This is a genomic window from Jannaschia seohaensis (assembly GCF_900116765.1).
In the GTDB taxonomy this organism is placed as follows: domain Bacteria; phylum Pseudomonadota; class Alphaproteobacteria; order Rhodobacterales; family Rhodobacteraceae; genus Jannaschia; species Jannaschia seohaensis.
On sequence record NZ_UETC01000001.1, the window covers coordinates 168,728 to 281,277 of the forward strand.

Here is a 112,550-nt window from a genome sequence, read left to right on the forward strand (position 1 = left end):
CTCATGTTGCGCATCGGATGGGTGGGCGCGTTGCGCTCGTCACCATGGCACCCACGGATTTGGGGGCGCTGTCCTGCAACCCTGCCATCGGTGGCCTGGGTAAGGGGCATCTCGTTCGCGAGGTCGACGCACTCGGCGGTCTGATCGGACGTGCGGCGGATGCGGCCGGCATCCAGTTTCGCCTCCTCAATCGGAGCCGCGGACCCGCTGTGCAAGGGCCACGGGCTCAGGCGGATCGCGATGCGTATCATCGTGCAATCCAATCCGAATTCAGTGCGGGCGCTGGACCGGAGGTGATCTTCGGCGAGGTTTCCGATCTCCTTCAGGATAGCCAAGGACGCGCTTGTGGTGTGACACTCGTCGATGGGTCGGAGATCAGCGGCCAGGCGGTCATTCTGGCGACCGGAACATTTCTCGGCGGACGAATCCTGATCGGCCATGAGGCGCAGGCTGGTGGACGCATCGGAGCCCGCCCCGCAGCCCGTCTGGGCCAGCGTCTTCGGGACCTGGGTCTCGACGTTCGACGATTGAAGACCGGTACCCCGCCCCGCTTGCGTCGACAGTCGATCAACTGGGGAATCCTGGACGACCAACCGGGCGATCCTGAGCCGACGCTGTTTTCGTTCCTCAGTAAGGGTCCCGTTCTGCGGCAGGTCAGTTGTGGCATCACAACAACCAATGCGGCGACCCATGAGATCGTGCGGGAGAATTTGGGTCTCTCGGCGATGTATGGTGGCATGATCGAGGGTGTGGGTCCCCGTTATTGCCCGTCCATCGAGGACAAGATCACGCGCTTTGCGGATAAGGACTCCCACCAGGTCTTTCTCGAACCGGAGGGGCTGGAGTCCGATCTGGTCTATCCGAACGGTATCTCGACATCCCTTCCGGCGCAGATTCAAGAGGCTTATGTTCGGACCATTCATGGCCTTGAGAATGCCGAGATCGTGCGCCCTGGCTACGCCATCGAGTACGATTACATCGACCCGCGTGGCCTGACTCGCGACCTCCAGCTCTCCGAAATTCCCGGCCTGTTCCTTGCCGGTCAGATCAATGGCACCACCGGCTACGAGGAAGCAGCGGCGCAGGGGCTTGTTGCCGGGATCAACGCGGTGCAATTCGTACGGAATGAGGCGCCGACGGTCTTCGAGCGGCTTGAGAGTTATATTGGCGTGATGGTCGACGATCTCATCACGCGCGGCGTGAGTGAGCCTTATCGGATGTTCACCTCTCGCGTTGAGATGCGTCTAACGGTTCGCGCCGATAACGCGGACGAACGACTGACCCCGCTCGGCATTCAGCTCGGGTGTGTCGACGCCAAGCGGGCAGGCATCTTTGGCCGGAAGATGGATGATATCGAGAGACTGAAGTCCGACTTGTGCTCCGTCGAGCGGACCAAGAGTGAGGTTCTAGATGGGCCTCGAAGCGGTGCACCGCGCAGTCTCTATGCGCTGTTGAGCGATCCGGACGTCTCGATCGATGCGGTCCGGTCGTGCCTTGATGGAGAGCGGGACGAAGACGACGCGATTTGGGATCAGGTTTGGCGCTCGTCTCTCTATGAGAATTACCGCGTTCGCGCGGAGCGAGAGGCGAACATGTTGCGACGGGACGAGGCTGTCGCCTTGGGTTTGGAATTCGACTACGACGTGGTTGGTGGGCTGACCACGGAGCAACGGGAAAAGCTGAAGCGTCTGCGGCCAGAAACGGTCGGTCAGGCGTCCCGTATCGAGGGGATGACCCCGGCGGCCCTCGTCGCACTTCTGGCAGCGACCAAATCGAGACGGGCAGCTTCTGCGAGATGACGACGGGTGACATTCGCGAGGATGTTTCACGTGAAACACTCGAGAAATACGTAGATCTGCTGATCCGGTGGAACCCGAAGATCAACCTCATCGCCCCCGGCACGGTCGACGAGATCTGGACACGCCATATCGAGGATAGCCTTCGCGTCGTAGATGCGCTTCCGGTCTGCGGAAAACGTCTCCTTGATCTCGGTAGTGGCGGCGGACTGCCAGGCATTCCGATTGCGATCATGCGACCCGACCTAGATGTCTCGTTGCTCGAGGCCGATGCCCGGAAAGCGGCCTTTCTTCAGACCGTGCGGCGGGAACTCGGTATGTCCTACGATGTCCGTAGGGCCCGGATCGAGGCCTTCCCTCCACATGAGGCGGATATCATTACCGCGCGGGCCTTGGCGCCCCTGGTTGAGCTTCTCCGCTTGGCCGTGCGTCATGGAAAAGACGACACGGTCTACATATTTCCGAAGGGGTTGCGATGGCAGAGCGAGGTGGAAGAGGCTAAACTCCGCTGGACTTTCAACGTGACCCCAAAGACCACCGAGAGGGCCGGAGCCGGGCCTGTGCTCGTGCTCGAAAACGTCAAGGATCGACCGTGAAAAGAAAGCGAATTTTCAGCATCGCAAACCAGAAAGGCGGCGTGGGAAAGACGACCACGGCGATCAATCTCGGCGCCGCTCTGGCGATGCGAGGCAAGAGCGTCGTCATCATCGATCTTGACCCGCAAGGAAACGCGTCCACGGGCCTCGGAATTGAGAGGGGTGCGCGCGCCAAGACCGTCTATGACGTGCTGCTCGGGTCCGATTCGGTCGAGACGGTGGCCCGGCCCACCGATGTCGAAAACCTCGCGATTGTTCCCGCGACCATGGATCTCAGCTCAGCCGATGCAGAGTTGATGTCCACGGCGCGCCGCGTCGTCCACCTCCGCAATGCGCTGCGCCATCGGTCGACGCCATTCGACTATGTCCTGATCGACTGTCCTCCCTCCCTGAACCTGCTGACGATCAACGCGTTCGTCGCATCCGATGCCGTCATCGTCCCGCTTCAGGCGGAATTCTTCGCCCTCGAAGGTCTGTCTCAGCTTCTGCTGACGGTCCGCGAAGTCCGGGAGACGGCGAACTCGGATCTGCGGATCGAGGGCATCGTCCTCACCATGTTCGACAAGCGGAACAATCTCTGTCTCCAGGTCCAGGAGGACGCGCGTGCGAATCTCGGCGATCTCGTCTTCAAGACGCAGATCCCGCGCAACGTCCGTCTCAGCGAGGCGCCGAGCTATGCGATGCCCGTGCTGAATTACGATCCGACCTCGCGCGGCGCGATCGCCTATCGCGCGCTTGCCAGCGAACTGCTCGAACGCAACGCCATTACGAAGGATCCCGCGCATGTCTGAGACCGGACAGAGAAGGCCCATGCGCCGTGGTCTATCGGCCTTGATGGCTGATATTGGCGTCGACGCGGACGACGCCTCGTCCAAGAGGCCTGTCACCGGAGATCGGCAGGTGCCGATCGAGCAGATCCGCCCGAACCCGAATCAGCCGCGCCGCCAATTTGACGAGGAGCGTCTGTCGGATCTCGCTGCGTCTATCTCCGCCAAGGGCGTGCTTTCGCCTCTGATTGTGCGGCCGATCTCGGGCGAGGACGTGCTCTATGAAATCGTGGCCGGCGAACGCCGGTGGCGCGCGGCCCAGCGTTCCGGTCTCCATGAGGTCCCTGTTCTCGTACGGGAGTTCGACGACACTGAAGTGCTGGAAGTCGCGATTATCGAGAACATCCAGCGTGACGATCTGAATGCGATTGAAGAGGCATCGGGTTATCGCGATCTCATCGAACGCTTCGGCCACACCCAGGAGCAGCTTTCGACGCAGCTCGGCAAGTCGCGGAGCCATGTCGCCAATCTGATGCGACTCCTGAAGCTCCCGGACTCGGTGCAGAACCGCCTTCGCTCCGGAGAAATTTCTGCCGGCCACGCCCGCGCCCTCGTGACGGCGCCGGACCCGGAAGCCCTGTCACAAAAGGTCGTCCGGGAAGGCCTGTCGGTCCGCGAAACGGAAAAGCTCGCAAAGGGCGCGCGACCGTCCAAGCAGTCGCGCCCGAAAGCCGCCGAGAAGGATGCCGATACCCGCGCCCTAGAAGGCGACCTGACCGCCGCGCTCGGCCTCCTGGTCCAGATCGCGCATGTCCCCGGCGACGAAGGGGGACATGTGTCGATCCGCTATCGATCGCTCGATGAGTTGGACCGGCTGTGCAATCTGCTTTCCAACGGCCTAGGCGACACTTAACTCGGCGACGATCGCGTTCAAAAGCAGAGTTCCGCGCTCGGTTGCCCGCAGCCGCCCCGCTTCGAGCGCGATCAATCCGTCCTCTGAGAGCCGAGCGATCGTGCCCGCGCTGATCTCTCCGCCGAGCGATTTGACCCGCTCCAGGTCGATGCCTTGCCGCCGCCGCAGCCCCATCATGACGTATTCGTCAATGATATCGGCGCGGTCCAAAATCTCCGAGTGGAGCAGTCCAACCCCCTGCCCTTCGACAGCCGTGAGCCAATCGTTCGGCATGGCCCGGTTGACGGTCGCGCGCCGGCCATTGGCGCCGCCGACGCGCCCATGTGCGCCCGGCCCGATGCCTAGCCAGTCCCCGCCTTGCCAATAGATCAGATTATGTCGGCTCTCCTGCCCCGGTCGGGCATGGTTCGACACCTCATAGCGAGGCAGACCGGCGGCTTCGCACCGCTCCTGCGTCACCTCGTAAAGGGCGACGGCCCGGTCCTCGTCCGGTAGTCCCCTCAAGCCGCCGGCCTGAGCCCGATCCCAAAAGGCGGTCCCCTCCTCGATCGTCAGCTGGTAGAGTGAAAGATGGTCGGGCCCCATCGTCATGGCCTCGCTCAGCTCCCTCCGCCAATCCGCAAGATCCTGGTCCTGCCGCGCGTAGATCAGATCGAAGGACACACGGTCGCAGACACTACGCGCGATCTCATAAGCCCGACGTCCCTCTGCCGCGTTATGCAGCCGCCCGAGCCGCTTCAGAGACAGATCATCAAGCGCCTGCAATCCAACCGACATCCGCGTGACACCGGCGTCCATGAAGCCCTGAAAGCGCGCCGATTCCACCGACGTGGGGTTGGCTTCCAACGTGACCTCGAGATCGTTCGCCATGGTCCACAGGCCCCGGATCTCGGCTAGAATGTCATGGGTTACAAACGGATCCATCAGCGACGGCGTGCCACCGCCGAAGAACACCGACGACACCCGACGCCCTGGCGTCCGCTCGGCCCAATAGCGCAATTCCGCCAGGTAGGCATCTCTGAACCGCGCCTGATCCACCTTCGCGCTGACATGGGAGTTGAAGTCGCAATAGGGACATTTGGCCGCGCAGAACGGCCAATGCACATAGATCCCGAACCCGGATCTTTGCCATGTTTCTGTTTCGTTCTTCACTGTCAGACGCTCGGTTTAGTGACGCAATGCGTCACTCGCAAAGAAGGGTCCATCGCGACGTAGCCGCTTCTCCGACCGCGGCTCCCCTCGACCACAGGCGCAGAGTCACGCGCCTGCGTCCAGCGCTGCCTTCAGCTTCGCCATGGCCCGGGCGCGATGAGAGATCGCGTTCTTCTCCTCGGTGGGCATCTCGGCGAAGGTGCGGTCGTGCCCATCCGGGATGAACATTGGATCGTAACCATGACCCGTCTGCCCCCGGATCGGCCAGATCAGCCGCCCCGGTGCGTCGCCCTCGAAGACGGCTTCGGACCCATCGGGCCAGAGCATCACCAGGGTGGCGCGGAACCGCGCCCGCCAGGGTTGCGGCGCGGCACGGGCGATCAGCGCGTCATGGGTGCGCGTCATCGCCAGCATGAAATCGCGCCCTGTCGGTGTCTCGGCCCAATCGGCGGTGTGGATCCCCGGCTGGCCATCGAGAGCCTCGACTTCCAGCCCCGAGTCGTCCGCCAGGGCCGCGAGGCCGGTGGCAGCCACGGCGGCCCGCGCCTTGATGCGGGCGTTGCCGAGGAAAGTCGTCTCGATCTCCTCCGGCTCCGCGAGGCCGAAATCGGCATTCGACCGGCAGGTGATCCCGAGCGGAGCGAACAGCGCCGAGAACTCCTCCAGCTTGCCCGCGTTATGCGTAGCGATGAGCAGGGTGTCGCCCAGCGGTTTCACGCGACGGCCGCCTTCTGTGCGGCGACGAGGTTGGCCACGCCCGCTTCGGCCAGGGCCAGCAGCGACTCGAACTCGTTTCGGCTGAAGGTCGCGCCCTCGGCGCTCGCCTGCACCTCGATCATCCGGCCCGCGCCTGTCATCACGAAATTGGCGTCCGTCCCGGCCTCGCTGTCCTCCGGATAGTCGAGATCGAGCACGGGCTGCCCCGCATAGATCCCGCAGGAGACCGCCGCGACGTGATCCAGCAGCGGGTCCATGGTGATGTCCCCCGCCTTCATCAGCTTGTTGACGGCCAGGCGCAGCGCGACCCACCCGCCGGTGATCGAGGCACAGCGCGTGCCCCCATCGGCCTGGATCACATCGCAATCGACGGTGATCTGCCGCTCGCCCAGGGCCTGACGGTCGATCCCCGCGCGCAGCGAGCGTCCGATCAGCCGCTGGATTTCTTGCGTGCGGCCGGACTGCTTGCCCGACGCCGCCTCGCGCCGCATCCGCGTCGTGGTCGCGCGCGGCAGCATCCCGTATTCCGCCGTCACCCAGCCCTGGCCGGTATTGCGAAGGAAGGGCGGCACCCGCTCTTCCAGCGACGCGGTGCACAGCACATGGGTCTCGCCGCAGCGGATCAGGCAGGACCCCTCCGCATGCTTGGTCACATCCGTCTCGATGGAGATGTCCCGCATCTGGTCGAGCGCGCGTCCCGAAGGTCTCATCCGTCATCCTCGCTGTCTGGGCGTGTCGGGCTTCTCGCGCGCCGCTGGCCTGCGCGCAAGGGCGCGATTGACCCGGGCGGCGGAGATGAATACATCCCAGTCGCCCCATGGAAAAAGGGCCCCCATAGAAAAGGCCGATGACCGACAACGCCCAGATCCTGTCCGAGATGAATGACCGCTCCCGCGAGGTGTTCCGCCGCGTGGTCGAGGGGTATCTCGGCACGGGCGATCCCGTCGGCTCCCGAACGTTGACGCGGACCATGTCCGAGAAGGTCTCGGCCGCGACCATCCGCAACGTGATGCAGGACCTGGAGTTTCTGGGCCTGATCCAGGCACCCCATGTCTCCGCCGGCCGGATCCCGACCCAGGCGGGCCTGCGCATGTTCGTCGACGGCCTGCTGGAGGCCAAGCTCGGGGACGAGGATCGCGACCGGATCGAGGCGACGGTGGACGCCACCGAATCCGACGTTGCCGCCATGCTCGACCGGGTCGGCAGCGCGCTCTCGGGCATCACGCAGGGCGCGTCGCTGGTGCTCGCGCCCAAGCACGAGGCGCCGGTCAAGCATATCGAATTCGTCTCGCTCGCCGCCGATCGGGCCCTGGTGGTGCTGGTCCATGCCGATGGTCATGTCGAGAACCGCGTCTTCGTTCCGCCCCCGGGCCAGACCCCGTCCTCGATGCGCGAGGCGGCCAATTTCCTCAATTCGCTGGTCCAGGGCCGCACCCTATCGGACATCCGTGCGTTGATGGGCGCCGAGATCGAGGCCCACCGCGCCGAACTGGACGGCCTCGCCGCCGATCTGATCGACAAGGGCCTCGCCGCCTGGGAAACCGATGGCGACCGGGGGGATCGCCTGATCGTTCGCGGCCGCGCCAATCTGCTGGCCGAGGGGGCCGACCCCGAGGATCTGGAGCGCATCCGAACCCTGTTCGACGACCTGGAGCGCAAGCGTGACATAACCGAGTTCCTGCAACTGACCGAGGAAGGCGAAGGCGTCCGCATCTTCATCGGCTCCGAGAACAAGCTTTTCTCGCTATCGGGTTCCTCTCTGGTGGTTTCCCCATATATGAACGCGGACCGACGAATCGTCGGCGCGGTGGGCGTCATCGGCCCCACCCGACTGAATTACGGACGCATCGTCCCGATCGTGGACTACACGGCACAATTGGTCGGGCGAATGTTGTCCGGCCCGAATACGAGAGGCTGAGCATGGCTGACCCGAAGGAGACCCCGTTCCTCGACGACCCCGAGGAGATGGAGGAGTTCGATCTGGACGCCGCACTGGAAGAAGAGGGTGAAAGCGGCCCTCCGCAGCGCGCCTCGGAGCGTGCGAGCGCCCAGCTGGAGGCCGTCACGGCCGAGCGCGACGAGTTGCGCGACCGGCTCATGCGTTCGCTTGCCGAGGCCGAGAACGTCCGCAAGCGTGCGGCGCGCGACCGCGCCGAGGCCGAGCAGTATGGCGGCTCCAAGCTGGCCCGCGACATGCTGCCGATCTACGACAACCTCTCGCGCGCGCTGGACGCGGCGGGAGAGAACAGCGCCATCAGCGAAGGCATCGAGCTGACAATGAAGGAGCTGGTCGGCGTGTTTGCCAAGCACGGCATCACATTGGTCGCGCCGCAACAGGGCGACAAGTTCGACCCCCAGGTCCATCAGGCCATGTTCGAGGCACCTGTCCCCGGCACCAAGGCCGGCGAGATCATTCAGATCGCCGCCGTGGGCTTCATGCTGCATGACCGGCTGCTGCGCCCCGCGCAGGTCGGCGTGTCCTCGACCCCGGCCAGCTGAGGGGAAGGCGGGGAAATCCCCGCCCTATACCCTCTCCGGTCGGACCGTAGGGCGGGGGTCACCCCGCCTTCCCTGCCATCTGCTTGAGCTCATAGACCAGGTCCAGCGCCTCCCGCGGGCTGAGCGTATCCGGCAGAACTTCCGACAGCCGTGCTTCCACCGCGCTGGCCTTCACGGGCACAGGCGCTGGCGGCGGGGCTGCCCGGAATAGCGGCAGGTCGTCGATCATCGCCTTGGCTTTGCCGCCGCCCTCGCGCTCTCCTTCTTCCAGTGCCGTCAGCACCTCTCTCGCGCGCGCGACGACCGCTTCCGGCAGGCCCGCCAGCTTCGCCACCTGGACCCCATAGGACCGGTCCGCCGCCCCTGCCCGCACCTCGTGCAGGAAGATCACGTCGCCTTCCCACTCGCGCACGGCGACGGTCGCGTTCTCGACCCCGTCCAGCTTGGACGCGAGCGCCGTCATCTCGTGGTAATGCGTGGCAAACAGCGCCCGGCAGCGGTTCACGTCGTGCAGATGCTCCAGCGTGGCCCAGGCGATGCTGAGCCCGTCATAGGTCGCCGTGCCGCGCCCGATCTCGTCCAGGATCACCAGCGCCCGGTCGTCGGCTTGGTTCAGGATCGCTGCGGTCTCGACCATTTCGACCATGAAGGTCGAGCGCCCTCGCGCGAGATCGTCCGACGCCCCGACCCGGCTGAACAACTGGCTGACGACGCCGAGATGCGCCGCGTCCGCGGGCACGAAGCTCCCCATCTGGGCCAGGACGGCGATCAACGCGTTCTGGCGCAGCCAGGTCGACTTGCCCGCCATGTTCGGCCCGGTCAGCAGCCGGATCGCGGCGCCATCGCTGGCGCTCAGCGCGGTGTCGTTCGCTACGAAGGGCGTGCCGTCCCGCTTCAGGGCGCGCTCCACCACCGGATGCCGCCCCGCCGTGACCTCGAAGGCACGGGAGCTGTCGATCACCGGGCGGCACCAGCCTTCTCCCCGCGCCAGATCGGCCAGCGCCGCGGCCACGTCCAGCTCCGCCAGCGCGCGCGCGGCGGCGAACAAGCCGTCCGCCTGCTCCAGAACGGCGGCGCGAAGCGAAGCGAAGATGCGTGCCTCGATCTCCTGCGCGAGGCCGCCCGCGTTGAGGATCTTGGTCTCCAACTCCGACAGTTCCACGGTCGTGAAGCGCACCTGATTGGCCGTGGTCTGGCGATGGATGAAGCGGTCGTCGGCGCGCATCTTCGCGGCATGGACCGCCGTCGTTTCGATGAAGTAGCCCAGCACGTTGTTGTGCTTGACCTTCAGCGAGCCGATCCCGGTGGCCTCGACATATTGTCCTTGGAGCGCGGCGATGACGCCGCGGCCCTCGTCGCGCAGGCGCCGCGCCTCGTCCAATTCCGCGTCGAAGCCCGCCGCCACGACGCCCCCGTCCCGGAGCAGCATCGGCGGCTCCGCCACCAAGGCGCGGTCCAGCAGGTCGTGGAGCGGTTCCAACCCCACGAGGTCTGCGATATCAAGGGGCAGATCCGTGTCGTGGAGCGCGGCGTGAAGCGCCTCCGCGCCCTCCAACGCGCCCCGGATCGCCGCCAGATCCCGCGGCCCGCCCCGGTCCAGCGACAGCCGTGACAGCGCCCGGTCCAGGTCGGGCACCCGGCGGAGAAGGTCGCGGGCGCGGCCTGCCTCTCCGTCCCGTTCGACGCACCAGGCCACCGCGTCCAGACGCCCCCGGATCACCTCGACCACCGCCGAGGGCGCCGAGACGCGCCGTTCCAGCAGCCGCGCGCCGCCCGCCGTCACGGTCCGGTCGATGGCCCAAAGCAGCGAGCCATCCCGGCCGCCCGCCGCGCCGCGCACCAGTTCCAGGTTGCGCCGGGTGGCCGCGTCGATGGCCATCAGCTCCGACGCCGCCTCCCGCCGGGGCGGGCGCAGCAGCGGCAGCCGCCCGCGTTGGGTCAGTTCGACATATTCGACCAGCGCCCCCATCGCGCCCAGCTCCGCCCGGTCGAAGGCGCCGAACCCGGCCAGGGTGTCGACCTCGAACAGCCGCGTCAGCCGCGTCTCCGCCGAGCCGCTGTCGAAGGCGCTCGCGCCGAGCGGCGTCGCCGCCGCCCCCAACTCCTCGACCACGGCCGCCGCGTCCGAGCCCTCGGCCAGCACCACCTCTCGCGCGCCCAGCCGCGCGAGGTCCGGACCCAGCCGCACACGCGGGCAGGGCGCGACGTGAAACGCCCCCGTGGAGATATCCGCCCAGGCCAGCGCCCCCTGCCCCCGCACCTCGGCAAAGGCCGCCAGCCAGTTATTCGCCCGCGCCTCCAGCAGCGTGTCCTCGGTCAGCGTCCCCGGCGTGACCAGCCGCACGATCCCGCGCTTCACGACCGATTTGGAGCCCCGCTTCTTCGCCTCTTCCGGGCGTTCTAGCTGTTCGCAGACGGCGACACGGAATCCCTTTCGGATCAGCGTCATAAGATAGTTTTCGGCGGAATGGACCGGCACCCCGCACATGGCGATATCCTCGCCCAGATGCTTGCCCCGTTTGGTCAGCGCGATGTCCAGAGCCGCCGCCGCCGCGACGGCGTCGTCGAAGAACAGTTCGTAGAAATCGCCCATCCGGTAGAACAGCAGGGCATCCGGCGCCTCTGCTTTGATCTCCAGATATTGCGCCATCATCGGCGTGACAGACGTCATTCGGCCCCCCGGCGGAAAACTCGGGGAGACTACTCACCGGGACGGGGAGCCGAAAGTCGAAAGCCGTCAGACCGCGTCTCTCCCGAACCGGGCCGCCCTCGGGCGCGACAGAGGCGAGGGATTCAGAGACCGAAAGAATGCGCCCGTCCCTTTCGATCTCCTGCGCGACCGTCCTCCAAGGCCCGTATGCCTTGCCGAATTGTGGGGAAAGTCGGGAGCGCGCTGCAACTTCTCGCGCGATATGCGGCGCTTGCGTCAGGGTCCGTCGGGCCGGCTTGACCCCCGGCCCTCTCGCGGACCCTACCCGTGGCCGAAACGCTCCGCTACACCATCCCGACGACCACGGGGGGAGACGACATGGCCGGACGCAGCAAGATCACCGATTCGGAGGCGCTCGCCTACCACCTGGAACCGAATCCGGGGAAGATCGAGATCACCGCCTCGACCGCGATGGCGACGCAGCGCGACCTGTCGCTCGCCTATTCCCCGGGTGTCGCCGTCCCCTGCGAGCGCATCGCCGAGGATCCGAGCCTCGCCTATGACTACACGACCAAGGGCAACCTAGTCGCCGTGATCTCCAACGGCACCGCCGTTCTGGGTCTGGGCAATCTCGGCGCGCTGGCCTCCAAGCCGGTGATGGAGGGCAAGGCGGTGCTCTTCAAACGTTTCGCCGACGTCAACTCCATCGACCTGGAGCTCGACACCGAGGACGTCGACGCCTTCGTCTCGGCGGTGAAGCTGATGGGCCCCTCGTTCGGCGGCATCAACCTGGAGGACATCAAGGCCCCCGAATGCTTCATGATCGAGAGCCGTCTGAAGGAAGAGATGGACATCCCCGTCTTCCATGACGACCAGCACGGCACGGCGGTCATCTGCGCGGCGGGACTGATCAACGCGCTGTATCTGTCGGGCAAGAAGATCGAGGAGTGCAAGATCGTCCTCAACGGCGCAGGCGCGGCCGGGATCGCCTGTATCGAGCTGCTGAAATCGATGGGCGCGCGGCACGAGAACTGCATCACCTGCGACACCAAGGGCGTGATCTATCAGGGCCGCACCGAAGGCATGAACCAGTGGAAGTCGGCCCATGCGGTCAACACCGACCTGCGCACCCTGGAGGAGGCGATGGTCGGCGCCGACGTCTTTCTCGGTGTCTCGGCCAAGGGCGCCGTTACCCAGGCCATGGTCGAGAGCATGGCCGAGAACCCGATCCTCTTCGCCATGGCGAACCCCGACCCGGAGATCACCCCGGAGGACGCCCACGAGATCCGTCCCGACGCCATCGTCGCCACCGGCCGGTCGGATTATCCCAACCAGGTCAACAACGTGTTGGGTTTCCCCTATCTCTTCCGCGGCGCGCTCGACATCCATGCGCGCGCCATCAATGACGAGATGAAGATCGCCTGCGCCGAGGCGCTCGCCGCGCTCGCCCGCGAGGACGTGCCCGACGAGGTCGCCATGGCCTATGGGCGCAAGCTCACCTTCGGGCGCGACTACATCATTCCGACGCCCTTCGACCCGCGCCTGATCCACGTGATCCCGCCCGCCGTGGCGCGCGCGGGCATGGATACCGGCGTCGCGCGGCGGCCCATCGTCGACATGGAGCGCTATACCCACGATCTCCGCGCGCGGATGGATCCGACCGCGTCGATCCTGCAAGGGCTCAGCGCCCGCTCGCGTCAGGCCCAGGCCCGGATGATCTTCGCCGAGGGCGACGACCCCCGCGTGCTGCGCGCCGCCGTCGCCTATCAGCGCGGCGGGTTCGGCAAGGCGCTGGTGGTCGGCCGGCCCGACGACGTGAAGGCCAAGCTGGAGGCGGCGGGTCTCGCTGATGCGGTGCGCGAGCTGGAGGTGGTGAACGCGGCGAACACGCGCCATCTCGATAGCTACAAGAGCTTCCTCTACGAGCGGCTGCAACGGCAGGGCTACGACGCTCAGGACATTCACCGCCTCGCCACCCGCGACCGGCATGTCTTTGCCGCGCTGATGCTGGCCCACGATCACGGAGACGGGTTGGTCACGGGGGCGACGCGCAAATCCGCCCATGCCATCCGTCTGCTCGATCACGTCTTCGACATCCTCAAGAACCCCGAGGCGGTCGGCATCACCGCCGTGCTGCATCGGGGCAAGATCGTGCTGATGGGCGATACGCTGGTCCATGAATGGCCCGACGAGGAGGACCTCGCCACCATCGCCGAGGCCGGCGCGCGCGTCGCCCGCGCGCTGGGCATGGAGCCGCGCGTGGCCTTCGTCAGCTTTTCGACCTTCGGCTATCCCGTCTCGGAACGGGCCGAGAAGATGCATCACGCGCCTGCCGTGCTGGAAGCGCGCGGCGCGGATTTCGAATATGAGGGCGAGATGACCGTGGATGTTGCCCTAAACATGGAGGTCGCGGCAAATTATCCGTTCTCGCGTCTCACCGGCCCCGCCAACGTGCTGGTCGTGCCTGCCCGCCATTCCGCTTCCATCTCGGTCAAGCTCATGCAGGAGATGGCCGGCGCGACCGTGATCGGGCCGATCCTGACCGGCATCGACAAGCCGGTGCAGATCGCGTCCACCGGATCGACGGCCAGCGACATCCTGAACATGGCGCTGTTGGCGGCCTGCCGGGTCGGGGGCTGAATGCTGCATCTGCACTTGCTTTTTCTGCGGTGCAGCATAGCCTCGCGCAAGCACGCGCTTCCGCGCGGTCCCTGCAAGGAGGCCCCATGGCCGACATGACCGAGATCCTTCGCCTCGTCCGGGACGGCCGCCTGGGGGCCGCGACCGACGAGATCCAGCGGACCCTCCGCGACCGCGCGGCCGGCCGCACGCCTGAGCCGCCGATGAAGGACGTGACCCCGATACCGACGGCGCTGCCCGGCGCCGTTGCTGCCCCTCCGAACCGGGGCAAGCGCGTGCGTCCCCGCAAGGCGGCATGGCACGCGGCGGGGGCGGAAGGTCGGCCGGTCACCGCGCCGGCCCTGCCCTCGGGCGCTGAATGGCTCTCGCAGCAAGGCGCCCTGCCCTATCGTCTTTTCGTTCCGTCCGCGCCGGCGGCGGAGGCGCCGGTGATCGTGATGCTCCACGGCTGCACCCAAACGCCCGAGGATTTCGCGGCCGGAACGGCGATTTGCGCGGCAGCCGACGCCATCGGCGCCCATGTCATCTTCCCCGAGCAGACGCGCCGGACCAACGCCAATCTCTGCTGGTCCTGGTTCGAACCCGCGCATCAAGGCCGCTCTGGCGAGGCGCAAGCCATCGTCGCGATCACGGAGTCCGTCCGCGCGGGTCTTGGCGCGCCCCGGCCTGTCCATGTCGCGGGCCTCTCGGCGGGCGGTGCGATGGCGGCGATCCTGGGCGCGCGCTACCCGGAGGTCGTGCGCTCCGTCGCGATCCATTCGGGTCTGCCGGTCGGCGCGGCGCGCGACTTGGCCTCCGCTTTCGCGGCAATGAAAGCGGGCGGCCCGTCGGAGGGACCGCTGCCGGTGCCCGCCATCGTCTTCCACGGAATGGCGGATCGGACGGTCGCCCCGGCGAACGGGGCCGCGTTCCTGGCCGATCATTTGGGGCAGGCGGACATCTCGGCGACCGAGCGTGGCGGCCGTCGCGCCACCATCTCGGCCGTCGCGGCGCCGGTCCGGATGGAATTGTGGGAGATCGAAGGGTTGGGCCACGCCTGGTCCGGTGGCGACCCGCGTGGCAGCTATGCCGATCCGGTCGGACCGGACGCCACCGCCGAGATGATGCGCTTTTTCGCGCAGACGCGCTGAAACGAAAGAGGGGCGCCGTTGAGCGCCCCTCCTCTCGGTCACTGGGTCATATCGTCCCAGAACCCTTTGACCTTGCGGAAGAATGTGTCGCCCTTCGGGTTGTTGTCCTCGCCGAGCTTCTCGAACTCGCGCAGCAGTTCCTTTTGCCGCTGGCTGAGGTTGACCGGCGTTTCGACGGCCAGTTCGATGAACATGTCGCCCGTGACGCCGCCGCGCAGCGCGGGCATGCCCTTGCCGCGTAGCCGCATCTGCCGCCCGGTCTGGGAGCCCTGGGGCACCTTCACCCGGCTCCGGCCGCCATCGATCGTCGGCACCTCGACCTCGCCGCCCAGAGCCGCGGCGGTCATCGCCACCGGCACCTGGCAGTAAAGGTTCACCCCGTCGCGCTGGAAGATCGGGTGATCCTCCACCTCGATGAAGATGTAGAGGTCGCCGGTCGGTCCGCCGCGCAACCCGGCTTCGCCCTCGCCCGAGAGGCGGATGCGGGTACCGGTCTCGACGCCCGCGGGCACGTTGACCGAAAGCTGCCGCTCCTTCTCGACGCGGCCGCCGCCACCGCAGGCGGAGCAGGGATTCTTGATGATCTGGCCCGCGCCCGAACAGGTCGGGCAGGTGCGCTCCACGGTGAAGAACCCCTGCTGCGCCCGCACCTTGCCCATTCCGGCACAGGTGGGACAGGTGGCGGGCTCGCTGGCCCCCTCGGTCCCTTTGCCGTCACACTTGGAGCATTTGACCGCGGTCGGCACGGTGATCGTCTTCTGATCGCCTGTGAAGGCCTCTTCCAGGGTGATGCGCATGTTGTAGCGCAAGTCCGAGCCGCGGGCCGCGCGGGTGCGACTGCCACGGGCGCCGCCCGGCTGGCCGCCCATGAAGTCGCCGAACAGATCCTCGAACACGTCCGAGAAGGCCGAGGCGAAATCGCCCTGCCCCTGCGGCCCGGCGCCCGGACGACGCGGTCCGCCTCCCATGCCGCCTTCGAAGGCGGCATGGCCGAAGCGGTCGTAGGCGGCCTTCTTCTCCGCGTCCTTCAGGACGTCATAGGCCTCGTTCGCCTCCTTGAACTGCGCTTCGGCGTTCGGGTTGTCGGAGTTGCGGTCGGGGTGAAGCTCCTTCGCCTTTTTGCGATAGGCCTTCTTGATCTCGTCGGCGCTGGCGCCCCGCGCGACGCCGAGCGTCTCGTAGTAATCACGTTTCGCCATGGTTCTCTCCAACGAAAAGGCCGGCCCGGGTCACGGGCCGGCCTCGTTGTTCCATGGGCCCGAGGATGTCAGGCCCGCTTCTTGTCGTCGTCCAGGTCCTCGAAATCGGCATCGAGGATCTCGTCGTCATCGCCCCGCGACGGGCCGTCGGAGGGGTCGCCCCCGTCCTCGCCACCCTCGGACTGGGCCTGCGCCTTGTAGATCGCCTCGCCCAGCTTCATCGCGGCTTCGGAGACGTTCTGGATGCCCGACTTGATCTTGCCGGCATCGTCGCCTTCCATGACCTCTTCCAGCGCGCTGACGGCCAGCTCGATCGCCTCGACGGTGGAGGGGTCGACCTTGTCGCCATGCTCTTCCAGCGATTTCTTGGTGGAGTGCACAAGGCTTTCGGCCTGGTTCTTGGCTTCGACCAGCTCGCGGCGGCCCTTGTCGGCCTCGGCATTGGCCTCGGCGTCCTTGACCATCTTCTCGATCTCGTCCTCCGACAGACCGCCCGAGGCCTGGATCGTGATCTGTTGCTCCTTGCCGGTCGCCTTGTCCTTGGCGCCGACCGACACGATGCCGTTGGCGTCGATGTCGAAGGTCACCTCGATCTGCGGCATGCCGCGCGGCGCGGGCGGGATCTCTTCCAGGTTGAACTGGCCGAGCATCTTGTTGTCGGCCGCCATCTCGCGCTCACCTTGGAAAACGCGGATCGTCACCGCGTTCTGGTTGTCCTCGGCGGTCGAGAAGACCTGGGACTTCTTCGTCGGGATCGTCGTGTTGCGGTCGATCAGGCGGGTGAACACGCCGCCCAGCGTCTCGATGCCGAGCGACAGCGGCGTCACGTCGAGCAGGACCACGTCCTTGACGTCGCCTTGCAGCACGCCCGCCTGGATCGCGGCGCCCATGGCGACGACCTCGTCGGGGTTCACGCCCTTATGCGGCTCCTTGCCGAAGAACTTGGTCACCTCCTCGATGACCTTCGGCATGCGGGTCATGCCGCCGACCAGGACGACTTCGTCGATCTCGGTGGTCGAGAGGCCGGCATCCTTCAGCGCGTCCTTGCACGGCTTGATCGACTGCTTGATCAGGTCGGCGACGAGGCTTTCCAGCTTGGCGCGGGTCAGCTTCATGACGAGGTGCAGCGGCTGGCCGTTGGCGCCCATCGAGATGAAGGGCTGGTTGATCTCGGTCTGCTGGCTGGAGGACAGCTCGATCTTGGCCTTCTCCGCCGCTTCCTTCAGGCGCTGGAGCGCCATCTTGTCCTGAGTCAGGTCGGTGCCGTGCTCTTTCTTGAACTCGTCGGCGAGGTAGTTGACGATCCGCATGTCGAAGTCTTCGCCGCCCAGGAACGTGTCCCCGTTGGTCGACTTCACTTCGAACAGGCCGTCATCGATCTCGAGGATGGACACGTCGAAGGTGCCGCCGCCGAGGTCGTAGACCGCGATCGTCTTGGAGCTTTCCTTGTCGAGCCCATAGGCCAGCGCGGCGGCCGTCGGCTCGTTGATGATGCGCAGCACTTCCAGGCCCGCGATCTTGCCCGCGTCCTTGGTGGCCTGACGCTGCGCGTCGTTGAAATAGGCGGGGACCGTGATGACGGCCTGCGTGACCTCTTCGCCCAGATACTTCTCGGCGGTGTCCTTCATCTTCTGGAGGATCAGCGCGGAGACCTGAGAGGGGGAATATTTCTCGCCGCGAATCTCGACCCAGGCATCGCCGTCCTTGGAGACGACCTTGTAGGGGAGGTTCTTCTTGTCCTTGGCGAGATGCTCGTCCTCGAAGCGGCGGCCGATCAGGCGCTTGACGCCGAAGACGGTGTTCTCGGGGTTGGTGACGGCCTGGCGCTTGGCGGGCTGGCCGACCAGCTTTTCGTCTTCAGTGTAGCCGACGATCGAGGGCGTGGTCCGCGCCCCTTCGGCGTTTTCGATCACCCGCGGCGTCGAGCCGTCCATGATCGCGACGCAGGAGTTTGTGGTCCCGAGGTCGATGCCGATGACTTTAGCCATTTCGTGTTCCTCTCTAGGCGATTTGCTCGGCCGGAGCCCGTATCGGCACCCCGGTCCTCATCCCATGAATGCGAAGGGGTGGCGCCCCGTCTCGCGGTTCGGGGGGTATATAGGAGGGGGGTTTTGACCTCGCAAGGACGTGATGGGGATGAAATCTGCGGAGGTTTCGATGCGAGAGATCAGAGGATTTCGCTTGTTCGACGGCTTTCTGCCGTCAGACAGCCAAGCCCGGATGGTGGACGAGGTCCGGGAGGTGGTGCGGGCGGCGCCGCTCTTTCAGCCGGTGACGCGGCGGGGTCAGGCGCTTTCGGTGCGAATGACCTCCGCGGGGCGGCTGGGCTGGGTGACGGATCGGCGCGGCTATCGTTATGAGGCGGCGCATCCCTCGGGCGCGTCCTGGCCGCCGATCCCGCCCTCGGTTCTGGACGTCTGGAAGGCGGTCGCGCCCGAAGCGCGCGCCCCCGACAGCTGCCTCGTGAACTGGTATGCGCCGCAGGCCCGCATGGGCCTGCATCAGGACCGGGACGAAGCCGATTTCAGCCAGCCGGTGGTGTCGATCTCGCTGGGCGACGATGCGCTGTTCCGCATCGGCAACCGGGAACGGGGCGGCCGGACCGAAAGCGTCTGGCTCCGCTCCGGCGATGTGGTGGTGATGGGGGGCGAGGCGCGGCTGACCTTCCACGGGGTCGACCGGATCGCGCCGGGCAGCTCGACGCTGCTGGAGGCGCCGGGGCGGATCAACCTGACGCTCCGGGTGGCGGGCTAGACACGGCCGGCCCGTGGCGGCCCCCTGGGGTCCCTATTGTCGGTTGGTCGGGTCTACCGTCCGAGGCTGCAACAGCCCGAAAGCACGCCATCGGTGCCCAGGGCGTCGAAGGTCAGCCCATATTCCCGGTCCGACATGAAGTCCGAGCAGGTCTCCCAGGAGATCACGCCGTCGATCCAGCGCCCCTCCGGCAGGGCGATGCGTAGGCCGTGCCGGTCGCGCCGGTTGGCCGACGCCATCCGCGCGATCACCTGACCCTGGATCGACGTGTCGGGCGTGGAGAAGGTCGCGGCGCGGTCGTCGATGTCGATGGACCAGAACGGCTCCGTCCCGAAGCACTGCTGGACCGGGGGATAGGCGCCGGTCCACTGCCCCGGCTGCCTTTGCAGGAAGGCGAGCGAGACCCAGCCGGTGCCCTCGGCGGTGTTCACCAGACCCCAGGTCAGCGCCTCGTTCGGGCGGATCACCTCGATGTCGACGGCATCCGGGGCGACGGTGCCCACGATCTCCGACGCGGCGGTGGGCGCGGCACGGATGTTGAGCACGTCATCGGCGCTGACGCCGGCGACGTCGAACAGGGCGGGCCAGGCATCCTGCGTGGCGGTCGCGGGGGCAGCCAGAAGGATCAGGATTGCGGCAAGCAGGGAACGCATGGGGGCCTCCGGGGCTGTGACGCGGAAAGGATAGCAGATCGCGGGCCCGGCGTCGCCTCGTCCGGTGGTCCGCCTGCCTCATCCTCGCCCGAGATTCTGGGGGAGGGTGGTCCGGATCGCCCGGCGTCGCGCCTGGTCGCGGCAACGCGGGGCAGGGGGCCATCGCGCCTTCCGCCGAGGGAGGGCACAGCCGGGTCCCTCCGGCCTGTCCTCAGCGTCCCGCCGACCAGGAGATCGAGGCGTGGCGCTTGGTATAGAACTCCCCCATCAGGCCGATCAGGACCAGGATCAGGCTGACGATCACCGGATAGACCCAGCCCGTGTAATGGGGCGTGTAGTTGACGAAGGTATAGCCCCGCGCCTGGTCGATCGCGTGGAAGAGCGGGTTCCAGGTGAAATAGGGCAGGAAGGTCGAGGGCAGGGTGTTGGCCACGAACATCTTGCCGGAGAAGACCATGTTGGCCCGGGAATAGACCGTGTTGGCGATCTGCACGAAGTTCGGGAACCAGGGCTTGAGCGCCAGCAGGACCAGCCCCACCCCCACGCCCGAAAACCAGGCGAGCAGGAACATCGCGAAGGCTCCCACCGGGTCCGAGATCACGACCGGATTCCAGAGGACATGGACCGCGAAGAGGACGACGGCCAAGGACAGGGTCTGGAGGTAGAGCGCCGAGAGCGCGGCGGCGAGGATGGCCACGGCGGTGTTCATCGGCGCGTGCTTCATCATCGGCGAGGCCGGACCCTCGGACTGCACGACCGCGCCCGACGCCTTCACATGGGTCAGGAACAGAAAGATTCCCGACATGAGGTAGAGCAGGAAATCCCCCCGGATGGAGGCGCCGCGCAGTCCCAGCAGCGTGAAGAGCAGAAAGAACGCGCCCAGAAACACGACCGTTTGCAGGACGTTCATGCCGAGCGCGACCAGCGCGTTGCCATGCCCGCGCCGGGCCTGACGCACGGTGGCGTGGAATACCAGCTCGGCCAGGGTGAACGCCCCCGCCAGCCTGCCTTCGCCTCGCTCGACCCCGAACACCTGCCGCCGCCGCTCCTTTGTCATGTTGCTCCGACACCGGGATGCCAGCATAAGATGCCCGTCCCTGCGGGTCAGCCCCGTGGCGGGCCAGTCTGGACGGCGTGATTTAACGGAAGGTGTAGCCTTGGATTTTGACCGAATGATGGTGATCCTGCGCAGCCTGGCCCTGGAGGCCGGAGACGCGATCATGGAAATCTACAACTCTGAGGACTTCGATGTGCGCGCCAAGTCCGATGACAGCCCGGTCACGGCCGCGGACGAGGCGGCCGATAAGCTGATTTCCGCCGGTCTGCGCGCTGCCTTCCCCGACGCCGCCCTGGTGACCGAGGAGCAGTCGGCCACCCATGACTTGTCCGTCAGCGACTTCTTTATCGTCGACCCGCTCGACGGCACCAAAGAGTTCGTCCAGCGCCGCGGCGACTTCACCGTGAACATCGCCTGGGTCGAGGCCGGGGTGCCGGTGCGCGGCGTCGTCTATGCCCCGGCCAAGGGGCGCCTGTTCATGACCCGCGCCGACGGCCAGTCCGTCGAGGAGATCGGGCCCTTCGACAAGGAAACCCCGGGCGAGGCGAAGGAAATCCACGTCTCCACCCCCGACGAGACGGCCCTTCTGGTGGTCGCCTCCAAGTCGCACCGGGACGCGGCCACCGACGCCTATATCGGCAAGTATTCCGTCGCGGACATGCGCTCCGCCGGATCGTCGCTGAAATTCTGCCTGGTGGCCACGGGGGAGGCGGACCTCTATCCGCGGCTCGGACGCACGATGGAATGGGACACGGCGGCCGGGCATGCAGTGCTGTCGGGCGCGGGCGGGCATGTCGTGCGCTTCGACGATCACAGCCCGCTGGCCTATGGCAAGGACGGCTTCGCCAACCCGTTCTTCATCGCCCATGCGCCGGGCGTGACCCTTCTGCCCGGCTGAGCCCGGTCCCCCATGACCTCGCCGTACGGTTATGGTATCGACCGATGGACGGCGCCCTGCATCCGTTTCGAACGAAGGACGTTTCTATGCCCAAACCCGTGACCAAGGCCATCTTCCCCGTGGCGGGCCTCGGAACCCGATTCCTGCCCGCGACAAAATCGGTGCCCAAGGAGATCATGACCCTGGTCGATCGTCCGCTGATCCAATACGCGATCGACGAAGCCCGCGCCGCCGGCATCGAGGAATTCATCTTCGTGACCGCGCGCGGCAAGTCCGCGCTGGAAGATTATTTTGACCACTCCCCGGAGCTGGAGCGCGCGCTGGAGGAGAAGGGCAAGGACGACCTGCTGGCGGCGCTGCGCAACACCTACATGGAAAGCGGCCAGATCGCTTATATCCGGCAACACAAGGCCATGGGCCTGGGCGACGCGGTGCGCTGCGGCCGTCGGCTGATCGGAGACGAGCCCTTCGCCGTGATCCTGCCCGACGACGTGATCGCCGCCGAAGAGCCCTGCCTCAAACAGATGGTCGAGGCCCATGCGGAGACCGGCGGCAGCCTCGTCGCCGCGATGGAAGTGCCGACCGAGAAGACCTCCGCCTACGGAATTCTCGACACCGACGGGGCCGAGGGGGCCTGTGTCCGGGTGCGCGGCATGGTCGAGAAGCCCAAGGAGAACCCGCCCTCCAATCTCGCCGTCATCGGCCGCTATATCCTGTCGCCCGCCGTCATGGACCATCTGGACGAAACCCAGAAAGGCACAGGGGGAGAGATCCAGCTGACCGACGCCATCGCTCGCGAGATCGAGCTGGGCGCGCCGGTGCATGGCTTCCGCTTCAAGGGGCAGCGCTACGATTGCGGCTCCAAGGCCGGGTTCCTTCAGGCGACGGTGGCCTTCGGGCTGGACCGGCCCGATCTGCGCGACGAGCTGCGGGAGTTCCTCGCCGATATCGTCGCGGTGCAGGCGGCGGCGCAGTAGGGCGCGATGTTTCACGGCCTCCGCCTGGGGCAAGGTCGCGTCATGAGTATTTGCGAACCCGTGATGGGAGGGGGGCGGCGCGTTAACCTTAACGAAAGGTGACGTCGCCGGGGGACGCCCTCTGGACGGCCTACAAGCTGCGCTGGCGGCGGCGGCGTTTGCTGTTTCGGTCGATGCGCAAGGCGGGGCGGCTGCGGCCGGTTTCGGACCGGACGGCGCGGATCGGGCGGGGCGATCTGCTGGTCTTCGCGACGATGCGGAACGAAGGGTTGCGACTGCCTTACTGGCTTGAGCATCACCGCGGCCTCGGCGCCGACCATTTCCTGATCGTCGACAATGACAGCGAGGACGGCACGGCGGAGATGCTGGCCGAGCAGCCGGACGTGTCGCTCTGGTCCACGCGCGATGGCTACAAATCCTCGCGCTTCGGTGTGGACTGGCTGACGGTGCTGATGCGCAGGCACGGGCACGGCCATTGGTGCCTGACCCTGGATGCCGACGAGTTGGCCATCTATGCCCATCACGACAGCCGCGACCTGCACGCGCTTACCGGATGGCTGGATCACGTGGGCCGCCGCTCCATGGGGTTCCTGATGCTGGATCTCTATCCGCAGGGGCCGCTCGGCGCGGCGCGCTACAGGCCGGGGGACGACCCGACCGACACGCTCCCCTGGTTCGACGCGGGCAACTACGTCGCCACCCGGCAGCCCAAGCTTCAGAACCTCTGGGTACAGGGGGGCGTGCGGTCGCGGGTCTTTTTCGGCGGCGAGCCCCGGCGCGGGCCGACCCTCTCCAAGGTGCCTCTGATCCGGTGGCATCGGGACTATGCCTATGTCTCGTCGACCCATACGGTGCTGCCCCGCCGCCTCAACCATGTTTATGAGCGCGATGGCGGCGAGGCGCCGACCGGCGTGCTGCTCCACACCAAGTTCCTCCCCAACGTCCTCGCCAAGTCCGAGGAAGAGAAGGCCCGGCGCCAGCATTTCGAGAACTCCGACCTCTATCAGGGCTATTACGACGCGCTGATCGGGGATCCGGTTCTGTGGTGCGAGCGCTCGACCCGGTATCACGACTGGCGGCAATTGGAGGCGCTCGGGCTGATGTCGCGGGGCGGGTGGGAGTGATCGGCGCCGCCTCCCGGGCGTGCCGTGTTTGGAGGCGTCGGGATTTGAGTATTTGGGGCTAGAAGAAGGAGGACCGTCTGCGCCGGCAGATGCACGGTTCGGCAAGGGTTTGGTGCGACAAAGCCGAAAACTCGCCACGATTGTCGTCTAGCCGGGGCGGGTAGGAGTGAGTCCATGGGTGTCAGACGGAATCGCGGGCGGGGCTGAGGCATGGGGATCGTCTCCGCCTATCGGATGCGGCTGCGGCGCAAGCTGTGGCTGACGCGCGCGCGGCTGAAGGCCGGGCAGCTGTCCCCCGTGGCGAACCGGACGGGCGCGATCCGGGGCGGAGACCTGCTGGCCTTCACCACCCTGCGCGATGAGCGGCTGCGCCTGCCCTATTTCCTCGACTATTATCGCCGCCTCGGCATCGATCATTTCCTGATGGTCGATAATGGCAGCACCGACGGCACGACCGATTATCTGGCGGCGCAGCCCGACGTGTCGCTGTGGCGGACCGAGCACAGCTATCGCGGCTCGGCCTATGGCGTCGACTGGCTCAACGGTCTGGCGCGGCGCCATGGCGCGCGGCATTGGTGCCTGACGGTCGATGTGGACGAGTTCCTGGTCTATCCGTTCTGCGACACGCGGCCGTTGCGGGCGCTGACCGATTGGCTGGACGCATCGCAACTGCGGGTCTTCGGGGCGATGCTTCTGGATATGTATCCCAAGGGACCGCTCGCCGCGCAGCCTTATGCCGAGGGCCAAGATCCGTTCGAAATCGCCCAGTGGTTCGATGCCGGAAACTACGTGGCAGAGAAGAACCCGCTCTATGACAATCTCTGGATCCAGGGCGGCGTGCGGGCGCGGGAATTCTTCGCCGACCGGCCGCGGCGGGCGCCTGCGCTCAACAAGACGCCCCTGGTGAAATGGGCGCGGGGTTATGCCTATGTCTCGTCCACCCATGCGCTGCTGCCGCGTGGCCTCAACCGGACCTATGAGGAGGCGGGGGGCGAGAAGGCGTCGGGCGTGCTGCTCCATGCGAAGTTTCTCGATACGTTCGGCGCGCGCGCGGAGGAGGAGGCGGCGCGCGGCGAGCATTACCGCGCGGCCGAGGAATACCGTGCCTATGCCGGGGTCTTGGGCGACGGGCTGGACGAGGGCCGCGATCTGTGGTGCCGCTGGTCGGAGCGTTACGTCAACTGGCGGCAGCTCGAGATCCTCGGGCTGATCTCCAAGGGGAACTGGGCATGAGCCTCGGCGTCGTCCTGTTGGTCCATACGGCCTTCGACCGGGCCGCACAGGTCGCGCGCCACTGGGCGGATGCGGGCTGCGGCGTCGTGATCCATGTCGATGCCAAGGTGCCGCGCGCCGCGTTTCGGGCGTTCCGCGACCGCTTCGCCGGGGAGGAGCGGGTCCGCTTCTGCAAGCGGGTGCGGGTCGAGTGGGGGACGTGGTCGCTGGTCGCCGCCACCCAGATCGCGAGCGCTCGCCTGCTGGAGGCGTTTCCCGACGCGACCCATGTCTATCTCGCCTCTGGCGCCTGCCTCCCGCTTCGTCCCGTGGCGGAGTTGGAGAGCTATCTGGCCGACCGGCCCGGCACCGACTTCATCGAGAGCGTCGCCGTGGCCGAGGCCGATTGGGCCATCGACGGGTTGGAGGCGGAGCGGTTCACGCTGCGATTCCCGTTTTCCTGGCGCAAGCGGCGCAAGCTGTTCGATGCCTGGACCGAGGCGCAGCGCAAGCTGGGTCTGACCCGCCGTCTGCCCGACGGGCTGGCGCCGCATCTCGGCAGCCAATGGTGGTGCCTGACCCGCGAGACGCTGCAGGCCATCCTGGAGGCGCCGGACCGGCGGGTGATGGATGCCTATTTCGCCAGTGTCTGGATCCCGGACGAGAGCTACTTCCAGTCCCTCGCGCGGCGCCATTCGGCTCGGATCGAAAGCCGGTCGCTGACGCTGGCCAAGTTCGACCTGCAGGGTAAGCCGCATATCTTCTACGACGACCACCGGCCTTTGCTGGAACGTTCCGACTGTTTCGTCGCCCGTAAGATCTGGCCGGGGGCCGAGGCGCTCTATGCGACGTTCCTCGATCCCGACCGCCCGGCGGCGCGCTTGGCGGAGCCCGATCCCGGCAAGATCGACCGCGTCTTTTCGCGCGCGAACCAGCGGCGGGCGAATGGGCGCGCGGGACTTCTGAACCAGGGGCGGTTCCCGAAGAAGGGACGCGAGGGCAAGCTGACCGCCGCGCCCTATGCGGTGTTCTGCGGGCTGGACGCCCTCTACCCCGAGTGGGAGCCGTGGCTGGCGCGCCGTCTGGGCGGGCGGGTCCATGGCCATCTCTTCCACCCCGATGGGGCGGAGTTCGCCGGGCGGGAGGCCGTGACCCAGGGCTGTCTCTCGGCCGATCCGGCGCTGCGCGATTACCGGCCGGAGCAATTCCTGGGCAATCTGATCTGGAACACACGCGGGGAGCGGCAGGCCTGGCAATTCGGCCCCGCCGACACGCAGGCGGTGGCGCCCTTCCTGCTGCGCGACCGAAACGCGACCTTCACAGTGGTCTCCGGGGCCTGGGCCGTGCCGCTGCTGCAATCGGAGCGCCCTTTCGACGAGATCCGCGCCGAGATCGCGCGGCTGCAACGGGTGGAGGCCGCCTTCCTCCGCCTGCTCGATGGACCCGAGGTCGCGGCGCGGGTGCATCGCTGGACCCTGGCGGAGTTCGCGGCTGGTCCGGCGGACAGGCTGGATCCAGTCCTGGCCGAGATCGCAGGACGCGAGGAGGCCCGCCCGCTGCCCGAGATTCGGGACCTGTCGGATATTCCGGCGCTGTTGCAGCGGCTGCGGGATGCGGGTGTCAAGCCGACCGTGATGGGTGATTTCGGCGTGGCCCCCAGCCCGGCGCCGCGGGTCGGAGGGCCGGGCCTTGCCGGGTGAGCGGCGCTTCGACGCCTTCGTCCTCTTCGCCGAGATGCGGACCGGGTCCAATCACCTTGAGGCCTCGCTGAACGCGCTTTCGGACGTGACCGGCTATGGCGAGCTCTTCAACCCCGTCTTCATCGGCGCCCATAACCGGGAGGCTCTGTTCGGGATCGACCTCGCCGCCCGGGATGCCGACCCGATGGCGCTGTTGGCGGCCATACGGCGTGAGACGCCGGGCCTGCCCGGCTTCCGCTATTTCCACGACCACGATCCCCGGGTGCTGGAGCCGGTTCTGACCGATCCGCGCATCGCCAAGGTGATCCTCACGCGCAACCCGCTGGACGCCTATGTCAGCCTCGCCATCGCGCGGGAGACGGGGCAATGGCGGCTGACCAATCCCAAGATGGCCAAGGCCGCCAAGGTGCGCTTCGACGGGGCCGCGTTCGATCGGCTGATCGCGCGCCATGCCGCGTTCCGCGACCGGGTGACGGGGGCGTTGCAGCGCAGCGGACAGACGGCATTCTGGATCGATTACGAGCAGATCGGCGATCTGGAGGTGCTCAACGGGCTGGCCGCCTTTCTGGGCAGCGCGGATCGGCTGGGCGAGCTGCCGGGCAAGCTCAAGCGTCAGAACCCCGGCACGGTGGAGGAAAAGGTCGAGAACCCCGAAGAGATGCGCGCGCATTTGGGGCGACTCGATCCGTTCCTCGCCCGCCGCCCCGCGTCCCCCGATCCCGCATCCCCGCCCGAGCTGTCGCGCCTGACGGCTGCCGCCGAGAGCCCGTTGATCCATGTCGCTCTGCCCGGCGGCCCCGGTGCCGCGGTCGCCGATTGGTTGACCGCGCTCGACGGCGCGCCGGCCCAGACGGACCTGACCCCGCGGGAGTTTCGCCGCTGGCTGCGCGGGGCCAAGGGGCTGAGCAGTTTCTGCGTGTTGCGCCACCCGCTCGACCGGGCCCACGCGGCTTGGCGGCAGGTCTTGGCGGCCAAGGGGCGGGAGGCGAACACCGTGCGGCGCGTGCTGGCCAACCAGCACGGGGTCGCGCTGCCCGAGGCCGAGGACGATCCGGAGGGGTTCGCGGGCTTCCTGCGGGCGCTGGCCGCAGTGCGTGGCGGGCAATCCGCGCTATCGGTCGCGCCCGATTGGGATGGGCAGGCCGAGCTTCTGGCGGGGATGACGCCGGTGCTGATCCCCATGCGTCTGCTGCGCGAGCGGGAGGCGCAAGCGGCGCTGGATGCGATGGCCCAGGCGGCCGGTCGCATGCCCCAGCCCTTTGCCGCCCTGCGCCGCGAGGCGCTCGCGGCGATCTACCGGCCCGAGCATGACGATCTGGCGGTCGCGGCCTATCGGCGCGACTACCGGCAGTTCGGGTTCCGGCGATGGAAGAACGACTGAGGGATCAGGCGGCCTGGGACGCCTGCGCTTCGGTCAGCACGGTATAGAGAAGCGACGGGTCGGTATTGGCCCGCAGCTTGGCGCAGAGCCCCGGGTCGCGCAGCGTCCGAGACACCAGCGCCAACGCCTTGAGATGCGTCACCCCGGCTCCGACCGGCGCGAACAGTCCGAAGACCAGGTCCACGGGCTTGCGGTCCATGGCGTCGAAATCGAGCGGCTGCTCCAGCCGCAGAAAGACGCCATGGACATGGGAGAGATCTTCGAGCCGGGCGTGGGGCAGGGCGATGCCGTCGCCCACACCCGTCGGGCCCAGGGCTTCCCGGTCCTGGAGGGCGGTCAAGGCATCGGCCTGGGGCAGACCGTGCACGTCATGGGCGATTTCGGCCAAATCGCAGAACAAGCGCTTCTTGCTGCTGACCTTGGGCAACACTCTTACGGCCCCCGGCACCAGGATCTCACTCAGCTGCATTTGCCTTATCCTCGCCCCGCCCTTTCGGAGGACGGCCCCTGCTCAAGCCACGGTGGTCGGATCGATCCAGCCGACATTCCCGTCGTCGCGCCGATACACCACGTTAAGGCCGCCGCCCTTCTCGTTCTTGAAGACGAGCACCGGGGCGCCGGCAAGTTCCATTTGCATCACCGCCTCACCAACGGAAAGGGCCGGAATCCGGGTTTCCATTTCCGCAATGATGATCGGTTGGAGGTCATCGGATTCCGAGTCCTCCGGCTCAGGAGCGAGGATATAGCTGGCGGCGCCCGAAACTTCAACCGGTTGCGACCGTTCCTGGTGGTGGTTCTTGAGGCGGCGCTTGTAGCGGCGCAGCTGCTTGTCGAGCTTTTCGCTGGCCGCGTCGAAGGCGGCGTAGATCTCTGTCGCCTTGCCCGTGGCGGTCGCCGTCAGCCCGGTCGACAGGTGCACCGTCGCCTCGCAGACATGCTCATGCGCGGACTTGGAAAAGGTCACCTGCGCGTCGGTCGGGCGCCCCGCATATTTCTCCACGACCGTTCCGAGCTCGGTTTTGACGTGGGTCTGCAGAGCTTCGCCAATGTCGATCTGCTTGCCGGTGATCTGGTAGCGCATGGAGGTTCCTTCGGAGGTCTTGTCGGGCTGTTGGCCCTGGCCGAGTTGAATGAAAGGGTCCGGGCCGCGCCCTTGGCGGCGGTCGCATCCGGTGCCCCGAGAGGCGGGACGATGTCGTGCGAGCAGGGCCCCATCCTTCCATTCGGCGTCCTAAGAGGCCGACTGTCAATGGGAAAGGCGACACGGCCGGTCAGCCTGCGAAGCTGTCGCCCAGATAGACGCGGCGCACATTGGCGTCGGCCGTGACCTCGGACGGGCTGCCCGACATCAACACACCGCCATCGTGCAGGATATAGGCCCGGTCCACGAGTTGCAGGGTCTCACGGACGTTGTGATCCGTGATCAGCACGCCGATTCCGCGGGACTTCAGCTGCAACACGAGATCCTGGATATCATTGACACTGATCGGGTCGACGCCGGCGAAAGGTTCGTCGAGCAGCAGATAGCGCGGCCGCGCAGCCAGACAGCGCGCGATCTCCACGCGCCGCCGCTCCCCGCCCGACAGCGCCAGGGCCGAGGCGCGGCGCAGATGCTCGATATGGAATTCGCCCAGCAGCTCCTCCAGCCGTTCGCGGCGGCGATGGCGTTTGGGCTCCGCGATTTCGAGGACGGCCATGATGTTCTGCTCGACGGTAAGGCCCCGAAAAATCGACATCTCCTGCGGGAGATAGCCGATCCCGGCCTTGGCGCGGCGATACATCGGCAGCCATGTCAGCTCGCGCCCGTCCAGGGTGACCGAGCCGCCATCGGGCGCCACCAGCCCCGCGATGCAGTAGAAGGTGGTCGTCTTGCCTGAGCCGTTCGGACCCAGCAGCGCCACGACTTCGCCCCGGGAGAGATCCATCGAGACGTCGCGGATGACCGGCCGCTTCTTGTAGGACTTTCGGAGATTGCGGATCGCCAGCCCGCCATCGCCCGCGATGACCTGCGGTGCCGTCACGGTTGTAGCGTCGTGCGTACCCGGCCCGACACCGTGCCCGACCCTGTCGCGAGGTTCACCGCCAGCCGGTCGCCCGCCAGGGTCACGCCGTCCTGCGTGACCACCACGTCGCCCGACAGCAGGATCTCGGAGCTGTCCAGCAGATAGGTCGCCTCCTGCCCCTCGGCCGCGTCCTGACCGGCGACGATCAGCACGTCGCCCGCAGCGTTCAGCCGCTCGATCCGGCGGTTCCCGCCCTCGGTGGTATAGTCCACCGTGACGGTGCCGGCCGACAGGCGCAGCGTCCCCTGGGCGATCACGACATTGCCGGTCAGCGTCGCGCGGCCGGTCGCCTGATCGACCTCCAGATTGTCGGCGGCCACTTCGACGGGCGCGGAGGCGTCATGCCCGCCCCCGCCAAAGCCGACCTGTGTCTCCTGCGCAGAGACGGGAAGGGCCAGAACGGCCAGAAAAACGAGCACGCGCAACATCGGTCGGATCCTATCTTTCCGGGGGGAGATACACCAATTCGATGCCCCGCGTGAAGACCAGCCGCGAGACGCCCCCGGTCTCGGTCAGATGCAGAGCGCCCGCCCGGAGCGTTCCGATCGGCCCATCGCCCGCAACGTCGGTTCCGCGCATGTCGACCACGTCCAGCCGTCCCTCCAGCCGCGGGGCCGTCAGGCTGTAGCCGGTGGAGGTCTCGATCTCTACGGCCCCCTCCAGCACGAGGCTGCGCCCGGCCGCGTCGACCTCGGCCCGGTCGGCGCGCAGAGTGATCCGCGCGGCCTCGGGCGAGATGACCTCCAGGGCGACCGCTTCGGCGGTCATGAGGCTCGGATCGGCCCGGTCGGGCAGGGCCCGCGCCGCCGTCAGCGCGAAGTCCGACCCGTGCGAGGATACGCCGGCAAAGCGCGGCGCCGTCAGTTGCTGGTCGCGGGCGCGCATGGAGACGTCGACCTCCGCATAGGGGATCGCGTCGTCCGGGTTCACCGTCCGCGGCAGCAGAAAGAGCGACGACAACAGCCCCAGCGCCGCCATCGGCAGCAGGATGCGCGCGCCGCGCACCAGGCTGGTATGGCTGTCCGCCATGGCTCAGCTATGCGCGAAGATGTCCGTCTCGGGATAGCCGATCAGGTCCAGCTTGGCGCGGGTGGGCAGGAAGTCGTAGCAGGCCTGGGCGATCTCGGTGCGGCCCTCGCGGGCGAGGCGGGCGTCCAGCACCTCCTTGAGCCGGTGGAGATAAAGCACGTCGGAGGCCGCGTATTGCATCTGCGCCTCGGTCAATTCCTCCGCGCCCCAGTCGGAGGTCTGTTGCAGCTTGGAGATATCCTCGCCCAGGCATTCCGACAGCAGCGCCTTGAGCCCGTGCCGGTCCGTGTAGGTGCGCACCAGCCGCGAGGCGATCTTGGAGCACCAGACCGGCTCGGCCAGAGCGCCGAGGGTGTGGTACAGCGCGGCGATGTCGAAGCGGCCGAAATGGAAGAGCTTCAGCACCGTCTTGTCGCGCAGCAGGGCGGCGAGATTCGGCGCCTCGGTCTGGCCGATGGCGATCTGCACCAGATGCGCCTGCCCGTCCCCGCCCGAGAGCTGCACCAGGCAGAGCCGGTCGCGATGGGGATTTAGCCCCATCGTCTCGCAATCGATCGCGACCCCGTCGGGAAAGGTCATCCCATCGGGCAGATCGCCCTGGTGGAGCGTGATGGCGGAAAGCGGATTGGTCATCGGCGGCAACCTCGGCTGGTTGCGCTGGCCCTAGCCCGGCCTGTGCCCTGCGCGCAATCCCCGCGCGGCCGCGCGGCTTGTGGCGCGGGCCGGACCACGGCACTCTGGCCGGGTTCCACGAGAGGCGCGCCCATGACCGGCTTCCTGACCACCCATGTCCTCGACACCGCCCGCGGCTGCCCGGCCGAGGGCGTGGCGATCACCCTCTACCGCCTTTCCGGCACCGCCCGCGAGAAGATCGCCGATGCGGTCACCAACGCCGATGGGCGCACCGATGCGCCGATTCTGCCCCAGACGGCGTTCCAGACAGGCAGCTATGAACTGATCTTCCATGCCGGCGCTTATCTGCGTCGCCATGGGGTCGAGGGCGAGAGGTTGTTCCTCGACGAGATCCCGATCCGCTTCGGCATGGCGGAGGCGTCGCATTATCACGTCCCGCTCCTGCTCAGCCCCTTCGGCTACTCGACATATCGGGGCTCGTGACCTGCCCTTCTTCCCTGCATAAATATCCCGGGGGGCCCGCAGGGCGGGGGCAGAGCCCCCTCCGACCTTTCCGTCCCTCGTCACCCCGGCATAGGGAGCGCCGCGCATGTTCGACCTCGCCGTGATGTGGGACTGGCTGGCCTTTTCGGTCCGCTGGCTGCACGTCATCACCGCCATCGCCTGGATCGGCGCCTCGTTCTATTTCATCGCGCTCGACCTGGGGCTGCGGAAGGCTCCCGACCTGCCCAAGGGCGCCTATGGCGAGGAATGGGAGGTGCATGGCGGCGGCTTCTACCACACGACCAAGTATCTCGTGGCCCCCGACCGACTGCCGGAGCATCTGACCTGGCACAAATGGCAGAGCTACTGGACCTGGATCAGCGGCGCGCTCCTGCTGGCCATCGTCTATTGGGCGGGTGCGGAGCTGTTCCTGATCGACCCGGAGAAGGCGGATCTGGCCGGCTGGCAGGCGATCGGCCTCTCGGCGGCGTTCATCGCGGTGGGCTGGGTCGGGTATGACGCGCTCTGCCGCTCGCCGCTGAAAGACAGCCCGACAGCGGTCATGCTGGTCTTGTTCGCGGGGATCGTGCTGGCCTCCTGGCTGCTCAACCAGATCTTCACGGGCCGCGCGGCGCTGCTGCATCTGGGGGCGATGACGGCGACGATCATGACGGGCAACGTGTTCTTCGTCATCATGCCGAACCAGCGCATCGTGATTGCCGATCTCAAGGCCGGTCGCACGCCCGAGGCGAAATACGGGCAGATCGCCAAGCTGCGGAGCACGCATAACAACTATCTGACGCTGCCGGTGCTGTTCCTGATGCTGTCGAACCACTATCCGCTGGCGACCTCGACGGAGCATGCGTGGATCATCGCGTGCCTTGTCTTCCTGACCGGGGTCACGATCCGGCATTACTTCAACACGCTGCATGCCACGGGCGAGGGTCCGATCTGGACCTGGGGCGCGACGGCGCTGCTGGTGGTGGCGATGGCGTGGCTGTCGACCGCCTCCGGCTTCGACGGCGATTACGAGTCGCTGGAGGAGGCGGAGCTTTCGGGCACGGCGCTGGCCTTCGCGTCCTCGCCGGCCTTCGACGAGGCGGCGAACGCGGTCCGGGGCCGCTGCTCCATGTGCCACGCGCGGGAGCCGATCTGGGACGGCATGTATTGGGCGCCCAAAGGCGTGCATCTGGAGACGGATGCCGACATCGCGTCCCACGCGCGGGAGATTTATCTGCAATCCGGCATCAGCCACGCCATGCCGCCCGCCAACCTGACCGAGATGCTGCCGGAAGAGCGCGCGGCGATTCGGCGCTGGTATCGCGGCGGGGAGGACGTGGCCGCCCGGTAGATGCTCTTTGGCCCTGCCGGGCCGCATCGCCCCAGGGCCGACGACGTCCGGAAGGGGGGAGGAGGGCGGGTCAGTCCAGTTTGAAGCCCTTCGCCCGGATGAAGGCGCCGAAATCGGCGCGCTCGGGGGCCGAATACTGGCGGGCCTTGTCCTCGGACCAGCCATAGGTGTCGGACGCTCCGAAGCGGTCCGGGAAGCGCTGCGCGGTATAGGGCTGGTGGGCGGCGCGCGCCGTGTCATAGGCCGCGATCTCGGCGCGCAGATCCCCCTCGCGGTAGCGGTCGCGATGGACCGTCGCGCCCAGGGGCAGGCGCATCGCGATTTCCGGCGGAGCGGCGGGCCAGCCGATGGCGAGGCCCGCGACCGGGAAGACGTGATCGGGGAGGCCGAGCAGTTCCGAGACCGCCGCCGCCTCGTTTCGGACCGCGCTGATCGGGCAGCAGCCGAGTCCCATCGCCTCCGCCGCCGTGACGAAGCCCGCCAGCGCGATCCCAGCATCGACCGCCGCGTTGAAGAAGGCGTCCAGGTGGTCGTTGGCGAAGGCCACGCCGTGCCACGCATGCAGCAGCCGCTGACGGCGGTTGTTTCCGCAGAACACGGCAAGGACCGGCGCGCCCGCGACCCAGCCCTGCCCCGAGACGAGCCCGGCCAGCCTGGCCCGCGCCTCCGGGTTCGTCACCAGCACGATGTCCCGCTGTTGCAGGTCGCTCTTGGTCGGGGTGGCCAGCGCGACGGCACAGAGCGTCTCCAGCAGGGCGTCCGGCACGGCGCGATCCGCGAAACGCCGGCAGGAGCCGCGCGCCGCCATCCCGGCGAGCGCGTCGGGGACGGGACCCTCGGGCTGGGGCGGGTCCGGGTAGCGCGCCGCGAAGAGGGCGCGAAGGTGGTTGGGGTCAGTCATGGCGGCTCTTTTGTTAGAGAGACTTACGAAACCTTCAAGAACAAATGGGGTTCGTAAAGCTCGACTATTTGTTATAGGTCGTTCATCTGCTTTGCCGACACAGCTTGGACGGAGCTCCGATGTCCACCGACACCATACGTCTTACGATCGACCGGGGGTCCGAGACCCAGGCTTTCGACGTGCCTGCCTATGAGAGCCAGACCGTGCTCGACGTCGTCTCCTGGGTGCAGCAGAATGCCGATCCCTCGCTGGCTTATCGCTTCGCCTGCCGGGTGGGGATGTGCGGCTCCTGCGCGATGATGGTGAACGGCGTGCCGCGCTGGACCTGCCGGACCCATGTCTCGAAAGTGGTCGAGGATGGTGCGCTGCATGTCGGGCCGCTGCGCAACCTGCCGGTGATCCGCGACCTGGTGGTCGACATGGACCCGTTCTTCGACAAATGGATCGCCGCCGAAGGGGTCCATCACGGCACCCGTACCCGCGACGACGAGATCGCGCCCGTGGACGAGACCTCGCCCGCCCGAGTCGAGGCCAATAGCGGCATAGAATGCATCAACTGCTCCGTCTGCTATGCGGCCTGCGACACGGTGGCGGGCAACCCGGACTATCTCGGGCCCGCGCCGCTGCTGCGGGCCTGGACCCTGCTCAACGATGCGAAGGATGCGGGGCGGGTGGCGATCCTGGACGCGGTGTCGGGCTCGGGCGGGTGCCATAACTGCCATTCCATGGGGTCCTGTACCGCCTATTGCCCAAACGAATTGGACCCGATGTCGGCCATCGCGGGGCTGAAGCGCGAGACGATGAAGCACGCGCTCAGGGGGCGGCGGTGACGGGGGCGCGCCGGGCCTTTGCCGATGCGCCGGGCGCATCGGTCGCGCCGGGGGGCCAGCCCCCCGGACCCCCCGGGATATTTCCACAGGGAAGAAATGAAAGACCGTCCTTGCAGGGGAGGGGGCAATGATCGGACTTCGCCTCTACATGGCGCAGCGGATTTCGGCGCTGCTTATGGCGCCCTTCGTGCTGGGGCATCTCGCGGTGATGATCTACGCGATCCAGGGCGGGTTGAGCGCCGCCGAGATCCTGGGACGGACTCAGGGATCGGTGCTTTGGTTCGCGTTCTATGGCCTGTTCACGGTCGCGGTCTCGGTCCATGCGGCCATCGGGCTGCGTGCCATCGCCCATGAATGGGGCGGGGTATCGGGCCGGGCGCTGGACGTCTTGATGTGGGTCGTGGGGCTGGGGCTGCTCTGGCTGGGCGGCTCCGCCGTCTGGGCTGTCACCTATGGGGTCGCGCCATGACGATGGTTGCCTACAAGAACCGGGCCCATCCGCTGTGGCTGGCCTATATCGTGCACCGGCTGTCGGGACTGTTCCTGGCGTTGTTTCTGCCGCTGCATTTCTGGGTTCTGGCCATGGCGGCTTCGGAGCCCGGGCGCCTCGACGGCTTTCTGCGGTTCACCGAATACGGGATCGTGAAGGCGGCCGAGTTCGGCCTGGTCTTCGGGCTTGCCATCCACATGTTCGGGGGGCTGCGTCTGCTGGCGCTGGAATGGCTGCCCTGGTCGGCGCCGCAGAAGACGCTGGCGGCGGCCGCGGCGTCCGCATCCTTTCTGATCGCCGCTTTGTTCCTGATGAGGGCTTTCGGATGACACCCCAGATCGACCGCCACGACACCGATATCCTGATCCTGGGGACCGGGGGCGCGGGGCTGTTCGCCGCGCTCCACGCACGGCAGACGGCGCCCGAGGCGAAGGTGACCATCGCGGTCAAGGGGCTGATCGGGAAGTGCGGCTGCACGCGGATGGTGCAGGGCGGCTACAATGTGGCGCTGGGCGGCGGCGACACGGTCGAGCGGCATTTCATGGACACGATTATTGGCGGCAAGTGGCTGCCCAACCAGGACATGGCCTGGCGGCTCTGTGAACAGGCCGTGGTGCGCGTCCGCGAGTTGGAGAACGAGGTCGGTTGCTTCTTCGACCGCAACCCCGACGGCACGCTGCACCAGAAGGCCTTCGCCGGGCAGACCGCCGACCGGACCGTCCACAAGGGCGACCTGACCGGCATCGAGATCATCAACCGGCTGATGGAGAAGGTGTTGGCGAGCGGCGTCGAGAAGATGCAGGAGCATCGCGCCCTGGGCCTGATCCCGACCAAGGACGGCAGCGCCCTGGCCGGGGTGCTTATGGTGGATATGCGGACCGGGCGCTTCCGGCTGGTCCGCGCCAAGACGGTGCTGATGGCGACGGGCGGCGGCCCGACCATGTACAAGTATCACACGCCCTCCGGCGACAAGACGATGGACGGGCTGGCGATGGCGCTGCGGGCCGGTCTGACGCTGCGAGACATGGAGATGGTGCAGTTCCATCCCACCGGCTTGCTGGCGGGTGACCACACGCGCATGACCGGAACCGTGCTGGAGGAGGGCCTGCGCGGCGCGGGCGGACAGCTGGTCAACCATGCCGGCCAGCGCTTCATGTTCGATTACGACGCCAAGGGCGAGCGGGCGACGCGGGATGTCGTCTCCCGCGGGATCTATGCCGAGATGCGCAAGAACAACCATCCCGATCAGGAGGGGGTGTTCATCTCGATGTCGCATCTGGGGCCGGATTTCGTGCGCCAGAAGTTCAAGGGCATGGTCAAGCGCTGCGCCGATTGCGGCTTCGATCTGGCGGCGGGCAAGGTCGAGGTGGTGCCGACGGCGCATTACTTCATGGGCGGTGTCGTGGTCGACGTGGACACGCGCACGGCGATGGAGGGCCTCTATGTCGCCGGAGAGGATGCCGGGGGCGCGCACGGGTCCAACCGGCTGGGTGGGAACGGGGTCGCGAACTCCACCGTCTATGGCGGGATCGCGGGGGACACGATGGGGCGGGACGTCCGGGGCATGTCGCTCCGTGTGCCGGACGAGGAGGTGCTGGCCGCCGAGGTGGCGCGGGCCACCCATCCCCTGAGCGTGACGCCCGGCCATGTCCTGCCGCTGCGGCAACGCCTGCAGGAGGTGATGTGGGAGGAGGTCGGCGTGATGCGGACCGAGGCGGGGATGCGCCGGGGGCTCACCGGCATCGCCGAGGTGGCGGGGGAGTTGATGGAGACCGGGGTGGCCGGCGGCAAGGTCGATGGAGATCTGGCCTTCAACCTGACTTGGCACGACTGGCTGAACCTGCGGTCCCTCTGCGACGTCTCGGAGGTGATCGCCAAGGCCGGGATCGCGCGGGAGGATTCGCGGGGCGCGCATTTCCGCGAGGACTTCCCCGAGACCGGGCCGCTGGAGGAGAGCGCCTTCACCGTCGCGCGGCAGGTCGGGGACGCCGTCGAGGTCGGGACGGAGCCGGTGCGCTTCACCCTGGTGCGGCCGGGCGAGACGATCCTGCCGGAGGGCGAGCCCGAGACGCTGGTGGCGGCGGAATGACTGGCGCGGCCCGGATATCAGGGACGCCGCGCCCCGGCCTTGCGCCGGGGCCTCGCCCGAGCGGGCGTCCCTCCGCTGCGGATCGAGATGCCCGGCCGCCGGTGGAGGCCCCGGCGCAAGGCCGGGGCGCAACACAAGGATGGACCCGATGACCGAGACCCCCCTCGCCCTGCTCGAATCCACCGCAGAGACGCTGATGGACAAGGCCGCCATCGAGATCCCGCAGGACTATCTCGACGGGCTCCAGGCCGCTGCCGATGACGAGGACGGGGACCTGTCGTCCTTCGTCCTGAAGGCCATGCTCGAGAACTACGAGGCAGCCAAGGAGGATCGCCGCGCCATGTGCGGCGATACCGGCGTGCCGCGCTGGTTCGTGAAAATGGGCAACGAGGCCCGGGTGGAGGGCGGCATGTGCGCGCTGGAGGACGCGCTGCGCCGCGCCACGGCGAAGGCGACCAATGGCGTGCCGCTGCGTCCGAACCGGGTGCATCCGCTCTGGCGGACGGACCATGACAACAATTGCGGCATCGGCGCGCCGGAAATCGAGTATGCGTTCGAGCCGGAGGGCGACTGGATCGACCTCATCACCGTCCACAAGGGGGGGCTGTTCGGGACCGACTATCGGATGCTGTTCCCGTCGGACGGCATCCAGGGGATCAAGCGGTTCTATCTCGACAGCCTGATGGCCTTCGGCAAGCGCGGCCTCGCCTGCCAGCCGGCGATCATCGGGATCGGGCTGGGCGGCTCCAAGGATATCTGCATGACCCTGGGCAAGCGCGCCTCGGTGCTGCGCACCGTGGGCTCCAAGAACCCCGACCCGCGCATCGCGGAGCTGGAGGCGGAGTTCAAGGAGCTGGGCAATTCCATCGGCATGGGCGCGATGGGGTTCGTCGGCAAGAACATGGTCGTGCAGTGCAATATCGAGGTCGGATACTGCCATACCGGCGGGATGCCGATGTCGGTCCACGCCTTCTGCCTGTCCTCGCGCCGGGCCGTGGCCCGCATCTGGCCCGATGGGCGGGTGGAGTATCGGACGGATCCGGATTGGTTCACGCCCTATATGCGCCGCGAGGGCGTGGAATGGGCGCCCAGGGTCGAGGCGGCGGAATGACGGATGGACCGCTCTCGGGCGTCCGCGTCCTCGACCTGACGCATGTGCTGGCCGGTCCTTATGCGACCGGGCAACTCGCGCTGATGGGCGCGGAGGTGATCCGGGTCGAGCGGCCCGGCGGCGACGATTTCGTGCGCCGCCACGGCGGAACCGAGGCGATGCGGGAGGCAGGCTTCGGTGCGTCGTTCCTCAGCCAGAACAGCGGCAAGAAATCGGTCGTGCTCGACCTCAAGCAGGCGAGCGATCGGGCTCGCTTTCTCGACCTCGCGGAGCGGGCGGATATCGTGGTCGAGAACTTCCGCCCTGGCGTCGTCGACCGGCTGGGCGTCGGCTTCGAGGCGGTCCGTGCGCGGCGGGCCGACGCGATCTTCGCCAGCCTCACCGGCTATGGGCAGGACGGTCCGCTTTCGGGCCGGCCCGCTTATGACCACATCCTGCAAGGCATCAGCGGCCTGATGGCGATGACCGGCGCGCCGGAGAGCGGGCCGATGCGCGTCGGTCTGCCCATCGTCGACTATGTGGCCGGTCAGGCCTTGGTCCAGGCGCTGCTCGGCGCGCTGCTGCAACGGGCGCGGAGGCCCGGGGAGGCGCAACGCTTGTCGGTGTCGATGCTGGACGCGATGACGGCGTTCATGGGGCCCTACGCCATCCAACACGAGACGACCCGCCAGTTGCGCGGCCTGGAAGGCAATCGTGCCTTCGCGGACACGCCCTTTTCGGGCCGGTTCGACACGGCCGACGGCGCGCTCGTCGTGACGGCCAACAGCCCGGCGCAGGCCGCACGGCTCTGCGCGGCGCTGGGCCGGCCAGACCTGCCGGAGTCGGCCGATGTGGCGGGGGACCTCGCCGCGATCTTCCGCACGCGGTCCGCCGACGACTGGGAGGAGATCCTGTCCGTCGCGCATGTCCCCGCCGCCCGCATCCGCACGCTGGCAGAGGCGCTCGCGCATCCGCAGATGGCGGGGAGCCCGACGTGGAAGCCGCTGCCAGTGCCGCAACTGGGCATCACCGTCCGGGCGCCCGCCTTGCCCTTCGACGCGCCCTGGGGCCCCGAGGCGCTGGCCCCCGTTCCCGCCTTCGGGGAGCATACCGACAGCGTCCTGACCGACCTGACAAAGGAGGCCGCAGAATGAGCGTTCGCGAAGTCCGTCTCTCCACCACCCCGACCCCCGAGGCGATCGCCGATCTGCGGCTGGGCGACGTCGTCTATCTGGATGGGCTGATGTATACGGCGCGCGAGGGCGTCTACATGCGCGCCCTGGAGGATCGGGCCAACATCCCGATGGAGCTGCCCGCCGAGTCGGCCGCCAATTTCCACTGCTCTCCGGCCGCGCGGATCAACGCGGACGGCTCCTTCGACATGGGCGCGGTGACGGCCACCGCGTCGTTCCGCTTCGCCAAGTGGCTGCCGGAATGGATGGAGAAGTCGGGGGCCAAGCTGATCGTCGGCAAGGGCGGGATGACGTCCAAGGACTACAAGTCCTATTTCGTGCCGAACGGGGCAATCTATCTCTCGACCGTGGGTTACGGGACCGGCGCGCTGCTGGGCCGCGGGGTCGAGAAGGTCGAGGCGGTCCATTGGAACAAAGAGCTGGGGCTCGCCCAGGCGATGTGGGTGATCCGCTGCAACAAGATGGGGCCGTTCATCGTGGCCTCGGACCTCGACGGCGACTGCCTATTCGAGCGGGAGAACGCCCGGATCGCCGAGTCGGGCGCGGTGCAGGCGGCCTATGCGGGGACGAAGCCAGCCGTGCTCAAGCGGTATGGCGAGAGCGACGACCGGTCGGATGAGGTGATCTGACGGGAGGTGGGCATGGTGATGCCCACCCTACGGGCGCTCGACCGGAGGCGTGTCGCGCGGTGTCGGCGTCGTGTCGTGAGTATTTTGGGCCAGAAGAAGACGGGCGCTCAGTGATGTGAGTCGAGGGCCAGTGTCTCGAAGGGGGCGATCTCCTCGGGAAGCCTGTCGATGCCGAGGCCGGGCATGTCTGAGAGGTGCCAGGCGCCGTCCTCGACGGGTGCCCCGAAGGCGTCGCGCAGAGGGTTCTCGTTGGTGTCGAGCTCCAGCAGGCCGGGGCCGCCGGCCGCTGCCAGGAGATGCGCCGAGGCGTGCAGGCCGATACCGCCGCCCAAGAAGTGCGGGCAGTAGGTGCGGCCTTGGGCGAGGGCGGCGCGCGCGACCTCCAGGTTGCCGGTGACGCCGCCCCATTTCGCCACATCCGGCTGGATATAAGTGACATGGCCGTTCGCGATGAGGCGCGCGAAGCCGGGACCGGTCACGTTCTCGCCCGCGGCCAGCGGTGTGGCGGCGTCGGTCAGGGCCGCCCAGTCGGCGGCGGGGGCGTCGGCGGGGAGAGGCTCTTCCAGCCAGGTGAGGCCAAGCGCGTCCGCCTGGTCCAGGGCGCGGAGCGCGGTCGGCACGTCCCAGGCCTGGTTGGCATCGGCCATCAGCCGGCCGCCTTGCATCAGGCTGGCAGCTTGGGTGAGGTGGCGGGCATCGGCTTCGGGGTCGAAGCCGACCTTGACTTTGGCGGCATGGAGGCCCGCCTCGCGGAGGCCGGGCAGGATCTCGGCGGCGCGGGCGACGGCGATGCCGCTGGCATAGGCCGGCACGGAGGGCGCGGCCATGCCGGACAGATGCCGGGCCAGGGGCAGGCCCGCGCGGCGGGCGGCCATGTCGGCGGCCGCCGTGTCGAGCCCGGCGATGACCTGGGCGAAGGGCCCCTGCTCGCCGCATTGGATCGCGCGGATGCGGGTTGCGGCGGTGAGGCGGGCGAAGAGGTCTTCGGCCGGGTGGTCGAGGACGAGATCGGCCATGTCCTCGTGCAACAGACGGGCGCGGTGCTCCGCTCCGGCGGCGGGCCAGTTGGCGAAGATCTCGCCCCAGCCCCAACCGCCGTCCCGGTCGGTCAGCTTGACGAAGACGGCGGGCCGGTCGCGCATCACGCCGAAGGAGGTCGCGACGGGCGCCGGGGTGGGGGCGCGGAAGACCCAGGTTTGGATGCGGTCGATCATAGAAGCTCCTGCACCAGAATGCCGATCCCCATGGCGAGACAGAGGAGGATCAGGAGGCGGCGAAAGCCCGTGTCCGAGAGCCTTCGGAAGGTGAAGATACCGACCTGTGCGACCGCCAGCCCTGCCGGCACCGTGACGGCCAGCGCGGTTAGGGCTTGCGCGTCGAAGGCGCCATTCCAGGCCAGCAGGCCCGCCGTCATGCCGAGCAGGACGAAATTGTAGGGTTGCAGCACCGCCCGCACCTCGCCCTTGGGCCAGGGGCGCAGCGACAGCCACATCGCCGGGATCGCGCCGGAGACGGACGCCGCGCCGCCGCCCACCCCGCCGACGAAGCCGATGAGCCCGTCCCAGACCGGCGTGCGCCGCTCGAAGGCGGGCAGGGCGGCGCGGAAGCCGAAATAGACGCCGTAGAAGATCAGCATCCCCGAGATCGCCAGCCGCAGGGTCCGGGCGTCGATGGAGGCCAGCAGCATCACGCCCAGGGGCACACCGATCACTCCTGGCACGAGGAATCGCAGCAGACGGGGGATGTTGGCGAAGATCGCCTGTCGCACCACCCAGAGCCCTTGCAGCCCGGTCAGCGCCGACATGGTCGCGACGATCGCCACCGCTGTCAAAGGGTCCAGCACCAGAAGATAGAAGCCCAGCGCGAAGAGCGCCGTGCCCGTTCCCGCCAGTCCGTTGATGAAGCCGCCCGCCGCCGCGCCGAGCGCCAGGAACAGGATCGTCTGGGCGGTCATGTCCGGCCCTCGGCGTCGATGACCGAGCGGAAGGCGGCTTCGAGCTCGTCTGTGACCCGCGGGCGCGGGGCGTCGGCGCGGGCGACGAGGCCGATGCTGCGGGTGGGCGCGTTGGGGCCGAGCGAGAGTTGCCGCACCGGCGCCTGCTCCCAGGCCTCGACCACCCGGCGGGGGACGATGGAGACGCCGAGATCGGCATGGACCATGGAGGTGATGGCTTCGAGCGAGCCAAGCTCCATCGTCTCGCGCACCCGCAGGCCGGCCTCGGTGATCCAGTTGTCGATCAGGATGCCCACGGCGGCGGCCCGGGTGAAGCGGATGAACGGCCGGGTGGAGAGTAGCTCGAACGGGTCGTCGCCCTGGGTCTGCCGGGAGACGATCAGATGCAGCGGTTCCTCCGCCAGCGCTCGCCATTCGAGCCCGGCGGGCATCGCGTGGGGCCAGGTGACGATGGCCGCGTCGAGCGCGCCGCGCTCGATATCGCCGACCAGCGGAAAGGTGAGGCCGGGGCGGATATGCAGGGCGACATCCGGCCAGCGGGCCTTGAGCGCGGCCATGGAACGGGGCGTGAGTCCGGTCAACGTGGTGGGCAGCGCGCCGAACGCGATCTCGCCTCCCAGCCCGTCCGTGCCCAGCACCGAGGGCACCAACGCGTCATAGTCGCGGATCAGCAGTCGCGCCCGTTCGACCACCGCATGGCCCAGCCGCGTCAGTTCCGGCGTTCGGCGCGAGCGGTCGAAGAGTTCCAGCCCCAGATCGGCCTCCAGCGCCTGCATCTGTTGGCTGACGGCGGCATGGGTGACGTGGACGCGCTTGGCCGCGGCGCTGAAGGTGCGCGTGTCGGCGACGGCCACGAGCGTCCGCAGGAGCCGGATGGTCATGCGCCGTCTCGTGAGTGGTTTTTTCTATCTTTGTAAGGCAAAGTTGCTTCTCTTAAGATTTCCTTACGACTAGAATCTCGACGAACTGCTGGCAACGGCTCAAGGGGAGGAGCATGTCATGAAACTATTCGGAACGGTGGCGTTGGGGCTTGTGCTGAGTGCGGGGGCGGCCTTGGCCGAATATCCCGAGCGGGCGATCAACATGGTGATCCCATACGGCGCGGGCGGGGCGACCGACATTTCGGCGCGCACCATCGCCGAGCCTCTGGGAGAGGCCGTGGGACAGCCGCTGGTCATGGCGAACGTGACGGGCGCGGGCGGGGCCACGGGCTCGGTCGCGGTGCAGAACGCGCGGCCGGACGGCTACACGATGCTGTTCGCGCGGGTCGGGTCGCACTCCGTCAACCCGGCGATGAAGGCGACGCTGCCCTACACGCTGGACGATTTCCGCTTCGTCACCGTCTACGAAATCAACCCGTTCGCCTGCGCGGTGTCCTCGAACAGCGAGATCATGTCGATGGAAGACCTGATCGCCCAGGCCAAGGGCGACGGGGTCAGCTATTCGTCCTCGGGCGTGGGCTCGGGCCTGCACCTTGCTGGGGCGATGATCCTGGACGCGTTCGGGCTGGAGGACGCGGCCAACGCGGCGACCCATATCCCGCAGCAGGGCGGCGGCGCGGCGGCGACGGCGGTGCTGAACGGGACGGCGGATTTCCTGTGCACGAACACCTCGGCTCTGGCGGGCTTCGTCTCCAACGGCCAGATGCGTCCGCTGATGGTCACGACCGCCGAACCGGTCGTGGGCTTCGACGCGCCGACGGCGGCCTCGCTGGGCCACCCGGAGCTTGAGCAGATGGTCGGCTGGACCGGCATCGCCGGACCCGCAGGCCTGCCCGACGACGTCGCCGCCAAATGGGGCGAGTGGATGGCCGAGGCCGCCGGCGACGAGGAGTTCGTCAGCCAGATGGAAGCTCGCGGCTCGATCATTCGGGTCATGTCGCCGGAGGAGGCGAATGCGTTCATCCAGACGCAGTACGAGACCTTCCGCGCTCTGGTCGACGAACTGGGCATGCGGATTGAAGGGTGAGGCGGATCGGGAAAAGGTCCGGTGGACCTTTTCCCCGCCGAACGCGTCCCGGCCCTGCCGGGTCGCCGGCCCGCAGGGAGGTGGATCGGGAAAAGGTCCGGTGGACCTTTTCCCCGCCGAACGGTCCGGCGTAAGCCGGGCCGGATCCCGTTCCAGACGCTTTGAGTCGGACTCGCGTGCAACGCCTCGCGCTGCCGGGGCTCAGGCCCCACGCGCAGGCCCAAAGCCGTCCTTCGTCCGACCGATGCGCCCGTCGCCGCTGTTCCGACGTGAGTATTTCGGAACCCCTGATGAGGCCCCTGCGCCTGCAATGCGTGCGGGGCACGGGCTGTTGACCCGTCCCGCCGCTTGCACCCTTCTGTTCCGCGATAGCCCCGAGACCTTGCCTGCCCTATGACCCTCCGCACCCTTCAGACCCGGCTGGGCTTCGCCGCGATCGCCATCGCGGCCTTGCTGGCCCTGGTCGCGATCCCGAACTTCGTTTCGTCCCCTTCGAACGTCCGTAACATCGTCCTCTCGCCGACCTTCTGGCCCTATGCCCTGACGGGGATGACGGCGCTGGCGGGTCTCCTGCTGCTTGTCACCGGCTTCCGCGAGGAAGGCGAGACGCCGCTGGAGGAGGAGCATCCGGAGGCCGAAGGAGCCTGGATCCGGATCGGCGGGCTGGCGGCGATCATGGTCGCGGTCATGCTGCTGCTTCCCTGGCTGGGAATGCCGCTGACCTGCATGGCGGCCTTCGCGGCCACCGCCTTTCTGTTCCGCACCCGCCACCCGGTCGTCGCCGTGATCTGCGCCGTTCTTGTGCCGCTGGTGCTCTATGTCTTCTTCGCCAAGGTCGCCGGTGTCGCGGTGCCCCAGGGCGAACTGATCCGTCTGCCGTGAGGAGCCTGCAATGAGTCTTTGGGACAGCCTGATGGCGGGGCTGAGCCTCGTGGCCTCGTTCGAAGCCTTCGCGGCGCTCTTCGTCGGGATCGTGATCGGGGTGATCGGGGGCGCGATCCCTGGCCTGTCGGCGACGATGGCGGTGGCGCTGACGCTGCCCTTCACCTTCGCGATGCAGCCGATCACGGGGATCCTGCTTCTGCTTGGGGTCTATAAGGGCGGCATCTTCGGCGGCTCGATCCCGGCCATCCTGATCAAGACTCCCGGGACGCCGGCCTCGTCGGCCACCATCCTCGACGGTCACCCGATGGCCGAGAAAGGGGAGGCGGGGCGGGCGCTGGGCATGGCGCTCTGGGCCAGCTGCACGGCGGACCTCGTGTCGAACCTGGCGCTGATCCTGTTCGCGGGGTGGCTGGCCAGTTTCGCGCTCAGCTTCGGGCCGCCGGAATTCTTCGCCCTGATCCTGTTTTCGCTCACCATCATCGCGGGCGTCTCGGGCGAGAGCCTGCTGCGCGGCGCGCTCTCGGCGCTATTGGGTCTGCTGCTGGCCACGGTGGGGCTGGATCTCGTCTACGGCACCAACCGTTTCACCTTCGGCGACCCGAACCTGATGGGCGGGCTGAACTTCATCGCCGTGCTGATCGGTCTCTTCGCCATCCCAGAAGTCATCATGATGGCCCGCAACCCGACCGCCCATCTGGGCCGGACGCGCGCGCTGGGCGGCACGAAGGTCACGCTGGCCGACTACATGCGCTCCTTCAAGTCGATCATCCGCGGGTCCATGATCGGCGTGTTCCTGGGCTCAATCCCCGGGATCGGGGCCGCGCCCTCGGCCTTCCTGAGCTATTCCGAGGCGCGGCGGAAATCGCCCAACCGGGCCAATTTCGGCAAGGGCGAGATCGAGGGCGTCGCCGCCTCGGAGGCGGGCAATAACGGCGTCGCGGGGGCGACGCTGATCCCGCTCCTGGCGCTGGGCGTGCCGGGGGACGTGATCACGGCGATCATCATCGGGGCCTTCATGGTCCACGGGTTGCAGCCCGGGCCGATGATGTTCGTCCTGAACGTCGACATCATCTATGGCCTGTTCATCGGGCTGATCGTGTCCTCAGTGTTCCTGTTCATCGTCGGCTCGGTGGCGATCCGGGGCTTCCGTTTCGTGGCCGAGATCCCCAAGCGCATCCTGATGCCGGCGGTGCTGGTGCTCTGCGTCTATGGGGTGTTCGCGGTGAACAACAACATCTTCGACGTGGGCGTGATGTTCGCCATGGGCTGGGTGGGCTACGTGATGCTGCGCACCCGCATCCCGCCCGCCCCCTTCCTGATCGCGTTCATCCTGGGTCCGCTGCTGGAGGACAGCTTCCGCCAGTCCATGCTGATGAGCGGATCGGACCCGGCGATCCTGCTGCGGGGCCCGATCACCTGGTTCTTCTGGGGGCTGACCCTGCTGGCGATCATCGCCATCGCGCGCAGCGTGGGGCGCAAGCTGCCGGTGTAGGGTCAGTCGCGCAGTCGGGCGCCCGTCTCCGGGTCGAACAGGTAGAGATGGTCGGGGTTCAGCGTGATCCCGACCAGATCGTCCTGGTCCTTCCGCAGGTGCCGGTCGCCCTTGGCGATGACGCGCTGTCGTCCCCATTGAACAGTGAGCAGCGTCGCCTCGCCGGTATTCTCAAACGCATAGATCGTGGCGTCGATGGCGCCCTGGCCCGGCTCGCTGACGGTGATGTCGTCGGCGCGTACCCCGAGGACGGCCGCGTTCCGGTCGGGGCCCGGGACGGTGGCGAGACGCTTGCCGCCGGTGGTGACGAAGGCGCCGCCCTCGACCCGCCCGGAAGAGGTTCGCGGGGTCGTTATAGATCTCGTTGGGCGTGCCGAGTTGCTGGATGACGCCGTGGCGCATGACGGCGACCCGGTCGGCCAGGGTCATTGCTTCGATCTGGTCGTGGGTGACGTAGATCGTCGTGACCTGGAACTGGCGGGAGAGATGCTTGAGCTCGGCCCGAATGGTGACGCGCAGCTTCGCGTCGAGGTTCGAGAGCGGCTCGTCCATCAGAAAGACCTTGGGCGTGCGCACGATGGCGCGGGCCAGAGCCACCCGCTGCCGCTGGCCGCCCGATAGCGCCTTGGGCTTGCGGTCGAGGAACTGCGTGAGCTCCACCTGCGCGGCGGCGCGGTCGACGCGCGGGCCGATCTCGGCCTTGGCCACGCCGCGCATCTTGAGCGGGTAGGCGATGTTCTCGCGGATCGTCATATGCGGGTAGAGGCCGTAATTCTGAAAGACCATGGCCACGTCCCGGTCCTTGGGCAGGTCGTCGTTGACCCGCCGGTCGCCGATCAGGATGTCGCCCGAGGTCGGATCCTCCAGCCCCGCGATCATCCGCATGGTGGTGGTCTTGCCGCAGCCCGATGGGCCAAGCAGGACGAGGAACTCCTTGTCACGGATATGCAGCGATTGGTTGTCCACGCCGATGAAATCGCCCCAACGCTTGGTGAGATCCTTGAGGATCACTTCGGCCATGACCGCCCCTCCAATTTCCGATCCATAGCGCGGCCCCGGCCTGCCGCTTCCGAGACGGTTCCTGCTTTCTTCCCTGCCCAAATATCCCGGGGTCTGGGGCAGAGCCCCAGTCCGGCGGATCGGTCGGGCGCGCCGCTCCGGGTCATCGCACGGCCCCCATGGTCATCCCCTGGACGAAGTATTTCCGGATCGCCAAGGCGAGCACGAACATCGGCACCATGATGATGATCCCCGCCGCGCTCAGCAGGTTCCACAGGTCGCCCTCCTCCCCCTTGAACAGCGCGAGCCCGATGGGCAGCGTGACCGCGTCCTTGTTGGTCAGGATCAGCGCGAAGAGGAACTCGTTCCAGGCGATGATGAAGCAGAAGATGCCCGCCGTCAGCAGTCCGGGCGCGGCCATCGGGAGCACCACGTCGCGGATCACGCGCAGGCGAGAGGCGCCATCGACCATCGCGGCCTCTTCGGTGTCGATCGGGATGCCGTCGATGAAGCCTTTGATCATCCAGATGGCGAAGGGCATCACGATGGCCAGGTTCACCGCGATCAGGCCGATGCGGGTGTCGAGCAGACCCAGATCCCGGAACATCACGAAGAAGGGCAGCACGATCACCACGGCGGGCACGAATTGCGTGGCCAGGATGATGACCAGCATCGTCGTCTCGCCGGTCAGGCGGAAACGCGAAAAGCTGTAGGCCGCCATCGTCGCCACCGGAATCGCCAGCGCCACCGTCACCGTCGCCACCAGGGTCGAGTTCCAGAGCTTCGCGCCCAAATCGTAGGGCTGTTCGAACACGGTAACGAAATTCTCCAGCGTCGGGGTGACGAACAGGTTCAGGGTGTAGATGTTCCGCAGGGTCTTGAACGCGGCAAGGAAAATCAAAGCGATCGGCACCAGCATGATGGCGATCGCGACGAGGATCAGCACGACCTGCAGCGCGCCGAACAGGCGTTTGCGTTGCGCGCCGGTCATCGGGCGGCTCCGGCGTCGGTCGGGGAGGGGGCTCTGCCCCCGCGCCTGCGGCGCCCCCCGAGGTATTTTTGGCAAGATGAGGCGGGGCCGCGGCGCGTTAACCTTAATGAAAGGTGAAGGGAGGGCATCGGGTCAGTCCGTCCGGAACACGAACTTGGCATGGGCGAAGATCAGCGCGATCATCGGAATGACCATCAGCCAGGCGACGGCGGCGGCGTAGCCGATCTGGCCGTATTTCATGCCGGCGAAGTAGATGTTGTGGCTCAGCGTCTGGGTCGCGTCGCCGGGGCCTCCGTTGGTCAGCATGAAGATCTGGTCGAAGGCCTTCAGCGAGAAGATCGACTTGAGGATGATGACGACCGCGAGCACGGGAACGAGCTGCGGCAAGGTGATGTCCTTGAACACCCGCCAGCCGGAGGCGCCGTCGACCTGCGCGGCTTCGATCGTGTCCTGGGGGACGGACGCGAGCCCGCCGATCAGGACGAGGGTCAGGAACGGGATCCAGCCCCAGACATCGGCCTTCACGCAGACGGCGAAGGCGAGCACCGGGTCGGCCAGCCAGGACACGTCGGCCAGCCAGGGAAAGAGCGTCCCGAAGAACGCGTCGAAGAGGCCGAATTCCGGGTTGAACATGAAGCGGAAAGAGACGCCGATCAGCGCCGGGCTCATGGCGAAGGGCAGGATCAGGAGCGTCTGCACGCCGGATCGGAACTTGCCGCCCGGAGCGAGGAGAAGAGCGAGGCCGAGCGCCAGGCCGGTCGTCAGGGCCACGGTCGTGACGGTGTAGATCGCCGTCACTTGGACGGAGTTCCAGAAAGCCGGCTCGTAGCGGAAGGCCCAAGTGTATTGGTCCCACAGCGGCTCCATATATTGCTGCATCGAGCCGGGCCGCGACAGGCGGCCATTGGTGGCCGAGAGCCGCAGGCTTTCCCAGAGGGGCCAGATCGCGGTGGCGAGCACGACGACCACCGCGGGTGCGACGAGCAGATACTTTAGCGTGTTGTCTCGCATGTCGGGCGCGGCGGGGCGACCCCCGCCCTACCTTGGGGCGCCGCCCCGGCCCGGGACGGCGTAGGGCGGGGGTTTCCCGCCGCCTGGTCGATGGTCAGCGCGCGATGCAGCCCGAGCGGGTCAGGACGCGCGTGGCCTGATCGGCCGCGCCCTGCATCAGTTCGCGCACGTCGCCTCCGGCGGCGGCTTCGGCGATGGCCGCCGAGAGCAGGTCGCCGACCTCCGGCCATTCCGCGATCTGCGGCATGATGTCGGAGTTCTAGAGGCTGTCCCAAGCCGCCGCCTGGATGCCGTCATTGGCCGCGTTCACCGCCTCGTCCTGGAGCGAGGAGATATGGGTGACCACGTTGTTGACGATCGGCTGGCCCGCGACTTCGCGCTCGATGGCGTTGGCCTTGTCCATCTCGGGGTTCGAAAGCCATTTCAGGAACTCCCAGGCTGCGTCCTGGTTCTCGGAATAGGTCGAGATCGAGAAGGGCATGGAGATCGCGTAGGTCTCCGTCCGGCCACTGTAGGAGGGCATGCCGGTGAAGCTCACTTGCTCCATAGTGAGCGCAGACTGCTCCGGGTTGGTCATCGGCGAATAGGCCCACCACCAGACAGGCATCATGGCTGAATTGCCCTGCTGGAAGCTGATCCGCGCATCGGCCTCGTTGAAGCCCACCGAGTCGGGGTCGGTGATTTCGTGCACGGTATGCAGGGCGATGTAGTCCTCGGTCGCCGTCAGCGCCTCTTCGGTGGTCCAGGCCGGGGTGCAGTCGTCGTTGAGGATGTCGCCGCCGGCGGCCCAGAGGAAGTTGAGCCAGACGAACAGGTTCTGGCGGTTGCCGTCATTGACGTAATAGAGGCGAGCGGCGCGATCTCGGGGTTGGTCTCCTTCAGCTCCTTGCCGATGCGGATGACGTCGTCCCAGGTCTCGGACGCCTCGTCGATCAGGTCGGCGCGATAGAGGAACAGCTGCGGATGGGCGTGCAGCGGGAAGCCCATCGTCTCGCCCTCATAGCTGGCCGAGCGGGCGAAGGCGGCCGGGTAGCGGTCCATCGAGATGCCGTCCCGCTCCAGCAGGTCGTGGATCGGGTGCAGCCAGTAGCGGTTTGGGCGGGCCCCAGGTGTCGAGATAGTTGACCACGTCGAAAATGCCGTTGGCGGCCACGCCCTCGGCGTTCAGCTTTTCCTGCAGGCCGCCGAAGGGGATGAAGGTCCACTCGAGCTCGATGCCGGTCAGCTCCGTGAGTTCGTCGTCGCGCAGCATCAAGCCGTCGAATTGCGGCGTGACCACGGACAGAATGTTGAGCGTCGTTCCTTCGAACGGCTTACCCGCCAACAGACCGTAATCGATCTGATGGCTCTCGGCATAGGCGGCGCCCGCCGCCGTCATCGCGGCGAACGATGCCCCCACACCCAAGTCACGCCTGTCCGCGCCTCACTTGACACAACATGACATTGCCCCGGAGCGCATCGATCCTGCATACGTAGTCAACGGCGCGGATTCGCCGCATGGCAGAGGGACCGGCATGGGCAGCTACAGCGATCTGACATCATACATCCTGGGAATAACCGAAGAGATCTGGGAGGGGCGCGACCTCACTTCGCTGCGCCGCCATTACGGTGCGGACGTGCTGATGCGCTTTCCCTCGGGCCTGCTGCGCGGCAACCAGACGGTGATCGACGGCACGATGGCGACGCTGGCGGAGTTTCCCGACCGGCAGCTTCTGGGCGATGACGTGATCTGGTCCGGCAGCGAAGAGACCGGATATCTCTCATCGCACCGGATCATCACCAACGGCACCCATACCGGCCATGGCGAGTTTGGGCCGCCCACGGGCCGCCGCTTCGAGGTCTATGTGATCGCCGATTGCCACGCCAAGGACGAGGTGATCGACGACGAATGGCTGGTCCGCGATTTTGGCGGGATCGCGCGCCAATTGGGCTTCGACCCCTCAGAGCATGCGCGGGACCGGATTGCCCGCGAGGGAGGGCACAACGCGGCGCGCCGTCCGTTCCATCCCCGTGACGACGTGGCCGGACCCTATCGCGGGACCGGGAACGACAATGAATGGGGCGCGCGGCTGGCCGATCTGCTGGCGCGGATCATGGATAAGGACATCGCCACGATCCGCCGCGACTACGACCGGGCCTGCCGGGTGGAGCATTGGGGCGCGCGGGGCGGCTGGTCCTGGGCCTGGTCGGAGACGGACTGGATGCGCCTGCGGGCGTCCTTCCCCTCGGCGAAGTTCGAGGTGCATCACCGCATCGGACGCGAGGATCCGGGCCGGCCGCCGCGGGCGGCGGTGCGCTGGTCCCTGACCGGAACGCATGACGGGCCGGGACATTTCGGAACCCCGACGGGAGCGGAGGTCTATGTCATGGGCATCACCCATGCGGAATGGGGGCCGCATGGGCTGCGGCGCGAATACAGCCTGATCGACGAGGTCTCGATCTGGAAGCAGATCCACCTTCATACGGGAGCGCATGATGCGCCCGCTGCGGCGCCCGCATGATCCCCTGGGAACTCCTCGCCCGGGTCGACACGCCGACGGTCTGCAACGCCATCGAGGTGGCGCAAGGCAAGCGGGGCTTCGCGGGCTTTACCCGCGCGACGCCCGTCGCCTCGGCCCCCGACGCGCCGGCCATGGTCGGCTATGCCCGCACCGCCCGCATTCGCGGCGCCACACCCCCGACGGAGCCGCAGGACGTGATCCGCGCCCGGCGCATGGCCTATTTCGAGCATATGGCGTCGGGGCCGCGCCCCGCCGTCGCGGTGGTCGAAGACCAGGACGACGCGCCGCTCGGCGCGTGGTGGGCGAAATCCATGTGGCGGTGCATAAGGGGCTGGGGCTGAGTGGGGCGCTCACCAACGGGCTGGTGCGGGATCTGGGCGATCTCGACCCGGGCTTTCCGGTGGTCGCCGGCGGCGTCGGGCCGAGCCACGGCTTCGTCCATGTGACCGAATTCGGCACCGGGGCCACGGTGATGGGGCTGGAGGTGGCCGAGGGCGATCTCATCCATGCCGACCGCCACGGTGCTGTCGTCATTCCGACAGAGGTTCTACCCCGGCTTGAAGCGGCCATCGAGACGCTTTTCGCTTCGGAGGCGCTGGTCCTCGGGCCCGCGCGGTCGGAGGGGTTCGGGATCGAAGCCCTGCGGGAGGCCTGGTCCGCGTTCGAGAAGGCGCGGACCTGAGGTCAGCGCCTGGATCTCGATCCTTTGTGCTTGCAATGGCGGGCGGACTGGGGCTCTGCCCCAGACCCCGGAGTATTTTCGGCCAGAAGAAGGGTGCGTTAACCCTTATTGCATATGGGTTGACGGCTTTGAGGGGTGCCGAGCGCCGCGTTCGGGTTTGGGCGCGCCACCTCACCCTTGCCGCAGGAAGAAGGCGCGCAGCTCTGCGGCCACCTCCACCGGATGTTCTTCCGCGAAGTAATGCGTCCCGGGCATCGCGTGGCCCGTCACGTTCGACGCCCTGAGCCGCCAGAGCGCCAGCGCGTCGAACACCACTTCGATCGTGCCCCGGTCGCCCCAGAGCACGTGCAGCGGCATCTCCAGCTTGGCGCCCCCATCGGCATCGTCATGGGCGATGTCGATGGTCGCGGCGGCGCGGTAATCCTCGCACATGGCGTGGATGGTCGCGGGATCGTCGAAGGCCGTCAGGTATTCCTCCTTGGCCTCGGGGTGGAACGGGTCTCCGCCCTTGGTCTGGATGCCGCATTTGAGGCGCCAGAACTCCCGCGGGTTCCCCTCGATCAGCATCTCGGGCAGGGGCGCGGGTTGGATCAGGAAGTACCAGTGCCAATAGGCGCGGGCCAGTGCGTCGCCGCCGGTTGCGTACATCTCGCGGGTGGGTGCGATGTCGAGCATCACGATGTCGCGGACGCGGGCGGGATGATCGAGGCCGAGCCGGTGCGCGACCCGGGCGCCCCGGTCATGGGCACCGATATGGGCGCTCTCATAGCCGAAATGGTCGATCAGCGCGGCGATGTCGCCCGCCATGGCGCGCTTGGAATAGGGGAAGTGATCGTCGGTCGAAGGCGGCTTGTCGGAGCGGCCATAGCCCCGCAGGTCGGGAATGATGAGGTGGAAGTCCGAGGCGAGATCGGCCGCTACCCCGTGCCACATAGCCGAGGTCTGGGGATATCCGTGGAGCAGCACCAGGGGCGGCTTTCCTTGCGTGCCGCCATGGCGCACGAAAAGCGTGATCTCGGGGAGGGCGATACGCTCCTCCGTGAAGCCGGGGAACAGGGACATGGGGCCTCCTCGCGCCGAATCGTCCGCGCGCCGCGCTCGGGCTAGACGCGCCCCACGTTCCTAGCCGCGTGGCGAGAGGCGGTCGAGCGCGGCGTGGAGGAGCGTGGCTTCAGGCCCAAGGCGGCCGACCAGCTCCGCCTGGTACGCCTCCGCGATGGGGATGAGCCGCGCCAGCAGCGCCGCGCCCGCCTCGGTCAGGGTCAGACGCAGCAGGCGTCGGTCATGCGCGTCCACCTCCTTGCGGAGATAGCCCTTGGCCTCCAGGCGCGACGCCGCGCGGCTGACCTTGGACTTTTCGAGCCGCACCCGCCGCTCGATGTCGCGCAGCGCCGGGCTCTCGCCATAGCCCACATTCACCAGCACCCGCCATTCCGCGATCGAGATGCCGAAGCGGTCGCGATACTGCCGTGCCAGCCCGTCCGACAGCTCGGCGGCGATCACGGTGAAGCGGTAGGGCAGGTAGCCCTCCAGGTCAAAGGCGGGGAGGTCGGTCATTGGTGCAGAAGACCCGAGGGCCGTTGCAAATGCAACGATCATCGACTAGTTGCATGTGCAACGAATACCCCCGGCACCGGAGCATGACATGACCGAGCAGGCCCCCAAGCTGACCATGGCGCCGCAAGCGGCGGGCGCGCATCCGGGCTACATGCCGGGCTTCGGAAACGACTTCGAGACGGAGGCCCTCCCGGACGCGCTGCCGCAGGGGATGAATTCGCCGCAGAAGTGCAATTACGGCCTCTATGGCGAGCAGTTGAGCGGCACCGCCTTCACCGCGCCAAGCCACCAGAACGAACGGACCTGGTGCTACCGCATCCGTCCCTCGGTCAAGCACACCCGCCGGTTCGACAAGATCGACCTGCCCTATTGGATCAGCGCGCCGCATGTGGACCCGGACGTGATCTCGCTGGGCCAGTATCGCTGGGACCCGGTGCCCCATGCCGACACGCCCCTGACCTGGCTGACGGGGATGCGCACGATGACCACGGCGGGGGACGTGAACACGCAGGTGGGCATGGCCGCGCATATCTACCTCGTGACCGAGAGCATGGTGGACGATTACTTCTACTCCGCCGATAGCGAGTTGCTGGTCGTCCCGCAGGAGGGCCGGCTGCGCTTTTGCACCGAACTCGGCGTGATCGAGGTGGAGCCGCAGGAGATCGCGATCCTGCCCCGTGGTCTCGTCTACCGCGTCGAGGTGCAGGAGGGGCCGTGCCGGGGCTTCGTCTGTGAGAATTACGGGCAGAAATTCGCGCTGCCGGGGCGGGGGCCGATCGGGGCCAACTGCATGGCGAACCGGCGGGATTTCAAGACGCCGGTGGCCGCTTTCGAGGACCGGGAGGTGCCGTCGACGGTGACGGTGAAATGGGCCGGGCAGTTCCACCGGACCCGCATCGGCCACTCGCCGCTGGACGTGGTAGCCTGGCACGGCAATTACGCGCCCTGCAAATACGACCTGCGGACCTATTGCCCCGTGGGCGCGATCCTGTTCGACCACCCGGACCCGTCGATCTTCACCGTGCTGACGGCGCCCTCGGGCGTGGAGGGGACGGCGAATATCGACTTCGTGCTGTTCCGCGACCGCTGGATGGTGGCCGAGGACACGTTCCGCCCGCCCTGGTATCACAAGAACGTCATGTCCGAGCTGATGGGCAACATTCACGGCATCTATGACGCCAAGCCCAAGGGGTTCGTGCCGGGGGGCCTGAGCCTTCACAACATGATGCTGCCGCACGGCCCCGACAAAGGGGCATTCGAGGGTGCGTCGAATGCCGATCTGAAGCCCGAGAAGCTGGCCGACACCATGTCCTTCATGTTCGAGACGCGCTTTCCGCAGCACCTCACCCGCTTCGCCGCGCAGGAGGCGCCGTTGCAGGACGACTATATCGACTGCTGGGCGGACCTGGAGAAGAAGTTCAACGGCACGCCGGGGGTGAAATGATCCTCGCCTCCCTGCCCGAGGGCCGCGACGGAGCCTTGCGGATCGTCGCCCCGGATCGGGCGACCGCGACGCGCGCCGGGGCGGCGACGTTTCGGGCGCTGCTCGACGGCGCCTCGGACGCGGCCGCAGGCGGCCCGGAGCCCTTCGATATCGCTCGCTGTGGCGCGCCCCTTCCTCGGACGGGGCAGTTCCTGGACGGCTCGGCCTATGTCAACCATGTGGAGCTGGTGCGGAAGGCGCGCGGCGTGCCCATGCCCGAGAGCTTCTGGACCGATCCGCTGATGTATCAGGGTTGCTCCGACCCGTTCCTGGGGCCGGCCGACCCAATCCTGACCGATCCCACCTGGGGCACCGATTTCGAGGCCGAGGTGGCGGTCGTGACCGGCGACGTGCCGCTGGGGGCCGACATCGACACGGCCCGCGCGGCGATCCGTTTCGTGCTGCTGCTCAACGACGTGTCGCTGCGCGGGCTGATCCCGGACGAGCTGGGCAAGGGGTTCGGCTTTGTCCATGGCAAGCCGCCCTCGGCGCTGGCCCCCCTTGCCGTCGCGCCGGAGGCGCTGCCGGGGTGGGACGGGGACCGGCTGAACGCGACCATGTGCATCGATTTGAACGGCGCGCCTTTCGGGCGGCTCGACGCGGGGCGGGACATGACCTTCGGCTTCCCCGAACTCATCGCCCATGCTGCGCGGACCCGGCCGCTCGCGGCGGGCACGGTGGTGGGCTCGGGCACGGTGTCGAACAAGGGCGCCGATGGCGGGCCCGGCCGCACCGTCGCCGATGGCGGCGCGGGCTACGCCTGTCTGGCCGAGCAGCGCATGGTCGAGACCATCCGGGACGGCAAACCGTCCACGCCGTTCCTCAAGTCCGGCGACCGGGTGGAGATCTGGATGGAGGACGCCGAGGGGCGCGACCTCTTCGGCCGTATCGCGCAGGACGTCAAAGCCAGGAGTGAGACATGAGCAAGGCCTTCGCCTCCCAGGGCGACTTGACTGAAAAGACCATCACCTTCGATGAGGTGGGCCGCGACCTCTGGGCCTTCACCGCCGAGGGCGATCCGAATTCCGGCGTCATCATCGGCGACGAGAGCGTGATGGTCGTCGAGGCGCAGGCCACGCCGCGCCTCGCCGAAAAGGTGATCGAGCGGGTGCGGAGCGTGACCGACAAGCCGATCAGCCATCTCGTCCTGACCCACTACCACGCCGTCCGCGTGCTGGGCGCCTCGGCCTATGGCGCGGATAGCATCATCATGTCCGAGACCGCCCGCGCCATGGTGGCAGAGCGCGGGCAGGAGGATTGGGACAGCGAATTCGCCCGCTTCCCCCGTCTCTTCGAGGGGCATGAGAGCATCCCGGGCCTGACCTGGCCCACGACGACCTTCAACGACCGTATGTCGGTCTATCTGGGCAAGCGCCGCGTGGACATCATGCATCTGGGCCGGGCGCATACGGCGGGCGACGCCGTCGTCTACGTGCCCGACGAGAACGTCATGTTCACCGGCGACATCGTCGAGGACCGCTCCGCCTGTTATTGCGGCGACGGGCATTTCCACGACTGGCCCGCCACGCTGGACCGCATCCGCCGCTTCGATCTGGACGCCATCGCGCCGGGCCGGGGCGGGGCGCTGGTGGGCCGCGAGGCGGTGGAGCGCGCGCTGGTCTCGACCGAGGATTTCGTCCGCTCCACCTACCGCCCCGCCGCCCGCGTGGCGCTGCGCGGCGGCACGCTCAAGGAGGCCTGGGACGCGGTGCGCGCCGAATGCGACCCGAAATTCTCGGACTACGCCATCTACGAGCACTGCCTGCCGTTCAACGTGGCCCGCGCCTATGACGAGGCGCGCGACATCGACACGCCGCGGATCTGGACGGCGGAGCGGGACAAGGAGATGTGGGAGGCGCTGCAGGGATGACACCTTTGACGACGTTCGACTGACCCGCTTCCGAGAGGGCGGGACCGGGGGCCAGCCCCCGGAGCCCCCGGGATATTTGAACAGGGAAGAAAGGGGCTCGCAGGTTTGTCGGAGCAGTCTGGGCCAGGACCCGATCGGGGGTCCGATGGCTGCGCATTTACGGGGGAGACCATGCTTGACGATCGCTATGATCTGGAGTTCCGCCTCTGGCCCTATGGGCACGTGCCGGACCAGGACACCACCGCGCGCCACCCCGTCGTCATCGTCGGGGCAGGCCCGGTGGGCCTGGCGTTGGCGCTGGACCTGAGCCTGCGCGGCACGCCCGCGCTGGTGCTGGACGACAGCGAGGGGGCGGGGATGGGGTCGAAGGCGATCTGCTTCTCCAAGCGCACGCTCGACATCGCGACGCGGCTCGGGGCCGGGGCGCCGATGGTCGAGAAAGGGGTCGTCTGGCAGGTGGGACGCGTCTTCCATCGCGACGCCCAGGTCTTCGAGTTCGACCTCCAGCCCGATCCGGGCCACCGGAACCCGGCCTTCATCAATCTCCAGCAGCCCTATTTCGAGCGCGACCTCTTCGAAGCGATCCAGCGCGCCCAGGCCGAGGGCGCGCCCATCGAGATCCGAGGCCGCAACCGCGTGACGGCCGTCGATCCCGGCGCCGATGGCGTGCGGGTCGAGATCGACACGCCGGACGGGCCCTACGCGCTGGAAGCCGACTGGCTGGTCGCCTGCGACGGCGCGCGGTCGCCGACCCGCACCATGCTGGGGCTGGGCTTCGAGGGGCGCGTCTTCGAGGATAACTTCCTGATCGCCGATGTGCGCATGACCGCCGATTTCCCGACCGAGCGCTGGTTCTGGTTCCAGCCGCCCTTCGACGGGGCCGGGGATTCGGCGCTTTTGCACAAGCAGCCCGACGACATCTGGCGGATCGACTTCCAACTGGGTTGGGAAATCGAGCGCTCCCGCGAGTTGGAGCCCGACCGCATCCGCGCCCGCGTCGATGCAATGCTGTCCTCGCAGACCGGCACGGTCCCGGATTATGAGCTGGTCTGGACCTCGATCTACACCTTCCAATGCCGCCGGATGGAGCGGTTTCGCCATGGCCGCGTCCTGTTCGCCGGCGACAGCGCGCATCAGGTCTCGCCCTTCGGCGCGCGGGGGGCGAATTCGGGCGTGCAGGATGCCGACAACCTCGCCTGGAAGCTGGACCTCGTGCTGCGCGGCCACGCGTCCGACGCGCTGATCGACAGCTACGCCTCCGAGCGGGAGGAAGCGGCGGACGAGAACATCCTGAACTCGTCGCGCGCCACGGATTTCATGACGCCCAAGACCGAGATCAGCCGCATGTTCCGCGATGCCGTGTTGGATCTCGCCGGGCGGCACGCCTTTGCCCGGCCCATGGTCAATTCCGGCCGCCTCTCGACCCCCTGCACCTATCGCCAGGCCGGGGAGGATGCGCTGGGCGGCCCGCCAGAGACACGGCCCGGCGCCGCATGCGTCGATGCGCCTGTGGGGGAGGGGTTCCTGCTGGAGCGTCTGCCGCGCGGGTTCACCCTGCTCGCCATCGGGGGCGATGCGCCGCCGCCGGCTGCGCGCGGCGACATCGCCGTGGACCGGCTGCACCTGCCCGCGCCCACAGCGGAGCTTGCCGCCCGCTATCTGGGCGACAGCCCGAGCGCCGTCTATCTGATCCGCCCGGACCTGCATATCGCGGCGCGCTGGCCGGATTTCGACGCGAGGGCCGTGGATCGGGCCCTGGCGCAGGCACTGGGAGAGCGGCCATGCCTCTGATCCTCGACCCGAACCTTCCCGACCCGGACGGCTTCTATCAGGAGCTGTTGGCCGCCCATGAGGGTCTGACCAAATCCGAGAGCGACGCGCTCAATGCGCGGCTGATCCTGATCCTGGCGAACCAGATCGGCGACCGCGCCGTCTTGACCGAGGCCCTGCGCGCGGCCCGCTGATCGTTTCTCGGCTTGCGGGGACCCGCGTTTCTCATAGGGTCTCCCGCGACGGATCGCATCTTGGAGAGACCGATGGCCGAGATCGTGGGGACGCCGGAGGACGACCGGGGTCCGACACGCCTGAACGGCACCGCGGAGGACGACTTCATCCGGGGCCGCGCGGGCGACGATGAGATTTTCGGCCGCGATGGAAGCGACACATTGAGCGGCGGGGGCGGCGATGACACGCTGGTGCCCGGCCCCAGCGGCGCCGGGCCGGAGCGGGTCGATCCCGGACGGGGCTCGGACCGGATCGATCTGGCCGGGCTCAGCGCCTTCCTGGAGTTGGGTTATTTCGACGCCGCGCCGCTGAACGTGACGCTTAACGAGGGCACCGGCACCGCGCGCGTCGTGGAGCAGGATGGCGCTGTCGATACCTTCACCCAGTTCGGTCGCGTCGCGCGCGAATTGGGCGCTTTCTTCGGCGGCGGCGAGGGGGCGGATCGTTACGATATCGCGGCGGTCTCGGCGGGCGCCTATCTGCATGTCGATCCCCAGGGTGGCGACGACACGATCACGCTGCGCGGGGGCGAGGGGACGGTGCGGCTGGGCTTCGCCACCGACGGTCCGGACGGGGTGACGGTCGATTTGGTCACCGGGCGGATCGACGCCGGCAGCCAGGGCGACGACCGCATCCTCTATCTCGGCGACCCGCGCCGCCTGCAGATCCAGAGCGGCGACAGCGACGACCGCTTCATCGGCGGCAATGGCCGCCTGGAGGAGTGGGTCTGGCGCGGCGGCGACGACAGCATCGACGGCGCGGGCAGGGCGATCACCATCCTCAATCTGACCGAGGACGGGGTGTCCGGCGTGACGGTCGATCTGGCTCAGGGCCGGGCGACGGCCAGGTGGGAGGGGCGGTCCCATACCCTGACGCTGAGCGACGTGGACCAAGTGCTCGGCGGGTCCGCTGCGGACTTGCTGCGCGGCGATGGCGGTGCCAACCTCATCGAAGGCGGCGACGGCGATGACACGATCGAGGGGGGTGAGGGCAACGACCTCCTGCGCGGAGACGCGGGGGACGACCGCATCCTTGCCGGTGGCGGCACGGCCAACGTGCTGCGTGGCGGTGATGGGGACGATACGCTGATCTCGGGGACCGGGGCCGACGATATCGGGGGCGGAGCCGGGGATGACCTGATCGACCTGACGGGGATGACCTCCGGCTTTGGCGGCTTCATCTCGCCGGGGCTGGGCACCGACACGATCGAGGGCAGCCGGGCCCTTTGGGCGCAAGGCGACGGCCATGGCCTGAGCTATGACGATGTCGGCCGCCCCGGCGCCGGCCTGACCGTCGAGATCGGGGCCGAGGGCAGCGGGACCGCCGTCTCGGCGGATGGGACGATCTTCGACCGGTTCAGCTTCTTCGATTTCTTCTCCACCGGGGCGGGCGATGATCTTCTGATGGGATTGGACGATCCGTCGGGGAGCGGCCGGTTCGAAGGCTTTCGCGGCGGGGCCGGGGACGACACGATCCTGGGCGGAACGGGCGGCTTCGACGTGATCGACTATCGCGGGGAGCGCTTCGAGAACGGCGCCGTCCGCGCCATCTCCGTCGACCTCGCGCGCGGCACCGCCCGGGACACCTACGGTGACCGGGATGTCATCGAGGGGATCGAGGCGATCTGGGCCACCGGGCTGGACGATGTGCTGCGCGGTTCGCCCTCCCAGGACTTCTTGTCGTTCCGCGGCTATCGCGGGGCCGACACGCTCGACGGCGCCGAACTGAGGGGACTGGCCGACGGCACGCGCCTCGGTTTCGAGATCGCGGATTATTCCGACGACGCCCGAGACGGCGGCACGGCCGGAGCGGTGGTCGATCTGGCCGTGGGCACGGGCCGCGACGGGTTCGGGACCGTCGATATCCTGCGGAACGTGGACGGGGCGATCGGCACCGAGCTCCAGGACGTGCTGCGCGGCAGCGGCACAGCGAACGACCTGCGCGGACGCGGCGGCGATGACCGGCTGGAGGGGCGCGGCGGGAATGACACGCTGCGCGGCGATGCCGGGGCCGACACGCTGGTCGGCGGCGCGGGCCGCGACCGGTTGGAGGGCGGCGATGGCGGCGACGTCTATGTCGTCGACACCGGCGATATCGTGGTCGAACTGGCGGGCGGAACCGGCCGGGACGAGATCCGCACCTCCGTGTCCTTCGCCATCGCGCCGGGCGTGGAACAGATCACCGCCCTAGGCCGCGGCAATCTCCGGCTGGAGGGCTCGGCGGCGGGCGAGACGCTGCTCGGCAATGGCGGCGCCAACATCCTCGTGGGCTTCGGCGGCGCTGATGTGATGACCGGCGGCGGCGGCGCGGATGTCTTCGTGCTGACCGCGCGGGGCGGGACGCCGCCGGAGGTCTCCGTCACCGATTGGGGCCGAGGCGGCGACCGGCTTGCGGTCGACGACCAACTGCTCGGGCTGGGTGCGCCGGGCATCGACATACGGGGTCTCACGGTCGGCACCTTCCGCGAGATCCGGGAGACCGGCGCCGTGGGCTACGACGCCCGCACCGGCGCGCTGCGGCTCGACATCGACGGCGATGGCACCCGTGAACTGGTCGCGACGCTGGAGGGTGGCGCTCGGCTGAGCCTCGACGACGTGCTGCTGTTCTGATGCTGCGCCGGGGCGCGCGCATCCGGTTTCAAGCGCCGGATTTGCGCGAGCGGCGGGAATCTCGGAGCGCGCCCCGCATCGCCCCGCGCGCGGTGAGCCAGGGCCGTCTCTCGGCCTTCACCCTGCTCGCGATCCGCAAGCCCGAGACCGGCGTTGCGACCTATGCCCGGCCCCGACGCCCTCGCCGTCTGAGCCAGGTCGCGCGGACCCGGAAGCCGCGCTGCTTTTTTGGGCGTCTGCCCGTTGTTGCGGCGCGGGCTTTACGCCGGGTTGTCAGAATCAACGTCTCGACTAGCCTGTTTCTGCTTTTATGAGGGGAGGGGCGGCCATGGCCGATATTTTTGGAACCGAGACCGACGACCGCGGGGCGACGCAGCTGACCGGGACGGCCCAGGACGATCTGATCCAGGGGTTCGCGGGCAATGACGAGTTGTTCGGCCTGGATGGCAACGACACGTTGGAGGGCGGTCCGGGCAACGACACGCTGGTGCCAGGACCGACGGAGGAGTTCGGCAATCAGCGCATCCGTCCCGGCACCGGCTCGGACCGCATCGACCTCACCGGATCGAATGCCTTCATCGATATCGGCTATTTCGACCACCCGACCGCTCTGACCGTCGTCCTCGACGAACCCGGAGATTTCGGCCGCGTCACGGACGGCGCGGGGGATATCGATACCTATGTCGATCTGGGCCGCCAGATCCGCGAGAACGGCATCTATTTCGCTACGTCCAATTTCGACGACGACATCACCGTCACCTCGGCGGATCGAAACAGCTACGTCCATATTGATCCGGAGGGCGGAAACGACAGGATCACGGTCACCGGGGGGGAGGGGACCGTTCGTCTCGAGTTCCGCGCCAATGGCAACCCTGGCGATGCCGGTGTCACCATCGATCTCGCCACCGGCGTGGTGACGTCACCTAATGGCGACGAGGACATCATCTTGATCGAGGCGCCGCAGCGGCGCTTGCAGATCCAGACGGGCCACGAGAACGACAGCATCACCGGCTCCGCCACCGAGGACGAGCAGTATATCTGGCGCGGCGGCAACGACACGATCGACGGGGTGGCGGGCTTCGACATGCTTCGCATGGACGACAGGCGCGTCTCCGATGTGGATATCGACCTCGCCGATCGCACCGCCACGGCCCGCTACGAAGGGCAGGCGTTCCAGATCAGCCTCGACAACATCGATGGGATCGCGGGCTCCAATGACGATGGCGACGAGTTGCGCGGCGACGATGGAGAGAACTACATCGAGGGCCGCGACGGCAATGACACGATCGAAGGCCGCGATGGCGACGACGATCTTCGCGGGGACAACGGCAACGACTTGATCGATGGCGGCGGCGGCGAGAACCGCCTGCGCGGGGGCGAAGGCAACGACACGCTGATCTCCGGGCCGACCAACGACGATATCGATGCGGGGAATGGCAACGACCGGATCGACCTCACCGCCATGGTCGAGGGCTGGGGCGGCTTCATCCAGCCCGGCTTGGGCCAGGATACCCTGCTCGGCAGCCAGGCCCTCTGGGACGCGGGCGAAGGCCATGATCTCAGCTACCGGCCGCTCGGGGGCGTCAGCGGCCTCATCATCGAGGTCGGCGCGAACGGGACCGGCACCGCCCGGTCGGGCGACGGGCAGGTGAACGACAGCTTCAGCTTCTTTCACTACTTCAACGGAAGCCAGGACGACGACCGCATCACCAGCGTCGACGAAGCGGACGACACCTTCCGTTTCGAGGCCTTTTCCGGAAACGGGGGGAACGACACGATCATTGGCGGCGAGAACGGGTTCGACGTGCTCAGCTATCGCGATGAACGCTTCGACAATGACAATGTGCAGGCGGTGACGGTCAACTTCGCCACGGGGGTCGCCATCGACACCTTCGGGGATCAAGATCGCTTCAGCGGGATCGAGCAGGTGCAGGGGACTTTCCTGGCCGACACCTTCATCGGTTCGAACAGTCAGGAAATCATGTGGTTCCGCGGCTATGATGGTGCCGATACGATCCAGGGCGCCGAACTCGTGGAGGAGGCGGACGGCACGCTTCTCGGTTTCGAGACGGCGGATTATCTCGACGACGCCGGCGATGGGGGAACCGCAGGTGTCGTCGTGGACCTGGCCGCCGGAACCGGGCGGGATGGGTTCGGCAATGTCGACACGCTGATCCAGGTCGATGCCGTGCGCGGAACCTTGCAGAATGACGTGATGCGGGGCACCGAAACCTACAACGACTTGCGCGGCGAAGCCGGAGACGACCTGTTGGAGGGCCGCGGCGGCAATGACTTCATGCGCGGTGGGGACGGCAACGACACGCTCGATGGCGGCGCGGGCCGCGATCGGATGGAAGGCGGCACCGGCGACGACATCTACATCGTCGACAGCGCCCGCGATTCCATCTTCGACGAGGGCGGCGTGGACGAGATCCGGACCAGTGTGAATTTCGGGATCGTCGAAGGGATCGAGCAGCTTACGGCGACCGGGCGCGGCAACATCCGGCTCGACGGGTCGGAGCGGGACGAGACCCTGGTCGGCAATGCCGGCGCCAACATCCTGGTGGGCTTGGGCGGCGCCGATGTGATGACGGGCGGCCGCGGGGCGGACAGCTTCGTGCTGACCGCGCGGGGCGGGACCGATCCGAACGTCTTGGTAACCGATTGGGAGCGGGGCAGGGACCGGCTCGCCATCGACGACCAGCTGGTGGGCCTGGGCGCGCGTGGCATCGCCATCCGCGAGCTGGGGATCGACGATTTCCGCACCCTGCGCGACAGCGGCTCGGTCGGCTACAACGCCCGAAACGGAGAGCTGCGCCTCGACATCGACGGCGATGGCGACCGAGAGCTTGTGGCTACGCTGGAAGGCGGCGCGCGGCTGGGCTTGGACGACATCCTGTTGTTCTGAAATACAGAATCGGCCGACCGCTTTCCGCGGAAGCCCTGCGGGGGACCCGCGCGTGACGCGACGTCCCCCGAGGGACCGGGGCGGCGGCCGACCGATGGCGGAGGACCGCCGCTGATCCCAAGGCCCCAAGGAGACGCCCATGCCAGCCAGCGCTGAAAGTCCCGGTGGTCTGAAGGTCGGATATCCAGGGGTCGGAACCTTCGAGATCCTCGTGCCGCCAAACGCATCGGAGGGCTTGAGCTCGGTCTTCGAGTCCGACGAGCGAGCGGAGTTCGTGCTCGGCTACCTCGACCGCGGCGAGACCGTCGTGCTGGTCGAGATCTGGCCCGACTTCGAGGGTTATTTGCGGGAGGTGTCGCTCGTCCAGGGCCTTACCGTCGCGACGACCACGGTCTCACCGCAGCAATTCGAGCTGTTCTCCACCTTTGATGGCCCCCTTCTCGGCCCGGTCTCGGAGAACCGCACTCTCTTCGTCCAGGGAGAGACGCTGGCCGCCTTCGACCTGGACGCGGCCACGACGCGGCTGGATGCGGCCTGGCGCGTGCCGTTCGCGGCGCTGGGCGCCGACGTGGACCGCCTGGACACGATCTCGGGGCCGCAGGGTCTCTATAGCGCTGACCGGTGCCGTCACCGAAGACCCGCTCGCACCGCCGAGCGGAGACCCGCTCGGGCGCCTCAACCTGATCGACCCGGAGACCGGCGCGCTGCGGGAGGGGGCCGACATCGTGCCGGTGGCCTCCAGCCTCGTGACGCTCGGGGCGCCGGATGTCGAGATCCTGACCGACGGGCGCGTGGCGACGGCCTTTGTCGTCACGGAGGCCGGTCAAGGGTCGGGCCCTTGGATGCAGGTGGACATCCACGCGCCGGATCTCTCCTCCGTCGAGACCCAGATCGCGCGCCTGCCGGAGCAGGCGCTGCCTCGGGTCTATCTCGACGGGCTCGAGGGCGGTGGCTACGCCGCGACCTACGACCTGCTGTTCGAAGGGGACGAGGGCGATTTCGTGAGGGACTACGTCTCCGTCGCCGAGGTCTTCAATCGGAACGGCCTCTCGATCGGCGCGCGGGAGTTCGAGTGGACGGACCCGGATCCGGCCGACTTCGTCATCTCGGGCACGGCCGACGACCTCGCCATCTTTGAGGATGGCACGATCCTCGGCCGCGGGGCCCTCCCGGGCTTCGGAGGCGAGACGGACCGCCCCGCCATCATCGAGGGCGGGCCGCGCGGCAGGCGGATCGAAGGCTCCACCGCCGATGACACGATCGACGGGGGCGGCGGAGACGACACGGTCCGCGGATCCTATGGCGACGACGATCTCGATGGCGGCACCGGGGCAGACGAGCTGCGCGGCGGCGTGGGCGACGACCGCTATCTGCTGGACGATCCGGGCGACGTCGTGATCGAGGAGGCGGGCGAGGGCCGGGACGAGGTCTTCACCTTCGTCGACCTCGCCGCGCCCGAGCATGTCGAGCGCGTCAAGATCGTCGGAGGAGAGCGCAACGTCCGGCTCGAAGGCAGCGCCGGCGACGATTGGCTGGAGGGCAACCGGCTCGCCAACACGCTGGTCGCCTCCGAGGGTCAGGACACGCTGGTCGGGCGCGGGGGCGGCGACGATTTCGTGCTCACGGCCGACAGCGGCCGCACCGTCATCGCCGATTTCGAGGCCGGGGACCGGCTTTTGATCGACGACCGGCTCCTGGGTCTGGGCGATGCGGAGGACGATCCCCGCGTGCTCGACCGGAACACGTTCCGGAACCTGCGCGAGGCGGAGCGCGCTGGGTTCGACGCCGGGCGCGGAGAGGTCAAGATCGATATCGACGGGGACGGGGTGCGGGAGGTCGTCGCTGTCTTGCAAGGCGACGGGCGCCCCGGTCTGGACGATGTCCTGCTGTTCTGAGGTTGGCGCCTCAGGCCGGGGCGGGCAGCCGGATGCAGGCCGCCTCGCCGCTGCACGTCGGCACCATCGGCGGGCGCGCGGCTCCGCATTCGGCTACCGCGCGCGAGCAGCGGGAGCGGAACAGACAGCCCTCGGGCAGGTCGAGCGGCGAGGGCAGGTCGCCCTCCAGCATCTGCGGCGCGACCTTTACCCTCGGGTCCGGCACCGGCACCGCCGAGAGCAGCGCGCGCGTATAGGGGTGCTGCGGGTCGCGGACCAGGGCACCGGCGGGCGCCCGCTCCATCGTTGCGCCCATATACATCACCAGCACCTCGTCCGAGATATGCCGCACCACGCCCAGATCGTGGGCCACGAAGACGAGCGCCAGCCCTATCTCCCGCTGGAGCGCCTTGAGCAGGTTCACCACCTGCGCCTGGATCGAGACGTCGAGTGCCGAGACCGGCTCATCGCAGAGCAGCACCTTCGGCTCCGCCACCAGCGCGCGGGCGATGCCGATGCGCTGGCACTGCCCGCCCGAGAACTCGTGCGGGAAGCGGTTGGCCTGCGTGGCGGGGATGCCGACGCGGTCGAGCATGGCGAGCGCGGCGTCGCGGCGGGCCTCCGCGTCCATCTCTGGGCGGAAGAAGCCGAGCGGCTCCGCGACGATCTCCCGGATGGTCATCCGCGGGTTCAGCGAGGCGATCGGATCCTGGAAGATCATCTGGACGCGCGACCTGAGCCGCTGCATCGAGGCGCGGCTGCCATAATCGACCCGCTGCCCGTCCAGCGTGACGCGCCCCTGCGCCAGCGGCGCGAGCCCCGCCACCGCGCGGATCAGCGTGGACTTGCCGCAGCCCGACTCCCCCACGATGCCGATGGTCCGGCCCGCTTTCAGCGTGAACGACACCCCGTTGACCGCATGGACGATGCCGGGCGGCGACCAGGGCCAGCGCTTGGTCTGCGCCACCTCGAAGGTGACATGGGCGTCCGTGACCGTGAGCATCACGTCAGCTCCTCGACGGGGCGGAGGCAGGCGCGGCCCCCCGTCAGCTCCGGCAGGGTCAGGCGGCAAGACTCGATCGCGTCGACGCAGCGGGGCGCGAAGGGGCAGCGCGTTGGGAAGGCGCGCTGCGAGGGCGGGCTGCCCGGGATCGCGATCAGTTCGTCCGCCGGATCCTCCACATTGGGCACCGCGCGCAGCAGGCCGCGCGTATAGGGATGCGCCGGCCGCTCGAAGAGGGGCAGGGTCGCCGCCTGCTCCATGATGCGCCCGCCATAGAGCACGATCACCTCCTCGCAAAAGCCCGCAACGACGCCCAGATCGTGGGTGATGAGCACGACCGAGGTGCCCAGATCGCGCTGCACCTCCGAGAGCAGCTGCATGATCTGCGCCTGAACGGTCACGTCCAGAGCCGTCGTCGGCTCGTCCGCCAGGATCAGCTTCGGCCGGCACATCAGCGCCATGGCGATGACGATGCGCTGGTGCATGCCCCCAGACAATTCGTGCGGATAGGCGCGCAGCCGGGCGCGCGCTTCGGGGATGCGCACGGCGTCCATCACCTCCAGCGCGCGGGCGCGGGCAGCGGCGCGGCCCAGCCCCTCATGCTGCTCGACGATCTCGGTCAGCTGCCGCTCGATCCGCATATAGGGGTTGAGCGACGACATCGGGTCTTGAAAGACGATGGCGATCTCGCGCGCCCGGATGCGGTTCATCTCGGCCGGAGGCAGGGTCAGCAGATCGCGCCCCTCCCACAGGACGCGCCCCTCCGCCTCGGCATTCTTGGCGAGCAACCCCATGACCGCCAGCGCCATCTGCGACTTGCCCGACCCGCTCTCGCCGACGATGGCCAGCTTCTCGCCCGCGCCCACCCGGAACGACACGTCGTTGACCGCATGAACCAGCCCGTCGCCGGTGCGGAAACGGATACGGAGAGTCTCGACGCTCAGCATTCCGGTAACGCACTGTCAAGGTTAACGCCCCCCCTGGCTCTCATCTTGCCGAAAATACCTCGGGGAGCGCGAGGGGCTGGCCCCTCGCTCCGACATCGACCCAAGACCCACCGCATCCTCAACGCTCCTTCGGGTCCAGCGCGTCGCGCAGTCCGTCCCCGATATAGAACAGCGACACCTGTGCGATCACGAAGACCGCCGCCGGGAAGGCCAGTTGCCAAAGCGTCCCGAAGGTCATCGTCGCCGCCCCCGCCGAGATCAACGCGCCGAGCGAGGTGTTCGGCTCCTGGATGCCGACGCCGAGGAAGCTGACGAGGCTCTCGGCCATGATGACTTCGGGGATCACGAGCGAGGTATAGATCACCACCACCCACAGGATGTTCGGCGCCAGATGCCGGGCCAGGATCTGGAGGTCCGACATGCCCAGCATCCGTGCCGCGTCCACGAACTCCCGGTTCTTCAGCATCATCACCTGGCCGCGCACGATCAGCAATCCGGCCGTCCAGTTCACCAGGATGATGACCAGGATCATCTGCCCCAGGGAGCGGCCGAAGAAGGCCTGCCAGACGACGAAGAAGATGATGTAGGGGATGGCCAGCCAGATCGTGTAGGCGCCCAGGACGGTGCGGTCGAAGCGCCCCCCGTAATAGCCCGCCAGCGCGCCGATCGTCGCCCCCAGCAGCACCGAGACCGGCCCCGCGACGAAGCCCACCATCAGCGAGGTCCGCGTCCCCTGCACCGTGCGCGCGTAAAGATCGCGGCCCAACTCGTCCACGCCGAACCAGTGCCCATTCGAGAGCGACGGCCCGCCCTCCTCCTTGATTCGGCCCAGGAGGTTCCAGTCGATCTCCTCATAGGTCCAGCGGGCCAGCAAATTTCCGAAGAGCGCGAACAGGATCAGCAGCCCCAGCATCCCCACCGAGACCACCGCCATCCGGTTGCGCAGGAACCGCCGCCCCGCATCCGCCCAGAAGGAGCGGGAGGCGACCATCTCTTCCGCCGCGTCCTCGGCAAAGGCGGGGGAGGTCAGGCGGCGCTTGGCGGCGCCGATCACGACAGCCCCGCCCTGACCTTTGGATCGATCCAGGCATAGAGCAGATCCACCATCAGCGTCAGCGCGAAGGTCAGCACCGCATAAAGGATCGCGAGGCCCAAAAGGATCGAGTAGTCACGGCTATAGGCCCCATCGATGAAGTCCTGCCCGATCCCCCCCGTCGAAAAGAACACGTCGACGAAGACCGAGCCCGTGATCATGTAGACGAAAACAGGCCCCATATAGGTGAGCGTCGGCAGCAGAGCCGGTTTCAGCGCGTGACGCAGGATCACCGTCCGCTCCGGCAGGCCCTTGGCGCGGGCGGTGCGGATATAGGGCGAGCCCAGCACTTCCAGCATTGAGCCCCGGGTGAGGCGCGCGACCGAGGCCATGTAGCTGGTCCCCAGCGCGATGGCGGGCATGACCACGTATTGCCACTGCCCCCCATTCCAGCCGCCGCCGGGCAAAAGGCCCCAACTGAGGGTGAAGAGCAGCACCAGGATCGGGGCCAGCACGAAGTTCGGGAAGATCTGGGAAAAGATCGCCAGCCCCGTCATCGTGTAGTCCCAGAACCCGTTATGCTTCAGCGCCGCGACGATCCCCAGCGGAATGCCGAGCAGCAGCACGAAGACCGCCGACCAGAACCCATAAGTCAGCGTTACCGGAAAACCCTGGGCGATGACGTCGTTCACCGTCCGGTCCTTCTGGGCGAAGCTGGGGCCGAAATCGAAACAGCACAGGATGTTCCGGATATAGGTCCAGAGCTGGACATGCAGCGGCTCGTCCATGCCATAGCGCTCCAGCACGTTGGCCATGACGGCGGGGGGCAGGGGCCGCTCCGAGGTGAAGGGCCCGCCCGGGGCGAGCCGCATCAGATAGAAGGCGAAGACGACGAGGATGAGCAGCGTCGGGATCACCATCAGCAGGCGGCGCAGCGTGTAATTGAGCATGAGCATCCTCAGGCGGCGGACCCTCGGGCCCGCCATAGGGTGACACGATCCGATCCCGAGCGCCAAGGGTGGCGTCACGGCAAAGCCCAATCCGTCAGGGCCGCGCCTACCGGGTCGAGAGCCGAAAAGACCCAGGGCGCGGGGCGCGGGCCCGTCTCCTCATCTTGCCGGAAATACCTCGGGGGGAGTCGGCCTCCGGCCGACGGGGGGCTGGCCCCCCTTCCCGCCTCGCCAAAGGCGCATCTCGATGGTGATGTAGGATCCGAAATCCAGCTTGAACCCGGCCATGGGGGTGGGCGACCAGCTGATCGAGGCGTTCCGGCTGCATGCCAAGGGCTCCCGCAAGGCCGCCCGCGCCGAGGCGCTTGCCATGCGCGACGCCGTGTCGATCACCGACCCGGAACGGGTGAGGCGCGCCTATCCGCACGAGGTCTCGGGTGGCATGGGCCAGCGGATCATGATCGCGATGATGCTGACCTCCGATCCCGACATCCTGAACGCGGACGAGCCGACCGGCGCGCCGGAGGTGTCGGTGCGGCGGCAGGTGCTGACCATCATGGAGGGTCTGTTGCGCGACCGGGGCATGGGGCTGATCTTCATCAGCCACGACCTGAACCTGGTGGCCGCTTCTTGCGACCGGGTGCTGATCATGTATGCCGGGCGGCTGGTCGAGACCTGCGCAGGGAACAAGTTGCACGAGGCGCCGACCGACCGCCTCGCCGTGCTGGACCGGGACGCGGCCTGGGCCGAGGCGCCCGGGGTGTTGTCATGATCGCGATCCGGATCGAGGGGCTGGGCCTCTGGTTCGGCGAGGGGCTTGACCGGGTGGACGCGGTGCGCGGCGCCGGCTTCGAGGTCGCGCAGGGCGAGAGCTTCGGCCATGTGGGTCAGAGCGGCTCGGGGAAGTCCACCATCCTGCGCGCGATCACGGGGCTTGCGCCGCATTGGTCGGGCACGATCGAGGTGGAGGGGGCGCGTCTGCACGGCGCCAAGCACGACCGGCGCTTCTACAAGCGCGTGTAGTTGGTGTCCCACGAGCTGCCGGTGATCGGGCATCTCTGCGACCGGCTGGCGGTCATGCGGCAGGGCGAGATCGTCGAGGTGATGGGGGGCGACCGGCTGCGCGCCATGACCCCGGACCATCCATATAGCCGGGAATTGCTGGCGGCCTCGGTGTATGCGATGGGCGAGACGCGGAGATAGGGTGCCGGGGTTCACCCCCTGTTAAGGGCTGAAGCGCTATCGGACCGTCAGGAGGTCCGATCATGCCCGCGGCCAATCATTCTCTGCCCTCACCCGAAGCTCAGGCGGCGAATCTCGCCGCGCTTCACGCGCTCGATCTGCTCGATACCGATCCCGAGGTCGCGTTCGACGCCGTGGCCAATGTCGCCGCGCGGGTCTTTCGGGCGCCGACGGCGCTGGTCTCGCTCGTGGATGAGCAGCGGCAGTGGTTCAAGTCGCGAGTCGGCATGGCATGCACCGAGACACCGCTGAGCGAGTCGTTCTGCCGCTACGCCGTCGCCTCCCGCGTGCCGACGGTCGTGTTGGACGCGACCGAAGATCCGATCTTTTGCGACAACCCCCTGGTGACCGCGCCGCAAGGGCTGCGGTTCTATGCCGGGGCGCCCCTTTTGCTGGCCGGTGGCGCGGCGATCGGGACGGTCTGCGTGCTCGACTACGCCCCCCGGTCGGGCTGCAACCCGGCCGATCTCGCGGTGCTCACGGATCTGGCCTGTATCGCCGTCGAGACGATCGTGCTTCGGGCGGCGGCCTCCGGTCTGATCCGCGAGCGGCCCTGCCTGCCGCAGACGGTCTGACGGGCGCGTTCGCGGGCCGCCCAGAAAATCGGCCAGGGCGCTTGGCGGGCCGCGCTCCCGGGGCCGCCGGCGCGTGCGAGTGGGCCAGCCCTCTTGACCCCGGGTCCCGGGCAGGAAACTTTCTCGCCAGCAATCTGCCCGGAGAGTCCCATGACCACACGCCGCCACATCCTGATCGGGGCCTCGGCCCTGAGCCTGACAGCCGCCCTACCCGCGCTCGCCGATGGGCACGGACCTATCAAGGTCGCGGGCATCTATACCGTTCCGGTGGAGCAGCAATGGGTCTCCCGCATCCACATCGCCGCCGAGGCCGCCGCCGCGCGCGGCGATATCGAGTATGAATTCACCGAGAACGTCGCCAATACCGACTACCCGCGCGTCATGCGCGAATATGCCGAATCGGGCGTCGACATGATCGTGGGCGAGATTTTCGGCGTCGAGCGCGAGGCGCGCGAGGTCGCGGGCGAGTATCCGGACACCGCCTTCCTCATGGGCTCCTCCTTCAAGGAGGATATGGGCCCGGCGAACCTCGCCGTGTTCGACAACTACATCCAGGACGCCGCTTATCTGTCCGGGATCATCGCCGGCTCCATGACCGAGACCGGCAATATCGGCATGGTCGGCGGCTTCCCCATCCCCGAGGTGAATCGCCTGATGCACGCATTCATGGCCGGCGTCCGCGAGATGCGGGAAGACGCGACCTTCCAGGTGAGCTTCATCGGTTCCTGGTTCGACCCGCCCAAGGCCAAGGAGACGGCCTTCGCCATGATCGAGAACGGCGCTGACATCATGTATGCGGAACGCTTCGGCGTCTCGGACGCCGCGCAGGAACGCGGCGTGCTGGCCATCGGCAACGTCATCGACACCCAGGCCGATTATCCCGAGACCGTCGTCGCCTCCGCCATCTGGCATTTCGAGCCGACCATGGACGCCGCCATCGCCGCCGTGAAGGCGGGCGAGTTCACTGCCGCCGATTACGGGCGCTACAGCTTCATGGACCGGGGCGGCTCCAGCCTCGCGCCGCTGGGCACTTTCGAGGGCAAGGTCCCGCAGGAGGCGCTGGACCTCGTGGCCGAGCGGGAGGCCGCGATCAAGGCGGGCGAGTTCTCGGTCGAGATCAACGACAGCGAGCCGACCTCTGGATCATGACCGAAGGCTTTGGCGAGACGGTCCTCCGTCTCGCCGACATCACCGTCCGCTTCGGCCCCGTCACCGCCAATGAAGGCGTCTCGCTGGAGCTCCGGCGGGGCGAAGTGGTGGCCTTGCTTGGCGAGAACGGCGCGGGCAAGACGACGCTGATGAACGTGCTCTTCGGCCTTTATGCCGCCGACGAGGGCTCGGTCGAGCTGTTCGGCCAGTCCCTGCCGCCCGGCAACCCGCGCGCCGCGCTGGAGGCCGGGGTGGGCATGGTGCATCAGCATTTCACCCTGGCCGAGAACCTGACGGTGCTCGACAATATCGCGCTGGGTACGCGCTCGCTCTGGTCGCCGGTCAGCGGCACGCGCGCCTTGCGCGCACGGGTGCGGGCGCTGGCCGAGGAATACGGGCTGCGCGTCGACCCAGACGCCACAGTCGCCAACCTGACGGTCGGACAGCGCCAGCGCGTGGAGATCCTCAAGGCGCTGGTCCGCGACGCCCGCATCCTCATCCTGGACGAGCCGACCGCAGTGCTGACCCCGCAGGAATCGCTCGACCTTTTCGCCACGCTGCGGCGAGCGGTGGCCAATGGCCTTTCGATTCTCTTCATCAGCCACAAGCTCCACGAGGTGGAGGCGGTGTCGGACCGTGTCGTCGTGCTGCGCCACGGCCGCGTCGTGGCCGAGGCGGCGACGGCCCAGACCTCCCGGGCCGAGATGGCCCGCCTGATGGTCGGCGCGGATATCGCGGCACCCGCGCCGCGTCCCGCTCGGCCCGGCCCCGTGCGCGTGGCCCTGCGGGACGTTACCACGCCCGCGCGGGGCACCGCGACCGGGCTGCGCGGCGTCTCGATGGAGCTGCGTGCGGGCCAGGTCACGGGGCTCGTCGGCGTGTCGGGCAACGGCCAGACCGCGCTGGCCGGGCTGATCGCCGGGTTGGAGCGGCCCGAGCGCGGCACGCTCGAAATCGACGGCAAGACGCCCGCCGTCTGGACGCCCCGCACCGCCGTCCGCGCGGGGATCGGCCGGATTCCCGAAGACCGGCATGGCGAGGGCACGGTCGGAGATTTCGACCTGACCGAGAACGCCATGATGGAGCTCTATTCCCGCTGGCCCTTCAGCCGCGCCGGCTGGATCGACCGGACCTCCGCCCGCGCCTGGGCCCAGAAGATCATCAAGCGCTACGATGTCCGCTGCCCCGGGCCGGAGGCGCCCATCCGTCTGCTTTCGGGCGGCAATATGCAAAAGCTGATCCTGGGCCGGGTGATGGAGACGGCGCCGGACGTGATCCTGGCCAATCAGCCGGTGCGCGGTCTCGATATCGGGGCGCTGACCTATGTGCATGAACAGCTGCTCGCCGCCCGCGACCGGGGCGCGGCGATCCTGCTGATCTCCGAGGATCTGGACGAGGTGATCGCGCTCTCGGACGTGATCCATGTTCTGTCCGAGGGGCGCCTCTCCCCGGGTTTCGAGCGGGGGACGATGACCCCGACCGAGTTGGGCGCGTGGATGACCGGCGCGGGGTTCGAAGATGCGGCTTGAGCCGATCCCGGCACCGTCGCTGGCGCGCCGCGCGGGCTTCCCGGCCTTGGCGCTGGGCCTGACGGCGCTGATCGCGATGGGGCTCGCCGCGCTCGCGGGGGCGGCCCCGGGCGAGGTGGCGTGGCTGGTGGTCAAGGGCGCCGCCGGGTCCAAGTTCGCCCTTTTGGAGACGCTGAACCGAGCCACGCCGCTGATCTTCACCGGGCTGGCCGTGGCCGTCGCCTTCCGCGCGAAGCTCTGGAATATCGGGGCGGAGGCGCAGCTCTATCTTGGCGCGGTTGCCACAGTCGTCCTGGGCACCGGGCTGCTGGACTGGCCCGCCGCGACGCTGCTGCCGGTGCTGGCCGTCGCGGCGATGGCGGCGGGGGCGCTGGCGCTGCTGGTGCCGACCTTCCTCAAGACGCGGTTCGGCGTGGACGAGGTGGTGACGACGCTGCTGCTGAACTTCGTCGCGCTGCTCTTCGTCTCCTACCTGCTGGAGGGACCGCTGAAGGATCCGATGGGTCTCGGCTGGCCCAAATCCGAGCCGGTGATCGACGCGGCCCGCCTTCCGCGCATCGCCGAGGGGCTGCGGCTGCATTGGGGGTTCGGGCTGGCGCTGATCGCGGCCGTCCTGGTCTGGATCCTCCAGACCAGGACGATCTGGGGATTCGAGATCCGGGCCGTGGGCCTGAACCTCAAGGCGGCGCGTTTCGCGGGGATGCCGGTGAACGCGGTGCTGGTCCGCACGGCGATCCTCTCGGGCGGGTTGGCGGCGCTTGCGGGCTTTTCCGAGGTCGCGGGCGCCAAGGGCAACCTCACCACCGATCTGAGCCCCGGCTTCGGCTATACCGGCATCATCGTCGCCATGCTGGCGCTGCTGCATCCCTTGGGCGTGGTGGTCGCGGCGATCTTCGTCGCGGGCATCTTCGTGGGCGCCGACAGCATGTCCCGCGCGGCCGGCGTGCCCAGCTTCATCGCCGACATCACCCTGGCCTCGGCCTTGCTGGCGATGATCCTCGCCCTGGGCCTCACCAGCCTGAGGATCCGGCGATGAGCGAACTTTTCGACATCCTCCTTTCCGCCAGCTTTTGGGCCGCCGCGATCCGCATCGCGAGTCCGCTGATCTTCGCGGCCATGGGCGAGCTGATCTGCGAGCGCGCGGGCGTGCTGAACCTCGGGATCGAGGGGATCATGGTCGTCGGCGCCTTCGCGGGTTGGATGGCGGTCTATTCGGGGATGGGCCTCTGGCCCGGGGTCGCGGTGGCGCTGGCCTCGGGCATGGCGTTCGGTCTGCTGCATGCGACGCTCACGGTGCCTTTCGGCTTGTCGCAACACGTGGTCGGCCTGGGCATCACCCTGCTCGCCACCTCAGCGACCTATTACGCCTATCGCATCGCCCTGCCGCAGGTGAACACGCCGCCCAAGATCGACGCGTTCGATCCCTATGCCATTCCGGGCCTGTCCGACCTGCCTCTCGTCGGGGAGGCGCTCTTCACCCAGACGCCCCTCACCTACGCCGCCTTCGTGACCGCCGCGCTGGTGGCCTTCGTGCTGTTCCGCACGCCGCTCGGCCTCGCGATCCGCGCCTGCGGGGAGAACCCGGCCGCCGTGGCCGCCCAGGGCCTGCCGGTGACGGGGCTGCGGATGGGCGCGGTGATCGTCGGCTCGGGGCTGATGGCGGTGGGCGGCGCGTTCCTGACCATGTCCGCCTTCGACAGCTTCTTCTTCGAGATGGTCAACGGGCGCGGCTGGATCTGCATCGCGCTGGTGGTCTTCGGCGCTTGGCGCCCCGGCAAGACGTTGCTGGGCGCGGTGCTGTTTGCCGCCTTCGACGCGCTGCAGATCCGGCTGCAACAGACCGAACTCGGCGCGGTGCTGCCCTATCAGGCCTTCCTGGCCGCGCCCTATATCCTGTCCATCCTGGCCCTCGTCGTCATGTCGCGGCGCGCGCAGGTGCCCGCCGCGCTGATGGTGCCGTTCCGCAAGGGAGAACGCTGATGCTCGACCTGATCGTGAGGGGCGGCACGCTGCCCGACGGGACCACCGCCGATATCGGCATCCGTGGCGACAAGATCGCCGAGATCGCCCCCCGGATTGAGGCCGAGGCCCCCGATATCGACGCGCGCGGCGACCTCGTCGCGCCCCCCTTCGTCGATCCGCATTTCCACTTGGACGCGACGCTGAGCTATGGGACGCCGCGGGCCAACCGCTCCGGCACGCTGCTGGAAGGGATCGACCTCTGGGGCGAGTTGCGTGACATCGCCACGGTGGACGAGATGATCGACCGGGCCGTGGCCTATTGCGACTGGGCCGTGTCCATGGGTCTGCTCGCCATCCGCACCCATGTCGACACCACGCCCGACCATCTGCGCGGCGTGGAGGCCATGCTGGAGGTGCAGCGCCGCGTCGCCCCCTATCTCGACCTGCAACTCGTGGCCTTCCCGCAAGATGGCCTCTTCCGCGCGCCCAATGGGCTCCGGAACCTGACTCGCGCGCTGGACATGGGCGTGGGCGTGGTCGGCGGCATCCCCCATTTCGAGCGCACCATGGAGGAGGGCGCCCGCTCGGTCCGCACCCTCTGCGAACTGGCGGCCGCCCGGGGCTTGCCGGTCGACATGCATTGCGACGAGACCGACGATCCGATGTCGCGCCATATCGAGACGCTGGCCGCCGAGACCACGCGCTTCGGCCTGACCCAGGTCGCCGGGTCTCACCTGACCTCGATGCACTCGATGGACAATTACTACGTCTCCAAGCTGATCCCGCTGATCGCCGAAGCGGGCATCGCCGCCATCCCGAACCCGATCATCAACATCACGCTCCAGGGCCGCCACGACAATTATCCCAAACGCCGGGGCCTGACCCGGGTGAAGGAGATGCAGGCGGCGGGCATCGCCGTCGGTTGGGGGCAGGATTGCGTCCTGGACCCGTGGTATTCGCTGGGCACGGCGGACATGCTCGACGTGGCTTTCATGGGGATGCATGTCGCGCAGATGACCCATCCGGCCGAGATGGCACGCTGCTTCGAGATGGTCACGGCGACCAATGCCGCGATCCTCGGGCTCGATTACGGGCTCCGCGTCGGCGCCCCCGCCTCGCTTGTCGTGCTCGACGCCGCCACCCCGACAGAGGCGCTGCGCCTGCGCCCCGCCCGCCTCGCCGTGATCTCCAAGGGCAAGGTCGTCAGCCGTCAGCCCCGTGGCGCGGCGACCCTCACCTTGCCGGGCCGTCCCGATACGGTGGATCGCAGGCACGCGCCGCACCCCTGACGCGCCTGCCCTCTGCCCATCACGGGTTTCCAAATACTCAAAGTCCGACCGCGCGTCCCGCGCGGCATGGGAGGCGAGGCGCCACGCTCATCTCTAGCCCTGAGGCCTTTCGGCTCTAGCTCCGGACACAGACCGAGAGGAGACCGCGAATGGCTATCACCCTCACCGTGAACGACGAAGAGGTCACGCTCGACCTCGACCCGGACACCCCGCTGCTTTGGGCGCTGCGCGACCATCTGCGCCTGACGGGGACGAAGTTCGGCTGCGGCATCGCGCAATGCGGCGCTTGTACCGTTATGCTGGACGGCTTCGCGCAACGCTCCTGCGTCACGCCGATCGGCGCGCTGGAGGGCGCGACGGTCCAGACCATCGAAGGGCTGGACGGACCCGAGGCCGAGGCGGTGCAGGCCGCCTGGACCGAGATCAACGTGCCGCAATGCGGCTATTGCCAGTCCGGTCAGGTCGTGTCGGCCACGTCCCTCCTGCGGGAGGTGCCCAAGCCCTCCGATCAGGAGATCGACGACGCCATGGCCGGCAATCTCTGCCGCTGCGCCACCTATGCGCGCATCCGCAAGGCGATCCGCCAAGCCTCCGACAGCCTGGAGGCCTGAGCCATGCATCCCATCGTCAAACCCGCCTTCGCGCCGCGCCCGACCCGCCGCGGCTTTCTCGCCGGGACCGGCGGCCTGATCCTGGGCCTGCATCTCGCGCCCCAGGCCCGCGCCGAGAGCAGCGCGCCGACGGCCCCCACGCCCGGCGCCTTCGTCCCGAACGCCTTCATCCGCGTGGCCCCCGACGACACCGTGACCGTGTTGGTCAAGCATATCGAGATCGGCCAGGGCGCGAATACCGGCCTGCCCCTGCTGGTCGCCGAGGAGATGGACGCCGACTGGTCCCAGATGCGGGCTGAGCAGGCGCCGTCCAACCCGCAGCTTTATGCCAACGCCGCTTTCGGCATCCAGGGCACGGGCGGCTCCACCGGCCTCTCCAACAGCTACATGACCATGCGGCGGGCGGGCGCGGCGGCGCGCGCCATGCTGGTCTCCGCCGCCGCCGATCTCTGGGGTGTGCCCGCCGCCGAGATCACGGTGTCGAAGGGCGTCGTCGCCCATGGCCCGACCGGCAATGAGGCCAGCTTTGGCGCCCTGGCCGAGGCCGCGGCAAAGGGTCCGGTCCCCGAGGACGTGGCGCTCAAGGATCCGGCCGACTTCACCCTGATCGGGGCCGAAGGGATCACTCGCCTGGACGCGCGGTCCAAGTCCACCGGCCAGGCCGAGTTCACCATCGACGTCTACCGCGACGGCATGCAGGTCGTCGCCATGGTGCATCCGCCGAAATTCGGAGCGACTGTCGCCTCGGTCGATGACAGCGAGGCGCTGGCAATCCCCGGCGTGCGCGCGGTGCGGCAGCTGCCCTCGGGCGTCGCCATCTATGCCGACGACACCTTCGCCGCCTTCCGCGGCCGCGATGCCGTGGTCGTGGAGTGGGACGAGAGCGCCGCCGAGACCCGCGGCACCGATGAGATCGTGGAGACCTTCACCGCCGCCGCTCGCACCGCCAGCCTCGTCGCCGAGGAAGCGGGCGATGCCGATGCGGCCTTGGCCGGGGCCGAGCGGGTGATCGAGGCGGAATATGTCTTCCCCTATCTCGCCCATGCCGCGATGGAGCCGCTCGACGGCGTCATCGAATGGGATGGCTCCGCGGCCGAGATCTGGTCCGGGATGCAGATCCCGACCACGTCCCACGCCACGCTGGCCGGCGTCATGGGGCTGGGCCAGGAGGCCGTCACCATCAACACGATGTATACCGGTGGCAGCTTCGGGCGCCGGGCCACGCCGGACAATCACTTCGCCGCCGAGTTGGCGAATGTGGCGATGGCCGGTGGGCCGGGGGCCTACAAGCTGCTCTGGACCCGCGAGAACGACATGCAAGGCGGCTATTACCGTCCGCTGACGGTGCATCGTCTGCGCGCGGGGCTCGATGGCGCGGGCAACATCACCGGCTGGGTGAACCAGCTCGCCAATCAGTCGATCATGCGCGGCAGTCCCTTTGAAGCGATGATGCAGGGCGGGCTGGACCCGACGAGCTACGAGGGCGCGAACGACTTGCCCTACGAATTGCCGAACCGGCGGCTGGCCTGGGCCGAGATGCGGAGCCCGGTGCCCGTGCTCTGGTGGCGGGCGGTGGGGCATACCCATACCGCCTATGCGGTCGAGACCTTCCTCGACGAGGTGCTGGAGACCGGGGGCCGCGACCCGGTGCAGGGGCGGCTCGACATGATGCGCGCCGACCGCCCCCGCGACCGTGCCGTGCTGGAGCGGGTGGCCGAGATGGCGGGCTGGTCCGGCCCGGGCACGGGGGACCGGCGCTATGGCGTGGCCATGGCGCGCAGCTTCGGCAGCTATGTCGCGCAGGTGGCCGAGGTCGAGGACCGCGACGGCGCGCCCCATGTCACCCGCGTCTGGTGCGCCGTCGATTGCGGTCTGGCCGTGACGCCCGACGTGGTGCGCGCGCAGATGGAGGGCGGCATCGGCTATGGCCTGTCCTCGATCCTGGGCGAGGCTGTGACGTTGGAGCCGGGCGGGCGCGTCGCCCAGGTGAATTTCGACGGCTACACGCCGCTGCGCCTGCCGGAGATGCCGCGGATCGAGGTCTCGATCCTGCCCAGCGCGGAGCCGCCCAGCGGCGTGGGCGAGCCCGGCCTGCCGCCGATCGGCCCAGCGGTCGCCAATGCCTGGAGGGCGCTATCGGGCCAAGCGGTCCGCCGCCTGCCGATGCGCCCGGCCTGACGCGGGGTGCCGCGCGTCAGCAGATGCGCGGCAGCTGCTCCCCCACCAGCATGTCGACGATGCGCGCGCCACCGAAGGCGGTGCGCATCGTGACCGGCACGGGGCCGCGGGTGACGGCCCGGCCCACGGCGCACGCGTCCTCGCCGCCCGGCACGGCGCGCATGGCGGCGAGCGCCGACTCGGCCTCGTCCGTGGGGACGAAGACGACCAGCGCGCCCTCATTGGCGAGGTCGAGCGGATCGAGGCCGAGGATCTCGCAGACCCCCTTCACCTCCGCCCGGATCGGCAGCGCGGCCTCGTCCAGTTCAACCGAGACCCCCGCCGTCTCCGCCATCTCGTTGAGCGCCGAGGCCAGCCCGCCCCGCGTCGCGTCCCGTGCCGCGCGGGCGTTCGGGGCGGCGGCGAGCACCGCCTCCATCACGCCGTTCAGTGGGCGGCAGTCGCTGGCGATGTCGGTGCTGACCATCAGGTCGCCCCGCGCCGCGAGGATGGTCGCGCCGTGGTCGGCCAGCACGCCGTTGACCAGCGCCACGTCGCCTTCGCGGATCCGCTCCGCCCGCAGATCGCGGCCCGCCCGGATCACGCCCACGCCCGAGGTGGTGATGAACAGGCCGTCGGCCGAGCCGCGCTCGACCACCTTGGTGTCGCCGGTGGCGATGCGGACGCCCGCCGCCGCCGCCTCGCGCACCATCGAGGCGACGATGCGGCGGAGCGTGGCGAAGGGCATGCCCTCCTCGATGATGAACGAGGCGGAGAGCCAGAGCGGCTCCGCCCCGCCGGCCGCCAGATCGTTGACCGTGCCGCAGACGGCGAGGGTGCCGATATCGCCGCCGGGGAATTCCAAGGGCGTGACGACGAAACTGTCGGTCGTGAAGGCGAGGCGCGCCCCCGGTTTCGCCAGGGCGGCATGGGTCAGGCGGGCCTGGTCCTCCATGGCGTCGGGCCGGAAGGCGGCGACGAAGATCTCGTCGATCAGGTCGCGCATCGCGCGCCCGCCGCCGCCATGGGCCAGGGTGACGGTCTCGCCGCGCAGGCGGGTGATCGGGGCGGCCATGTTCATTCCGCGGCCTCCATCTGGGCGGCCCGCGCGCCGCCATAGGTCCAATAGGCCGCGCAGGCCCCCTCGGACGACACCATCAAAGCGCCCAGCGGCATGTCGGGTGTGCAGCCACGGCCGAAATGCGGGCACTCGGTCGGCTTCATCCGGCCCGTCATCACGGCCCCGCAGGCGCAGCCCTCGGGCTCCTCCACGACGCGGCGGGCGGTGACGTAGCCGATTCCGAACTTTTCCTCGGCGTCGAACCCAGCATAGACGGGCCGGATGCGCAGACCGGACGCGTCGATCTCCCCCAGGCCGCGCCACTCGAAGGTGGGCCGGGTCTCGTAGACATCCGCGATGGCGGCGAGCGAGATCGGGTTTCCATGCTCCGGCACGACGCGGGCATATTGGTTCTCGACCTCGGCGCGCCCGTCACGGATCTGCTCCAGCACCATCAGCACGGATTGCAGCAGGTCCAGCGGCTCGAACCCGGCGACGACGATGGGCTTCCCGTAGTCTTCGGCGATGAAGTCATACGGGTGGGTGCCGATCACCATCGAGACATGGCCGGGGCCGACGAAGCCGTCGAGCGTCATATGCGGGTCGTCGAGCAGGGTCTTGATCGGCGGCGGCACGGTGATGTGGTTGCAGAAGACCGAGAAGTTGGCGATGCCTTCCCGCGCGGCGGCCTGGATCGAGAACGCGGTCGACGGCGTCGTCGTCTCGAAGCCCAGGCCGAAGAACACGACCTCCCGCTCAGGGGTGCGGCGCGCGAGTTCCAGCGCGTCGAGCGGCGAATAGACCATGCGGATATCGGCGCCCTCGGCCTTGGCCTGGAGCAGCGACTTGCGGGTGCCGGGCACGCGCATCGCGTCGCCGAAGGTGCAGAAGATCACGCCCAGGCGCTCCGCGATCTCGACGCATTCGTCGACCCGGGACATGGGCAGCACGCAGACCGGACAGCCGGGCCCGTGGATGAACTCGATCCCCTCGTGGACCAGTTTGTCGAGTCCGTAGCGAAAGATCGCGTGCGTATGCCCGCCGCAGATCTCCATGATGTGGAGGGGCTTTTCCCGGGTCGCGCCGATCTCGTCGGCCACGCGGGCGATGGCGGCCAGGACGCCCTTGGCGGCAGCCGGGTCGCGGAATTCCTCGACATATCTCATTGTGCGTCCTCCAGGGCCTTCGCGCCTTCCGCCATCGCTTCCAGGGTCTCCTGCGCCTCGCCGAGGCCGCGCAGCGCTTCCAGCGTCTCGGCGGCTTCGGCTTCGTCGATGACGGCCATGGCGAAGCCGACATGGATCAGAACCCAGGCGCCGATCAGCGCATTGAGGTCAGCGCCTGCCACGGGCACGACCGAGACCTCGCGGCGGACGCCCGAGATTTCGGCCATCGCCATCTGTCGGCTTGCGTCGGTAATGGCCACGATCTGGCCGGGGATGCCGAGGCACATGGGCTCAGTCCTCCTTTTGGGTGGCGTGGGGCTCGATGCCGTAGCGGTCGAGCTTGGCGCGCAGGCCGACGCGGCTGAGGCCCAGCTCGGCGGCGGCGCGCGACTTGTTCCAGGTCAGCCGGGTGAGCGTCTCGCGCAGGATGCGCATCTCCATCATCTCGACCCGGTCCTTGAGCGTGCCGTCTAATGTGCCCACATCGGCCATCCGGTCGGCGCCCGCCTCGTGCGGCGCGGCCTGGAGGATGTGGCGGGAGATCAGCTCCGGCCCCAGCGTCATGTCCTGCGCCAGGATCAGCATCCGCGTCACCTCGTTCTTGAGCTCCGGCAGGTTGCCGGGCCAGTCGTACCCCTCCAGAAATTCCAGCGCCGCCGTCGACAGGCCGCCGGCGGGCTTGCCATGTTCCGAGGCGGCGTCCTGCACGAAGCGTTCGGCCAGTAACGCGATGTCGCCGGGGCGGCCGCGCAGGGGCGGCAGGGCCAGCTCCGTGACCGAGAGGGTGAAGAACAGATCGGTGCGAAAGCGGCCCTGGGCCACCGCCTCGCGCAGATCGCGGTGGGAGCCGGCGATGACGCGGGGGGTCGCGGTCAACGTTTCGTGCCCGCCCACGGGTTGGAATGCGCCCTCGGTCAGGATGCGCAGCAGCGCGATCTGCATCTCGGGGCTGAGCGTGTCGATGCCGTTGAGGAACAGCGTGCCCCGGTCCGCCTTTTGCAGCAGCCCGACGCGCGCCTGCTGGCCGGTCGACACGCCGCGTTTCACCCCGAAGAGCTCGGCGGCGAGCGGCCCGTCGGGCAGGCCAGCGCAGTTGATCTCGTGAAAGGGGCGGTCGGCGCGCAGTGAGCCATAGTGCATCGCGCGGGCCAGGTCGGCCTTGCCGGTCCCGGGCTCGCCCGTCAGCAGGACCGGCACGTCGAAACTGGCGAATTGCCGCGCCAGGGCGATCACCGGGTTCAGCGCGGAATTCGGCCCCCGCAGCACCCGGTCGAAGCCCAGCCCCTCCTGTAAGACGCGGCGCCGGTCCTCCAGCTTTTCCGAGGCGGTGGTCCCGAGATAGCGCATCTCCAGCGTCATCCGCTCATGCTCGCGCGAGAGCTCGAACAGGCGGGCGGCGTTGCGCACCGCCATCAGGAGTTGGTCGGGATGCCAGGGCTTGGTAATGAACTGGTAGATGCCTGCGGCGTTGATCGCGTCGATCATGTCCGAGGTGTCGGTATAGCCGGTGACGATCATGCGCACCGTCTCGGGCCAGCGGTCGCGCACCTCGGTCAAGAGTTCGATGCCGGTCTTGCCGGGCATCCGCTGGTCCGAGACGATGACCTGGACCCAGTGCTCCTCCATCAGCGCCCAGGCCTCGGCCGCGTTGGCGGCGGTGAGGACGGCGAAGTCGTCCTCCAGCGCCATCGACATGGCCATGGTCGAATGTGGCTCGTCATCGACGACCAGCACGGTGGGGAGAGAGCGGGCCGCCATCTAGCCGGCCGCCTTCATCGGGCGCTTGGCAGCGGCCCGGGTGGTGAGCCAGTCGATCCAGGCGGCCATCCCCTCGCCGGTGCGGGCGGAGACCCGGAGGATGTCGATCGTCGGATTCACCCGGCGCAGGTTCGCCTCATGGAGGTCGAGATCGACATCGCAATGCGGCGCGAGGTCGATCTTGTTGAGGATGGCGAGGCTGGCGGCGGTGAACATGTCCGGATATTTCAGCGGCTTGTCCTCGCCCTCGGTTATCGAGAGGATCGCGACCTTGGCGTCCTCGCCCAAGTCGAAGGCGGCGGGGCAGACGAGGTTGCCCACATTCTCGATGAAGAGAGTGGTGCCGGGGGCGGGGTCCAGGTGGTCGAGCGCAAGGCGCACCATATGCCCGTCCAGGTGACAGCCCTTGCCGGTATTGACCTGCACGGCGGGCGCGCCGGTGGCGCGGATGCGGTCGGCGTCGTTGGTGGTCTGCTGGTCGCCCTCGATCACGGCGACGGGCGCGTCCATCGCGCGGATCGTGGCGCAGAGCAGCGTCGTCTTGCCCGAGCCGGGGGAGGAGACGAGGTTGACGGCGAGACTGCCCAGCGCGGCGAGGCGGAGTCGATTGGCGGCCGCTTAGCGGTCGTTCTGGCTCAGGATCCCGGTCTCGATCTCGATCAGCCGTTCCTGGCTCATGCCCGGGACGGAGACGCCGGCGGGGCCGTGACCGCAATGGATGTCGCCATGCGCGTGGTGATGATGATGGTCGTGATCGTGGTCGTGACGGTGGTCGTGACGGTGATGGGCGTGGTCATGCCCTTCGACCGTGCCATCGCCGCATCCGCAAACCGTGCACATCAGATGACCTCCATGTCCTTGATCCTCATCTCGTCGCCCCCCTCCGGGACGAGCTTGCCGCCGCCGCAGGTCGGGCAGGGGTCCAGCCTGCCGTCGAGCTCCACCGTCTCGGCGCAATAGAAGCAGAGCGCGCGGCCCGGCAGGTCGATCATCTCCAGCGCCGCGCCTTCGGCCTTGGAGCCGCGCATCACGACCTCCCAGGCGAAGCGCAGCGCGGGCTTCTCGACGCCGGCGAAGCGGCCGATCTCCAGCCGGACGCGGGTGACGCGCGTGACGTCCTCGCCGGCGGCGGCCTGGTCCACGACCCGGCGAATGCCTTCGCAGAGCGACATCCATGCATGGCTGACCTCCCCCAGAGAAACGGATCTCAGCCGAACGGGGCTGCACGGGTCGAGTATGTCAAGCATCAGCGGCCCGAGACCCGCCTTGGCGGGCGGAAGCGTCGCAAGCGCGCGGTCCAGGATGCCCCCGGGCGTGAGCAGTTGGTCGGTCGGCGTGATCCGGGCGAAGTCGGTGACGCGGCCGCACGCGACGGTCAGACTGATGCCGTAGGTACCCCGCGCGGCGGGGGCGATGGCCTCGCCGGACTGGACCTGGATCGCGGGCAGCGCGCCTGTCAGCGCCGCCTCCACGTCCCAGAGTCGGGCGGCGGCGCGCCAGAGCGGCCCCCGGCCCCGGCGCGCCTCGATCCAGCGCATCGCGGGCTTGTCCATGTGGCGCGCGGCAACCGAGTTCTCGCAGGGCGCGCCGTCGCAGAGGCGGGCGCGGTCGACCGGGGGCAGGCCTTCGGCCACGGCTTCGCCCGGGCGAAGACGTCGTCGATGCGCGCCAGGATGGCGGCGGCGCCCTGGCCCGAGGTCAGGAACGCCTCCATCGCGGCGGGCGTCTCGGGCGCGCGGCCCGCCGGTCCGAAGACGGCGCGGGCTACGGCCGGCCCCCCTTCTCGCCAATCCGGCGGGAGCGGGTGGGGTGCGCATCCGAAGAACCCCGGCCAGGTCACGAAAAGCTTGAGCAGATGGTCGCGCAGTATCTCGGTCGCGATCCCCTGGGCATCGGGCGCTTCGCCCAGCGCGGCCGCAACGGCCGCGCCCTGGGCGCAGCGGCACAGCGAGAAGATGCGCGGCAGCACCGCCCGGACCTCGGCGACGGGCCGCCCCAGCACCAGCCGGTCCACGGCCACGCCGGGCGCGGCCTGCACGGTCAGGGTAGGGTGGCCTGCGTCCAGCATCCGTCCGCTCCGACGCCGGGATGCGCCTGCGACAGAGCGCCCGTCACGACCGCGCGGCGGGTGGGCGCGGCGGGCGCCTCGGGCGGCGGCGCCAGTTCCGCCTCGCGGGCGGCGCGGATATCGGTGGCGCGGTCGGTGCCTGCGCGGTGGGCGGGGTCGAAGAGCGCCCGCATCACCGCCTCGGCCACCTCGACCGCGCTGGCCTGGTCCTTGAACTGCCCCATCGGCGAGAACAGCGAGCAGGCCTTGTAGCCGCCGATCTGCTCGCGGGTGTTCTGGATGAACTCGTAGGCCCCGGAGGGGAAGTCGATCACCTCCTTCTCGCCCGCGATCAGATCCGACCAGTCGTCGCCATCGGGCAGCAGGATCAGGTTCATGAACCACTGGCTGACCAGCACGCCCAGGAGGTTCCCCTGATGGGCGCGGAAGCCCACGGCCTGCACCTTGAGCGCCTTGTTGACGATCGGCACGTCGCGCATCTTGCCGTGGAAGACCTCGGTGAAGTCGGCCACGAGCCGGTCGGTGACGGCCTTGACGCGGGCCGCCTCGCGCAGGGCGTCGGCCCCCGCGTCGGACAGGACCATGAATTGCGACTTGTCACCCGAGCAGGTCGGGCAGGACCAGTCATGCGGCAGGTCGGTGAAGGGTGTGCCCGGTTCGACCTGACGGAAATCGTCCCCCTGGGCTGGATCGTAGGGCGTCCAGCAGATCTTGCACTCCATGATCGCCTGGGGGCTGATCCGGTCCTTGGCGCCCAGGAAGCTGCCTTCGAAGCCGCTCATCGGATCGCCTCCAGCACGTCGCGCAGGCGTTCGGCGCTGTCCATCAGATCCTCCAGCCCGGCCTGGGCGACCTCGGGCATGTCGGTGACTTCGAACGTGTCTAGGATCAGGCTGTCCATCGAGTTGAAGAACTGCACCCGCCAGACATGGGGCAGCGCCGTCGCCCGGCAGCGGCAGTTGCCGTAGCCCCGCGACAGAATGTCGGTCGCGCCCTGGCCCAGCCGCGTCTCCAGCCAGGCGAGATCGCCCTCGGTATGCGGCAGGAGCGTCAGGTTGACGACATGCAGATCCGCGGAGTTGTGGCCCGCCGATTTGTCGTGAAGCTCTGCCAGCAGCGACGGGGCGTTGAAGACGCTCGCGTCCTTGGGCAGGTCGCGGGCGGGGAGGATCGGCTCGAAGGCGCGGCTGCGGGCGGCCTGGGGCACACGGCCCACCTCGATGGCGTCGAGCCCAGGGCCGGTGACGCCCCAGAGGCCGGCGAAGACGCTCTCCTGCACCGCGAGGGCGGGCAGGCCGCGGATTTTCATGGCGACTTCGCCCTCGCCAATGGTCTCGGCGACGAGGCGGCGGTTGGCGGGATCCAGACCGCGCAGGTCGACGGTCTCGTTGGCGCCGCCCTTGGCGACCCGGTCGGCGGCCTCCACGAGGCTCGTCAGCAGGGCCAGAGCGGGGGCCAGGCCCTCCGCGTCGTCGATCTCGGGCAGGCGGGCCGTGTAGGTCCGCATGTCGCCCGGAAGCTCCATATAGGCCAGCTCATTGTCCGGCTCGGGTTGGGAGCCGGGGCCGAAGCCGATGGGGGGCAGTTGGAAATTGTCCATGGGGCTCACTCCGCGGCGACGGGGGTGGAGGTCAGATGCGACAGGCGGGCGACATAGTCGTCCCAGTCGCGCACCTTGGGGATGCCGCCGACCATCCGGCCGTCGCGGAACACGATGAGGGACGGCGTCTTGAAGACGACCGTCTCCTTGCGGAGCGCTTCCTCCATCGCGTCGCCCGCCACGGCGCAGTCGAAGCGGCGCTGGAAGGCGGCGTGCAGTTCCGGCAAGATCACGGCGACATCGGCGCTCTCGAGATTGCGCTTGGGGTCGCCGGGGACGAAGACGACATGCAGGCCGGGCCGCGAGGCCCATGCGGCGCAGGCTTCCAGCGTCTCGAAGCGGGGATATCCCAGCTCACTCGTCAGGCGGTCGATCAGGGGGTGCATGGGGTCTCCTCCTCAGGCGGTCGTCTTGCCCGCGCTCTGCGCGGCGGCGAGATGGGGGGGCAGGCTTGGCGTGCGGGCGTGGAGGTCGGCGAACGCGCCATTCCCGTCGCCCCCCGCCATGACGGAGCGCAAGCCCTCCAGCGCATCGGCGATCAGCCGGGCCTCGTCCGCCGAGATCACTTCGCGGGCGCAGCCTAGCTGGGTCAGCACCCAGGTGCCGGGGGCGAGCGGGCCGGTCAGCGTCAGGTCGATCAGGTGCTCGGCGGTGCCGTCGGTGGCCCGGCCGGCGATGCCATCCTGGCCGAGCACTTGCATGGGGACGCCTACGCACATTTGCGGCCCTCCGGTTCGGCTCACATCTCAGTCGGCCTGGGCCGGGAAGAACCGGGCGTCGCCGGTGCGACAGGCCTCGGCCTCGGACGGCCGGCCCGCCTCGTAGGTATCGTGGCGGATGGAGGCATCGGCCAACTCGCCCTGCGTGGTGCCTTCGGTCGAGGGAAAGCCCCGCTCGGCCAGGAAGCGCACGGCGATCTCGACCGCCTCGGGGATGCGCGCGGCGACGGGGGCGCGGAGGTCGCCGCCGTAATCCTCCAACTCCTCCGGCTGGCAGCCGATCAGAAGCAGCGTCTCGGGGCAGTAGCCCATCAGCTCGGCCGTCGCGATCACGTCCTGAAAGCCGGTCTGATGCAGCGACATCTTCTTGGCCCCCAGAAAGCGGGGCACCTCGTCGCCCTCGACGATCTTCATGTCGCCGGGGGTGAGGCCGTAATCGACCGCGTCGAACACGACCAGCACGTTGGCGGCCTCCAGGAAGGGCAGCAGATAGAGCCCCTGCGTGCCGCCATCGAGCAGCGTCACCTCGGGGCCGAAAGCGCGGGTGGCGGCGAGATGCTCGACGCAGCGGACGCCGAAGCCCTCGTCGGCCCAGAGCACGTTGCCGATGCCCAGGATGAGCGCGGTGTCGGTCATTCGGGTCTCCTCCTTCTCGGTGCGCTCTCTCCCGGAGGCGCGGCGTTGCCATCGAACTTACCGGAGGAAGGGCGAATTGGCCGGAGAATGACCGGAGCGGCTGGAGTCGAGTAAAACTAAATTATTACAGTAATTAAGGAGGAATATTGCGGGTTGCGTGAGATGCCAAAATGGCTGAACGATTGTCACTTGTCGGAAAAAAGCGACAGATAGATTTCCATAACGCAAGACGGGCGCCGCAGCGCCCATCCACTCCGCCGACGAATCGGAAGGGCTCAATCCACCCGGTCGTCCTTGAACGTGCGCGTCCCCGAGATCATCGTCGACACCATGGACTGGCGGCTCATGATGTCCTCGCGGATGGCGGCGTAGATGTGGATCATCATGAAGACGACGATGAACCACATGCCCAGATGGTGGGCCTGGTACAGCACCATCGTGTTGCCGACCCAGGCGATCAGCGGCCCGAACAGCATGTCCGCCCAGGATCCCTGGCCCAGACCTTCGGCATAGAGCGCGAAGCCGGTCACGGTCATGAAGGTCATGCCCACGGTCATGAACATGAACATCGCGACCTGCGCGAGCGGGTTGTGGCCCAAATATTTCCGGGGCTCGGAGTCGAGGAACATGTACCAGCGTGCCTCGAACCAGACTTCCTCCCACCAGTCCTTGCGCCAGAACGGGATGTAGAACATCTGCCGCGCATGGCTGTTGCCCGCGAAGGCCCAGTAGATGCGGCCGAAGAAGCCCACGGTCATCACCATGGCCGCCGCGAAATGGGCGAAGCGGATATAGCCGAAGAGGAACTGATGCGTGGCCTCCCCCATCTCGATGGAAGGGAGCGGCGAGCCGATCAGGTAGCCGGTCACGCAGAGCGTCAGGATTGCGGCCGCGTTGATCCAGTGCCAGAGCCGCACCGGCACCTCGTAGACATAGACCGAGGTGGCGCGTCTGACCGTGGCGCGGTCGGCATCGGTGGCGTCGCGGGTGAGCGGCGAGGTCGAGTAGACATCGACCCGTCCGCCCGCCGATGCGGGGGCGGGGACGTTATCCTTCATCGCGCACCCCCCGGAGGGCGACCAGGGCGGCCACCGCGATCAGGGCGATCCCCAGAACGAGGCCATGGGCCGAGGCGTGGGCCGCCTGGGACAGGGGGGCATGGCCGCCATGGGCGAGCGCCGCGCCGGGGGAGAGGAGCGCGAGGGCGGCGGCGAGGACGACCCGCCCCGGCCCTGCGCCGGGGCCTCTGACGGCACCGGGTGCGCGGGGGGGGGAGGTCCCGGCGCAAGGCCGGGACGCGAAGGTCTGCTTGGTCATGTCTCTCTCCTCCTCAGCGGACCTTGACGACGGTGGCAAGCTTGTCGCCGTCGGGCGACATGACGTGGGTCGAACAGGCGAGGCAGGGGTCGAAACTGTGTAGCGTGCGCAGCACCTCCACCGGCTCCTCGGGGCGCTCGACCACGGTGTTCATCAGGCTGGCCTCGAAGGGGCCGATATTGCCGGCCGTATCGCGGGGCGAGCCGTTCCAGGTGGTCGGCACGACGCATTGGTAATTGTCGATCCGCCCCTCCTTGACGCGCACCCAATGGCCCAGCGCGCCGCGCGGCGCTTCGGTCATGCCGACGCCCTTGGCCTCGGCGGGCCAGGTCGAGGGATCCCACTTGGCGATGTTCGCCGTGCTCTGGTCGCCGTTCATCACGTTGCGCACCAGCTTGTCGAAGAAGTGCTTTTGCAGCCGTCCGCAATATTCCGACTCGAGCGCCCGCGCCGCAGTGCGCCCCAGGGTCGAGAACACGGCCTCCAGCGGCAGGTCCATCGTCTTGAGCAGGCCGTCGACCTGATCCTTGATGTCTTCGTGGCCCTTGGCGTAGCCGATCACGTAGCGGGCGAGCGGGCCGACCTCCATCGCGTGGCCGCGCCAGCGGGGCGCCTTGATCCAGGAGTATTTGGCCGCCTCGTCGAGCTGCTCGATATGGGTCTTGGTGCCCTTGTGGTTCGGTCCCAGCTCGAAATTGGCCTCGGTGACGCCGTCCCAGGGATGCAGGCCCTTCCCGGGCTCTCCGTAGGTAGACCAGGAATGATCCACAAATTCCTGCACCTGCTCGGTGTCGCGCACGTCCACGTCGTGCACCGTGCTCAGGTCGCCATTGATGATCGCGCCGCGCGGGAGGTGCAGCTGTTCGGCGGAGAAGTCGTTCGGATGCTCGGGGATGTCGCCATAGGCGAGGCAGGCCTGCGACGACAGGCCCCCGCCATAGAGCCAGGTCTTGTAGAAGCCGCCGATGGCGATCACGTCCGGGATATAGACATTCTTGTTGAACTCGATGCACTTGTCGACGATCGACGACACTAGGTTCAGCCGCTCCATGTTGATCGCGCCGGTCGCGCCCACGCCGTCGATATTGATCGGGCAGGGCACGCCGCCGACCAGCCAGTTCGGATGTGGGTTCTTGCCGCCGAAGACGGCATGCACCTTCACGATCTCCTTCTGGAGGTCGAGCGCCTCCAGGTAGTGGGTCGTGGCCATCAGGTCCGCCTCGGGCGGCAGCTTATAGGCCGGGTTGTCCCAATAGCCGTTCTTGAAGAGGCCGAGCTGGCCGGATTCCACGAACTTCTTCAGCCGGTTCTGAACATCGCGGAAATAGCCGGGGGGGACGACAGCGGGTGGCTGGGCGACACGGCCTGTTGCAACTCGCTGGTCGCCTTCGGGTCCGCGCGCAGCGCGTTGACCGGGTTGACCCAGTCCAGCGCGTGCAAGTGATAGAAATGCACGATGTGGTCGTGGATCTGCAGGTTGAGCTGCATGATATTGCGGATCGAGTTCGCGATGTCCGGGATGGTGATCCCCAGCGCGTCCTCGATCGCCCGCACACTGGTCAGGGCGTGGGTGCCGGTGCAGACGCCGCAGATTCTCTCGGTGAAGGCCCAGGCGTCGCGGGGGTCGCGGCCTTTCAAAATCACTTCGAGTCCCCGCCACATTGTGCCGGTGGAGACCGCGTTGGTGATCATGTTGTTCTCGTCGACATTCACCTCGCAGCGCATATGCCCCTCGATCCGGGTCACGGGGTCGATGACGACGCGCTTGGTGGTGTTGTCGAGGGTGTAGCCGTTGGGCGTCTGGATCGCCATGGATCAGGCCTCCTCGTTCTCTGAGACTTTGGTTTGGGTCTTCTTCTGGGCCTGCTTGAGTGCGGAGATCGCGGCGTGGGCGGCGATGCCGCCCCCAACCACGCCCGCGGCGGCGAGGCCCACCTGGTCGGCATTCGCCTCGACCCCGAACTGCGTGAGGTCCGTCACCCGGTCGTAGAACGACCCCTGATCCCAGAACCCGTCCTCGGAGCAGCCGATGCAGCCATGGCCGGACTGGATCGGGAAGGACGCCCCCTCGTTCCAGCGCACCGTGGAGCAGGCGTTGTAGGTCGTCGGGCCCTTGCAGCCCATCTTGTAGAGGCAATAGCCCTTCCGCGCCCCGTCATCGTCCCATTCCTCGACGAACTGGCCCGCGTCGAAATGGGGACGGCGGTAGCATTTGTCGTGGATGCGCTGGGAATAGAACATCGCCGGGCGGCCCTGGCGGTCGAGTTCGGGCAGGCGGTCGAAGGTCAGCATGTAGGTGATGACGCCGGTCATCACCTCGGCGATGGGCGGGCAGCCCGGCACCTTGATGATCGGCTTGTCGGTGATGACCTTGTGGACCGGCGTGGCCTGGGTCGGGTTCGGCTTGGCGGCCTGGACGCAGCCATAGGAGGCGCAGGCTCCCCAAGAGATGACGGCCTTGGCGTGCTCGGCGGCTGTCTTGAGTTTCTCCACGAAGGGCTTGCCGCCGGAGATGCAGAACATGCCGTCCTCGGCCAGCGGCGGGTTGCCCTCGACCGCGAGGATGTAGTTGCCCTTGTAGCGCTCGATCGTGTCCATCATCGCCGCTTCGGCCTGGTGGCCCGCGGCGGCCATCAGCGTGTCGTCATAGTCCAGCGAAATCATGCTGAGGACCACGTCCTTGGCCAGCGGATGGGCCGAACGGATGAAGCTCTCGGAGCAGCAGGTGCATTCCAGCCCATGGACCCAGATGACCGGTGTGCGGGGCTTCGTTTCCATCGCATGGGCGATCTTGGGGACGAAGGCCGGGCCGAGGCCCAGCGCCGCCGCGGTCAGGGAGCAGTATTTCATGAAGCTGCGCCGGGTGATCCCCCCTGGCTGCGCATGACCTCGTAGAAGGTTTCGATCTGGTTCAAGGCGGGCCCTCCTCCGGTTCGGGTGGGGCGCGCATGGGGTGCCCCCTCGGAGTCCAGCTTCTACGGTGTGCCGGTGTGTGCGGAAGCGATCTTGGCAGCCCTGGCGAAACGGCCGTAAGTCACCCGTAGGGCGGGGATTTTCCCCGCCGCCCCCGAATTGGGCCGGAAGCGGCGTAACCGGCTCGTCCGGTCTAGCAGTCAGCCGCTTTCCATTCGCGCCAGCGCGACGAGCGCCTGCCCGAAGGCGAGTCCGCCGTCATTGGCGGGCACCTCGCCCGGGGGGCAGAGACGCAGCCCGTCGAGCCGCGCCGTCACCCGCGCGAGCAGCGAGACGTTCTGGAAGCAGCCCCCCGACAGCGCGACCGTGTCGGTGCCCGCCGCGTCGCAGGCGGCGCGGGCGGCGCTGGCGAAGGCCTTGGCCAGCCCCGCCTCGAAGCGCGCGGCGATGGTCTCGGGCGGTGCGCCGGCGGCGAGGTCGCGGGCGAGCGCGTCGAACATCGGGGCCGGGTCGATCTCCGGGCCGAGGCCGAACGGGTAGGGGCGCGCGTCGCCGCCCCGCTCCGAGAGGGTCTGGAGCGCCATGGCCGCCTCGCCCTCGAAGCTCTGGCGCTCGGGGCAAAGCCCGAGACAGGCCGCCACCGCGTCATAGAGCCGCCCGGCGGAGGACGACAGCGGCGCGTTCACCCCCGCCATCGCGGCGGCGCGCAAGGGGGCGAGGGGCAGATGGCCGAAGAGCCGCTCCGCCAGCGCCCCATGCCCCGCCGCGTCCAGCCGGACGACGGCGTTGCGCCAGGGGTCCGCCTGAGCGCGGTCACCGCCGACCAGGGGCGCGGGGGTCAGGTGGGCGGCGCGCGCCACGCCCGCGTAGCCGCCCACCAGCACCTCTCCGCCCCAAACGGTGCCATCGGGGCCCAGACCCAGCCCGTCGAGCACCAGCCCTACGGCCGTCGCGCCGCGCCATCCCGCTTCGCCCAGGGCGGCGGCCATATGCGCGTGGTGGTGCTGGACCTCGAAGACGGGCACCCCCAGCGCGTCGGCCCGCGCGTGCCCGTGCCGCGTGGCGCGGAACTCGGGGTGGAGGTCGACCGCCACCGCCTCGGGCGCATGGCCCAGGAGCTCGGCGAGGTCGGCATCGGCGCGCAAGAATTCCTCCAGCGTCAGCGGATCGTCGAGATCGCCCAGATGGTGCGAGAGCATCGCCTGCCCAGCCTTGGTCAGGCAGATCGCGGATTTCAGCTGCCCGCCGAAAGCCGCGACCTGGGCGTGGGGCAGGCCCGGGGGCAGTTCGAGCGTGCCGGGCACGCGCCCCCGGGCGCGGCGCAGGACCATGGGCGGCGCGGCGATCTCGACCCCGTCGTCGAGGCGGCGGGCGATCTCCCGGTCGTGCATAAGGAAGCCGTCGGCGAAGCCCGACAGCTTCTCCCGCGCCTCGTCGTCGCCGATCGCTTGAGGCTCGCCCGAGAGGTTGCCGGAGGTCATCACCAGCGGGCGACGGGCGGCGTCGAGCAGCAGATGATGCAGCGGCGTGTAGGGCAGCATCCAGCCCAGACGTCCCTGGCCCGGTGCGACCCCCTCGGGCAGAGGCGCGGCCTTGGGCAGTAGGACGATGGGCGCGGCCGGCTCGGTGAGGCGCGCGCGGGCGGTGTCGTCCAGCACCGCATGGCGCGCGACGGTTTCGAGCGGCGCCATCAGGGCGAAAGGCTTGGCCGGACGGCGCTTGCGCTCCCGCAGGAGCGCGAGGGCGGCGGGATTGGTCGCGTCGCAGGCGAGGTGGAAGCCGCCCAGCCCCTTGATCGCCACGATCCGGCCCGCGCGCAGCCAGCGGGCGGCCGTGGCGATGGGGTCGGCGTTCAGCCGCGCGCCGTCCGCCTCGCACCAGGCCTGCGGCCCGCAGGCGGGGCAGGCGATGGGTTGGGCGTGAAAGCGGCGGTCGGCCGGGTCTTCGTATTCCGCGCGGCAGGCGGCGCACATCTCGAAGGGGGCCATGGTGGTGCGCGCGCGGTCATAGGGCAGCGCCCGCAGGATCGTGAGGCGCGGGCCGCAATTGGTGCAGTTGGTGAACGGGTAGCCGAAGCGACGGGCGCTCGGGTCGCGGATCTCGGCGGCGCAGTCGGCGCAGGTGGCGGCGTCGGGCGTCACCCGCGTCTCGGCCCCCGCCGCGCCGCTGGCGGCGATGGTGAAGTCCCCGCAAGGAGGCAGGTCGGCGTCCGTTCCCTCGACCGCGTCGACGCGGGCGAGCGGCGGCGCTTCGGCAGCCAGCGCGGCCTCGAAGGCGGCGAGGCCCTCCCCGGCGGCTTCGACCAGCACGCCCTCGGCGTCGTTCAACACCGTTCCCGTGACCCCGTGCCGCCGGGCGAGCTCCCAGACGAAGGGGCGGAAGCCGACCCCCTGCACCTGTCCGCGCACCCGGATGCGGCGGCCCAGCATCAGTGGACGGTGCAGACCATGCAGGGGTCGAAGCTGTGCACGATGTGCTGCACCGAGAGCGGCGTGTCGCAGCCTTCGGGCGCGAGCGCCCCCACCAGAGCCTGTTCCAGGGGGCCGGGCACGCCGTCCGCGTCGCGGGGCGAGAAGTTCCAGGTCGTGGGCGCCACGATCTGGTAGTTGGCGATGCGCCCGTCCTCGATGCGGATCCAGTGGCCCAGCGCGCCGCGCGCGGCTTAGGTCAGGCCGACGCCTGTCGCGGCGTCAGGCAGGGTCCAGTCGCCCATGAGGGAGTGCGAGGGGTCGACTCCCGCGACCTGCGCCTCCAGCCAGATCTGAGTGCGCGCGATCTCCAAGAGGCGTGCGGCGACCCGGGCGCGCACGCCTCCCTCGGTGGCCAAAGCCTGGGCCAGCGGGTGCCCGTCGACTGCCTGGCGCGCCAGCGCGCCGGTCTCGGCGGGGGCGCCCGCGAGGCGCGAGGCCTTGCACCAGGAATAGGCCGAATCGCGCATCTCCTCGTCCGGGACCGTCACGCCGTCGAGCGGATGCGCCGCCTCCCCCATCATCCAGCTATGGGCCAGATCCTCGCGCACGGCGTCCGCGTCGGCGGGGGTCACGGATCCCGCCTGCCACAGCCCGGCTCGCGTGGCCCGGCCCTCGGCGCCGGGATGGGCCCCCCAGCTGAGATAGCGGCGCGGGCCGACGCCCGCGGCGGCGAGCCCCAGGTCGCGGGCGATGGTCAGGAACAGGCCGACATCGCCGGTCTCCCAGGCGTCCAGGGCGTACAGCGTCTCTAGCGCGGCGAACTCCTCCAGCGGGGCGCCGAAGGTCTCCCGCTCCAGATGGCGGCGGAAGGCCCGCAGCGTGGAGGTCATACGGACCCGGTCGCGCGCGTCCGGGGCGCGGGTGACCCCGGCCGGCTGGATGGCGAGCGTGTGGAGCCATTTGCCGCCCAGCGTGCCGGTGATGTGCATCAGCGCCGCCCGCGCCTCGACCATGGCGCGCAGGCCGGAGCCCTGGGCCGCGGTGAACCGCTCGACCGCGCGGGCGTGCCAGGGGCGTCCGGTATAGGCCGGACGCGCGAAGTCGAGCATGAAAAACAGCGTGAAATGGGTCACGTGGTCGGCCAGGTTCTCGACCCCGTGCAAGATCGCGGCCACCCGCGCGCCCATGGGCGGCATCCGGGCCCCTGCCGCGTCGGCCAGGGCGAGGGCGGCGGCGGCGGATTGGCTGATGGAGCAGATGCCGCAGATCCGGGGCGTCACCGTCAGCGCGTCGCGCGGGTCGCGCCCGGCCATCATCGCCTCGAAGCCGCGAAACAGCGGGGAGTTGGCATAGGCGGCGGCCACGCGCCCGTCCTCGATCTCCAGCCGCACCTCCAGGTCGCCTTCGATGCGGTTGAACGGCCCGACGAGAAGGCGGTGCGCGGTCACGAGCGCTCCCGCCGGGGTTGGGGGGCGATGCGGACGCGGTCGGCGCGGGCATTGGTGTCGATGCGCTTGGGCGTGGCGGCCTTGGAGAGCGAGGACAGCGCCATGAACCACGCCTTGGGCATGTCGGTGGGCAGGCCCACCGACATGCCGGCGATCTTTGGCGTCTCGGTAAAGGTCGACTTGGGGCTCTCGAACTCGGGGGCGGTGCAGGCGATGCAAGGGTAGCCCCCCGCGTGCAGGAGCCGCCGCCGTTCCAGGGCCGGATGTTGCAATCGCCCACCGCCTGGGTGCCGATGCAGCCCAGATTCTCCATCAGGCAGCCCATCTCGGAGAGCTTGGTGGCCGAGGCCTTGTATTCGTAGAACTCATTCTTGGGGCAGGCGTGGTGGACGAGGTGGTCGGTATAAAAGCGGGGCCGCGCGAAGGAGTCGAGATCGGCCTCGCCCAAGGCATCGGCGGCCAGCAACAGCAGCGTCTCGGTCACCCAGTCGGGATGGGTCAGGCAGCCCGCGACGTTGATCACGGACCGGCCGGAGCGGGCGCGGAACGACCCCGGCAGCAAGCCCCCCGCATGGGTGCCGTCGAACTGCATGCCCATCGCGCCCGAGGGGTTGCCGCCCCCCGCCGTCATCCCCCCGAACGCCGCGCAGGAGCCGATGGCGACCACGTCACGCGCGTGCGGCGCCAGCGCGGCGAGCCAGTCCATCATCGACCACCCGGTGCCCGACAGCATCTGGAAGCGCCCGGTGCCGCGCGGGCCGGTGACGACCGAGCCCTCGACGCAGAGTACATCGAGCGGGCGCGCGCCGCTCTCGATCTCGGCAAGCAGGGCGCGCACCTCGCCCCCCGACGCCTCGGAGAGGGCGGGGTGCCAGAGCAACTCGATTCCCGCATCCGCGAAGAGGTCCAGCACGTTCGGATCCTCGGCGCAGAGCAGCGACATCGTGCAGCCACCGCAGCCCGCCGATTGCAGTCAGAGCACGTTCATCGCGCATCCTCCGCCAGCGGCAGCTCCAACCGGAAGACCGTGCCGCCTTCGGGCGGGCAGGCGACGGCGAGGCGGCCGCCATGCTCCTCGGCGATCTTGTTGCTGATCGACAGGCCCAGGCCGGTGCCGCGCCCGACCGGCTTGGTGGTGAAGAAGGGATCGAAGACATGGGCGGCGATGGCGTCGGGGATGCCGGGGCCGTTGTCGCGGACCTCCAGCACGGCCAGGTCGCCGTCTCGGGCGACGGTGACCGTGATCTCGGGCCGCTCGATCGCCTCCAGCGCGTCATGGGCGTTCTGTACGAGATTCATGACGATCTGCTGCACATGGCCCGGGTTGCCGTGGACGGGCACGGGCGCGGGGGCGTCGACCCGCGGCACGGTCCCGCCGGAGCCTCGCTCGATCCAGCGTACGGCGGTGGCGGCGACCTGGCCCAGGTCGAAGCGCTCCCGCTCGCCGGTGCCGTCGGCCGACAGGCGGCGCAGGTCGGCCACGATGTCGCGCACCCGCTCGGCCCCGTCCTGCGCGCCCTCGATGGCGTGGCGCAGGTTGGGAACGGCGCGGTCCAGCTTCAGCTCGGCTCGCAGCGCGATCAGCTCGGGCCGGGTCGCGCCGGCCTCGACATGAGCGAAATAAGTCTCCAACCGGCCGACATATTTCTCCAGCGCGTGGGTATTGGCGTAGACGAAGCTGATCGGGTTGTTGAGTTCATGGGCCACGCCGGCGAGCAGCCGGCCAAGGGCGGCCATCTTCTCGTTGCGCACCAGCAGGGTCTCCGCCTCCTTGAGCTGGCGGTGGCTGGTTTCAAGCTCGGCATAGGCGGCGCGCGGCTCGCCCAGGGGGCGGCCGATCAGCACCGCGCCCTCCAACCGGCGGCGCCCGTCGAGCAGTGGCGAGAGTGCCACGTCCAGCGGCTCGCCCTCCGCCAGCCGTGCCTCGAAGGAGACGGGCCTCGGATCGTAGCGCAGCCGGTCGAGCGCGGCGGCGACAGTGGCTCTGCCATCGGGGTCGAAGAGATCGGCCGCGGGAAGCCCCGCCGGGTCTCCGCCGATCCGGTCGGCAAGCGAGGCGGAGGCGCGGGTCACGCGCCCGTCTCGGCCCAGCACCGCCATCGCGTCGCCGACCGAGCCCAGGATCGAGCTGAGCAGCCGGCGCACCTCGTCCAGCGCGGCGTTCTGCGCCTCGAGCTTGTCCTGGTGGGAAGCCAGTTCGGAATAGGTGGTCTCGATCGCGGAGAGCACATCGGACCAGGCCGCATCGGAGAGCGCGGCGCGCGGCGTGCTTTCGGCTTCGACCCTGATCGACATGAGGCCCCCTCCCGGCCGCTGGCGCGGCCTTAAGGGAAACGATGACCGGTCTTGCCTTGGACTTCGATCGGACGCCGGCGCGCAGGGCGCCGGTCAGTCGCGGGCGCCCACGCTGCCGAGCACCCCGTCGATTAGCACCGAATCGCCCACGGCCTGGCAGCCGGGCACCGTCATGGTGACAGAGCGCGGCTCCGCATCGAGGCCGGGGCCGACGCGGAACGCGGCGGCGTCGATGCTCTGGCCGCAGGTCTCGGAGGTCACGGCGGCTTCGAGGGTGAGCGCGGCGCGTACTCCCTGCGGCGCGGTGTAGACCAGCGCGCCCAGCCCGTCCGAGACGGATGGGTCGCCCAGTTGGGTAAGAAACCCGCCCATGCCCTGCATCGCGTAATCGGCGTCGCGCGGGCTTTCGGGGCCGACATGGCCGGGATCGCCCCAGGTCGCGTCGTTTTCGAAGGCGTGCAGGCCCAGACCGACGCCGCCGCCCCATTGCAGCACGGCCCGCTCATAAAGCCCGAAATCGGTGACCCAGGTCTGGAGCGTCAGCGCCTCCGCGTCCTCGACGATCACGGCGATCAGCGGCGCTTCGGCCAGGGCCGGCAGGATCAGCTCGCCCCGCCCCTCATCGTCGAGCAGCGTCGTCACGGCCAAGGGCCCCTGGACCACGTCGACGCGGCTGCGGGCGTGGCAGGGCGCGGTCATCGAGAGCGCGATGCGGGCCGCCGGTTCGGGCGCGGCCTCGGCCCGGATGGCGCAGCGCCCCTCGCCGGTGGTCGCGCGCACCCGCGGCCCGGGGCCCCGGGGCGTCGCGAAGGCGGTGTGAGAGGCGGCGTCGGTGACGTGGGTCAATTCGGACGCGATATCGGAATTGCCCCCGGACCCCAGCAAGGCCCCCGCCAAGAGCAGGGCCCCCGTGATGAGCAATGTGAACCCGGCCACTCGGCGCAGCCTGCCGAGGAGCGGGGGCCTGTCCGCATCAGGGGGCGGCGTCGACATCAGGGTCTCCGAAAAGGGCTATGGTCGGCATTATGTAGCTAACGATTTGGGCGATTCCGTGGTTGAATAACCGGGGCTTCGTGAACGGGGGTCTAATTTTCGGCAAGATTGCCACCCCCGAGGGAAACGCGCGGCGCTATTCCGATGGCACGGAGACGGAGGAAGCTTTCGCCAGCGCGGCGGGCACGGCTTCGAACACGGCGATTCCGCCGAGCACCTCGCGCATCGGGATCGGGTGGCAGGTCCGCGTCCGGATCGCGCGGGCGAAGGCCTCCAGTTCCTGCCGCTCCATCGAGACCGCGGGCCAGGTGAGGCGCGTGCGGGGGCCTTCCACCGGCGCCCAGGTCAGTTGGTTCTGGCCGCGCAGTTCCAGCCAACCGCGCGCGCCGAAGACTTGCAGCCGGAACTCCCGCGCCGTGGCCGTCTGCGTCCCGACCGTGCCGGTCGCGCCGCTGGCGAAGCGCATCATCAGCGTGGTCGTGTCATCATGGTCGATCTCGTGGACCAGCCGGGCGCTGAGCGCCGAGAGCGTGGCGACCGGACCCATCAGATGGATCATCAGGTCGATGACGTGGATGCCTGCGGCGGCCAGCCCGCCCGCCGGGCTCTCGCCCGGAGCGAGACGCCACATCTCGGGGGTATAGACCTCGCCGACCCGGACGTCGCTGCTCATGTTGCCCTCGGCATGGAGCAGGCGGCCCAGCTCACCCGCCGCGACCCGCCGCGCCATCTCGGCGAAGGCGGGCAGGTGGCGGCGGATATGGCCGGGCAGAAAGACGATGCCCGCCGCCTCGACCGCCGCCAGCGCCGCGCGGGCTTCGGCCAGGGTCAACGCGACCGGCTTCTCGCAGAACAGATCCTTGCCCGCCGCCGCGACCCGCGCGATCTGTTGCGCGTGCTGCGAATGCGGCGTGGCGAGGACGACGGCATCGACCTCCGGGTCGGCGAGCACCGCGTCCAGGTCGTCGGTCAGCGCGATGCCGTGACGCGCCGCCCAGTCCGCGGCCTTGGCCGGGGAGCGGGCGACGGCGCGGGTGAAGACCACGTCCTCGGACAGGCCCTGGACCGCCTCCACCAGAATGCGGCCCCAGCGGCCCGGCCCCACCAGCGCGAGGCGGATCACCGTCGCGCCCTCTCAGGCATAGTCGAACCGAATGTCCTGCGCGCCCTCCCAGAGGACACGGTTGCCCAGCGCCATCAGGTTCTCCAGCCCCGAGGTCAGGGTGATGAAATGGTTCCCCGCGAGCTGTCCCATCTTCGACGAGAAATCGACGCCGCCATAGGCCAGCAGGATCTCGGTCTCGCTGATGCCGCCGGGATAGAGGATGATATGGCCGGGGGCCGGGTGGCTCGTGTGGTTCTCGTAGCCGACGCCGAAATCCCGGTCGCCCAGGGGGATCCAGACGCCCTCGCCCGACCAGCGGACATGGACGATCTGGCCCAGGAAGGGCATCGCGCGCTCGAAGGCGGCGCAGGTTTGCGGGGCGGCGTCGCGCTCCAGCCTTGCGTCGAAGGCATAGGGGCCTGCGGTGATCTTGAGGTCCGTCATGGGGCCTGCTCCTCTCAGGTGAAACGGGACATGGAAAACGCCCCGAGGTCTTGCCGCAGCCGGCCCGACAGGGCGGCGGCGGCGGCTTCGCGGCCCATCAGCGGGCCGAGGGTGTAGCCGTTGGCGGTGGCGGCGATGGTGACGCCGTCGAGGCCGGGGACGGGGCCGATCAGGGGCGCGCCGTCGATGTCGATATTCATGGCGGCCCAGCTGCGGATGACCTGGAGGCTGCCGACCTGCGGCACGGTGCGCTGGGCGACCCAGAGATTGCCTTCCAGGCTTTCGGGCAGGATCTGCGTCTGGCCGCCCGCGCCGGTGACGGCGGGCCAGGCGCCGCCGATGATGACCGAGCCGGCGGCGGTCTGCTTCATCGACAGGTGCCGGTCGGCATGGGCCAGCAGGCAGGGGACCAGCGCCGGGCCGGGCGCGGTGACGACCATCTGGAGCGGCGCGCCCTTGATCGGCAGCTCCGCCCCGAGCATCCGCGCGAGCCCGGCCGACCAGCCGCCCGCCGCGATCAGCAGGCGGCGGGCGGTGATCCGGCCCCGGGCCGTGTCGACGGTATAGCCCTGGCCGTCGCGGGCGATGCCGCGCACCGGGGCGTTCTCCTCGATCAGCGCGCCCGCGGCCCTTGCGGCGGCGGCGAGGGGCGGGGTCGCGGCGAGAGGGTTTATCTTGCCCTCGCCTGGGCACCAGGCGGCGGCGACCACGTCCTCGGAGATGGCGGGGGCGATGCGGCGGACCTGCGCGCCGTCGATCACCTCGGTCTGGATGCCGATGCGGGCTTCGGCGGCGGCCTTGGCCTCCAGGAAGGCGATCTGGTCGGGGTTCTCGGCCACCATCAGCCCGCCGGTCACGGCCATCTCGAAATCGGCGCCCAGCTCCGTCTCCAGGCGTTGCCAGAGGTCGATGGACTCGGCCTGGAGCGGCAAGGTCCGCAGTTGCAGATCGCCCGACCCCACCGCCTTGCCGCCGAAATCCCAGCTGAGCAGTTGCAGATGCAGGCTGCCCGCGTTTCCGCCCGAGGCCTCGCCGTTGACCCGTCCCCGGTCGAGGCACACCACCGAGGCGCCCGCGCGGGCGGCGTGGAGTGCGGCGGAGATGCCGGTGACGCCGCCGCCGATGATCACGAGATCGGCGGAGCTTGCGCTCAGGGGGCGAGGATCGGGGCGCGCGGGGCGCGTGGCCGGGGCGCTTTCCAGGTGGCCGCCCCATTCGGGCTTTTCCAGCGCCAGCGCGCCGAGCGGCACGGGCCGGGCCGGGATCTGCGGGGCGAAGAGCGCCTCGGGCGGGGCGGGGTGCCCGGCCTCCGCCAGCAGGCGCAGCGCTTGGGGCAGGCAATAGCGGCCCTGGCAGCGGCCCATGCCGAGCCGCGTGGCGCGCTTGAGCGTGGCGGGGTCGTCCGCGCCCTGGGCTATGGCGGCGCGGACGGTGGCGGCGGTGATCTCCTCGCAGCGGCAGAGGATCGTGCCGCCGGTGGGCGTGGCGCGCGGTGGCGCGGCATAGAGCGACCAGAGGGCGGATTGGAACGCACGGGGGCGGCGCAGGTCTGCGCCGGAATCGCGCACGGGACGTCCGATATGATTCAGCGCGCCCTCGGCGCTGAGCCGGCCCTGGGCCAGCGCGATCTCGGCCCCGCCGAGCCCGCCCGCGTCGCCCGCGATCCAGACGCCAGGGGCCGGTGTGCGACCGGTTTCGTCCCGCTCCGGGCGGATGTCTCCCGTCCCGGGGTCGAGGGTGAGGGGGACACCGAGCAGGCGCGCCACCTCAAGTTGCGGCGCGAATCCGTCGCCCGCGGCCACTGTGTCGGCGGCAAAGCGGCGGGACTCTCCTGTCGCGATCTGCCGGAGCACGGCACCTTCGGCGCGGTCTTCCCCGGTGATTTCGGCCAGTTCCCAGCCTTGGAGCACGGGCACGCGCCCGCGCAGCGCCGCGAGGCGGTAACGGGCGCCGTCCAGGGCCAGCCGGGGCGCGGCCGCGACCGCTCGCACCAGCGCCGCGCCGGGGCCGGGGCGGCCCCGTTCCGCCAGAGCGACGACACGAGCGCCGATGGCCTCCAACTCGGCGGCCAGCTGCAACCCCAGCGGTCCGTGCCCCGCGATCAGCACCCGCGTGCCCGGGGCGACGCCGTAGCGGCGGGCCAGGGTCTGCGCCGCGCCGATGGTCATCGCGCCGGGCAGGGTCCAGCCGGGCACCATGGCGGGCCGCTCATAGGCGCCGGTGGCGAGGATCACCGCGCGGACGGTCAGGTGCCAGGCGCAGTCCTCGCCGAGGGAGCGCAGGGCGAAGCCGTCCTCCTCTGGGCGCGCGAACCAGAGGCTCTGGCCCGAGAGGATCCGCGCGCCCGAGGCTTCGGCCCGCCCGCGCAGCGCCGTCCCGCGCCGGTGTTGGCGGTCGGGGGCGTGATCCCCGCGATAGCCGCCGCTGCGCGGTTTGAAATATTGGCCGCCGGACTCGCCACGTTCGTCGAGCACGATCACCCGGGCGCCGCCCTCCGCCGCCTGGATCGCCGCGGAGAGCCCGGCGGGCCCCGCGCCGATCACCGCGATATCGGCCTCCGCCCGCTCCGTGCGGGGTGGCGCCGGGGGCGTCGTGCCGGGGGTTAGGGTCCGCTCCGCCTCGCGCCGCACGTTCATGCCGGCGCGGGCCTCGACCATGCAGGCCCGGCGACCGCGCGCGCCATCCACCGTCACGAGGCAGTCATGGCAGACTCCCATCCCGCAGAACGCCCCGCGCGGCGCGCCGCTGCGCCGGGCGCCCAGCGCGACTTGACCGGCCGCGGCGAGCGCCGCGGCGAGGCTGTCACCCGGCCGGGCGCGGACGGCCTGGCCTTCGAAGGTGAAGTCGAGCGTCACTCAGGCCACGGCCTCGGGCAGCGCGCCCACCGCTTCCAGCGCCGCGCGCACTTCGGCCAGCTCGGCTTCGGGCAGGGGCAGGCGCGGCGGGCGGGGGGCGCCCATCGGCATCCCCATCATGTCGAGCGCGGCCTTGCTGCCCGACACGTAGCGCTGCCCGGCCACCAGCCGGATCACCGGCAGAACCTCGCGGTAGAGCGCGCGGGCGGCGGCGTAATCCTCGTCGTCGGCGGTCAGCGTGAAGAGCCGCGCCAGCTTGGCCGGCGCGATGTTGGAGCCGACCGCGACCCAGCCCTCGGCGCCCTCGACGAAGCTCTCGAAGCCCATGATCCCGCCGAACACCGTCATCCGCCCGTCGGACATATCAAGGATGTCGCGGATGCGGGTGACGTCCATCGTGGATTCCTTGATGTAGTCGATCCGCGGCAGCTTGGAGAGTTCGGCCACCAGCGGCGGGGTCAGGTCGACATTCGCCGTGGCGGGGTTGTTGTAGATCATCACCGGCGTCTTGGCCGCCTCCCCGATGCGCCCGTAATGGTGGATCAGCTCGTCCCAGGTGGGGGTCGAGTAGAAGGGCGGGATGATCATGGTGCCGTCGGCGCCCAGTTCCTCGGCCATGGCGACGTTATCTATCACCTCGTCGGTGCTCTCGGCGCCGGCGCCGATCAGGACGGGGACGCGGCCCGCGACGGTGTCGATCACGCATTTGGCGACGGCGCGGCGCTCCTCGGGGGTCAGCGACAGGAACTCGCCCGTCGATCCCAGCGGGATCAGTCCGTGGATGCCCTCGCGCACCTGCCAGTCGGTGAAACGCGCCTGCGCGTCGAGGTCGAGGCGGCCCTCGGCGTCGAAGGCGGTGACCATCACGGTATAGGTGCCGCGGAAGCCGGTCGTCATGCTTGTGTCTCCTTCAGGGTCAGCAGGCGCAGCGGGTTGGTGCGGATCAGGCGGTCGATCAGGTCGGGGTCGAGCCCCAGCCGCCGCATCAGCGGCACCACGTTGCGCAGGATGTGGCCGTAGCCGTGTCCGCCCCAGCCGCGCAGCCGGGTCTTGGTGCAAATGTCTTGGCTAACGAGGATCCGGTCGGCATGGCCGGCCTCTGCGAAGCGGGCGATCAGGCGGACGCGGTCGCGGTCCATGGGCAATTCGGTCTCGCCCATCCAGTAATGCGACTGCTCGATGCCGAAGAAATCCCATTCGACGCAGGCGCCGCGGTCCAGTAGGGCGGCGATTCCGCCGCCATCCGGGTGGGTGCGGTCCATGTGGCAGAGGATCGTGCGGGAGAGGGCGTGGCCCTCTTCCTCGACCAGGTCCAGGATCTCCATGCAGGCGCCGGGGGCGCGGCCCGGATGGACCGAGAGCGCGGCGCCTGTGGCGCGCGCGGCGCGGGCGGCGGCGCGGAGCGCGCGGCGCTCGGCCTCGGTCATGGGCCAGGAGCAGCCCATCTCGCCGATCAGCCCGGCGCGGATGGGGGTGCCGTCGAGGCCCTCGACCACCTCGGCGGTGAAGAGATCGGTGAGCGCGTCCACCTCCATCGCGCGCATCTCGGGGCTGAGATAGGCGTCGGTATAGCGTCCGGCGGCGGCCACGACATGCACGCCGGAGGCTTTCGACGCGGCGGCCAGGCCCGCCGCGTCCCGCGCCAGCCCGGCGACGGATTGGTCCACGATCACGGACCCGCCCTCTTCGGCGAACCAGGCCAGCTCCCGGGCCGCGGCGTCCGCGTCCGTCTGGTGGGCGTTGGCCGGCGCCTCGTTCGACCGGTAATCGACTTGCCAGCGATCCTCGATCTGGATCGGCACGTCACGGTCGCCTGTCGCGCCGGGCGGCACGATGTCGAACAGGACATGCTCGTGCACCGCGACCGGACCCAGCCGGGCCGGATCGACATCGCCCAGGACTGTCCGCACCACGCCCATCCTCAGTGATGCAGGATCTTCGACAGGAACAGGCGGGTGTGCTCGCTCTTGGGGGCGGTAAAGAAGGTCTCCGGGTCGGCCTCCTCGACGATGGAGCCGTCATGCATCAGGATCACCCGATCGGCGGCGGCGCGGGCGAAGCCCATCTCGTGGGTGACCACGATCATGGTCATGCCTTGGCGCGACAGGTCGACCATCACATCCAGCACCTCCGAGATCATCTCGGGGTCCAGCGCCGAGGTCGGCTCGTCGAAGAGCATGACCTTGGGTTTCATCGCCAGCGCGCGGGCGATGGCGACGCGCTGCTGCTGCCCGCCGGAGAGCTGCCTGGGATAGGCGTTCTCCTTGTCGGGCAGGCCGACACGGGCCAGGAGCGCGCGGGCCTCGTCGCGGGCCTCGGACTTGGGCCGTTTCTGGATGCGGACGGGGCCTAGGGTGATGTTGTCGATCACGCTGATATGCGGGAACAGGTTGAAGCTCTGGAAGACCATGCCGAGGTCGCGCTGCTGCTTCGCGACCTCGCTGTCCTTCAGGGGCACGCGCTTGCCGTTCTTTTCGCGCATCCCCATCAGGTGCCCCGCGGCGCGGATGGTGCCGCCGTCGATGGTCTCCAGATGGTCGATGCAGCGGAGCAGGGTGCTCTTGCCCGAGCCGGAGCGGCCGCAGATCACGACCACCTCGCCCTGGCGCACGGTCAGCGAGACGTTTTTGAGGACATGGTTGTCGCCGAAGGTCTTCTCCACGCCTTCGATCAGCACGATGGGCTCGCCGAGGCTGCGCCCGGCGCGGGCGATCTGGGGGTCTTGCGCGGTCATGTCATGCCTCCCTTATGCGGTCCCGGCCGGTCCGGCGGCCTTCTCGATCTGTTTCTTGGCGTCGGGCGAGACGGCGGCGGCGGGACCGAAGGGTTTCTCGTAATGGGCCTCGATGCGGACCTGGATCATGCCCCAGATGGAGACGAGCGCCAGATACCAGACGGCGGCCACCGTGTAGGCTTCGAGCACCCGGAACTCGACCTGCGCCAGCATCTGCGCCGAGCGCATCAGCTCCTCCATGGAGATCACCGAGGCGAGCGAGGTCGTCTTGAGCATTCCGTTGAACTGGTTTCCCAGCGGCGGGATGATGGTGCGCGCGGCCTGCGGCAGGATCACCAGCCACATGCGCTGCCGCCAGGTCATGCCGATCGCGCGGGAGGCGTCGGTCTGGCCCTTGTCCACCGACATGATGCCCGAGCGGATGATCTCGGCCAGATAGGCGCCCTCGTTGAGCGCGAGGCCCAGGATCGCGCTCTCGATCACCGTCAGGCGGATGCCGATCTGCGGCAGACCGGTATAGATGATGACCAGCTGGATCAGGATCGGCGTGCCGCGGAACAGCCAGATGTAGAATTCGGCGATGTAGCGCAGGGCGCGGTTGCCATACATCTTCATCATCGCGGCCAGCACGCCCAGGCCAAGGCCAAGGATCATCGACACGACCGAGAGCCAGACCGTGGTCCAGGCGCCCCGGACCATCAGGCCGTTGGTCATGTAGGTGAAGAAGAACTCCCAGCTCCAGTTCACGCGTGTCTCCGGGTTCGTTTGGGGGATAGGGCCGCGGGACGTGCCCCGCGGCGGGGCCCGGCCGCGCGGGGGCGGCCAGGCTCATGTCGGGGGATCACTCCGGGTTGTAGTAGATCTTGATGTCGCCTTCGTAGTCGGACCAGTGCTGGATCTGGGTCGCGCCATAGGCGCTCATCATCTCGTTGTAAGTTCCGTCCTCGACCATATCGCGCAGCACCTGGGCGACGGCCTCGGCCAGCTCCTCGCCGGTCTCGCCGTCGAAGCCGAAGGACGAGGGCAGGCCGGGGTTGAGGCCCGAGGCGCCGACCTCGAAGGCGCCCCGCTCGGCCAGGTAGGCGGCGGTGGCGTCGGGGCCGAACACGGCCTTGACCTGGCCCGCGCCCAGCGCGGCGAAGGCATCGCCGAAGGTGTTGAAAGCCTGGATGTCCATCGACTCCATGCCCGCCTCGACCTGCGCGGCGTTGATCTCGCGGATGAGGTTGTCGGCGAAGCCCGAGATCTCGGTGCCGACCGGCTCGCCGGCCAGATCCTCATAGCCGGTCACGCCCATCGGGTTGCCGCGCTCGACAACGATGGCCAGCGCGTTCACCACATAGGGCACCATGCGCATGATCTTGGCGCGGTCCGGGTTGTAGTACATGCCGGTGTTGACCATGTCCCAGCGCTTTGAGGCGAGGCCGGGGATCTGCACCTCGAAGCCGACATTGGCATAGACCGGCTCCAGGCAGAGACGGCGGGCGATCTCGTTGCCGAGATCGGGGTGCAGGCCCTGCAACTCGCCATTGGCGTCGAGATACTGGCGCGGCGGCAGCGTCGCGTTGATCGACATGGTCAGCTTGCCGGGCTCGATCGTGGGCAGGTTCTCGGGGCAATCCTGCGCGGCGGCCATGCCGGCCGTCAGGGCGAGGCCGAGCGTGGCGGCCGCGAACGTCAGTTGCTTCATGTCGGTGTTCCCTTTTGTTGGAAGTGGTGGTGGGGGCGGGCCGTTCCCGGCCTCTTCGTGTGTCAGGAGGGCGGCGTGCTGCCGCTGCACCAGTCGGTGACGATGGCGGTGGTGACCTCGACCATCCGGCGGAAATCGGCGACGTCGATCCACTCGTCGTGGCGGTCGTTCTGCGACAGATCCCCGCCCAGGCAGCCAAGGCCCACACAGGGGATGCCCGCCTCGACGATGGGGTTCCGGATGTCCGAGGAGGTGTGCATCGGGTTGACGTGCGGGGCGGCCCCCGTCACGCGTGAGACGGCGGCGGCGGCGGTGCGGTAGAGCGGATGATCCGCGGCGACCTCGCCGCCGGTGACGCCGGTGACCCAGGTGATCTCGGGCGGGTGCTCCGCCAGGAAGGGGTCGGCGGCGGCGGCGCGGGCCACGGCCTCGGCGATCTCCGCCTTGACCTCCGCGATGGTCTCGCCCGGCGGGAAGGAGACGGCGCAGCCCAGCGTGCAGGTCTCGGCCATGCGCGACAGGCGTCGCATCTCGCCCGCCGTGATGCGGGAGACGTTGATATTGGTGGCGCGGCCGACCTCGGCCTCGATCAGCGGATGGCGGATGCGGGCCGCGCGGGCCTCGGCCAGCGCCATCAGCGCGTTGCGCACCACCAGCGCCTTGTCGATCGGGTTGACGCCCAGATGGGCGAAGGCGGTGTGGCCGGGTTCGGTCGTCTCGGGCGCGCGGCCTGCGACGGTGATGCGGAACTCGATATGGCCCGAGGCGACGGCCTTGATCTCGCGCATGCCGACACCGGATTCGGCGGGGTGGAGATAAAGGGAGGCATCGGCGCGCAGCCCGTCATGGAGCAGCGCGGCCACGCCGCGGGCATAGCGCTTGGAGGGCGTCGAGGCGAGGACGGCGCGGCCCATCGGCACATTCGCCTCCGCCGCCCGTTCGAGGGCCAGGACGGCGGCGGCGCAGCCCGCCAGATCGTCGGCGACGCCCCAGCCATAGAGGCGCCCGTCGGACACGGTCCCCGCAAAGGGATCGTGAGTCCAGGCCTCGGTGCCCGCGACCGGCTCTCCGTCGGGATGGGCGAAGACCAGAAGACTGGGCAGCTCCGGATCGCCGGGCAGGGTGCCGATGATGGCGCGGCGACGCTCGGTCGCGCGCGCGCTGTCCAGCGCGAACTCCCCCACCACCTGCACCTCGGCCGGGTCGTAGTCATGAGCGGCGACCTCGCAGCCGGCGGCGCGCAGCCGGTCCGAGATGACCTCCTGAACCGCGGCCTCCCCCTCGGCCTGGGCGGCGACGAGCGCGCGCATCAGCGCGATGGCCTTGTCTTCTTCGTCCAAGTCGTTCCCCCGGCGCGGCTGTGTATACCGTCTGTATACAAACAGCGTCCGATGCTTTATCTTCCATTGCAAGGATTTTGTTCGTAAGCGCGCGGCGCGGGCCGTGCGGTCTGCCGGGCTTTGCCGGCTGGGGCCGCCAGACCGCCGGAATCGGCGCAACTGACACA

General features: G+C 68.6%; 101 protein-coding genes and 8 pseudogenes (1 of these 109 cut by a window edge). 48 read left to right on the forward strand and 61 right to left on the reverse strand.

Annotation, left to right across the window (positions count from 1 at the left end):
* The 4 genes in view from mnmG to DTQ71_RS00835 are tightly spaced (each overlapping or abutting the next) and all read left to right on the forward strand, a layout consistent with a single transcriptional unit that may run on beyond the window.
* Window positions 1-1,799, forward strand: the 3' portion of a protein-coding gene (gene mnmG, locus DTQ71_RS00820) for a tRNA uridine-5-carboxymethylaminomethyl(34) synthesis enzyme MnmG (RefSeq protein ID WP_109562401.1). The gene continues 70 nt to the left of window position 1, outside the view; only the last 1,799 of its 1,869 coding nucleotides appear in the window; the start codon falls outside the window, past its left edge; the stop codon is at window positions 1,797-1,799.
* Entirely contained in the window at window positions 1,796-2,392 is a 597-nt protein-coding gene (rsmG, locus tag DTQ71_RS00825) for a 16S rRNA (guanine(527)-N(7))-methyltransferase RsmG (protein WP_109562402.1), read from the forward strand. Before mnmG ends, rsmG begins: the two co-directional genes overlap by 4 nt.
* A complete protein-coding gene (locus DTQ71_RS00830; RefSeq protein WP_109562403.1) occupies window positions 2,389-3,183 on the forward strand; it encodes a ParA family protein in 795 nt (264 codons plus the stop codon). The genes rsmG and DTQ71_RS00830 overlap by 4 nt, the downstream gene beginning before the upstream one ends.
* Window positions 3,176-4,072, forward strand: coding sequence for a ParB/RepB/Spo0J family partition protein (locus DTQ71_RS00835; RefSeq protein WP_109562404.1), 897 nt, complete (start codon window positions 3,176-3,178; stop codon window positions 4,070-4,072). The genes DTQ71_RS00830 and DTQ71_RS00835 overlap by 8 nt, the downstream gene beginning before the upstream one ends.
* Here DTQ71_RS00835 and hemW read toward each other — a convergent pair.
* The 3 genes from hemW to rph all read right to left on the reverse strand — a co-directional run bounded on the left by hemW (window position 4,058) and on the right by rph (window position 6,651).
* A complete protein-coding gene (hemW, locus tag DTQ71_RS00840) occupies window positions 4,058-5,224 on the reverse strand; it encodes a radical SAM family heme chaperone HemW (protein ID WP_109562405.1) in 1,167 nt (388 codons plus the stop codon). The genes DTQ71_RS00835 and hemW overlap by 15 nt on opposite strands.
* 105 nt (window positions 5,225-5,329) lie before the next feature.
* Window positions 5,330-5,941: an RdgB/HAM1 family non-canonical purine NTP pyrophosphatase gene (gene rdgB, locus DTQ71_RS00845; protein ID WP_109562406.1), complete on the reverse strand. Its 612-nt coding sequence runs from the start codon at window positions 5,939-5,941 to the stop codon at window positions 5,330-5,332.
* Window positions 5,938-6,651 carry a ribonuclease PH gene (gene rph / locus DTQ71_RS00850; RefSeq protein ID WP_109562407.1) on the reverse strand — a complete coding sequence of 238 codons (714 nt, stop codon included), beginning with the start codon at window positions 6,649-6,651 and terminating at the stop codon, window positions 5,938-5,940. Before rph ends, rdgB begins: the two co-directional genes overlap by 4 nt.
* A gap of 137 nt (window positions 6,652-6,788) precedes the next feature.
* Between rph and hrcA the strand changes: the two genes are divergently transcribed.
* Window positions 6,789-7,859: a heat-inducible transcriptional repressor HrcA gene (hrcA, locus tag DTQ71_RS00855; protein ID WP_109562408.1), complete on the forward strand. Its 1,071-nt coding sequence runs from the start codon at window positions 6,789-6,791 to the stop codon at window positions 7,857-7,859.
* Between the two features lie 2 nt (window positions 7,860-7,861).
* Window positions 7,862-8,440, forward strand: a complete 579-nt coding sequence (locus tag DTQ71_RS00860; RefSeq protein WP_109562409.1) for a nucleotide exchange factor GrpE — start codon at window positions 7,862-7,864, stop codon at window positions 8,438-8,440.
* 58 nt (window positions 8,441-8,498) lie between these two features.
* Here the strand turns inward: DTQ71_RS00860 and mutS are convergent, their stop codons facing one another.
* The gene (gene mutS, locus DTQ71_RS00865; RefSeq protein ID WP_109562410.1) at window positions 8,499-11,111 is read right to left on the reverse strand and encodes a DNA mismatch repair protein MutS; all 2,613 of its coding nucleotides are present in this window, start codon (window positions 11,109-11,111) and stop codon (window positions 8,499-8,501) included.
* 357 nt (window positions 11,112-11,468) lie between these two features.
* On the opposite strand from mutS, the gene DTQ71_RS00870 reads away from it, so the two are divergent.
* Complete coding sequence (locus tag DTQ71_RS00870; RefSeq protein ID WP_109562411.1) at window positions 11,469-13,730, forward strand: NADP-dependent malic enzyme; 2,262 nt, start codon at window positions 11,469-11,471, stop codon at window positions 13,728-13,730.
* Window positions 13,731-13,816: 86 nt separating this feature from the next.
* Window positions 13,817-14,860, forward strand: coding sequence for an extracellular catalytic domain type 1 short-chain-length polyhydroxyalkanoate depolymerase (locus DTQ71_RS00875; RefSeq protein ID WP_109562412.1), 1,044 nt, complete (start codon window positions 13,817-13,819; stop codon window positions 14,858-14,860).
* 38 nt (window positions 14,861-14,898) lie between these two features.
* Here DTQ71_RS00875 and dnaJ read toward each other — a convergent pair whose 3' ends face one another.
* Entirely contained in the window at window positions 14,899-16,059 is a 1,161-nt protein-coding gene (dnaJ, locus tag DTQ71_RS00880; RefSeq protein WP_109562413.1) for a molecular chaperone DnaJ, read from the reverse strand.
* A gap of 68 nt (window positions 16,060-16,127) precedes the next feature.
* Complete coding sequence (gene dnaK / locus DTQ71_RS00885; protein ID WP_109562414.1) at window positions 16,128-18,047, reverse strand: molecular chaperone DnaK; 1,920 nt, start codon at window positions 18,045-18,047, stop codon at window positions 16,128-16,130.
* A 169-nt stretch (window positions 18,048-18,216) separates the two neighbouring features.
* Here dnaK and DTQ71_RS00890 point away from each other — a divergent pair, with 169 nt between their 5' ends.
* Complete coding sequence (locus DTQ71_RS00890; RefSeq protein ID WP_109563095.1) at window positions 18,217-18,813, forward strand: alpha-ketoglutarate-dependent dioxygenase AlkB family protein; 597 nt, start codon at window positions 18,217-18,219, stop codon at window positions 18,811-18,813.
* Between the two features lie 53 nt (window positions 18,814-18,866).
* Here the strand turns inward: DTQ71_RS00890 and DTQ71_RS00895 are convergent, their stop codons facing one another.
* Together DTQ71_RS00895 and DTQ71_RS00900 are read right to left on the reverse strand one after the other, a co-directional pair.
* Window positions 18,867-19,466: a peptide-binding protein gene (locus DTQ71_RS00895; RefSeq protein ID WP_109562415.1), complete on the reverse strand. Its 600-nt coding sequence runs from the start codon at window positions 19,464-19,466 to the stop codon at window positions 18,867-18,869.
* 211 nt (window positions 19,467-19,677) lie between these two features.
* Window positions 19,678-20,523, reverse strand: coding sequence for an ABC transporter permease (locus tag DTQ71_RS00900; RefSeq protein ID WP_245947139.1), 846 nt, complete (start codon window positions 20,521-20,523; stop codon window positions 19,678-19,680).
* Between the two features lie 115 nt (window positions 20,524-20,638).
* Here DTQ71_RS00900 and cysQ point away from each other — a divergent pair, with 115 nt between their 5' ends.
* The 6 genes from cysQ to DTQ71_RS00930 all read left to right on the forward strand — a co-directional run bounded on the left by cysQ (window position 20,639) and on the right by DTQ71_RS00930 (window position 27,815).
* Window positions 20,639-21,421, forward strand: coding sequence for a 3'(2'),5'-bisphosphate nucleotidase CysQ (gene cysQ / locus DTQ71_RS00905; RefSeq protein ID WP_407066387.1), 783 nt, complete (start codon window positions 20,639-20,641; stop codon window positions 21,419-21,421).
* An 86-nt stretch (window positions 21,422-21,507) separates the two neighbouring features.
* On the forward strand, window positions 21,508-22,398 hold the full coding sequence (gene galU / locus DTQ71_RS00910) for a UTP--glucose-1-phosphate uridylyltransferase GalU (RefSeq protein WP_109562417.1): 891 nt from the start codon (window positions 21,508-21,510) through the stop codon (window positions 22,396-22,398).
* A 98-nt stretch (window positions 22,399-22,496) separates the two neighbouring features.
* Window positions 22,497-23,522 (forward strand): glycosyltransferase family 2 protein, encoded by a 1,026-nt coding sequence (locus DTQ71_RS00915; protein ID WP_342768085.1) that lies wholly within the window; start codon window positions 22,497-22,499, stop codon window positions 23,520-23,522.
* Between the two features lie 210 nt (window positions 23,523-23,732).
* Window positions 23,733-24,755, forward strand: coding sequence for a glycosyltransferase family 2 protein (locus tag DTQ71_RS00920; RefSeq protein WP_109562418.1), 1,023 nt, complete (start codon window positions 23,733-23,735; stop codon window positions 24,753-24,755).
* Entirely contained in the window at window positions 24,752-26,434 is a 1,683-nt protein-coding gene (locus tag DTQ71_RS00925) for a DUF5927 domain-containing protein (RefSeq protein ID WP_109562419.1), read from the forward strand. The genes DTQ71_RS00920 and DTQ71_RS00925 overlap by 4 nt, the downstream gene beginning before the upstream one ends.
* A complete protein-coding gene (locus tag DTQ71_RS00930) occupies window positions 26,424-27,815 on the forward strand; it encodes a nodulation protein NodH (RefSeq protein ID WP_109562420.1) in 1,392 nt (463 codons plus the stop codon). Before DTQ71_RS00925 ends, DTQ71_RS00930 begins: the two co-directional genes overlap by 11 nt.
* A 4-nt stretch (window positions 27,816-27,819) precedes the next feature.
* Here the strand turns inward: DTQ71_RS00930 and DTQ71_RS00935 are convergent, their stop codons facing one another.
* From DTQ71_RS00935 to DTQ71_RS00960, 6 genes are all read right to left on the reverse strand, one after another.
* On the reverse strand, window positions 27,820-28,284 hold the full coding sequence (locus tag DTQ71_RS00935; protein WP_109562421.1) for a PTS sugar transporter subunit IIA: 465 nt from the start codon (window positions 28,282-28,284) through the stop codon (window positions 27,820-27,822).
* Between the two features lie 42 nt (window positions 28,285-28,326).
* Window positions 28,327-28,896, reverse strand: coding sequence for a ribosome hibernation-promoting factor, HPF/YfiA family (hpf, locus tag DTQ71_RS00940; RefSeq protein WP_109562422.1), 570 nt, complete (start codon window positions 28,894-28,896; stop codon window positions 28,327-28,329).
* Window positions 28,897-29,086: 190 nt separating this feature from the next.
* Window positions 29,087-29,836, reverse strand: a complete 750-nt coding sequence (gene lptB, locus DTQ71_RS00945; RefSeq protein WP_109562423.1) for an LPS export ABC transporter ATP-binding protein — start codon at window positions 29,834-29,836, stop codon at window positions 29,087-29,089.
* Window positions 29,833-30,306 (reverse strand): LptA/OstA family protein, encoded by a 474-nt coding sequence (locus DTQ71_RS00950; RefSeq protein ID WP_109562424.1) that lies wholly within the window; start codon window positions 30,304-30,306, stop codon window positions 29,833-29,835. The genes lptB and DTQ71_RS00950 overlap by 4 nt, the downstream gene beginning before the upstream one ends.
* Before the next feature lie 10 nt (window positions 30,307-30,316).
* On the reverse strand, window positions 30,317-30,907 hold the full coding sequence (locus DTQ71_RS00955; RefSeq protein ID WP_109562425.1) for a hypothetical protein: 591 nt from the start codon (window positions 30,905-30,907) through the stop codon (window positions 30,317-30,319).
* 3 nt (window positions 30,908-30,910) lie between these two features.
* Window positions 30,911-31,540, reverse strand: coding sequence for a ribonuclease D (locus DTQ71_RS00960; protein WP_109562426.1), 630 nt, complete (start codon window positions 31,538-31,540; stop codon window positions 30,911-30,913).
* Window positions 31,541-31,672: 132 nt separating this feature from the next.
* On the opposite strand from DTQ71_RS00960, the gene uraH reads away from it, so the two are divergent.
* Together uraH and DTQ71_RS00970 are read left to right on the forward strand one after the other, a co-directional pair.
* On the forward strand, window positions 31,673-32,023 hold the full coding sequence (uraH, locus tag DTQ71_RS00965) for a hydroxyisourate hydrolase (protein WP_109562427.1): 351 nt from the start codon (window positions 31,673-31,675) through the stop codon (window positions 32,021-32,023).
* Between the two features lie 106 nt (window positions 32,024-32,129).
* Window positions 32,130-33,374 carry a urate hydroxylase PuuD gene (locus DTQ71_RS00970; RefSeq protein WP_109562428.1) on the forward strand — a complete coding sequence of 415 codons (1,245 nt, stop codon included), beginning with the start codon at window positions 32,130-32,132 and terminating at the stop codon, window positions 33,372-33,374.
* A gap of 70 nt (window positions 33,375-33,444) precedes the next feature.
* On the opposite strand, the gene DTQ71_RS00975 is transcribed toward DTQ71_RS00970, so the two are convergent.
* A complete protein-coding gene (locus tag DTQ71_RS00975; protein ID WP_170125255.1) occupies window positions 33,445-34,275 on the reverse strand; it encodes a nitroreductase family protein in 831 nt (276 codons plus the stop codon).
* A 119-nt stretch (window positions 34,276-34,394) separates the two neighbouring features.
* On the opposite strand from DTQ71_RS00975, the gene DTQ71_RS00980 reads away from it, so the two are divergent.
* The 7 genes from DTQ71_RS00980 to DTQ71_RS01010 all read left to right on the forward strand — a co-directional run bounded on the left by DTQ71_RS00980 (window position 34,395) and on the right by DTQ71_RS01010 (window position 40,596).
* Window positions 34,395-35,105 carry a succinate dehydrogenase/fumarate reductase iron-sulfur subunit gene (locus DTQ71_RS00980; protein ID WP_109562429.1) on the forward strand — a complete coding sequence of 237 codons (711 nt, stop codon included), beginning with the start codon at window positions 34,395-34,397 and terminating at the stop codon, window positions 35,103-35,105.
* Between the two features lie 127 nt (window positions 35,106-35,232).
* Window positions 35,233-35,574 carry a succinate dehydrogenase gene (locus DTQ71_RS00985; RefSeq protein ID WP_109562430.1) on the forward strand — a complete coding sequence of 114 codons (342 nt, stop codon included), beginning with the start codon at window positions 35,233-35,235 and terminating at the stop codon, window positions 35,572-35,574.
* A 2-nt stretch (window positions 35,575-35,576) separates the two neighbouring features.
* Window positions 35,577-35,924, forward strand: coding sequence for a succinate dehydrogenase, cytochrome b556 subunit (locus DTQ71_RS00990; RefSeq protein ID WP_109562431.1), 348 nt, complete (start codon window positions 35,577-35,579; stop codon window positions 35,922-35,924).
* The gene (locus DTQ71_RS00995) at window positions 35,921-37,684 is read left to right on the forward strand and encodes an L-aspartate oxidase (RefSeq protein ID WP_109562432.1); all 1,764 of its coding nucleotides are present in this window, start codon (window positions 35,921-35,923) and stop codon (window positions 37,682-37,684) included. The genes DTQ71_RS00990 and DTQ71_RS00995 overlap by 4 nt, the downstream gene beginning before the upstream one ends.
* 148 nt (window positions 37,685-37,832) lie before the next feature.
* Complete coding sequence (locus DTQ71_RS01000; protein ID WP_109563099.1) at window positions 37,833-38,795, forward strand: fumarate hydratase; 963 nt, start codon at window positions 37,833-37,835, stop codon at window positions 38,793-38,795.
* Window positions 38,792-39,928 (forward strand): CaiB/BaiF CoA transferase family protein, encoded by a 1,137-nt coding sequence (locus tag DTQ71_RS01005; protein WP_170125256.1) that lies wholly within the window; start codon window positions 38,792-38,794, stop codon window positions 39,926-39,928. The genes DTQ71_RS01000 and DTQ71_RS01005 overlap by 4 nt, the downstream gene beginning before the upstream one ends.
* The gene (locus tag DTQ71_RS01010; RefSeq protein ID WP_109562434.1) at window positions 39,925-40,596 is read left to right on the forward strand and encodes a fumarate hydratase C-terminal domain-containing protein; all 672 of its coding nucleotides are present in this window, start codon (window positions 39,925-39,927) and stop codon (window positions 40,594-40,596) included. The genes DTQ71_RS01005 and DTQ71_RS01010 overlap by 4 nt, the downstream gene beginning before the upstream one ends.
* 107 nt (window positions 40,597-40,703) lie before the next feature.
* Here DTQ71_RS01010 and DTQ71_RS01015 read toward each other — a convergent pair whose 3' ends face one another.
* From DTQ71_RS01015 to DTQ71_RS01025, 3 genes are read right to left on the reverse strand one after another with little or no spacing between them, the layout of a single operon-like run.
* Window positions 40,704-41,810 carry a mandelate racemase/muconate lactonizing enzyme family protein gene (locus DTQ71_RS01015; protein ID WP_109562435.1) on the reverse strand — a complete coding sequence of 369 codons (1,107 nt, stop codon included), beginning with the start codon at window positions 41,808-41,810 and terminating at the stop codon, window positions 40,704-40,706.
* Window positions 41,807-42,550 (reverse strand): sulfite exporter TauE/SafE family protein, encoded by a 744-nt coding sequence (locus DTQ71_RS01020; protein WP_109562436.1) that lies wholly within the window; start codon window positions 42,548-42,550, stop codon window positions 41,807-41,809. Before DTQ71_RS01020 ends, DTQ71_RS01015 begins: the two co-directional genes overlap by 4 nt.
* Window positions 42,547-43,431, reverse strand: a complete 885-nt coding sequence (locus tag DTQ71_RS01025) for a LysR family transcriptional regulator (protein WP_109562437.1) — start codon at window positions 43,429-43,431, stop codon at window positions 42,547-42,549. The genes DTQ71_RS01020 and DTQ71_RS01025 overlap by 4 nt, the downstream gene beginning before the upstream one ends.
* Window positions 43,432-43,549: 118 nt before the next feature.
* Between DTQ71_RS01025 and DTQ71_RS01030 the strand changes: the two genes are divergently transcribed.
* The 3 genes from DTQ71_RS01030 to DTQ71_RS01040 all read left to right on the forward strand — a co-directional run bounded on the left by DTQ71_RS01030 (window position 43,550) and on the right by DTQ71_RS01040 (window position 46,895).
* Window positions 43,550-44,518, forward strand: a complete 969-nt coding sequence (locus DTQ71_RS01030; RefSeq protein ID WP_109562438.1) for a Bug family tripartite tricarboxylate transporter substrate binding protein — start codon at window positions 43,550-43,552, stop codon at window positions 44,516-44,518.
* A 393-nt stretch (window positions 44,519-44,911) separates the two neighbouring features.
* On the forward strand, window positions 44,912-45,400 hold the full coding sequence (locus DTQ71_RS01035; RefSeq protein WP_109562439.1) for a tripartite tricarboxylate transporter TctB family protein: 489 nt from the start codon (window positions 44,912-44,914) through the stop codon (window positions 45,398-45,400).
* 10 nt (window positions 45,401-45,410) lie between these two features.
* Complete coding sequence (locus DTQ71_RS01040) at window positions 45,411-46,895, forward strand: tripartite tricarboxylate transporter permease (RefSeq protein ID WP_109562440.1); 1,485 nt, start codon at window positions 45,411-45,413, stop codon at window positions 46,893-46,895.
* Window positions 46,896-46,897: 2 nt separating this feature from the next.
* Here the strand turns inward: DTQ71_RS01040 and DTQ71_RS01045 are convergent.
* The 7 genes and pseudogenes from DTQ71_RS01045 to DTQ71_RS23955 form a co-directional block, all read right to left on the reverse strand.
* Window positions 46,898-47,915, reverse strand: a pseudogene (locus DTQ71_RS01045) (ABC transporter ATP-binding protein).
* 142 nt (window positions 47,916-48,057) lie between these two features.
* Window positions 48,058-48,885: a carbohydrate ABC transporter permease gene (locus DTQ71_RS01050; RefSeq protein WP_109562441.1), complete on the reverse strand. Its 828-nt coding sequence runs from the start codon at window positions 48,883-48,885 to the stop codon at window positions 48,058-48,060.
* A gap of 132 nt (window positions 48,886-49,017) precedes the next feature.
* Window positions 49,018-49,896 (reverse strand): carbohydrate ABC transporter permease, encoded by an 879-nt coding sequence (locus DTQ71_RS01055; RefSeq protein ID WP_109562442.1) that lies wholly within the window; start codon window positions 49,894-49,896, stop codon window positions 49,018-49,020.
* Between the two features lie 94 nt (window positions 49,897-49,990).
* Window positions 49,991-50,143, reverse strand: a complete 153-nt coding sequence (locus tag DTQ71_RS23945) for a hypothetical protein (RefSeq protein WP_245947141.1) — start codon at window positions 50,141-50,143, stop codon at window positions 49,991-49,993.
* 12 nt (window positions 50,144-50,155) lie between these two features.
* Window positions 50,156-50,710 (reverse strand): ABC transporter substrate-binding protein, encoded by a 555-nt coding sequence (locus tag DTQ71_RS23950; RefSeq protein WP_342768104.1) that lies wholly within the window; start codon window positions 50,708-50,710, stop codon window positions 50,156-50,158.
* A complete protein-coding gene (locus tag DTQ71_RS24525; RefSeq protein ID WP_281271206.1) occupies window positions 50,620-50,937 on the reverse strand; it encodes an extracellular solute-binding protein in 318 nt (105 codons plus the stop codon). Before DTQ71_RS24525 ends, DTQ71_RS23950 begins: the two co-directional genes overlap by 91 nt.
* Window positions 50,894-51,295: a hypothetical protein gene (locus DTQ71_RS23955; protein ID WP_245947143.1), complete on the reverse strand. Its 402-nt coding sequence runs from the start codon at window positions 51,293-51,295 to the stop codon at window positions 50,894-50,896. The genes DTQ71_RS24525 and DTQ71_RS23955 overlap by 44 nt, the downstream gene beginning before the upstream one ends.
* Before the next feature lie 115 nt (window positions 51,296-51,410).
* Between DTQ71_RS23955 and DTQ71_RS01065 the strand changes: the two genes are divergently transcribed.
* Together DTQ71_RS01065 and DTQ71_RS01070 are read left to right on the forward strand one after the other, a co-directional pair.
* Window positions 51,411-52,397: a nuclear transport factor 2 family protein gene (locus DTQ71_RS01065; RefSeq protein ID WP_109562443.1), complete on the forward strand. Its 987-nt coding sequence runs from the start codon at window positions 51,411-51,413 to the stop codon at window positions 52,395-52,397.
* Window positions 52,394-53,079 (forward strand): annotated as a pseudogene (locus DTQ71_RS01070) (RraA family protein). Before DTQ71_RS01065 ends, DTQ71_RS01070 begins: the two are co-directional and overlap by 4 nt.
* 171 nt (window positions 53,080-53,250) lie before the next feature.
* Here the strand turns inward: DTQ71_RS01070 and DTQ71_RS01075 are convergent.
* Window positions 53,251-54,141, reverse strand: coding sequence for an alpha/beta fold hydrolase (locus tag DTQ71_RS01075; protein WP_109562444.1), 891 nt, complete (start codon window positions 54,139-54,141; stop codon window positions 53,251-53,253).
* Between the two features lie 60 nt (window positions 54,142-54,201).
* Entirely contained in the window at window positions 54,202-54,636 is a 435-nt protein-coding gene (locus tag DTQ71_RS01080) for a MarR family winged helix-turn-helix transcriptional regulator (protein ID WP_109562445.1), read from the reverse strand.
* 88 nt (window positions 54,637-54,724) lie between these two features.
* Here DTQ71_RS01080 and hmgA point away from each other — a divergent pair, with 88 nt between their 5' ends.
* From hmgA to DTQ71_RS01125, 8 genes are all read left to right on the forward strand, one after another.
* The gene (gene hmgA / locus DTQ71_RS01085) at window positions 54,725-56,080 is read left to right on the forward strand and encodes a homogentisate 1,2-dioxygenase (protein ID WP_109562446.1); all 1,356 of its coding nucleotides are present in this window, start codon (window positions 54,725-54,727) and stop codon (window positions 56,078-56,080) included.
* Window positions 56,077-57,042, forward strand: a complete 966-nt coding sequence (locus tag DTQ71_RS01090; RefSeq protein ID WP_109562447.1) for a fumarylacetoacetate hydrolase family protein — start codon at window positions 56,077-56,079, stop codon at window positions 57,040-57,042. The genes hmgA and DTQ71_RS01090 overlap by 4 nt, the downstream gene beginning before the upstream one ends.
* Window positions 57,039-57,989 (forward strand): MBL fold metallo-hydrolase, encoded by a 951-nt coding sequence (locus DTQ71_RS01095; RefSeq protein ID WP_109562448.1) that lies wholly within the window; start codon window positions 57,039-57,041, stop codon window positions 57,987-57,989. Before DTQ71_RS01090 ends, DTQ71_RS01095 begins: the two co-directional genes overlap by 4 nt.
* Window positions 57,990-58,160: 171 nt before the next feature.
* Entirely contained in the window at window positions 58,161-59,780 is a 1,620-nt protein-coding gene (locus tag DTQ71_RS01100) for an FAD-dependent oxidoreductase (protein WP_109562449.1), read from the forward strand.
* Entirely contained in the window at window positions 59,771-59,953 is a 183-nt protein-coding gene (locus DTQ71_RS01105; protein ID WP_109562450.1) for a DUF2783 domain-containing protein, read from the forward strand. The genes DTQ71_RS01100 and DTQ71_RS01105 overlap by 10 nt, the downstream gene beginning before the upstream one ends.
* A 72-nt stretch (window positions 59,954-60,025) precedes the next feature.
* Complete coding sequence (locus DTQ71_RS01110; protein WP_109562451.1) at window positions 60,026-62,602, forward strand: calcium-binding protein; 2,577 nt, start codon at window positions 60,026-60,028, stop codon at window positions 62,600-62,602.
* Between the two features lie 328 nt (window positions 62,603-62,930).
* Complete coding sequence (locus DTQ71_RS01115; protein WP_281271207.1) at window positions 62,931-65,510, forward strand: calcium-binding protein; 2,580 nt, start codon at window positions 62,931-62,933, stop codon at window positions 65,508-65,510.
* A gap of 527 nt (window positions 65,511-66,037) precedes the next feature.
* A complete protein-coding gene (locus tag DTQ71_RS01125) occupies window positions 66,038-67,405 on the forward strand; it encodes a calcium-binding protein (protein WP_146204785.1) in 1,368 nt (455 codons plus the stop codon).
* Between the two features lie 10 nt (window positions 67,406-67,415).
* Here DTQ71_RS01125 and DTQ71_RS01130 read toward each other — a convergent pair whose 3' ends face one another.
* The 4 genes from DTQ71_RS01130 to DTQ71_RS01145 all read right to left on the reverse strand — a co-directional run bounded on the left by DTQ71_RS01130 (window position 67,416) and on the right by DTQ71_RS01145 (window position 71,317).
* Window positions 67,416-68,387 carry an oligopeptide/dipeptide ABC transporter ATP-binding protein gene (locus DTQ71_RS01130; protein ID WP_109562455.1) on the reverse strand — a complete coding sequence of 324 codons (972 nt, stop codon included), beginning with the start codon at window positions 68,385-68,387 and terminating at the stop codon, window positions 67,416-67,418.
* Window positions 68,387-69,334: an ABC transporter ATP-binding protein gene (locus tag DTQ71_RS01135; RefSeq protein WP_109562456.1), complete on the reverse strand. Its 948-nt coding sequence runs from the start codon at window positions 69,332-69,334 to the stop codon at window positions 68,387-68,389. Before DTQ71_RS01135 ends, DTQ71_RS01130 begins: the two co-directional genes overlap by 1 nt.
* Before the next feature lie 118 nt (window positions 69,335-69,452).
* Entirely contained in the window at window positions 69,453-70,388 is a 936-nt protein-coding gene (locus DTQ71_RS01140) for an ABC transporter permease (protein ID WP_211317095.1), read from the reverse strand.
* A complete protein-coding gene (locus tag DTQ71_RS01145; protein ID WP_109563101.1) occupies window positions 70,385-71,317 on the reverse strand; it encodes an ABC transporter permease subunit in 933 nt (310 codons plus the stop codon). The genes DTQ71_RS01140 and DTQ71_RS01145 overlap by 4 nt, the downstream gene beginning before the upstream one ends.
* Window positions 71,318-71,546: 229 nt before the next feature.
* On the opposite strand from DTQ71_RS01145, the pseudogene DTQ71_RS01150 reads away from it, so the two are divergent.
* The 11 genes and pseudogenes from DTQ71_RS01150 to DTQ71_RS01195 all read left to right on the forward strand — a co-directional run.
* Window positions 71,547-72,089 (forward strand): annotated as a pseudogene (locus tag DTQ71_RS01150) (ATP-binding cassette domain-containing protein); the annotation flags it as partial.
* Window positions 72,086-72,340, forward strand: a complete 255-nt coding sequence (locus DTQ71_RS24745; protein ID WP_342768090.1) for an ATP-binding cassette domain-containing protein — start codon at window positions 72,086-72,088, stop codon at window positions 72,338-72,340. The pseudogene DTQ71_RS01150 and the gene DTQ71_RS24745, both read left to right, overlap by 4 nt.
* 3 nt (window positions 72,341-72,343) lie before the next feature.
* Window positions 72,344-72,520 (forward strand): hypothetical protein, encoded by a 177-nt coding sequence (locus DTQ71_RS24750; protein WP_342768091.1) that lies wholly within the window; start codon window positions 72,344-72,346, stop codon window positions 72,518-72,520.
* Between the two features lie 62 nt (window positions 72,521-72,582).
* Window positions 72,583-73,134 (forward strand): GAF domain-containing protein, encoded by a 552-nt coding sequence (locus DTQ71_RS01160; RefSeq protein WP_109562457.1) that lies wholly within the window; start codon window positions 72,583-72,585, stop codon window positions 73,132-73,134.
* Between the two features lie 150 nt (window positions 73,135-73,284).
* Window positions 73,285-74,283 (forward strand): BMP family protein, encoded by a 999-nt coding sequence (locus tag DTQ71_RS01165; RefSeq protein WP_109562458.1) that lies wholly within the window; start codon window positions 73,285-73,287, stop codon window positions 74,281-74,283.
* A complete protein-coding gene (locus tag DTQ71_RS01170; RefSeq protein ID WP_109562459.1) occupies window positions 74,280-75,812 on the forward strand; it encodes an ABC transporter ATP-binding protein in 1,533 nt (510 codons plus the stop codon). Before DTQ71_RS01165 ends, DTQ71_RS01170 begins: the two co-directional genes overlap by 4 nt.
* Complete coding sequence (locus tag DTQ71_RS01175; protein WP_109562460.1) at window positions 75,802-76,848, forward strand: ABC transporter permease; 1,047 nt, start codon at window positions 75,802-75,804, stop codon at window positions 76,846-76,848. Before DTQ71_RS01170 ends, DTQ71_RS01175 begins: the two co-directional genes overlap by 11 nt.
* Entirely contained in the window at window positions 76,845-77,792 is a 948-nt protein-coding gene (locus DTQ71_RS01180) for an ABC transporter permease (protein WP_109562461.1), read from the forward strand. The genes DTQ71_RS01175 and DTQ71_RS01180 overlap by 4 nt, the downstream gene beginning before the upstream one ends.
* Complete coding sequence (locus DTQ71_RS01185) at window positions 77,792-79,063, forward strand: amidohydrolase family protein (protein ID WP_172500034.1); 1,272 nt, start codon at window positions 77,792-77,794, stop codon at window positions 79,061-79,063. Before DTQ71_RS01180 ends, DTQ71_RS01185 begins: the two co-directional genes overlap by 1 nt.
* Window positions 79,064-79,212: 149 nt before the next feature.
* Window positions 79,213-79,674, forward strand: a complete 462-nt coding sequence (locus tag DTQ71_RS01190) for a (2Fe-2S)-binding protein (protein ID WP_109562462.1) — start codon at window positions 79,213-79,215, stop codon at window positions 79,672-79,674.
* A gap of 3 nt (window positions 79,675-79,677) precedes the next feature.
* Complete coding sequence (locus DTQ71_RS01195) at window positions 79,678-81,852, forward strand: xanthine dehydrogenase family protein molybdopterin-binding subunit (protein ID WP_109562463.1); 2,175 nt, start codon at window positions 79,678-79,680, stop codon at window positions 81,850-81,852.
* Window positions 81,853-81,868: 16 nt separating this feature from the next.
* Here the strand turns inward: DTQ71_RS01195 and hypE are convergent, their stop codons facing one another.
* The 30 genes and pseudogenes from hypE to DTQ71_RS01345 form a co-directional block, all read right to left on the reverse strand.
* Entirely contained in the window at window positions 81,869-82,912 is a 1,044-nt protein-coding gene (gene hypE, locus DTQ71_RS01200; protein ID WP_109562464.1) for a hydrogenase expression/formation protein HypE, read from the reverse strand.
* Window positions 82,909-84,057, reverse strand: a complete 1,149-nt coding sequence (hypD, locus tag DTQ71_RS01205) for a hydrogenase formation protein HypD (RefSeq protein WP_109562465.1) — start codon at window positions 84,055-84,057, stop codon at window positions 82,909-82,911. The genes hypE and hypD overlap by 4 nt, the downstream gene beginning before the upstream one ends.
* Complete coding sequence (gene hypC, locus DTQ71_RS01210) at window positions 84,054-84,344, reverse strand: HypC/HybG/HupF family hydrogenase formation chaperone (RefSeq protein WP_109562466.1); 291 nt, start codon at window positions 84,342-84,344, stop codon at window positions 84,054-84,056. Before hypC ends, hypD begins: the two co-directional genes overlap by 4 nt.
* A 4-nt stretch (window positions 84,345-84,348) precedes the next feature.
* Window positions 84,349-85,815, reverse strand: a complete 1,467-nt coding sequence (locus DTQ71_RS01215; RefSeq protein WP_109562467.1) for a sigma-54-dependent transcriptional regulator — start codon at window positions 85,813-85,815, stop codon at window positions 84,349-84,351.
* Window positions 85,816-86,655: pseudogene (gene hypB, locus DTQ71_RS01220) on the reverse strand (hydrogenase nickel incorporation protein HypB).
* Window positions 86,655-86,987, reverse strand: a complete 333-nt coding sequence (locus tag DTQ71_RS01225) for a hydrogenase maturation nickel metallochaperone HypA/HybF (protein WP_109563103.1) — start codon at window positions 86,985-86,987, stop codon at window positions 86,655-86,657. Before DTQ71_RS01225 ends, hypB begins: the two are co-directional and overlap by 1 nt.
* A 284-nt stretch (window positions 86,988-87,271) precedes the next feature.
* The gene (locus DTQ71_RS01230) at window positions 87,272-87,883 is read right to left on the reverse strand and encodes a hypothetical protein (protein WP_174900354.1); all 612 of its coding nucleotides are present in this window, start codon (window positions 87,881-87,883) and stop codon (window positions 87,272-87,274) included.
* Window positions 87,856-88,665: a [NiFe]-hydrogenase assembly chaperone HybE gene (gene hybE, locus DTQ71_RS01235; protein ID WP_109562468.1), complete on the reverse strand. Its 810-nt coding sequence runs from the start codon at window positions 88,663-88,665 to the stop codon at window positions 87,856-87,858. The genes DTQ71_RS01230 and hybE overlap by 28 nt, the downstream gene beginning before the upstream one ends.
* The gene (locus DTQ71_RS01240) at window positions 88,662-89,483 is read right to left on the reverse strand and encodes a hydrogenase expression/formation protein (protein WP_109562469.1); all 822 of its coding nucleotides are present in this window, start codon (window positions 89,481-89,483) and stop codon (window positions 88,662-88,664) included. Before DTQ71_RS01240 ends, hybE begins: the two co-directional genes overlap by 4 nt.
* A gap of 5 nt (window positions 89,484-89,488) precedes the next feature.
* Entirely contained in the window at window positions 89,489-89,869 is a 381-nt protein-coding gene (locus tag DTQ71_RS01245) for a thioredoxin domain-containing protein (RefSeq protein WP_109562470.1), read from the reverse strand.
* Between the two features lie 12 nt (window positions 89,870-89,881).
* A complete protein-coding gene (locus DTQ71_RS01250) occupies window positions 89,882-90,202 on the reverse strand; it encodes a HypC/HybG/HupF family hydrogenase formation chaperone (RefSeq protein ID WP_109562471.1) in 321 nt (106 codons plus the stop codon).
* Window positions 90,203-90,229: 27 nt separating this feature from the next.
* Complete coding sequence (locus DTQ71_RS01255; RefSeq protein ID WP_109562472.1) at window positions 90,230-90,838, reverse strand: HyaD/HybD family hydrogenase maturation endopeptidase; 609 nt, start codon at window positions 90,836-90,838, stop codon at window positions 90,230-90,232.
* 275 nt (window positions 90,839-91,113) lie between these two features.
* On the reverse strand, window positions 91,114-91,896 hold the full coding sequence (gene cybH, locus DTQ71_RS01260; protein ID WP_109562473.1) for a Ni/Fe-hydrogenase, b-type cytochrome subunit: 783 nt from the start codon (window positions 91,894-91,896) through the stop codon (window positions 91,114-91,116).
* Window positions 91,886-92,155, reverse strand: coding sequence for a hypothetical protein (locus DTQ71_RS01265; RefSeq protein WP_109562474.1), 270 nt, complete (start codon window positions 92,153-92,155; stop codon window positions 91,886-91,888). The genes cybH and DTQ71_RS01265 overlap by 11 nt, the downstream gene beginning before the upstream one ends.
* Before the next feature lie 13 nt (window positions 92,156-92,168).
* A pseudogene (locus tag DTQ71_RS01270) lies at window positions 92,169-93,967 on the reverse strand (nickel-dependent hydrogenase large subunit).
* Between the two features lie 3 nt (window positions 93,968-93,970).
* Window positions 93,971-95,070, reverse strand: a pseudogene (locus DTQ71_RS01275) (hydrogenase small subunit).
* A 198-nt stretch (window positions 95,071-95,268) separates the two neighbouring features.
* The gene (gene hypF, locus DTQ71_RS01280; RefSeq protein ID WP_109562475.1) at window positions 95,269-97,497 is read right to left on the reverse strand and encodes a carbamoyltransferase HypF; all 2,229 of its coding nucleotides are present in this window, start codon (window positions 97,495-97,497) and stop codon (window positions 95,269-95,271) included.
* A pseudogene (locus tag DTQ71_RS01285) lies at window positions 97,497-98,927 on the reverse strand (nickel-dependent hydrogenase large subunit). The gene hypF and the pseudogene DTQ71_RS01285 overlap by 1 nt, the downstream one beginning before the upstream one ends.
* A pseudogene (locus DTQ71_RS01290) lies at window positions 98,924-99,870 on the reverse strand (NADH-quinone oxidoreductase subunit B family protein). Before DTQ71_RS01290 ends, DTQ71_RS01285 begins: the two co-directional pseudogenes overlap by 4 nt.
* A gap of 41 nt (window positions 99,871-99,911) precedes the next feature.
* A complete protein-coding gene (locus DTQ71_RS01295) occupies window positions 99,912-101,222 on the reverse strand; it encodes a sensor histidine kinase (protein WP_109562476.1) in 1,311 nt (436 codons plus the stop codon).
* A 93-nt stretch (window positions 101,223-101,315) separates the two neighbouring features.
* On the reverse strand, window positions 101,316-102,215 hold the full coding sequence (locus DTQ71_RS01300; RefSeq protein WP_109562477.1) for a hypothetical protein: 900 nt from the start codon (window positions 102,213-102,215) through the stop codon (window positions 101,316-101,318).
* A gap of 136 nt (window positions 102,216-102,351) precedes the next feature.
* Window positions 102,352-103,338 carry a Gfo/Idh/MocA family protein gene (locus tag DTQ71_RS01305; RefSeq protein ID WP_109562478.1) on the reverse strand — a complete coding sequence of 329 codons (987 nt, stop codon included), beginning with the start codon at window positions 103,336-103,338 and terminating at the stop codon, window positions 102,352-102,354.
* A 12-nt stretch (window positions 103,339-103,350) separates the two neighbouring features.
* Complete coding sequence (locus DTQ71_RS01310; RefSeq protein ID WP_109562479.1) at window positions 103,351-103,764, reverse strand: DUF3830 family protein; 414 nt, start codon at window positions 103,762-103,764, stop codon at window positions 103,351-103,353.
* Between the two features lie 14 nt (window positions 103,765-103,778).
* A complete protein-coding gene (locus tag DTQ71_RS01315) occupies window positions 103,779-106,619 on the reverse strand; it encodes an FAD-dependent oxidoreductase (protein ID WP_109562480.1) in 2,841 nt (946 codons plus the stop codon).
* Window positions 106,620-107,516: a dihydrodipicolinate synthase family protein gene (locus DTQ71_RS01320; protein WP_109562481.1), complete on the reverse strand. Its 897-nt coding sequence runs from the start codon at window positions 107,514-107,516 to the stop codon at window positions 106,620-106,622. It lies immediately after the preceding gene.
* Complete coding sequence (locus DTQ71_RS01325; protein WP_170125257.1) at window positions 107,513-108,529, reverse strand: phosphotriesterase family protein; 1,017 nt, start codon at window positions 108,527-108,529, stop codon at window positions 107,513-107,515. The genes DTQ71_RS01320 and DTQ71_RS01325 overlap by 4 nt, the downstream gene beginning before the upstream one ends.
* An 11-nt stretch (window positions 108,530-108,540) precedes the next feature.
* Complete coding sequence (locus DTQ71_RS01330) at window positions 108,541-109,353, reverse strand: amino acid ABC transporter ATP-binding protein (protein ID WP_109562483.1); 813 nt, start codon at window positions 109,351-109,353, stop codon at window positions 108,541-108,543.
* Window positions 109,354-109,365: 12 nt separating this feature from the next.
* Window positions 109,366-110,100, reverse strand: a complete 735-nt coding sequence (locus tag DTQ71_RS01335) for an amino acid ABC transporter permease (protein ID WP_245947145.1) — start codon at window positions 110,098-110,100, stop codon at window positions 109,366-109,368.
* A gap of 94 nt (window positions 110,101-110,194) precedes the next feature.
* Window positions 110,195-111,043 (reverse strand): ABC transporter substrate-binding protein, encoded by an 849-nt coding sequence (locus tag DTQ71_RS01340; RefSeq protein WP_109562484.1) that lies wholly within the window; start codon window positions 111,041-111,043, stop codon window positions 110,195-110,197.
* Between the two features lie 62 nt (window positions 111,044-111,105).
* Window positions 111,106-112,383 (reverse strand): M20 family metallopeptidase, encoded by a 1,278-nt coding sequence (locus tag DTQ71_RS01345; protein WP_109562485.1) that lies wholly within the window; start codon window positions 112,381-112,383, stop codon window positions 111,106-111,108.
* Between the last annotated feature and the right edge of the window lie 167 nt (window positions 112,384-112,550).

What these genes read in the sequence shown, in the direction of transcription:
- mutS (WP_109562410.1), bottom strand. Translation starts at nt 11,111, where the DNA reads ATGACGTCTGTCACGCCGATGATGGCGCAATATCTGGAGATCAAAGCA.
- hypE (WP_109562464.1), bottom strand. Translation starts at nt 82,912, where the DNA reads ATGAACATGGCCGCCCCGATCACCCGCCTGCGCGGCGAGACCGTCACC.
- hypC (WP_109562466.1), bottom strand. Translation starts at nt 84,344, where the DNA reads ATGTGCCTCGGCATCCCCGGCCAGATCGTGGCCATTACCGACGCAAGC.
- DTQ71_RS01185 (WP_172500034.1), top strand. Translation starts at nt 77,792, where the DNA reads ATGCTCGACCTGATCGTGAGGGGCGGCACGCTGCCCGACGGGACCACC.
- DTQ71_RS01145 (WP_109563101.1), bottom strand. Translation starts at nt 71,317, where the DNA reads ATGCTCAATTACACGCTGCGCCGCCTGCTGATGGTGATCCCGACGCTG.
- hybE (WP_109562468.1), bottom strand. Translation starts at nt 88,665, where the DNA reads ATGAGCGGCTTCGAAGGCAGCTTCCTGGGCGCCAAGGACCGGATCAGC.
- galU (WP_109562417.1), top strand. Translation starts at nt 21,508, where the DNA reads ATGCCCAAACCCGTGACCAAGGCCATCTTCCCCGTGGCGGGCCTCGGA.
- DTQ71_RS01255 (WP_109562472.1), bottom strand. Translation starts at nt 90,838, where the DNA reads ATGACCGACACCGCGCTCATCCTGGGCATCGGCAACGTGCTCTGGGCC.
- DTQ71_RS23945 (WP_245947141.1), bottom strand. Translation starts at nt 50,143, where the DNA reads ATGCCGCAGATCGCGGAATGGCCGGAGGTCGGCGACCTGCTCTCGGCG.
- DTQ71_RS01175 (WP_109562460.1), top strand. Translation starts at nt 75,802, where the DNA reads ATGCGGCTTGAGCCGATCCCGGCACCGTCGCTGGCGCGCCGCGCGGGC.
- DTQ71_RS01225 (WP_109563103.1), bottom strand. Translation starts at nt 86,987, where the DNA reads ATGTCGCTCTGCGAAGGCATTCGCCGGGTCGTGGACCAGGCCGCCGCC.
- DTQ71_RS01180 (WP_109562461.1), top strand. Translation starts at nt 76,845, where the DNA reads ATGAGCGAACTTTTCGACATCCTCCTTTCCGCCAGCTTTTGGGCCGCC.
- DTQ71_RS01095 (WP_109562448.1), top strand. Translation starts at nt 57,039, where the DNA reads ATGAGCAAGGCCTTCGCCTCCCAGGGCGACTTGACTGAAAAGACCATC.
- DTQ71_RS24745 (WP_342768090.1), top strand. Translation starts at nt 72,086, where the DNA reads ATGATCGCGATCCGGATCGAGGGGCTGGGCCTCTGGTTCGGCGAGGGG.
- DTQ71_RS00890 (WP_109563095.1), top strand. Translation starts at nt 18,217, where the DNA reads ATGCGAGAGATCAGAGGATTTCGCTTGTTCGACGGCTTTCTGCCGTCA.
- hpf (WP_109562422.1), bottom strand. Translation starts at nt 28,896, where the DNA reads ATGCGCTACCAGATCACCGGCAAGCAGATCGACATTGGCGAAGCTCTG.
- DTQ71_RS01310 (WP_109562479.1), bottom strand. Translation starts at nt 103,764, where the DNA reads ATGACGGACCTCAAGATCACCGCAGGCCCCTATGCCTTCGACGCAAGG.
- rph (WP_109562407.1), bottom strand. Translation starts at nt 6,651, where the DNA reads ATGAGACCTTCGGGACGCGCGCTCGACCAGATGCGGGACATCTCCATC.
- DTQ71_RS01110 (WP_109562451.1), top strand. Translation starts at nt 60,026, where the DNA reads ATGGCCGAGATCGTGGGGACGCCGGAGGACGACCGGGGTCCGACACGC.
- DTQ71_RS01135 (WP_109562456.1), bottom strand. Translation starts at nt 69,334, where the DNA reads ATGCTGAGCGTCGAGACTCTCCGTATCCGTTTCCGCACCGGCGACGGG.
- DTQ71_RS00995 (WP_109562432.1), top strand. Translation starts at nt 35,921, where the DNA reads ATGACACCCCAGATCGACCGCCACGACACCGATATCCTGATCCTGGGG.
- DTQ71_RS01090 (WP_109562447.1), top strand. Translation starts at nt 56,077, where the DNA reads ATGATCCTCGCCTCCCTGCCCGAGGGCCGCGACGGAGCCTTGCGGATC.
- rsmG (WP_109562402.1), top strand. Translation starts at nt 1,796, where the DNA reads ATGACGACGGGTGACATTCGCGAGGATGTTTCACGTGAAACACTCGAG.
- DTQ71_RS01100 (WP_109562449.1), top strand. Translation starts at nt 58,161, where the DNA reads ATGCTTGACGATCGCTATGATCTGGAGTTCCGCCTCTGGCCCTATGGG.
- DTQ71_RS01115 (WP_281271207.1), top strand. Translation starts at nt 62,931, where the DNA reads ATGGCCGATATTTTTGGAACCGAGACCGACGACCGCGGGGCGACGCAG.
- DTQ71_RS00835 (WP_109562404.1), top strand. Translation starts at nt 3,176, where the DNA reads ATGTCTGAGACCGGACAGAGAAGGCCCATGCGCCGTGGTCTATCGGCC.
- DTQ71_RS01340 (WP_109562484.1), bottom strand. Translation starts at nt 111,043, where the DNA reads ATGAAGCAACTGACGTTCGCGGCCGCCACGCTCGGCCTCGCCCTGACG.
- DTQ71_RS01005 (WP_170125256.1), top strand. Translation starts at nt 38,792, where the DNA reads ATGACGGATGGACCGCTCTCGGGCGTCCGCGTCCTCGACCTGACGCAT.
- DTQ71_RS01020 (WP_109562436.1), bottom strand. Translation starts at nt 42,550, where the DNA reads ATGACCGCCCAGACGATCCTGTTCCTGGCGCTCGGCGCGGCGGCGGGC.
- DTQ71_RS01295 (WP_109562476.1), bottom strand. Translation starts at nt 101,222, where the DNA reads ATGTCGATCAGGGTCGAAGCCGAAAGCACGCCGCGCGCCGCGCTCTCC.
- DTQ71_RS01105 (WP_109562450.1), top strand. Translation starts at nt 59,771, where the DNA reads ATGCCTCTGATCCTCGACCCGAACCTTCCCGACCCGGACGGCTTCTAT.
- DTQ71_RS01195 (WP_109562463.1), top strand. Translation starts at nt 79,678, where the DNA reads ATGCATCCCATCGTCAAACCCGCCTTCGCGCCGCGCCCGACCCGCCGC.
- DTQ71_RS00970 (WP_109562428.1), top strand. Translation starts at nt 32,130, where the DNA reads ATGTTCGACCTCGCCGTGATGTGGGACTGGCTGGCCTTTTCGGTCCGC.
- DTQ71_RS00900 (WP_245947139.1), bottom strand. Translation starts at nt 20,523, where the DNA reads ATGACAAAGGAGCGGCGGCGGCAGGTGTTCGGGGTCGAGCGAGGCGAA.
- DTQ71_RS01320 (WP_109562481.1), bottom strand. Translation starts at nt 107,516, where the DNA reads ATGACGACCGGCTTCCGCGGCACCTATACCGTGATGGTCACCGCCTTC.
- hrcA (WP_109562408.1), top strand. Translation starts at nt 6,789, where the DNA reads ATGACCGACAACGCCCAGATCCTGTCCGAGATGAATGACCGCTCCCGC.
- DTQ71_RS01010 (WP_109562434.1), top strand. Translation starts at nt 39,925, where the DNA reads ATGAGCGTTCGCGAAGTCCGTCTCTCCACCACCCCGACCCCCGAGGCG.
- hypD (WP_109562465.1), bottom strand. Translation starts at nt 84,057, where the DNA reads ATGAGATATGTCGAGGAATTCCGCGACCCGGCTGCCGCCAAGGGCGTC.
- DTQ71_RS01015 (WP_109562435.1), bottom strand. Translation starts at nt 41,810, where the DNA reads ATGATCGACCGCATCCAAACCTGGGTCTTCCGCGCCCCCACCCCGGCG.
- DTQ71_RS01080 (WP_109562445.1), bottom strand. Translation starts at nt 54,636, where the DNA reads ATGACCGACCTCCCCGCCTTTGACCTGGAGGGCTACCTGCCCTACCGC.
- DTQ71_RS00925 (WP_109562419.1), top strand. Translation starts at nt 24,752, where the DNA reads ATGAGCCTCGGCGTCGTCCTGTTGGTCCATACGGCCTTCGACCGGGCC.
- DTQ71_RS01125 (WP_146204785.1), top strand. Translation starts at nt 66,038, where the DNA reads ATGCGGCCTGGCGCGTGCCGTTCGCGGCGCTGGGCGCCGACGTGGACC.
- DTQ71_RS00960 (WP_109562426.1), bottom strand. Translation starts at nt 31,540, where the DNA reads ATGACCAATCCGCTTTCCGCCATCACGCTCCACCAGGGCGATCTGCCC.
- DTQ71_RS01050 (WP_109562441.1), bottom strand. Translation starts at nt 48,885, where the DNA reads ATGACCGGCGCGCAACGCAAACGCCTGTTCGGCGCGCTGCAGGTCGTG.
- DTQ71_RS01250 (WP_109562471.1), bottom strand. Translation starts at nt 90,202, where the DNA reads ATGTGCGTAGGCGTCCCCATGCAAGTGCTCGGCCAGGATGGCATCGCC.
- DTQ71_RS00980 (WP_109562429.1), top strand. Translation starts at nt 34,395, where the DNA reads ATGTCCACCGACACCATACGTCTTACGATCGACCGGGGGTCCGAGACC.
- DTQ71_RS24525 (WP_281271206.1), bottom strand. Translation starts at nt 50,937, where the DNA reads ATGGACCGCTACCCGGCCGCCTTCGCCCGCTCGGCCAGCTATGAGGGC.
- DTQ71_RS01230 (WP_174900354.1), bottom strand. Translation starts at nt 87,883, where the DNA reads ATGCTGGACGCAGGCCACCCTACCCTGACCGTGCAGGCCGCGCCCGGC.
- DTQ71_RS00920 (WP_109562418.1), top strand. Translation starts at nt 23,733, where the DNA reads ATGGGGATCGTCTCCGCCTATCGGATGCGGCTGCGGCGCAAGCTGTGG.
- DTQ71_RS01170 (WP_109562459.1), top strand. Translation starts at nt 74,280, where the DNA reads ATGACCGAAGGCTTTGGCGAGACGGTCCTCCGTCTCGCCGACATCACC.
- DTQ71_RS00895 (WP_109562415.1), bottom strand. Translation starts at nt 19,466, where the DNA reads ATGCGTTCCCTGCTTGCCGCAATCCTGATCCTTCTGGCTGCCCCCGCG.
- dnaK (WP_109562414.1), bottom strand. Translation starts at nt 18,047, where the DNA reads ATGGCTAAAGTCATCGGCATCGACCTCGGGACCACAAACTCCTGCGTC.
- DTQ71_RS01025 (WP_109562437.1), bottom strand. Translation starts at nt 43,431, where the DNA reads ATGACCATCCGGCTCCTGCGGACGCTCGTGGCCGTCGCCGACACGCGC.
- DTQ71_RS01075 (WP_109562444.1), bottom strand. Translation starts at nt 54,141, where the DNA reads ATGTCCCTGTTCCCCGGCTTCACGGAGGAGCGTATCGCCCTCCCCGAG.
- DTQ71_RS01065 (WP_109562443.1), top strand. Translation starts at nt 51,411, where the DNA reads ATGGGCAGCTACAGCGATCTGACATCATACATCCTGGGAATAACCGAA.
- DTQ71_RS01300 (WP_109562477.1), bottom strand. Translation starts at nt 102,215, where the DNA reads ATGTCGACGCCGCCCCCTGATGCGGACAGGCCCCCGCTCCTCGGCAGG.
- DTQ71_RS01330 (WP_109562483.1), bottom strand. Translation starts at nt 109,353, where the DNA reads ATGACCGCGCAAGACCCCCAGATCGCCCGCGCCGGGCGCAGCCTCGGC.
- dnaJ (WP_109562413.1), bottom strand. Translation starts at nt 16,059, where the DNA reads ATGGCGAAACGTGATTACTACGAGACGCTCGGCGTCGCGCGGGGCGCC.
- DTQ71_RS01030 (WP_109562438.1), top strand. Translation starts at nt 43,550, where the DNA reads ATGAAACTATTCGGAACGGTGGCGTTGGGGCTTGTGCTGAGTGCGGGG.
- DTQ71_RS00875 (WP_109562412.1), top strand. Translation starts at nt 13,817, where the DNA reads ATGGCCGACATGACCGAGATCCTTCGCCTCGTCCGGGACGGCCGCCTG.
- hmgA (WP_109562446.1), top strand. Translation starts at nt 54,725, where the DNA reads ATGACCGAGCAGGCCCCCAAGCTGACCATGGCGCCGCAAGCGGCGGGC.
- cysQ (WP_407066387.1), top strand. Translation starts at nt 20,639, where the DNA reads ATGATGGTGATCCTGCGCAGCCTGGCCCTGGAGGCCGGAGACGCGATC.
- uraH (WP_109562427.1), top strand. Translation starts at nt 31,673, where the DNA reads ATGACCGGCTTCCTGACCACCCATGTCCTCGACACCGCCCGCGGCTGC.
- DTQ71_RS01190 (WP_109562462.1), top strand. Translation starts at nt 79,213, where the DNA reads ATGGCTATCACCCTCACCGTGAACGACGAAGAGGTCACGCTCGACCTC.
- DTQ71_RS01040 (WP_109562440.1), top strand. Translation starts at nt 45,411, where the DNA reads ATGAGTCTTTGGGACAGCCTGATGGCGGGGCTGAGCCTCGTGGCCTCG.
- DTQ71_RS01055 (WP_109562442.1), bottom strand. Translation starts at nt 49,896, where the DNA reads ATGCGAGACAACACGCTAAAGTATCTGCTCGTCGCACCCGCGGTGGTC.
- hypF (WP_109562475.1), bottom strand. Translation starts at nt 97,497, where the DNA reads ATGCTGGGCCGCCGCATCCGGGTGCGCGGACAGGTGCAGGGGGTCGGC.
- DTQ71_RS00985 (WP_109562430.1), top strand. Translation starts at nt 35,233, where the DNA reads ATGATCGGACTTCGCCTCTACATGGCGCAGCGGATTTCGGCGCTGCTT.
- DTQ71_RS01035 (WP_109562439.1), top strand. Translation starts at nt 44,912, where the DNA reads ATGACCCTCCGCACCCTTCAGACCCGGCTGGGCTTCGCCGCGATCGCC.
- DTQ71_RS01215 (WP_109562467.1), bottom strand. Translation starts at nt 85,815, where the DNA reads ATGGCGGCCCGCTCTCTCCCCACCGTGCTGGTCGTCGATGACGAGCCA.
- DTQ71_RS00860 (WP_109562409.1), top strand. Translation starts at nt 7,862, where the DNA reads ATGGCTGACCCGAAGGAGACCCCGTTCCTCGACGACCCCGAGGAGATG.
- DTQ71_RS00990 (WP_109562431.1), top strand. Translation starts at nt 35,577, where the DNA reads ATGGTTGCCTACAAGAACCGGGCCCATCCGCTGTGGCTGGCCTATATC.
- DTQ71_RS00975 (WP_170125255.1), bottom strand. Translation starts at nt 34,275, where the DNA reads ATGACTGACCCCAACCACCTTCGCGCCCTCTTCGCGGCGCGCTACCCG.
- DTQ71_RS01165 (WP_109562458.1), top strand. Translation starts at nt 73,285, where the DNA reads ATGACCACACGCCGCCACATCCTGATCGGGGCCTCGGCCCTGAGCCTG.
- DTQ71_RS00935 (WP_109562421.1), bottom strand. Translation starts at nt 28,284, where the DNA reads ATGCAGCTGAGTGAGATCCTGGTGCCGGGGGCCGTAAGAGTGTTGCCC.
- DTQ71_RS00870 (WP_109562411.1), top strand. Translation starts at nt 11,469, where the DNA reads ATGGCCGGACGCAGCAAGATCACCGATTCGGAGGCGCTCGCCTACCAC.
- DTQ71_RS00955 (WP_109562425.1), bottom strand. Translation starts at nt 30,907, where the DNA reads ATGGCGGACAGCCATACCAGCCTGGTGCGCGGCGCGCGCATCCTGCTG.
- DTQ71_RS01245 (WP_109562470.1), bottom strand. Translation starts at nt 89,869, where the DNA reads ATGCACCCCCTGATCGACCGCCTGACGAGTGAGCTGGGATATCCCCGC.
- DTQ71_RS00950 (WP_109562424.1), bottom strand. Translation starts at nt 30,306, where the DNA reads ATGTTGCGCGTGCTCGTTTTTCTGGCCGTTCTGGCCCTTCCCGTCTCT.
- DTQ71_RS01160 (WP_109562457.1), top strand. Translation starts at nt 72,583, where the DNA reads ATGCCCGCGGCCAATCATTCTCTGCCCTCACCCGAAGCTCAGGCGGCG.
- DTQ71_RS01240 (WP_109562469.1), bottom strand. Translation starts at nt 89,483, where the DNA reads ATGGACAATTTCCAACTGCCCCCCATCGGCTTCGGCCCCGGCTCCCAA.
- cybH (WP_109562473.1), bottom strand. Translation starts at nt 91,896, where the DNA reads ATGAAGGATAACGTCCCCGCCCCCGCATCGGCGGGCGGACGGGTCGAT.
- DTQ71_RS01000 (WP_109563099.1), top strand. Translation starts at nt 37,833, where the DNA reads ATGACCGAGACCCCCCTCGCCCTGCTCGAATCCACCGCAGAGACGCTG.
- DTQ71_RS01130 (WP_109562455.1), bottom strand. Translation starts at nt 68,387, where the DNA reads ATGCTCACGGTCACGGACGCCCATGTCACCTTCGAGGTGGCGCAGACC.
- DTQ71_RS01265 (WP_109562474.1), bottom strand. Translation starts at nt 92,155, where the DNA reads ATGACCAAGCAGACCTTCGCGTCCCGGCCTTGCGCCGGGACCTCCCCC.